The following is a 115,343-nucleotide window of genomic DNA, read 5'->3' on the forward strand; positions in this document are numbered from 1 at the left end:
ATCAACTCGCTCCCGCAGAGTTTGAACGGCGGTATTTCGAGAGGCTCGAAAATATCTAGGCTAGCCGGGTCGATTCAACCCTTTAAAAATCCTTTAACAACTTTCCCAGCTAGGATTGCTTTTTTTGACGATAATTTGGGATGTAGGAGTCTAAAAAACTCATCCTCTATATCCTTAAAGGAAGACATTCCATATGTACTCACCAAAAGACTTTTCAGTGATTGACTGTTTCTTTTCTCAATAAATTGATTAATAAATTGAGTTTTTCCACTACCCCAAGCGCCTTTAATGAGAACAGCATACTCAGGTGAGTCAGATAGCTGACAATAGTATTCGAGAAATTCAAAGATTTTTTGGTTGTGAGAAAGCATAGATGTGTAGGGCAGATGAACTTACAGTCAGCCGTAAATTATTCTTTGTAATTAAAGACATCTTGTTGCAAGTTATCAGTCTTATTTTTTTTAGTAACTACATAAGGTGTACCATGCTGCTCAGCCAGTTTTTTTGCAGTTTGGGCTGCCCGACGTAGTGCTTCATCAATATCTTTAAACTCTTTTTCTATCAACTTTTCTTTTTCAGTCATAGATTCACGCCTCGTGATATTAATTTAGGTTCGTCGCTAGAATTGTCATACAAAGACCATGAATTTGCTAGGGGACTGTAAAGCTGATGAAAGTTATTTAAGCCAGCTTTGAATCTACGCTTGATGGTAGCTTCTGGGATATTGTGTCCGCCAGCCGCAACTCTTGATGCAACTCTGGCAATCGCAATTTCTGGATCAGGCAGGCTTAAAAAAGCAAGTGTGATGTGATAGCCAAGTTTTTTCCACTCGAGAATATCTTTTGCATAAGTTTTGCCTGACAGCGTAGTTTCAATGGCAAAGCTGTTCCCTGCTTTTACATTAAACTCAATTTCTTTCAGCATGAGTCTTGCTGCTTTTATGGCCGCCGATTCAGGAGAAAAGGGCGCTAACCCGGCAGCAATCAGGTCGGCATTGATAAAGATTGGACAACCCGCTTCATTAGGCAAGTATTCACGGGCAAAGGTGGTTTTTCCTGCGCCGTTTGGACCTGCAATAATGATGACTTTTTTCATTGGTCTAGAAGTTGGTCAATTCTTTCAAAAACGACTTCGGCCGGGATGGTTTTAACTTTATTGCAAAGGATGTCGTCCAGACGCTCCTGAGCAACATTTAGCCACGCTTTCTCAATCAAACTCCACTCCCGATTATGAGGGAAAGATGAATGATTGGCATGGCTCTTATCCATTACTTCTGCCAATTATCTTTTAACGTCACCGTTCTGTTAAATACAGGTTTGCCAGCGACGCTGTCTTTGCGGTCTGCCACAAAGTAGCCGTGACGTTCAAACTGGTAGATATCACCTGCTTGTGCCTCTTGTGCACTTTGCTCAAGTTGGGCGGTGATGGTGGTGACTGAATTCGGGTTAATGTCCTCTAAAAAGTCTTTATCGCCACTACCCGGGTGCGCGTCTTTAAACAGGCGGTCATACAGGCGGATTTCTGCGGTGTAGGCATGGGCAGCGCTGACCCAGTGGATGTTGCCTTTGACTTTGACGCTATCTGAGCCCGGCGTGCCGGATTTGGTGTCTGGCAGGTATTCGCAATGCACGGTGGTGACATTGCCCGCAGCGTCTTTTTCGCAGCTGATGCATTTGACCACGTAGCCGTAGCGCAGGCGTACCATATTGCCAGGGAACAGGCGGAAGTAGCCTTTGCTTGGTTCTTCCATAAAGTCTTCGCGCTCTATCCACAGCTCTTTGGAAAGTTTAACTACGCGTTTGCCCAGCTCCGGTTTTTGCGGATGGTTAGGTGCAAAACAATCTTCGTCTTGATTTTCTGGATAGTTATCAATGACCAGTTTAATTGGGTCAAGCACGCCAATTTTGCGTGGCGCGGATTCGTTGAGTACTTCGCGCATGCAGTCTTCGAGGATGCTATAGTCGATCCAGGAGTCCGCCTTGGATACACCGATACGATCCGTAAACAGCTTGAAGCCTTCTGGCGTATAGCCGCGACGACGCGCACCTGCCAGGGTCGGCAAGCGTGGGTCATCCCAGCCACTGACGTGTTTTTCTTCGACCAGTTGGATCAGTTTGCGCTTGGAGAGCACCACATAGGTTAGGTTTAACCGTGCAAACTCGTATTGGTAAGGCACTGGGTTGGCCAGCAAACCAGCTTCTACCAGGCGTGCCATCAGCCAGTCATAGAATGGGCGCTGATCTTCAAATTCCAGCGTACAGATGGAGTGGGTGATTTGCTCCAGCGCATCTTCAATTGGGTGCGCAAAGGTGTACATGGGGTAAATACACCATTGGTCGCCGGTATTGTGGTGATGCGCACGGCGGATGCGGTAGATGGCTGGGTCACGCAGATTGATATTAGGCGAGGCCATATCAATTTTGGCGCGTAGCAACATGCTGCCATCCGGGTGCTTACCATCCCGCATTTCTCTGAAGATGCGCAAGTTGTCTTCAACGCTGCGGTTGCGGAAAGGCGAGTCTTTGCCTGGCTCAGTGAGGGTGCCACGGTTGATACGCACTTCTTCGGCGGTTTGCTCATCAACATAGGCATGACCATTAGTAATCAGTGCTTCTGCCGCTTGGTACATCACATCAAAATAATCTGAGGCAAAGTACAAATTCGTTTCTTTGTTGCCGCTAGGCGTGGCATTGTCCCAGCCAAAACCCAGCCATTGCACCATGTCTGAGATGCTGTCTACGTATTCCTGGCTTTCTTTCTCAGGATTGGTATCGTCAAAGCGCAAGTGGCAAACGCCGTTGTAATCACGCGCCAGACCAAAGTTTAAAAAGATCGATTTGGCATGGCCAATGTGTAAATAACCATTAGGCTCTGGCGGAAAGCGTGTGCGGATTTTGGCAAAATCTACCTGGCCACCGGCTTGATGCTTGGCATCGCCGGGCGAGCCTGCCCATTTTTTGCTCGCGTATTTGTTTTCTGCGAGGTCTTTATCAATCACGGCACGGATAAAGTTGGAGGCGGCTGGAATCGGTTCTTTTTCTGTCGACATGGCGGTTCTTGGAGGTTGCTAAAGTAGGTGTATTTTACACGCTTCACGACCTGACCCAAAACGCTTAATGCAAGGTGTTTCAAGCGCTGATCGACCGGCTGCGCAGGCTTGGTATGCTACACTGCGGGCTATGATTCACCTCTGCGACACGTTTAAAAAATAATTCGATGAACAAACTGGCATTTCCGATATTGGCGGTATTGGCCGATGGCAAGTTTCACTCTGGTGAAGCGCTTGCGCAGCGCTTTGGCGTGACGCGGGCGACTGTCTACAACGCAATTCAGTCGGTAGAAACATTGGGGATTACGGTCTTCTCGGTGCGCGGGCGCGGCTATCGCCTGCCCAAGGCGGTGACTTTGCTGGATGTGGATGCCATTGTGCAGGCCTGTAGCGAATATGCACCGTGGTTTCATGTGCAAGTGCTGGCGCAAGTGGATTCGACCAACCGTTACCTCATGCAGGAAAGTGCGCGCGGGATGGCGCATGGCACTTGTGTCGCTGCGCATATCCAGACCGCCGGGCGCGGGCGCCGTGGCCGAATCTGGTTATCACAGTTGGGTGGCAGCCTGACTTTTTCCTTGTTGTGGCGCTTTCAGTGTGGTGCTGCTGGGTTGTCCGGCCTCAGCCTGGTGGTTGGGCTGGCGCTGGTGCGAGCCTTGCATTCCCTGGGGTTGACGGAGGTGCAGTTAAAGTGGCCGAATGACTTGCTGGTGCAGCAGCGAGGGCAGTGGCACAAGTTGGGCGGGATTTTGATTGAGCTGCAAGGTGATATGGAAGGGCCAAGTGCGGCAGTGATTGGCATCGGCCTCAACCTCGAGATTGCGACTGAGATGCGGCAGAGTATTGATCAGCCAGTATTAGGCTTGAATGACTTGGCTGCGCAGGCCTTGGATCCGAATCTATTACTTGGGCGCTGCCTCAGCCAGCTAGCCATTCACTTAAACCAGTTTGCCGAACAAGGGTTTGCCTATTTTCAAGATGAATGGACTGCTGTGCATGCGTTTCATCAGCAGCCCGTCAATTTGTTGCTGGCCAATGGTCAGACGATTCCTGGCCTAGTGCTGGGCGTGGCCGAAGAGGGGAGTTTGCTGGTGAAAACCGCGACGGGCCAACAGCGGTTTAATGCTGGTGAAATCAGTGTGCGGAGTGCCGCATGAAGCTATTGATTGACGCAGGTAATACACGCACCAAATGGGCCTGGTGCCCAGACCAGCCGCATCAGGATGCTGCATGGCAAGTACATGCTTTAGCGCATCAGCAATGGTTGCAAGGCGATGCCGAAGCGCAACGCCTGTTGCAAGCCGTAGCGCAGGCAGAGCAAATTATGTTGAGTAATGTGGCCGGTGCGCATTGGTTGCAGCCATTGCCTGCGTTGGAACAGCGCCTGCATTTGATTCAGTCCAGCGCCTCTGCACTGGGCGTACAAAATAGCTATCAGCAGCCAGCGCAATTGGGCAGTGATCGCTGGTGCAGTGTACTCGCCGTGTGGCAGCAGTTTGGCCAGTCGGCGCTGGTAGTCACTGCTGGCACGGCGCTGACGATAGATGCGCTTGTGGTGAACCAGGCTGGGGCTAGTTTTGCTGGCGGCAGCATACAGCCTGGATTACGCTTGATGTGGCAAAGCTTGCAGCAAGGCGCTGCGCAACTGGATTATGCTTATCCACCTGATCAGGCTGTGCCGTCAGGGTTTGCGCAAAACAGCCAGCAGGCGATGTGGCTGGGCTGTGTGCAGGCACTTGCGGCATCCGTCAGCGCACAGTTTGAACGCATGACATCTTTGGTTGAAGTTCAGCCTTTATTGGTGCTGACTGGCGGGGATGCAGCGTTATTGCATAGATATTTGCCTGACAGATTGTCAGCGCAGGCGATTATTGTGGATAATCTGGTTTTAAAGGGGTTGGCCTGCTTGGCTGAACATACAGACAAATGAAAAGCACACAATAATGAAAAGACTATTCTGGATATTGCTGTTAGCCAACATGGCCGTGTTTGCTTATTTTAAGCATGATGCATCGTTGTCGGCCGTCAGCAGCCTCAAGCCTGAAATACACCCTGAACAAATCAAATTGCTGAGTGCGCAAGCGTTGACGGCTTACCCTAAGCGCACGGTGGCTGTAGCGCCTGCGCCCGAGCCAGTTTCAGCGCCAGAGGTGGCCGTAAGTAGCTCACCTGTCATCACCCCTAATTTGTCTAAAGCAGACATTAAAGTGCCAGAAGTCAAAGCGGGGGACGCAAAACCGCTTGAAAGCAAGCCTGCTGAGAAAACTGCTGGGGATAAAACGCCAGCCGCCAAGCCAGCGGAAACGCATGCAGCCGTCCAGACCGCATGTTACGAGTGGAGCGGCTTTAATATGGCGCGCGTGACAGAAGCTGCCAACCTCGCCCAGCAAATGAATATCAAAACGCAAACCAATATGACCAGCACTGGCCAGGACAATGTGCGTTATTGGATTTACAAGCCGCCATTAGCCACCGCAGAAGCCGCGCAAACCAAAGCGGATGAGTTGCGCAAACTGGGCGTTGAAGATTTCTTCATTGTGCAAGATGACCCTAAATGGCGTAACGCGATCTCGTTTGGCGTATTCCGTGATGAAAAACTCGCCGATAAACTGATGGCAGACCTAAAAAACAAAGGCGTGAAATTGCTGATTAAGGCCACGCGCAACGGCGGCCAGGCAGTGATTAAATTACAGCAGGTGACCCCACAGCAGTTTGCCAGTTTGCAAAAATCACGTTCACATTTTCCTGACTCAGTATTAAAAGAAATTCCCTGCCAGTGATGTATTTATCATTTGGTAGAGAGCATTGCCTAAGGGGCTATTGACCTTTATATTTTCCCCTGCTAAATTTCCGATACATAATTTATTTTATGTTAATTTTATATCAATATAATTTAAGGAGGGCGGGTATGTTTAGGAAATTGCTGGTAGCGATGGCAATGCTGGTTTCAACTCAGGCATTTGCTGTGACTTATACGTATGTGGGTTCGTTTGATACAAATGGTGGTGGTGCAGCACCGCATTGGACAACAAACCCTGAGGTTTACTCAGGGTTGGATGCGGCAGCCTTATTGTTTGGCGGGGTGGCTTCAGACTATGTGATTTCCACAAACGCTTCTTTGGATGCCAGTACCATTACGTTTACAGCGTGGTATGACGGTTGGGGGGATCATGCAGGTAAAGAGTTTGCACAGAGTTACAAATTAGACTCAACAGGTTTGGGTTATAACGGTTGTGAAACTGCAGGGACTGATTGCTTTTTCTCAGCCTACTCTGCTTATGTGACTGATGGTTTTAGCGCAACCAACTATGTGTGGCGAGTTGGCGCTGTACCTGAGCCAGAAAGCATTGCGTTAATGACTATGGGCTTGGCAACGTTAGTTGTAGCACGCGGCCGTCGTCGTCAAAAGTAATTCGAGTAAAATCACTAACCTCGGTTGTGACAAGACTTAAACAAAAAAGCCCGCATTTAGCGGGCTTTTTGCTGTGCAAAGATATGAGTTTTAGCGCTTTTTAGGCGGCAACATATCGGTAATCGTGCCTTCCTTCAGCTCAGCCGCAAAACACACCGTTTCAGATAGCGTCGGGTGGGCGTGAATCGTCAAGCCCAAGTCATGCGCATCTGCACCCATTTCAATCGCCAGTACGGCTTCGGCCAGCAACTCACCGGCGTTGATGCCGACAATACCTGCACCAATCACGCGATGCGTGTCTTTATCAAAAATCAGTTTGGTGGCACCTTCAGTACGCGCAATTGATAAGGCGCGACCACTGGCTGCCCATGGGAAGCTGGCTTTCTCTATCTCGATGCCTTTGGCTTTGGCCTCGGTTTCGGTCAGGCCTACCCAGGCAATTTCAGGGTCGGTGTAGGCAACCGAAGGAATCACGTTGGCGACAAATTCAACTTTATGGCCAGCAATCACTTCCGCCGCCACTTTGGCTTCATGCGTGGCTTTGTGCGCTAACATGGGTTGGCCAACAATGTCGCCAATGGCAAAAATATTAGGCACATTGGTACGCATTTGTTTGTCGACAGCGATAAAGCCACGGTCATCCACAATCACGCCCGCGTTTTCTGCGCCTATGTTTTTACCATTTGGGCGGCGGCCAATCGAGACCAGCACGCGGTCGTATTTCTGTGTTTCCTTGGGTGCATTTGCGCCTTCAAAGTCCACATAAATGCCGTCAGCCTTGGCTTCGAGTTTGGAGACCTTGGTCGACACCATAATGCTTTCAAAACGTTTTTCCATGCGCTTTTGCAAGGGGCGGATCAAGTCGCGGTCTGCGCCTGGGATCAGGCCATCCATAAATTCAACGACGCTGACTTTGGTGCCTAGCGCGTCATATACCGTGCCCATTTCCAGGCCGATAATGCCGCCACCAATGACTAGCATGCGGCCAGGAATATCTGCCAATGCCAATGCACCGGTAGAGTCCATAATGCGCTCGTCCTCTGGCGCACCTGGGAATTTCGTGGCTTGTGAACCGGCTGCAATAATCGCGTTTTCAAAACCGACCAGGGTCACTTTACCGTCAGCCGCCGTCACGGCGATCTGGGTAGGGCTGGTGAATTTGCCGACACCGCTGACGACAGTCACGCCACGCGCTTTGGCCATTTGTGCCAGGCCGCCTGTCAATTTGCCGACCACATCGTTGGCTTTCCAGTTGCGCAGTTTGTCGAGGTCAATGTTTGGTTTGCCAAAGCTCAGGCCGTGATGTTCGGTTTCTTCGGCTTCGGTAATCACTTTTGCCGTATGTAACAGGGCCTTGGACGGGATGCAACCGACGTTCAGGCAAACACCACCCAATGTTGGATAGCGCTCAACCAGCACCACCTTCAGGCCAAGGTCGGCAGCACGGAAGGCGGCAGTGTAACCACCAGGGCCTGAGCCGAGCACCATGACCTGGCAAGTCACGTCATGATTGCCCGTCGCAGCTGCTGGTGTGGGAGCTGTAGGTGCGCTTGTTTGGGCTGCAGGAGCAGCTTCAACAGCAGCCGCAGGTTTAGCTTCAGCAGTTGCGCCCTGTGCGCTTTCTATGACTAAAATCAGGCTGCCTTTGGCGACTTTGTCACCGACGGCGACTTTGAGTTCTTTCACCACACCAGCGTGTGAAGAAGGGATGTCCATCGAGGCTTTATCAGATTCTACCGTGATCAGGGAATCCTCTTTGGCAATGGAATCACCCACGGCCACCAATACTTCGATGACATCGACGCTGTCAAAATTGCCGATATCCGGCACCACTATTTCAACCATTTGACTCATGAAAACCTTATATTCCGATTAGTTTTGCTATTTTATCACCAAAAGAACAAGATCACTTTTGGGCTGTCTACCATCCTAATGTCTGGCCGCCGGGCTGCTCGCAGGATGGGTCGCTGATACGGGCTTCATGGTGCAGGTTTCATGGCCGTAGTTACCGCCGGTATCATCTGGTTCATAGTAGTCGTTTTTGAAGGCCCAGCCGTTTTTGCCGACTTTGGTGAATTGGCCCATGCCCGTGGAGAACTCGGCATATTTGGCGTCAGAAAGTTTAAACGTCATGGCCAGTTGCTTGCCACGCGTAATGGCTTGACCGGTGTAGCTTTGCTTGTTTTCTGTGTGTGTCGCCAGGTCGTATACCGACACTTGAGACGTGCTGTTGCGTCGATTTTTTTTCAAATAAATGGTCACTTCATAATCACCAACGGTGATGTTGTTGCCTTTGCACAGATATTCGCCGCTGTAGTCCAGACTGGCAACAGGCGCAGCCAATGCTGGCACAGAAAAAGAGGAAAGCAACACGAGTGTGGTCAAGCAGGATTTAACGTTCATATGACTTCTGAGATGGTTATTTTGGCGTGAAATTGTTTAAAAATCAGGGTTTTTACCCCGACTTTAGAATACGTTTAATCATAAGTCCAATTGCCTAATTTACCAAGTCTCTTTTGGATTATTTCTGAGGTTTTATCAGGCTTTGTAGGACGCATCTCAGTGCTATTTGTGAGAGAATGCAAGCTATTTTTTAAGGAATTCCGTTCCAGGGGATCATGTTGCAGCGTTTGTTATCTCGAATTTCACCAGTGGTCTGGCTGACCCTGTTCCTGGTTGGGTCGATTTTTTACCTCTGGCGTTTGCAACAGCCGCAAGTGTTAGTGGAAGTGGCTGCAGAGGCGCTGCCCTTGCAATGCGTTTCTTATGCGCCGTATTACAAGCCCGGCATGAACCCTACCATTAAAGACAGTTTTGTCGATCCGCTGCAGATTGAGCAGGACTTGCAGGCGCTGTCTAAAGTGACTCGTTGTTTACGCACTTATTCTGTAGGCCAAGGCCTGGATTATGTGCCAAAAGCAGCGCAAAAATTGGGCATGAAGGTCATTCTTGGCGTCTGGATAGGTTGGGTGGATGCGCTCAATCAATCTGAATTGCAATTGGCTGTGCAGCAGGCGAACCAATATCCTGACACTGTGCGTGGCCTGGTGGTAGGTAATGAAGTCTTGCTACGTGGTGAACAGACCGAAGCCAAAATGCATGAATACCTGCAATGGGCCAAAGCCAATACCAAAGCGCCAGTGACCTATGCCGATGTGTGGGAGTTCTGGCTCAAGCACCCAACCCTGGAGCAGGATGTCGACTTTGTGACCGTACATATTCTGCCTTATTGGGAAGACAAGCCTGTCGCCATTGAGCAGGCGGTTGCGCACACCGCATCTGTCATGGGGCATTTAGGCACCGTGTTTAAAAAGCCGATTCTGATTGGTGAAACCGGCTGGCCGTCACAAGGGCGCCAGCGTTTCTGGTCTAAGCCAAGTGCCATCAACCAGGCCCGTTACATGCGCGAGTTTTTACAGGCCGCCCAGGTGAACCACTGGCAATATAACGTGATTGAAGCGGTAGACCAGCCGTGGAAGCGTGAGCTTGAGGGCACGGTCGGCGGCTACTGGGGCGTGTTAGATACCGATTTGCAGCCGAAATTTAACTTGCAAGGCCCGGTAGCGGAGCGTCAGGATGGCGTTAAACCGTATCTGGTGGCGCTGGTACTTGCCGTGGTGGCCTTAGGCTGGGGAAAATACAAACGTGCGCCTGTAAACCAAATGCTGTTGCTGGCGTTAACTGGCGCAGTGCTTGGTTTGCATGCGTATTTGCAGGTCAATTATGTGCAGCTGGCAGCCCGTAATACTGGCGAAGTCGCCATGCTAGGTGGCTTGGTGGTCTTGGGCTGGGCATTACTATTGTTGCAGTTGCGTCAATGGTTAGGTTTGGGCGCCAAACTTTGCCTGGAGCAATCATTGTTGCGCTTGCTGGGACTGGCGTTTTTGCTCACCAGCGCGGGCCTGGCCATCAATGGGCGTTACCTGGATTTTCCGCTGATATTAGTCTGTTTGCCATTGGTGGGTATCAGCATTTCCTTAATCACCCCTGCGGTGCGTGAAGCGTCAGCTGTGATCAATCAAACCGGTGTTTGGCTGACGGCGGTGATGGTATTGATGGCAGCCAATATGGCAGTGGCGGTGGCCATGATGGAGCCGGGGAATGTGATTGCCTGGTGGTGGTGTGGTGCGTGTGGACTGGCATTGTTTGTGTTGCCGGCCAGAAGCCTGCAGCTGAGTGGTCAATAAGTGACTAATAAAAATTTGAAATTGACATCATTGTATTGATGGAAAGAGTGAGAAGTGATCGTTTCTTGGTTTAAAAAACTGGTACCTGGGTTGGTGTTTGCCATCCTGTTTTCGGCACTGCATTTTGGGTTGTGGGCCCTGGCTAACCGTGCGTTGCCGCTGATTAGCGTCAAGCCAACCGTGAATGGGTTTGCCTATTCTGGCTACCGTGCCAATCAAAGTCCGCTGGATGGGCAACACCCAAACACGGCAGAGCTGGCGCAAGACCTGGACTTGATGCACAAGCATACGCGCCATATCCGTATGTACTCGTCATTGGATTTGAATGAAGTGGTGCCTCTGGCCGCCAGACGTAATATGAATGTGATTGCCGGTGCCTGGATTGATACCGACAACCAGAAAAATACACGTGAAGTCTCAGCCTTGCTGGAAAAACTGGAAAACTACAGCAATATTGACCGTGTGATTGTGGGTAACGAGGCATTGCTGCGTAATGATTTGCCGGTTCAGGCCTTGATCGGTTACCTGGATTTTGTGCGTGAGCACAGCAATGTGCCGGTATCGACCGCTGAGCCTTGGCATGTGTGGCTCAAGCATCCTGAGTTGGTGAAACATGTGGATTATATTGCCGTGCACCTGCTGCCATACCATGAAGGCGTGCCAGTGGAAAAAGCCGTGCAATACACCATCGAGCGCTATAACCAGCTGATGGAAGCCTATCCGCGCAAAAAAATTGTGATTACCGAGGTGGGTTGGCCTAGCCGTGGCCCGGCGATTGGCGCTTCTGTTGCTAGCGAAGTGAATCAGGCGCGCTTTATCCGTGAGTTTTTAGCGCGTAATGCGATTGAAGATCTCGATTTTTACCTGATGGAAGCCTTTGACCAGCCATGGAAAGTGGCGCTGGAAGGCTGGGCGGGGGCTTATTGGGGCATGTACAACGCCGACCGTCACCAGAAATATTCATTACAAGATGCCGTGCCACCGAGTACACGCTGGATCGCCAAAGCGACCTGGTCTAGCTTGCTGGCCTTTATTCCGCTGATGCTGATTGCCTGGCGTTTCAAGCACTGGGGCATAGGCGGTGTGTTGTCGATGGCGGTGTTGTTCCAGGCTTGTATCACCACGCTTACCATTGCCTGGAATTTGCCGGGAGATTATTACTACACCCTGCGTGACTTTGTGGTGCTGATTGGCCTGATTTTAGGCATTGCGCTGACCTCTATGGTGTTGATGATTTACGCCGCCGAGTTTAGTGAGGTGATGTTTAAACCTGCCTGGCGACGCCTGTTCAAACGCGCGCAGCCATTGCCTGCCGACCAGGAGCTGTTCGTGTCTATTCACCTGGCATGTTATAACGAGCCGCCGGAAATGGTGATTGCGACCATTGATAGCCTGCGTAAGCTCAACTACACGCACTATGAAGTGATTGTGGTGGATAACAATACCAAGGATGAAGCCAAGTGGAAACCGCTGGAAACCTATATGGCAACCATGCCGGATAACTTCCATTTCTACCATTTGCCTTCCTGGCCAGGCTTTAAAGCCGGTGCATTGAATTTTGCGCTGGATAAAACGCATCCGGATGCGCAAGTGGTAGGTGTGGTGGATGCCGATTACGTGGTGACCCCGGACTGGCTGTCTGATTTGGTACCGCACTTTCAGGAGTCACAAGTGGCGGTGGTGCAGGCGCCGCAAGCCCACCGCGAATGGGAAAATCATTTCTTCCACCGCATGTGTAACTGGGAGTTTGAAGGCTTTTTCCGTATTGGCATGCACCATCGCCATGAACGTAATGCCTTGATTCAGCATGGCACCATGACCTTGATTCGTCGTGTGTCATTGCAAACACTGGGGGGCTGGTCAGAGTGGTGTATTTGTGAGGATACTGAACTTGGCTTGCGTTTGCTCGAGAACAATATGGAGCTACGCTACATAGATGAAACCTTCGGTCGTGGCCTGACACCCGCCAACTTCAAGGCGCTTAAGTCGCAACGTAACCGCTGGGCATTTGGCGCCATGCAGATTCTCAAGCACCATATGCCAAAACTGTTGGGCAAGTCTTCGCTCAACTTCAGTCAGCGCTATCACTTCTTGACCGGCTGGTTCGGCTGGTTTGGGGAAGCTTTGCAACTGGTATTCACTATTGGTTCTATTGGCTGGACCATTGCCATGCTGGCGTTCCCTAAATACTTCAGTTTGCCCGTCGTGGTCATGATTGTGCCTATCTTGTGCTTCCTGGCCATCAAAGCAATTTTGGGGCCGGTGTTATACCGCAAAACCATGCATTGCAGCTGGACGGATATTTTTGGTGCCTCGCTCGCCAGCCTGGGTTTATCGCATGCGATTGCCAGGGGCATTATCAATGGCTTGACGCACAAGGCGGGCGTGTTTGTGGTGACCAACAAAACCAAAGCCAAACTCAGCAACTGGCAATTGATAGACCCGATTAAAGAAGAGTTGCTGATTCTGGTCTCGCTGATCCTGTCCGCCGCCGCCATGCTGTATGCACGTGGCTTCAGCAATCTGGATGCGCAATTATGGGTGTCCATGCTGGCCCTGCAATCGCTGCCGTACTGGAGTGCGCTGGCATGTCAATGGATCTCAGAACGGAAGTAGATGCAGAAGGGGAGTTATCCCCTTCTATCATAGAAAAGCCCCTGCTTTACAAGGGGCGGGCGGCGCACAGCAACCAGGTCAGCCGCTTTGACCCACACACGCGGCAAGCCATAGACGATGGCTGGGGCAGCTTGGATGAGGATGCCCCAGCACTACGCACCGAAGTCATGCTGGATGCAGCCAAAACCATCATCAATTATATCCAGTCTCCCGACCTGCCTTTTGATCGCACCCTTAACCATTACCGCGGCTGTGAGCACGGCTGTATCTATTGCTACGCACGTCCTACGCATGCCTATTTAGGCCTGTCGCCCGGACTGGATTTCGAGTCACGCTTGTTAATGAAGCCGGATGCGGCCGAATTGCTCAAAAAGGAGCTGGCGCATGCCAAGTATCAATGTGCGCCAATCGCGCTGGGCATGAATACGGATAGCTACCAGCCCATAGAGCGTGAATATCAACTGACGCGGCAAATTATTCAAGTATTGGCCGAAGCGAATCATCCTTTTAGCCTGGTCACCAAGTCCTCTCTGGTAGAGCGCGATATAGACCTGATTGCGCCGATGGCCGCTAAAGGCCTGGCGAGTATCTACCTGAGTATTGCCACACTGGATAGGCAGATTGCACGTAGACTTGAGCCCCGTGCCGCGGCCCCTGAACGCCGCTTTGAAACCCTGCGCCGTTTAAGTGAGGCGGGTATTCCGACCGGTGTGATGGTCGCCCCGGTGATTCCAGCGTTGACCGATGGCGATATGGAGCAGATTCTGACGCGGGCGCATCAAGCGGGAGCCAGAAAAGCTGGCTATGTGTTCTTACGCTTGCCACATGAGTTGAGCGATTTGTTTGAGCAATGGTTGCAGCAATATTTTCCGCTCAAAGCAAGTCATGTCATGAGTATCGTCAAACAGAGCCGTGGTGGTAAAGCCTACCAAAGCGGCTTTGGCCAGCGTATGCGTGGCGAAGGCGTGTTTGCAGACTTGTTGGCCCACCGTTTCAAACTCAGTTGCCAAAAGTTGGGTATGTCAGGCGAGCGTCTTGGCTTCCGCACTGATTTATTTAAGGTGCCGGACGCCTGGCGACAGTCGTCGAATAGCCCGCAACTCACATTGTTCTGATGGCCATGCCTGATTTGTTATTCGTTTATGGCACCCTCCGTCAGGGTAATACGAATGCGATGGCTGCTTATCTTGCTGCGCATGCCGAATTTGTCACTGGCGGCTGGTTCCAAGGGCAGATGTATCAGATCAGTTATTATCCTGGTGTGATTGCCTCTGAGCAGCCTGATGACCGTGTTTTTGGTGAAGTCTATCGTCTCAATCATGCGCAAGCCGTACTGGCCGTGCTGGATGATTACGAGGAGTGCGGTATTCAGCATACGCAACCTGCCGAATATCAACGCGTTAAAACACACATTCTTGCTAGTGATGGGCGTGTATTAGAACCGGTTTGGATTTATCTGTATCAATGGCCGTTGGTGGGTAAGGCAAGAATCGCTTCGGGAGATTTTATGCAGCAGGTCCAGATGATCTGAAAACACTCTGATGACCTAAAACACCCAGGTGACCTAAAAACAAAGGGCGCTTCAAGCGCCCTTTGTGTTGTATCGCTCTGATTAGAGCAACAACCTTCTGACATCACTCAGCATCACACGCAGGTGGCTAGTGAAGCGTGCGCCATCTGCACCATCGATCACACGGTGATCGTATGACAGTGACAATGGCATGATCAGGCGTGGGTCAAAACCGCCGGTGTCTTTGTTATACACCGGTTGCATGGCCGCGCGCGAAACACCTAAGATCGCCACTTCAGGGCAGTTGATGATAGGTGTGAACATGGTGCCGCCGATACCGCCCAGGCTGGAAATGGTAAAGCAGCCGCCTTGCATTTCCTCTACCTTCAGTTTGCGCTCACGCGCCTTGGCTGACAGGTCAGCCAGGTCGCGGGCAATGTCCATCACGTCTTTCTGGTTCACATCACGCACCACAGGCACGACCAGGCCGTCTGGCGTATCGCAGGCGAAGCCGATGTTGTAATACTGCTTGAGAATCAGGCTATCACCTTCTGGTGACAGCGACGCGTTAAAGTTAGGGTAAGTACGCAATGCGTTGACCACCGCTTTCATCAGGAAAGCCAGCAAGGTCAATTTTACGCCACGTTTTTCCGCCTCGGCCAACATGGACTTACGGAAGTCTTCCAGGTCAGTAATATCGGCTTCATCAAACTGTGTCACATGAGGAGCACTGACCCAGTTGCGGTGCAAGTTGGCACCAGACAGTTTTTTGATGCGTGACAGCGGTTTGTTTTCGATGCTGCCAAACTGGCTGAAGTCGATCACCGGCATCGGCAAGGTGCTCAAGCCACCGCCCATGTTTTCAGAGCGTGGTTTGGACAACTCACCTTTGACGTAAGCTTGTACATCGCTTTGCACAATACGGTTTTTCGGGCCTGTTGGTTTCACCAGTGACAGGTTCACGCCCAGCTCACGTGCAAACTTGCGTACAGACGGGCTGGCGTGCGCCAGTTTGCCGCTGCTACCTACGCTGCTGGCGGCCACCGGGTTAGGGGTGGCTTGTGGCTGAATCACTTGCGGGACTTCAGCCACAGGGCGGGTAGGCTCAGGAATCGCTACTTTGGCTTCGTCGACAGTGACGGTCGCGACCACCGGGGTGGCGGTTGGTTGTGCGGCTACTTTTTCTGCTGGCGCGGCTTCACCAGCGGTATCCAGTGTCAGGATCAGTGCGCCTTGCTTGGTTTTATCACCCACTTTAATGTGGATTTCCTTGACCACGCCCGCCAGTGAGGAGGGGATGTCCATGGAGGCTTTGTCAGACTCCACGGTAATCAGTGAGTCTTCCTTGGCGACGGTGTCGCCGACGCTGACCAACACTTCAATGACGTCGACGCTGTCAAAGTTGCCGATATCCGGCACCAGTACTTCTTTGATAGACATATTTTGTATGTTCCTTATGTCGCGACGTTAGATCGTGGCCGGGTTGGCACGAGTAATGTCGATATTATATTTTTTAATCGCTTCAGTCGCTTTGGCCGCTGGCAGTTTGCCGTCGTCAGCCAGTGCTTTCAAGGCAGCCAGCACCACGTAGTAGCGGTCGACTTCAAAGAAGCTACGCAAGGCTTCACGTGAGTCTGAGCGGCCATAACCATCGGTACCCAGGGCGACAAAGCGGTTAGGCACATAGTTGTGAATCTGGTCAGCAAACGAGCGCATGTAGTCAGTGGAGGCAATGACCGGACCTTCGGCTTTGGCCAGGGCTTGAGCGACATAGCTCAGTTTCGGTTTGGCTTCAGGGTTCAGCAGGTTGTGACGCTCGGCATCAATGCCGTCGCGGCGCAACTCGGTAAAGCTGGTCACACTCCATACGTCGGCAGAGACGCCCCAATCTTTTTCCAGCAACTCGGCGGCGGCAATCACTTCACGCAGAATCACGCCGGAACCCATCAACTGCACTTTAGGACCTTTGGCTTTGGACTTGCTGAAGCTGTACATGCCTTTGAGGATGCCTTCGGCACTGCCTTCCGGCATCGCAGGGTGCGTGTAGTTTTCGTTCATCAGGGTGATGTAGTAATACACATCCTCCTGGTTTTGCACCATGCGGCGCATGCCTTCCTGAATGATCACGGCCAGCTCGTAAGCAAACGTTGGATCGTAAGACACGCAGTTTGGAATCGTGGCTGACATCAGGTGGCTATGGCCATCTTCGTGCTGTAAACCTTCACCGTTCAAGGTGGTACGACCGGCGGTGGCACCCAACAGGAAGCCACGCGCACGGCTATCGCCAGCGGCCCAGGCAAAGTCGCCAATGCGCTGGAAGCCGAACATGGAGTAGTAGATGTAGAACGGAATCATCTGCGTGCCGGTGACGCTGTAAGACGTCGCGGCTGCTAGCCAGCTGGCAAATGAACCAGCTTCGTTAATGCCTTCTTCCAGAATCTGGCCGCTTTGTGATTCTTTATAGAACATCACCTGGTCTGAATCTTGTGGCTCATACAGTTGGCCAACAGAAGAGTAAATACCCAATTGACGGAACATACCTTCCATACCGAAGGTACGCGCTTCGTCAGGCACGATAGGTACCACGTATTTACCGACTTGTTTGTCACGCACCAGGGTAGACAGGATACGCACGAATGCCATAGTGGTCGAGATTTCACGCTCACCCGTTGCCCCCAGCATATTTTCAAATGCAGAGAGTTCAGGCACGGTCAGTTCGTTGCCTTTGCGGCGGCGGCTAGGCACAAAACCACCCAACGCAGAACGGCGTTCCATCATGTACTTGATTTCCGGGCTGTCTTCAGCCGGACGGTAGTAAGACAGGTTTTCTACCTGTTCATCCGTCAATGGCAGGTCAAAGCGGTCACGGAAAGCCTTGAGTGACGCGATATCCATGCTCTTTTGCTGGTGGGTGGTGTTCTGGCCTTCACCCGCTTCGCCCATGCCGTAGCCTTTGACGGTTTTGGCCAAAATGACGGTCGGCTGACCTTTGTGGTTCACCGCAGATTGGTAAGCCGCAAACACTTTGTGCGGATCGTGACCACCACGGTTCAGGCGCCAGATATCAGCGTCGGACATCGCGGCCACCATTTCACGCAGCTCAGGATATTTGCCAAAGAAGTGCTCGCGTGTGTACGCGCCACCTTTTTGCTTGAAGTTCTGGTATTCGCCATCCACACATTCTTCCATGCGCTTGCGCAGGATGCCGTCTTTGTCCATGGCCAGCAGTGGATCCCAGTAAGAACCCCAGATCACCTTGATCGCGTTCCAGCCTGCACCGCGGAAGTTGGATTCGAGTTCCTGGATAATCTTGCCGTTGCCGCGCACCGGGCCATCCAGACGCTGCAAGTTACAGTTGATGACGAAAATCAGGTTGTCCAGGCCTTCACGTGCCGCCAGTGAGATTGCGCCTTGTGATTCTGGCTCGTCCATCTCGCCATCGCCGCAGAATACCCAGACCTTGCGGTCAGCCGTATCGGCAATGCCACGGTTGTGCAGGTATTTGAGGAAACGTGCCTGGTAGATACCAGCCAATGGGCCCAGGCCCATGGACACGGTTGGGAACTGCCAGAAATCTGGCATCAACCAAGGGTGTGGGTAGCTGGATAAGCCATTGCCGCCGGTTTCCTGGCGGAAGTTGTCCATTTGCTCTTCAGAGATACGGCCTTCGAGGAAAGCACGTGCGTACACGCCTGGGGAGGAGTGACCCTGGAAGTAAATACAGTCGCCGCCAAAGCTTTCATTGGCTGCGCGGAAAAAGTGGTTAAAGCCAACGTCATACAATGTTGCTGCTGACTGGAAGCTGGCAATATGGCCGCCAATGCCTGGTGATTTTTCGTTGGCGCGCAAGACGGTCATGATCGCGTTCCAGCGGATCAGGGCGCGTACACGGCGTTCCATCTCCGGGTCACCTTGCAGTTTGCCCTGCAAGTGAGTAGGGATGGTGTTAACGTAAGCGGTCGTTGCTTTATAAGGCAAATGGCCGCCGGAACGGCGGGCCTGATCAATCATTGCTTCCAGCAGGAAGTGGGCACGTTCTGGCCCTTCATTCTCAATGACGGCACTGAGGGCTTCTAGCCATTCTTGCGTTTCTTGTGCGTCTGTTTCATTGAGGTGTGCTTGCGAATGCGTTGCCATGCGTGAGGATTCTCCGAGTTTTAAGTCGCTATGCGTATAATCTAGCACTTTAGTATCTAGCACTTAGCCATGCCCAGCGCTGAGAGAGTGTTGATTACCAAGAAGGGATTCCGAAATTGGATACTGCTTTTATGGTATCACGTTGCTGAATGTTATTGATGAATCTCAGCAACCTAGCTATTAGCTGTAAGTGTCTCTTTTTTGGCGCTTTTGGTCAAGTTTTGCATGTGTTGGACTTGCTTGATTACAGGCGTGTCCATAGACATTTGCTACGTTTATTTAATGTTTTATATAAGAGTGTTTTATAACAATATGCGCATAGAGTGGTCCCAAACTTCCGAAGTGAATTCAAGCTTATTGTCAGGGTACGCCAGGCATATTCTGGTCGTGTTTGAAGAAAAATTACTGTCCTCAGTGCCGTTTACTGATGGCTTGGCAAGCCGGTTGCAACGCGCTGGCATGACTGTGGCAGATTTAAAAGACAAGCCACTGACACTAGAATTGGCAGACGGTGCATTGGTTAGCCTGTGCCAGTTAGACGCAACGGCACCTACATTTACCTTGGCCACGGCACTGCGTGCGGCAGTCAAACCACTCTTGGCCGAGCATCCGGAACGGATTGCACTGGCAGTGATTGCCAAGAAACAGGCATCCCTGTTTGCCAGCCTGGCTGCCTATGTCACGCTGGTGAATGCGCAGGCACTGCCAGTGTTAAAGCAGAAAACATCCAGTCCAAAATTGCGTGACATCGGTGTGTTTGGCGTTGCGCATATTGACTGGAAAGAAGAAGTGACTGCGCTGGTTGCGGGCAACACGGTATGTCGCGCATTGACCATGACGCCGCCCAATATGTTGACGCCCGCGCTTTACCGGCAATGTTTGCAAACCATGGCCAGTGAAAAAGGCTGGCAATATGCTGAATGGGACACCGATGCGCTCAGGCAATTGGGTGCGGGTGCCTTTGTGGCTGTCGCGCAAGGCTCTGAGCCGCAAGACGCCGCCATCGTTCAATTGTCTTACCGTCATCCGCAAGCCGAAAAAACACTGGCATTGGTGGGCAAAGGTATTTGTTTTGATACCGGTGGCCATAATTTAAAGTCAGCCAAATATATGCAGGGCATGCACCAGGATATGAACGGCAGCGCGGTGGCGGTCGGGGTGTTACAGGCTATCAGTGCGCAGCAGTTGCCAATCAATGTCGATTGCTGGCTGGCCCTGGCGCAAAACCATATTGGCCCCAATGCTTATAAACAAAATGATGTGATTACTGCGCTCAATGGCATGACGATTGAAATCGTGCACACCGACGCCGAAGGTCGTATGGTGCTGGCGGATACCTTAACGCTGGCCAGCCGCGGCAAACCCGATGTGATGATTGATTATGCAACGCTGACAGGTAGCATGCAAACCGCGTTGGGCTCACGCATGAGCGGCATTGTGGCTAATCAGGCTGCCTTGGCACAGCAAATGGTAGAGGCGGGCGCAGCCAGTGGTGAGCGCGTGGTGGCTTTCCCGTATGCTGCGGATTACGACAGCGCACTGGATAGTGAGATTGCTGATATTAAGCAGTGCACCATGGATAGCGATGCCGACCATATGCTGGCGGCGCGATTTTTAGGCAAGTTTATTGAGGGCGATGTGGATTGGTGCCATATTGATCTGTCTTCTTACAGCCATAAAGATGGCCTGGGCGCCGTGGCCAGCGAGGTGAACGGCTTTGGTGTCGCGCTCACCTTGCAATGGTTACAGGCTTTTATGGCAAGCAAAGGGCGTTAACCGCAGGCGCCGCAGCGTGCCAGCCATTCACGGCCCTTGAGCATCAGGTGCCAGTAAAGCGGTGGTAACACATATTTTTTGAGCAGCCATGCAGTGCGGCGCGGCTTGGTCGAGTCCCACGGGAAGGTCGGCACGATTTTTCCGCCATAGCCAAATTCGGCCAGGATGATTTTGCCTTTTTCTACCGTCAGTGGGCAGGAGCCGTAGCCGTCATAACGCGAAGGCAGGGCTTGCCCGGCACGGGCTGCCAGCAGGTTTTCGGCAGCGATCACTACTTGCTTGCGTGCGGCGGCGGCTGTTTTAGCATTCGGCGTGTTGGTGCAATCGCCAACACCAAAAATCTCCGGATAGCGCATATGTTGCAGGCTGTGCTGGTCAACCTCTACCCAGCCATCGGCATTGGCTAGTGGGCTTTGTTTGATGAAGTCTGGCGCAATTTGTGGTGGCACGACATGCAGTAAATCAAAGGTTTCGCTAACCCGACTCACATTGCCTTCGGCATCCTTGATATTAAACCAGGCGGTTTTGCCCGGGCCATCGACCTCGACCAGCGTGCTGTTCAAATGCAAGTCCACCTGGTAGCGACGGATATACTGCATTAAAGGCTCTATATATTCTTTGACGCCAAACAGCGTCGGCGTCGCGCTGTAGAACGAGGCTTTAATATTGCCCAAGCGACCTTTACCCAGCCATTCGGCACAGGATAAATACAGGGCTTTTTGTGGCGCGCCTGCACATTTAATTGGCATTGGTGGTTGGGTAAACAAGGCTTTGCCTGATTGCAATTGTTGCACCAGTTGCCAGGTGTAAGGCGCCAGGTCAAAGCGATAATTAGAGGTCACACCATGTTTGCCCAGTGTCTCTGGCAAGCCTTTAATGCCTGCCCAGTTGAGCGTCAAGCCAGCCGCAACCACTAATTGCGCATATTGAATCGTGCCTAGTTTATCGGTAATGACCTGTTTTTGTTCTGGTTCGAACTTGGTTGCTGAGGCTTGCAACCAGGTGATGCCTGCGGGAATGCAGTCAGCCATGGCGCGCACTGTTTTTTGAGCCTCAAACTCACCGGCACCGACTAGTGTCCAGGCAGGCTGGTAAAAGTGCTGGTCAGACGGTTCTATGATGGCAATGTTGAGTGCTGGGGCGCGTTTTTTCAGGCTAGCAGCGATGGCGCAGCCAGCGGCACCGCCGCCTACAATGACAATGTCAAATTTGGATGTACTCATGGGATTGATTGATCTTGCTTTCTGCGTTGTTGTTATTTAATCGTTAAACCAGTTTTTGACTTTATTAATCAAGCCATCTTGTGCCGCGGGCTGGCTGCAACAGGCGGGTTTGCTTGCTGCTGGCGCCTGTGAGGCCAGTTGATACACTTGATTGGCGCGGTTGCCTGTGCGGCAAAACCCGAGTACCGGGCCTGGATGTGCGCTTAATAAGGCCTGTAATTGTTGCGCGTGAGCGGGTTGGATCTGGTTAGGCAGCACCGGGATATGTGCGTAAGCCATGCCCAGCGCCGCTGCTTTTGCAGCGAGGGTGGCGTTAGTGGGTTGCGACTCGCCGCCTTCGCCATCGGGCCTGAAATTCACCACCAGCGTGATGCCTTGTGCGGCCAGTGTGTCCAAATCAGATGCAGTTAACTGGTCGCTGATACTGTAGCGTTGATCTATTGTTTTAATATCCATATATTTTAATGTCCATGCGTTTTCAAATCTTAGGTTTAAAGTGCCTATGCGCTTTTGAGTTGTGCGGTCTCTGTCTTTTGGGAAAACGCCTGCTTTTGGCAAAATTCGCGATGTAGCACCTGAATCACCGCCAGGGCTGCTGGGCTGCCTATGCTGTAAAACACATTTTTGCCTTCACGCCGCGTGCTGACCAGTTGCGCCTCGCGTAATACGGTTAATTGTTGCGACAGGCTGGGTTGCCTCAAATTCAGCCTGGTTTCCAGCTCGCTGACCGACTTCTCGCCCTGTGATAATTGACATAGCAGCATCAACCGATCAGTGTTCGCCATTGCTTTCATCAACTGGCTGGCCTGATCGGCTGAGGCTCTTAACTGGTCAAAAAGATCCACCGCAATATCCGACGTTTGCATAATACCCCTTGAATTATCATTTATTTTTTATACTATTTATACGTTGAAATTCAATCATAAACCTGTTGTCACAGATTGTGTACGCTTTAACACAGTTGTGGTTGCTAGTGAACATGATTTGAAATCAATCTATGGTAAAGTTTGTCGCACAAATTAAAAGTGAGAGGCCATTGTGGTGGCCCTCACCGTTACAAAAAACACTGGCACAATAAAAACACTGGGGATTATCGGGATGATGCAATCACTTTCATGGATCAGCTTGTTTCCGGAACTGGAAGCACTGGACGACACGGCTAAAAAACTGCTCACGCAATATGCACGCATTGTGGAGGCGCCGATTGGCACTATCGGTTATCGCGAAGGCGATCACTGTGGTGGCTATGTGCTGCGACTCAAAGGCCGTTCGCGCGTGTATAAAATGTCTGCCAGCGGTCGCGAAATCGTGTTGTACCGCGTGGGCGCCGGTGAAACCTGTGTGATTACCACCACGTGCTTGCTAGGCAATAGCCAATATCCGGCCTCGACCATTGTCGAAGAGGAAATCCAGGATGTGATTGTGCCTGACACCACCTTTCACAAGCTGATGATTGATTCGCCGGTGTTCCGGCAATATGTGATGCAAAACTATGGTGCCCTGATCAGTGATTTGATCGTGTTGCTGGATGAAGTGGCTTTTCAAACGCTGGATGCGCGCTTAGCCAAGTGGTTGCTCGATATGGGTAACAACACCATTCAACGCACGCACCAGCAAATTGCCGATGAGTTGGGTACCGCGCGTGAGGTGATCAGCCGCCAGTTGAAACGCCTGGAGCAAAAAGGCTGGTTGACCATGGGGCGCGGCGTCATCGAAATCCAGCAGCGCGGTGAATTACTCAAACTGGCTAACAGCGGCCAGTAAGCTTCGTATCTGGCCGGATACAAAATTCTCCCGGCTTCGATACATCCTCGCGTCATCTCTCATGATTGAATGCACGTTAACAAGATAACTGCAGTGAGCAGTGTGCTTCAAGAGAGGAAAACGAGCATGCGTAAATTAATCTTATCCAGTATGGTGATGATGGCGGCGAGCCAGGCAGCGTTTGCCGATGCAGAATATATTGACCGGGCCAGAGTGCTGACGGTCGCACCGCAAGTGCAGCAAATCAACCAGCCACGCCAGGAATGCCATACCGAATATGTGCGTGAAAGTGTGTATGAGTCTAATCGCTCTAATACGGGGGCAATTGTCGGTGGGGTGGCCGGTGGATTATTGGGCAGCACCATCGGTCGCGGTAACGGCCGTATCGCCGCCGCCGCGGTCGGTGCCGGTGTCGGCGCGATTGTGGGTGACCGTGTCGGCAACCAGAATAGCTATGGTAACGAACGCATTGTCACGCGCCCGGTTGAGCAATGTGTGATGGTAGACCAATGGCAAACCGTGACTACCGGCTATGTAGTGAATTACGAATATCAGGGCCGTCAATATTCGACCATGATGGACCGGGACCCGGGCCCGGTGCTGGATGTGGCCGTGTCAGTCAGACCGAATGTGGTGCAGATTCAACCGATGCCAGTGCCAGGATACCGTCCGGCGGCGATGCGAGGCCGTGGGCCGCATCAGCATCGTCAATATTGGTAATGAGGTGTGATGAATAAGCGCGATGCCAGTGAATGGCATCGCGTTTTTTATGCTTTAAGCAGCACGATCACTGCGCCGCTGCCGCCATCCGTGGCGCGTGCCTGCGCATAGGCAATCACTTCGTCTTTTTGCATCAGCCAGTTACGTAATTTGTGTTTGAGTACCGGCTCTTTATTGCGTGAGCCCAGGCCTTTACCATGCACAATCCGCACACAACGCAAGCCGCGCTTTTTGCAATCAGCAATAAATTCTGAGACATATAACCTGGCTTCGTCACTAATCAGGCCATGCAGGTCTATATGCGCTTGTACCACCCAATGGCCACGGCGCAGCTTGCTCAACACCATGGGCGATTGGCCTTCACGCAAATAAAGTAATTCTTCGCCGCTTTCGAGCTCGTGGGCTGGAATGTAATGATCGCTGAGTGAGTCGACCAGCGCCTGCTGTTCGTCCCTGATCAATTGCCGTGGGATAGGCTTGGGTTTTTTAGGGGCGTGAGAAATACGGTTGGTTTTCACCGGGCGCGCGCCTTTCACTGCTTCGTGAAACAGTGAAACATCATCTTCCTCTTTGTCCGGTAACTCGTTTGACATGCTGTAATTTTAAAATAAAAAAGCGCACCGGGGTGCGCTTCTTCATGTCTTACCTCGGATTTACTCCAGGCTGGTCAAATAACGCTCGGCATCTAATGCCGCCATACAACCCGTGCCAGCGCTGGTCACGGCCTGGCGGTAGATATGGTCTTGCACGTCCCCGGCGGCAAATACACCTGGGATATTAGTCGCAGTAAAGTTACCCTGACGGCCGGTGTGCGTCACAATATAGCCGCCTTCCATTTCCAGTTGGCCTTCAAAAATCTGCGTATTCGGCTGGTGGCCAATGGCAATAAACACACCTTTAAGCGCAATATCTTTAGTGGTACCAGCGTTGACATCTTTGAGACGCATGCCGGTCACACCGGTATTGTCACCCAAGACTTCATCCAGCGTTTGGAACGTTTCCAGAACGATTTTGCCTTCTTTGACGCGGTCCATCAGTTTGTCGACCAGGATGGCTTCGGCCTTGAATTTGTCGCGGCGGTGTACCAAAGTGACCTTGCTGGCAATATTGGCCAGGTACAGCGCTTCTTCCACAGCCGTATTACCGCCGCCAATCACGGCAACTTCCTGGTTGCGATAGAAGAAGCCATCGCACGTGGCACAGGCAGACACACCTTTACCAGCAAAGGCTTCTTCACTTGGTAGGCCTAAATATTTAGCAGAAGCACCGGTAGCGATAATGAGCGCGTCACAGGTATATTCACCGTTATCCCCCACTAAACGAATTGGTTTTTCTTTGAGATGCGTGGTGTGGATATGATCAAAAATCATCTCGGTATTAAAACGCTCGGCATGCTGTTGAAAGCGCGCCATCAGTTCTGGACCCATCACGCCATTGGCATCGGCTGGCCAGTTATCCACCTCGGTGGTAGTCATCAGCTGGCCACCTTGGGCCAGGCCGGTAATGAGCACCGGGTTGAGGTTAGCACGGGCAGCATAAACCGCTGCGGTATAACCAGCAGGGCCTGAGCCAAGAATCATTAAACGGGCATGTTTTGTTGCCATGATGAGATTTCCAGTATTTGGTGAGTTATTTTTATATAGATGGGGATGGGCACGCTGTTTTAAATGCCCATCCGGTAGAAAAATGCTGCAGGAATTACTCTAACAAGCTGCGCAGCATCCAGGCTGTTTTCTCGTGCAGTTGCAAACGTTGGGTCAGCAAGTCTGAAGTGGCTTCGTCAGAGGCTTTTTCCGCCGCGGGGAACACGCTGCGTGCCGTACGGCAGACCGCTTCATGGCCAGCCACCAGTTCACGGATCATGTCATTTGCCTTGGGCACATCCACAGTTTCATCAATCGAGGTCAATTTGGAGAACTGGGCGTAAGTGCCTGGGGCATACACACCCAGTGAGCGGATACGCTCGGCCACCAAGTCTACGGCTAGTGCCAGCTCGGTATACTGGGTTTCAAACATCAGATGCAAGGTGTTGAACATGGGCCCGGTCACGTTCCAGTGAAAGTAGTGCGTTTTCAGATACAGGGTATAAGTATCTGCCAGCAATTTTGATAAGCCGTCTGCAATCTGCTGACGGTCTTCGTTATTGATACCAATGTCCATACAGGGCTCCTTATTGTCGTTGAATGTATTTTAAAAGCTAGAGTGGCTGTGTGCAATTTGATTTTGTTATAATCATTTAAGTTCACTCTTGCAGAGAAAGAGACAACATATTGTTTTTTAATAAGAAAAAAGTTGCTAACGTCCGTCTGGAAAAAGTTTCGACGGAGAAACAGCTACGTGATGCCAAGTTGCTGCGTGAGGTGTCGTGGATTGCGCTGGCAGCACTCGGCGTGTTTCTGGCTGTGATTTTAGCGACTTATTCGCATGAAGATCCAGGCTGGACGCATGCGATCGGCGAAAATGACACCATCCATAATGCCGGTGGTTCAGTCGGTGCCTGGGTGTCGGATATTTTCCTCTCCTTGTTTGGTTTTTCATCCTGGTGGTTTGTGGTGCTGGCTTTTTATATGGTCTGGCTCATGTACCAGCGTTTGCACCTGGACCCGGTTGAGAAGCATGACTGGTGGCTGAATGGCGTCGGCTTTGCCCTGATGCTGCTGGCATCAGCGGCGCTTGAGTCTGGGCACCTGGTCAGTTTTCCGGCCGATTTTCCACTCAAACAAGGCGGTGTGATCGGCAGTGGCATTGATCATTTATTGCGCAATATGTTTGGCTTTGCTGGCTCCACCATGCTACTGCTGGTGTTATTTGCGACGGCATTTAGCTTGTTTACCGGCTGGTCACTCATCACCATGAGCGAGCAGTTAGGGGAGTGGGTGATCCAGTTTTATCAATGGAGCCAGCTCAAGTACCAGGATTGGCAAGACCGTAAAGTGGGCCGCCAGGTACTGCAGGCACGTGAAGAGTTTGTCGAGGCCGAGCGCAAGCGCATTGAAGACCGCAAGCCAGTCGAAATTACCGTGCCGGAAGTGGTCATTGAGCCTAGTGAGCGTGTTGTCAAAGAGAAGCAGGCGGTGTTATTTGCCGCCATTGAGCAAGAAGGCCTGCCGCCTTTGCATTTACTGGATGTGCCTAACCAGTCGGTTGAGTTGCAATCAGCCGAAACCCTGGATTTCACCTCACGCCTGATCGAGCGCAAGCTGATGGACTTTGGCATTGAAGTCAAAGTTGTCACCGCGCAGCCCGGGCCGGTGATTACACGTTATGAGCTGGACCCTGCACCGGGTGTCAAAGGTAGCCAGATCACCAACCTGGCCAAAGATCTGGCGCGTGCCTTGTCTGTGATCAGTGTGCGTGTGGTGGAAACCATTCCAGGCAAGAGTTTTATGGGCCTGGAAATCCCCAACCCCAAGCGCCAGATTGTCTCCCTGTCTGAAATCATGGGTAGCCAGGCCTATGCCGATTTGAATTCCCCGTTGGCCATTGCCATGGGTAAAGATATTGCCGGTAAGCCCATTGTGGCGGACCTGGCGAAAATGCCACACGTGCTGGTTGCCGGTACCACCGGTTCTGGTAAATCTGTGGCCATTAACGCGCTGATTTTGAGTTTGTTGTATAAGTCCGAAGCCAGCCGCGTGCGCATGATCCTGATTGACCCGAAAATGCTGGAACTGTCTGTGTACGAAGGCATCCCGCATTTGCTGGCGCCTGTGGTCACCGATATGCGCCAGGCGGCTAACGCCTTGAACTGGTGTGTGGCCGAGATGGAACGTCGCTACAAATTGATGTCTACGCTCGGCGTGCGTAACCTGGCAGGCTATAACCAGAAAATCCAGGAAGCGAAGAAGCAGGGCGTGTCGATTCCACATCCGTTTAGCTTAACGCCGGATGAGCCAGAGCCATTGGAAGAAATGCCATTGATCGTGGTGATGATTGACGAATTGGCTGACTTGATGATGGTGGTGGGCAAAAAGGTCGAAGAGCTCATTGCACGCCTGGCGCAAAAAGCGCGTGCGTCCGGTATCCATCTTGTGCTTGCCACGCAACGCCCTTCGGTGGATGTGATTACCGGCCTGATTAAAGCTAACGTGCCAACGCGTGTCGCGTTCCAGGTATCAAGCAAAATTGACTCACGCACGATTCTGGACCAGATGGGCGCAGAAACCTTGCTCGGGCAGGGTGATATGTTGTATCTGCCGCCAGGTAGCGGTTACCCGCAGCGTATCCACGGTGCGTTTGTCAGCGATGGCGAAGTGCATAATGTGGTTAACTTCCTCAAGGCGCAGGGCGAACCAAACTACATCGAAGGCATTCTCACCAATGAGACCGAGGGCGGCGATCTGGATGCCTTGCCTGGTGGCAGTGATGCTGGTGGTGAGAAAGACCCGCTGTATGATGAGGCCGTGGCGATTGTGTTAAAAACACGTCGCGCGTCGATTTCATCGGTGCAACGCCAACTGCGCATCGGTTATAACCGCGCAGCCAGGTTAATTGAGGATATGGAACGTGCCGGACTGGTCTCTGCCATGCAAAGCAATGGCAACCGCGAGGTATTAGTGAAGGCCGGAGGAGACCATGAATAAAGGATTCACCAGAACATTGTTGGCATTGTGCAGTTGGAGTGTGATGACCGCTGCCCTGGCCGATGGTGTGGACGATTTGAAGCAGTTTTATCAAAGCACACAGGCCATGCGTGCCAATTTCAAGCAAACCGTGTTTGACCAGAAAGGGCGCAAGCTGCAAGAGGTCAACGGCACCATGTTGTTACAGCGGCCTAATAAATTCCGCTGGGATTACCAGAAACCGTATGAGCAGCAGATCATCAGTGATGGCCGCCAGGTATTTCTGTTTGATATCGACTTGCAACAAGTGACCGTACGAACGGTAGATAAAGTGTTGGGCACCAGCCCTGCCGCATTGCTGGCGGGTGGGCCCAATGTCGAAGAAAGTTTTCGCCTGACCCGGTTGCTGGATTTTGAAGGCATGCAGCGCGTACAAGCCAAGCCCAAGCAAAAAGACAGCGGCTTCCAGGTGGTGATTATTTCGTTTGACCACAGCAAACTGGCCGAAATGCGCCTGGTAGATGCGTTTGGTCAAAGCACGCATATTGTGTTTTCCAATGTTGAGGTGAATCCCAGCCTCAACACCAATCAGTTCTTGTTCTCGATTCCTAAAGGGGTGGATGTCGTTGGCGAATAATCGCTTGCGCATCAACAGCAACCATGTCCTCCCTGTTTGAACCACAAACCCCTTCTTCCGTGCCACTGGCTGAGCAATTACGGCCTAAAACGTTGGATGAAGTGGTTGGCCAAACCCATTTGCTGGGCGAAAGCAAACCACTGCGCCGCGCCTTCGAGTCCGGCAAACTGCCCTCCATGATTCTGTGGGGGCCGCCGGGCGTGGGTAAAACCACCTTGGCTCGCCTGATTGCACAAACCGCCGATGCCGAGTTTGTGCCCTTATCCGCCGTGCTGTCTGGCATTAAAGATATCCGTGAAGCGGTTGAGCGCGCGGAAATGACCTTGCAGCAAACTGGCCGCAATACCATTTTGTTTGTCGATGAAGTGCACCGCTTTAACAAAGGCCAGCAGGATGCTTTTCTGCCGTTTGTGGAAAGCGGGCTGATTACCTTTATTGGCGCCACGACTGAAAACCCTTCTTTTGAAGTGAATAGCGCCTTGCTGAGTCGCGCCCAGGTATTTGTGCTCAATGCCCTGACGGAAGCAGAATTGGCTGAGCTGCTAGCGCGCGCGCGGCTTAAAGTGGCGCCTGAGGTGCAATTGACCGAATCTGTCACCGAACAGGTGCTGGCCTACGCTGATGGCGATGCCAGACGCTTGCTCAACTTTGCCGAAGGCTTATTTAACGGAGCAGTGGCTGCCAAGGTCAGTGAGATTGACGAATCCTTTTTGCAGTCGACCATGGCCAGCAAAATGCGCCGTTTCGACAAAGGTGGCGAAGCTTTTTACGACCAGATTTCTGCTTTGCATAAATCTGTGCGTGGCTCTAACCCTGATGCAGCGTTATATTGGCTCATGCGCATGCTGGATGGCGGCGCAGACCCGCTATATCTTGCGCGCAGAATTATCCGCATGGCCTGGGAAGATATTGGTTTAGCTGATCCGCGAGCGATGCAGATTGCCAACGATGCCGCACTCACGTTTGAGCGTCTGGGCAGCCCGGAGGGCGAATTGGCGCTGGCGCAAGCGGTGATTTACTTGGCCGTGGCCGCAAAAAGTAATGCTGGCTATATGGCCTACAATCAAGCCAAAGCCTTTGTCGCACAAGACAAATCACGCGCCGTGCCGCTACATCTCAGAAACGCGCCAACCAAACTGATGAAAGCGCTCGATTACGGTAAAGAGTACCGCTATGCGCATAATGAGCCTGGCGCTTACGCGGCGGGCGAACAGTATTTTCCAGATGATTTAGAACCACAACCGTTTTACCAACCCACGCCACGCGGATTGGAAGGTAAAATAGGCGAAAAACTAAAACATCTGAAAGAACTGGATAAACAGGCAAAAAAATAGTTTAGCCACAGAGGGCACAGAGCTCACAGAGAAAACCAATATGGATGATTTGACAGGTCAGATTATCGGAGCGGCGATTGAGGTGCATCGTGAGCTTGGCCTAGGTTTGCTGGAGTGTGTTTATGAGGCTGCCCTTTGTCATGAACTTGGTTTGCGTGGCATTGCTTATCAGCGTCAGGTTGCAGTAGATATATCGTATAAAGGTGTCGTCATACAAGGGCAGCGCCTTGATTTACTGGTGCATGGCGAAGTGATTGTAGAGTTAAAAGCGCAATTGAAACTGCCAGAGTTTGCACAGGCACAATTGATTTCATATTTAAAATCAACAGGTTTGAAGCGTGGCCTGTTGATTAATTTTGCAGAGCCTAAATTGGTCAATGGAGTAAAACGGTTTTCTCTGTGAACTCCGTGGCCTCTGTGGCTAAAATAAAGAAAGAACCCATGTTAGATATACAACAACTGAGAAATGATTTGGACAATGTTGTCGCTCGTCTGGCAGCACGTAAGTTCGTGTTCCCTGCCGAAGAGTTCAAGGCGCTGGAAGCGCAGCGTAAAACCATCCAGACCAATACCGAAAACCTGCAAGCCAAACGTAATGCAGCGTCCAAACAAATTGGCATTGCTAAGTCTAAAGGCGAAGATGCCAGCGCGATTTTGGCTGAAGTTGCTGGCTTGGGAGATGAGCTAAAAGCAGCAGAGTCGCAGTTGGCTGAGATTCAGGCCAACATGCAAGCGTTGATGCTGAATGTCCCTAACTTGCCGCACGAGAGCGTGCCCGTTGGTCAGGATGAAAGCCAAAACGTGGAAGCACGCCGTTGGGGCACGCCACGCAGCTTTGATTTTGAGGTCAAAGATCATGCCGATGTGGGTGCGCCATTGGGCCTGGATTTTGACACCGGCGCCAAACTCTCAGGCGCCCGTTTTACCCTGATGAAAGGGCAAATTGCCAAACTGCACCGCGCGATTGCGCAGTTTATGCTCGATACGCAAACTGACAAGCATGGCTATACCGAGTGCTACACGCCGTATATGGTTAACCGCGAAACCCTGGTGGGTACCGGTCAATTACCCAAGTTTGAAGAAGACTTGTTCGTCACCGCGCACAACGACAGCAAGCTCTACCTGATTCCAACTTCTGAGGTGACACTGACCAACACCGTGCGTGACGAAATTGTGGCTGCGGACAGCTTGCCGATTAAATTGACTGCCCATACGCCGTGCTTCCGTTCAGAGGCAGGTTCTTATGGCCGTGATACCAAAGGCATGATCCGCCAGCACCAGTTTGATAAAGTCGAAATGGTGCAGATTGTGCACCCTGAGACCAGCTATCAAGCGCTGGAAGAAATGGTTAGCCATGCCGAAGCGATTCTGCAAGCACTGGAACTGCCGTATCGCGTGGTGTCATTGTGTACCGGCGACATGGGCTTTGGCGCAGCGAAAACCTACGACCTCGAAGTCTGGTTGCCCGCGCAAAATACCTACCGTGAAATTTCTTCGGTGTCTAACTGCGAAGCCTTTCAGGCGCGTCGTTTGCAAGCGCGTTTCCGCAACGCCAACGGCAAACCTGAGTTATTGCATACCTTAAATGGTTCTGGCCTGGCGGTAGGCCGTACGCTGGTGGCGGTGTTGGAGAACAACCAGAATGCCGATGGCAGCGTGACGATTCCTAAGGTGTTACAGTCTTATATGGGCGGCAAAACGGCACTGACTGTGTAATCGATTCGTCACAGTGGTCATTAAGATGCCTTGGCTAACAACCAAGGCATTTTTGTTTCTGCTGTACATGTTTGCTCAATCAATGTCAGATATGAAATTCTAAGAAAAAACTTATCTAATCCTCTGATTCTTAATGACTAAATCTAATTTACAACCTTGTGTATTTTCAGTAAGTAGCGAAACGGTATAACACCCAAGCAATCAGATTGGTGACAATCGCCTTGATAGATTTTCACGATAGTGAGTTAATTAAAGCTTATGGCGTGACGCCCAAAGGAGAAAAAATTGCTAAATGACACAAGAAGAATGGGTGCCACTGCGAGACGAGAGCTTAGATTATTTTTATTTATGCTCATCTCGCTATTAATTGTGAGGGAGAACGTTGCGCTTTCTGAACCGGTTTCACAAGGGATTGAGGAAAAATCATGGAACGAACGTAGCTGGGAGGAAAGGGTTTATAAGTCTAAATATGAAGATCGCTATACCTTTAAGCATGGTAAACCTTATACCCTTGACCCTTGGACTTGGGGCTACACTAAAGAGTTTGCAGATCGTTTCCGTATGCCTGAGAAATGGATCGAACCCGAGCTTAAGGGCGCTCTTGCCGTTGCTTGGAGAATGACAACTCTGGGCAATACCCTATGTGGTCTAGGAGGAAAAGAAGATAGCTGTAAGAAGCCTCTCAATTGTCAGTTAGATGTTTATTACGATAACAAGATAAATATTCCTTGGATTCGTCCTGAGGTAGTTAGAGATAATAGGGTCCCCGATTTAAGTTCCAATATGTATTTAGAAATCCCTCCTGCCAAATGGCCTCCTGAAGTCCAAGCTAGTCCAACTGGAGGGGGATTCCAATTCGGCAAGTTTAACCAGGGAGTGTCGTTGGTTGTAAATTTTGATCGAGAGTTTCAACCTGGAATAGGCTTTATTAGTTGGATGTTTAATGGGGTTTGTCCACCTGAAAATTTAGGGGCAGAGAGAGTCATCACAATATTTACGGATCCAGAAGATGCGCAAAAATATAGCCGCGGAGAAATCGCAAAGAAGGACGTGCGGATATTGCATACAATTGAATTTCCTGAGGGATTTATAAAGCGTGCGAGAGACGTGTATGAGATTCAAAACCAACTAAACAATGAGTTCTTAGACAAACTTATTCAGGAATCTCTAAAAAGCCGTAAGTGACTACTAAGTTCAAGAAAGCTCGCGTAGGGCGTACCCGTTTACGGTACGCCGAATGACAACAATCTCACACTAATCGACAAGTCTATGGATTACCGACGACGCGCATGGCATATCCCCCAAGTTAGGGTGGTGAAATGGAACGAGGCAGAATGATGAAGATTGATGCTATGTTTGAGTCAAACATACGGCGTACCACAAGCGGGTACGCCCAACGCGGGATGCGGCCTAAATAGGGCCAGTGATGTCTGATGTAGTGAAGGTGTGGACTGTTTACGACATTTGTATTCATCGAGCCATTTATAGATATTTTTCTATTGAGATAAGTAACACCTTAATTTAAAGGAGCCTAAAAATGTTAAGTAGAAACCAAGGGCAATGGTTTGCGGATAATTATCAGAAAGTACGTGTTTTCTGCTTTATTGCTCTCGCCATAGTGTTCGCTATTTACGTGATGTTAGTTATTCAAACAGGAATTGAAAAAGGAAAGGCATGGATTCCATATGCCCCTAAAGTATCAGTTCGTGAAAAGTTTAACTGTGATGCAAGAATAACCGATTACAGAGTTAATCATCCCGTCGAATCTATGCCTAAAGTTAATCAGGCAAACGGTTGGCTGTTGGAACGTTACTACACGCTTGCGTTTGATGCGGATTGGTCACTTAGAGTTTTTCCTGAGTGTTTGGGTGCCACGCTAGCAGATCTTAAAGACAATCCAAACCCTGTTGTCATCTATATATATGACACTCAAACTCGACAGTCTATCTACAAAATTACAAGATGATAATTAATTAGGTAAGATTAAATTTGGTTTTAAGATGCCTTGGCTAACAACCAAGGCATTTTTATGTCTGCAATCTTGTATGGGTCTACACCAGGGTCGTAGGTCGGGAAGTATTTTTGCATGATCTGGTAGTAGCTGCGCACCAGTTCGGTATAAATCACCGGCGCGCCACAGCTACAGTAGCCGTGCTTGGCATTCACATAATAAGCAGGGTCATTGAGGAGTTGATAGCCGCGTTTGACGTCTGCCCAGCTATCGGGGTTCAAGCCCAGTTTTTGCGCGATGATGCGCGCATCTTCGAGGTGGCCGACGCCATTGTTGTAGGCGGCCAGGGTCATAAAGGTGCGGTCTGGTTCTGGGATGCGCGAAGGGATGCGGTCTTTCATCCAGAGCAAAAATTTGGCGCCCGCCATCACGCTTTGTTTGGGGTCTAGCCGGTCGGTGACGTTCATCATGTTGGAGGTTTGTTCTGTGAGCATCATCAGGCCGCGCACATTGGTGGGTGAGGTGCTGTAGTTGTCCCAGTGGGATTCCTGGTAGCTCAGTGCCGCCAGCAGGCGCCAGTCGATGTCGGTGATTTCCTGAGCGCCTTTAAATAGACGCACATATTTGGGCAGTAGCGTCTGTGACTTGCTTAAAAAGGTGGTGACATCGACGGGTTTCAGGCGTTTGGTGTGGCCATGATAACGGTCTAATAAATTACGTAAAGTACCGTCTTTTTCGATTTTTCTAAAAAAGGCCTGCACTTGCTTAAGCCGTTCTTCGCCATGCAGTTTGTTGAGCGCCCAGCCAATTTTATCGGCCTGGCCCAGCATCATGCCTGCATCCAGTTGTGGGTAGTTGTATTGCATGATGGCGACCAGGTGATTGTCTGCCACGGTAAAGTCGATTTCGTTGCGTGCGACGGCTTCAATCAGTTGTTCTGAGCTGAGTTTGTCAGTTTCTTTCCAGGTCAGCGTGGGGGATTTTGATTGTAATTCGCGCATGCGATCGACAAAGCTGGTGCTTTTGGGCAGCACAATGCGTTTTTGGAACATGGCTTCTGCATTGTTGGGCTCGCTGTTTTTATCGCGGTTATACACCACCATGGCTTGCACCTGGTTAAATGCCGGGCCAAATAGCACCTGGCGTTTGCGCGCGGGGGTGATGCTGATGTCTGCCGCGGCAATGTCGGCGTCGCCTCTGAGCAGGGTGGGGAACACTTTGTCAAAACTATCGACGACGATGAATTCCAGCCGGTATGGCGCCCCCAGGAATTCGACAAAACGTTTGGCCAGGTCGTACTCCAGTCCGGCATAGTTGTTCTGGCTGTCGATAAAATACGTGCTGGGGCTGTTGATGGTAACGAAGCGGATGGTGTAGGGGTCTGGTTTGGGTTTGCTACGCGCCAGGTGTTTCTGGTTGCTGTTGTCGCTACATGCCAGCAGCGCAGCACACAAGGCGACCAGCATGATCTTTAGCCATGTCGTCTGCCTCGCCTTGCCTGAAAAAAACCGCATAAAACTTGGGACTGCCGCTTAAGCGCGTGTCTCAACCTTACCTTGGTCTGCAATGAGGATGGTGGTGGCCAGTTTGGCAAAAATGCCGTGTTCCACGACACCAGGGATGTTGTTAATCAAGGCATTCAGGGCATCGGCATCCAGGCTGGCATCAAAGCGCATATCCAGCACCAAACTGCCGTGGCTAGTGATGGACAAGCCATCTTTGGCGACATTTTGGCGCAATTCACCTACGCCACCAATCGCTTCCAGACTACGCTTGGCGGCTTGCCAGGCAAATGGCATCACTTCAATCGGGATGGCGAAATTTTCACCAATACGGCTGACCAGTTTGCTTTTATCGGCAACCACGATGAATTGTTTGGCGGCTTTGGCCAGCAGTTTTTCCATTACCAAGTCGTAGCCACGGCCTTTGAGCAAAGCATTGTCTGGCGTGATTTCGTCTGCACCATCCACATACAGGTCAATCTGGCTCAGTTGGGATAAACTCAACACGGTGAGTCCGGCAGACTGTGCCTTGATCATGCTGATATTTGAACTGGCAACGGTGGTGATGCGTAGGTTTTCAGTGCGCTGCTGTTCGGCCAGTGCGTCAATAAAGTAATTGGCTGTGGACCCGGTGCCCAACCCTACGATCATGTCGTTTTTAACGTAGCTGGCGGCTTCCAGCGCGACGGCTTGTTTATCGTTCATATATTTCTTCTCCGTGCTGGTGTGTTTTGTTCGCTCGGGCGTCTTGCGTGTCATTCAGTCACTGTCTGTGGACGCTTGCAGTTATAATAGCAAACTCGGCAGATTCGCCAAGAAATACTCGTCTAACCTGAGCAATAAGATTCTAATTTTTTATGGCAGTTTCACTCCCCGTTATCGGGCATCCGCAGCGTTTTTCTTTTCAAAGTCAGGGCCTGGATAGCCGGGCATTGGCCGAGCTGGCCTGTGGTTTAAAAGCAACAAATACACCGCTGGTGGTACTCACTGCGAGTGCGTTTGAAGCACAGCGCCTAATGGATGAAATCCCGTTTTTTGGCCGAGAGAGTAAGGGCGAGGCCATTCAGGTGCATTTACTGCCAGACTGGGAAACACTGCCTTACGATGTGTTTTCGCCGCATCCTGATTTAACCTCCGAGCGTCTGGCCACGCTGTATCAGCTCAGCCAGAACCAGAGCAATGTAGTGATTGTGCCGATGGCGACGGCCTTGCTCCGGCTGCCACCGGTCGCCTATTTGGCGGCACATACTTTTATGCTCAAAAAAGGGCAAAAGCTGGACGTCGACGCCTTACGCAATCAGTGTGCGCAAGCGGGGTATCACCATGTGAGTCAGGTCATGGGGCCGGGCGAATTCAGTGTACGTGGTGGCCTGGTTGATTTGTATCCCATGGGCAGCGCATTCCCATATCGCATAGACTTGTTTGATGACGAAATCGAGACCATACGCACCTTTGATATCGACACTCAGCGCAGCGTCTATCCCGTGCCAGAAATCCGTATGTTGCCTGCGCGCGAGTTCCCCATGGATGAGGCGGCGATTACACGCTTCCGTAGCCAGTTCAGGGAATACTTTGAAGGCGATCCGCAGCGCGCCAAAATTTATAAAGATGTGAGCAAAGGCACGCCCAGTGGCGGTGTAGAATGGTATTTGCCTTTGTTTTTTGAACAAACGGCCACCTTGTTTGATTACCTGCCTGCGCAAACAATGTTGTGCCTGCATGGTGACCTCGATAAAGCCGCCCAAACTTTTTGGGCCGATGCCAATAGCCGCTACAAGCTCATGGCATACGACCCCGAAAAGCCTATCATGCGGCCAGAAAGCCTGCTGCAGAAGGCCGATGATTTTTTCAGGCAAACCCATGCGTTTGCCATGGTGAGCCAGCAACTGGATATTAAAAAATTATTGCCAGCGGTTGATGTAGACCGACGTGCCGAGCAACCGCTACATAAATTGCAGGACTTTATCGGCCAGTTTGCTGGCCGAGTATTGATTGCGGCAGAAAGCTTGGGCCGGCGCGAAACCATTGCCCAGTTATTTGCCGAGCACGGCTTAACGTTCTCGCTCACCGAAGATTGGGCTGGCTTTGCGCAGTCCACCTTCCAGGTCATGCTGGGCGTTGCACCACTGCATCAAGGCATGGTCGATGACAACCTGGCGGTGATTACTGAAGCTGAGCTTTATGCCAGCACCGTGCGCCAGCAACGGCGCCGTAACCAGGAAAAAGCGCGCAATGCCGAAGGCATGCTTAAGGACTTGTCCGAGCTGCGCCTGGATGATCCGGTGGTTCACGAGCAGCATGGGGTAGGGCGCTACAAAGGTCTGGTCAATATTGACTTTGGTGAGGGTGAAACTGAGTTATTGCTAATTGAGTATTTTGGCGATGACAAACTGTATGTGCCCGTGTCGCAACTGTTCCTGATTTCACGTTATTCTGGCGGCCCGCCAGAGAGCGCACCGTTGCATCGCTTGGGTAGCGGCCAATGGGACAAAGCCAAGAAAAAAGCCCTTAAGCAAATCCGTGATACGGCGGCAGAGTTACTGAACTTGTACGCGCAGCGCGCCTCGCGTCGTGGGCATGCATTTACGCTCAGTTTGCATGATTACGAAGCGTTCTGTGAAGGCTTCCCGTTTGAGGAGACACCAGACCAGCTGGAGGCGATTGAAAACGTCATTAAAGACATGCAATCCGGTCGACCCATGGATCGATTGGTCTGTGGCGATGTTGGCTTTGGTAAAACTGAGGTCGCTTTGCGTGCTGCTTTTGTGGCCGTGATGGGCGGCCGTCAGGTAGCCGTGTTGGTGCCAACCACCTTGCTGGCTGAGCAGCATTACCAGAACTTCTGTGACCGCTTTGCCGAATGGCCGATCAAAATTGCCGAAATTTCCCGTTTTAGAACTGCCAAAGAACAGGCAGAGGCGCTTAAAGGTCTGGCCGATGGCAGCATTGATATCATCATCGGCACGCACAGACTGATCCAGAAAGATGTGCAGTTTAAAAACCTGGGCCTGGCGATTCTGGACGAAGAGCATCGCTTTGGCGTGCGCCAGAAAGAGCAAATGAAAGCGTTACGCGCAGAAGTCGACGTGTTAACGCTGACGGCGACGCCGATTCCACGCACCTTGAGCATGGCGATGGAAGGCTTGCGAGAGTTCTCGGTGATTTCGACGCCGCCACAAAAACGGCTGGCGATTAAAACTTTCCACACGCCATATTCTGACGGCATCATCCGCGAAGCGGTCATGCGTGAGTTCAAGCGCGGCGGCCAGGTGTATTTCCTGCATAACGAGGTGGATACCATTTATGTGATGAAGGAAAAACTGGAGAAGATCGTGCCAGAAGCCCGCATTGCGATTGGCCATGGCCAGTTACGCGAACGCGAGCTGGAGCACGTCATGCGCGACTTTTACCAGCAACGCGCCAATTTGTTGCTGTGTACCACCATTGTTGAAACCGGCATTGACGTGCCCACCGCCAACACCATGATTATCAACAAAGCCGATATGTTTGGCCTGGCGCAATTGCATCAATTGCGTGGCCGCGTCGGCCGCAGCCATCATCAGGCGTATACCTATTTGCTCACGGACCCGGACCGTAACATCACGCCACAGGCGCAAAAGCGCCTTGATGCGATTCAGTTGCTCGAAGACCTGGGCGCAGGCTTTCACCTGGCCATGCATGACCTCGAAATCCGCGGGGCAGGTGAGCTGCTAGGTGACAGCCAAAGTGGTGAAATGCAGGAAATCGGCTTTAACCTGTATTCCGATATGCTCAATCACGCCGTGAAACAGCTCAAGGCTGGTAAAGAACCAGACCTGGACGCACCATTAGGCGTGACGACAGAAATCAACCTGCATACGCCAGCCTTGCTGCCAAATAACTACTGCCCGGATGTACACGAGCGCCTGGTGATTTACAAACGGCTGGCCAACTGCGAGGACGACGACGCACTCGACGCCATGCAGGAAGAACTGATAGACCGCTTTGGCTTATTGCCAGAGCCGGGCGAAGCCCTAATCGCATGCCACCGCCTGCGCATTGCGGCCAAACCGCTAGGCATTATTAAAATCGACGCCTCAGATGCCGCCATTCAGTTGCAGTTTAATGTGAAGGCCGACCTTGACCCGATGAAACTGATCAGCCTGTTGCAACGCGACAAACGCTGCCGCATGAATGGGCCGGATAAATTACGGGTAAGCGTGCAGTTGGGTAATCTCAATCACCGTGTAGAGTTGGTGAAATCATTGTTGAAAGAGTTTTCTTAATCAGAATTAAAAAGGCCAATGCTTTTTGTATTGGCCTTTTGGTCAAGCTTAGCGTAAGTTGTTAAGCATTGATGATTAGTTTGTTTTGACTAATTAAGCTAGCAATTAAATCAGCCTCATTTGTACCGGCAAGCAAGTTTAGGCCAATTAAGGTAATGTGCTGATTTTCTGTGGCTGAAGAGTAGTTGCCGCCAATAAACCCGCCAGTATTGCTAATTCTAAGCTCGGTATTGGTTACACCCGCGGTGACGCTAGTCGTGATGTCCAGATAGTTCAGAATATTTCCGCTGGATTCACCAATCAATAAATCTCTTAAATCTAGCTTATCTTCAGTTGAACTAAAGTCTGCGATTTTATCTATCGCGGGCTTTCCATTACTGCCTTTGTCCGCAAGCGCCCATACAAAGGTATCGGCACCTGTTCCGCCAATGAGGATGTCATTACCTATGCCACCTATCAGCGTATCATTATCTGCGCCACCATTTAAGCTATCATTGCCTGTCCCGCCTGCAAGCAAGTCATTCCCAGCGCCGCCATAAAGTGTGTCATTGCCTGCACCGCCGGACAGTGTGTTGTTGCTACTGTTTCCGGTAATCACATTATTAAGGTTGTTGCCTGTTCCATTGATAGCTGTACCAGTCAGCGTGAGATTCTCAAGATTAGCGCCAAGTGTATAACTTATACTAGCTTTCACTTCGTCGATACCTCCACCATAATTGGTTTGTGGAGTTGAGATTCTCTGAATCTCGCCAGTCAGCGTATCTTTTATAAATACATCATCGCTAAAGTTTGTGTCATTAGGTACTAGATTTGTTGAGGAACTGCTAAAAATAACATAGCGTCCATCTGCAGAAAAACTTGGGTTGCGGCTATTATTGTTAACTAGATAATCTCCTGCGTTACCTTCGGCATCGGATGTGATTCGCTGTATTTCACCCGTTACGATATTCTTAAGAAAAATATCGTTTGAATATAAATTGGCTGAATCTGGAATTAAATTATTTGCATAACTGCTGATTAAAACATGAGCTCCATCTGGTGAAAAACCGTATGAGATACTTGCATCATCCCCTTGTATGCCGTTTGCATTTGTAGATACTAGCTGAACCTCGCCTGTTAACAAGTTTTTTACAAAAACTTGACTAACTGAATATCCAAATCGACCATTACTCACTGGAACGATATTAGTTGCTGCGCTTGAAAAAATAATAGAATTTCCATCGGGTGAGAAAAAGGCTCTACCACTGCCGGCATTATAAAATTCGCCATTGTTATCTTTTGTCACTACTTCTACCGTGCCTGTTTGAAGATTTTTGATCAGTATTTGATTGCGCGACCCAGCATAGTCCCCTGTAAGACTTGCTTCACTGCTCTCAAATATCACGTAGTCTCCGTTTGGTGAGAATGCAGCTGTTCCGATCGCATGGTTTCCAGTGACGAGTTTTTCAACAACTCCTGTTTGCGTGTCCTTAATATAAACTCCTGAATGAGACCATCCATTAGAGACTAAGTTACTTGCAAAGCTTTTTAATAATACATATCGTCCGTCAGCAGATATATCCATCCCAGAAGATGCTTTATTTGCTTGATCGCCTGAGGCGTTCGTTGAAATAAGTTTAGTTTCACCTGTAATTAAATTTTTGAGAAATACATCTTGTAAGTTATTGCGGTCATTTGCTACTAAATTACTTGCACTACTTGTGATAAGGGAAAATTCACCATTACTCGATAAAATAGCATCAGCATTGCCATTTGCTTGCTTACCCTGCGCATTATTTGTTATTGATTGTATTTCACCTGTTTGGAGGTTTTTTAGAAAAACTTCACGTATTTGTAAAAGATCTGTGTTGTCTGGTAACAGGTTCGTTGCGGTGCTCGAGAAAATCACGAACTTACCATCGGATGAAAAGCGTGCATTGTCGCTATCACCATTTTCTGCTTGCGTCGTGTTGCTATACTTATTCGTTAACTCAATGACGACATCCAATGGATTATCGACAATATAAGTATCATCACCATTGCCACCGATGAGTTTGTCTACGCCAGCACCACCGTCAAGGATATTGTTGCCTGCATTGCCTGTGATGGTATTTGCGAGAGCGTTACCGGTGCCATTCAGGGCGGCGGTGCCACCGTTTGCTGAGCCATCAGTCAGGGTCAGGTTATCAACGTTATCTGAGAGGGTATAACTGACACTTGCTTTAACGAGGTCAGTGCCTTCGTTGAGATCTTCAACCGCGAAATCATTCTCATCATCGACGATGTAGGTATCGTTGCCTTTACCGCCGATGAGGGTGTCTGCACCAGCCCCACCATCGAGTATATTGTTGCTTGTATTACCTTTGATGAAGTTGGTTAGATCGTTACCTGTACCATTAATGGCAGACGTTCCAGTCAGCTCAAGGAACTCGACATAATTGCTCAGTGTATAGCTGACACTTGTCTTGACCCAGTCTACACCTTCGCCATCGTTCTCAATGACTTGGTCGGCAATGTTATCGACGACATAAGTATCATCGCCATCGCCACCAATCATGGTATCAGCACCTGTGCCGCCATTTAGTGTATCGTCACCAAGGCCGCCAGTTAAGGTGTTTGCTGCAGCATTTCCGGTCAGGACATTATTTGCATCGTTGCCAGTGAGGTTGAGTTTGCTAGAAGAAGTCAGGCTTGCATCCAGGTTTTCTACGTTGGCTAGGCCACCGTTAAGAGTAAGCGTCGTAGCCGTTGTGAGCTTAACGTTGCCTCTTAGTTGAATCGTGTCACTGCCATCACCTGAGGCATCCTCAATAATAATATCCTGCAAGCTAGCTGCAGTGGCTCCCGCATTGATATTAGTAATAAGGTCTACAATATATGTGTCACTGCTATTTCCGCCTACCAAGGTGTCTACGCCTGCACCACCGTCAAATGTATGCGAGTAGTCATTGCCAATAATGTAATTGGCTAAGCTATTACCGATAAAGTGGGAGAATGCGCCATAGGTATTATTGGCATCTAAGTTCTCTACGTTGAGCGGCATTAAGTATTTGTTCATGAGACCATTATTGCCTGCGGCAGAGAGAATAATGCTATCTATGCCAGCATTCAGGCTCTCTATCACGGTATCTTGTGTCACAGGTTTGGCTGCACTCGCAAATAAGTAAGTCACCTCATAGATGTCATTACCAGCACCGCCTATGAGTGTGTCTGAGCCATCCCAGCCACCACTTAGCCGGTTATTGCCTGCATTGCCTCTGATAATGTTATTTAACTCGTTACCATAGCCATCAATATTTTCAGTACCTGTTAATGTGAGGTTCTCGACATTGTAATTCAGCGCAAAACTTACTGATGATAAGACGATATCAATACCGCCGGCTGCTCCAGCAATGGTTTCAATCGCTTGGTCGTTAATATCATCAACAATGTAAGTATCATTGCCCGCACCACCTTGCATATCGTCCCGATTGCCGCCGCCATCTAAAATATTGTTGCCTGAGTTTCCTATCAACAAGTTACTGCCTGCATTGCCGGTTGCATTTAAATGTGCGGTACCCAGCAGCGTGAGATATTCAACATTGGCATAATTAGCGAGAGAGAGGCTAATAGAGGATAGGATAGTATCGACGCCTTCGTCTGCTAAAAAGGTATCGCTATTCACCTGCTCGATAATGACATCACCAATGTTATCTACATAATAAGTATCCCAACCCTTGCCGCCTATCATTCTGTCTGCACCAGCACCGCCATTCAGGGTGTCGTTCCCCAATCCGCCCTCCAGAATATTGGCTGCGTTATTGCCAATGAGGGTGTTGTCCTCATCGTTACCCTTGAGAGTGAGTTTGGTAGTACCCGTAGCTGAAGCATCAATGTTTTCAATATTAGTCCAACGGTTAAGAGAAACATCAATCGTTGATGATAGGGTTGCGCTACCGCGCAGTTTGATCGTGTCGATCCCTTGCGATGTACCGCTATATTCAGTCACGGTGTCGTCAAAGTTGATGCTGCCCGCTGAAATCTTAAGGTCAAGGATGTAAGTGTCGTTACCAAGCCCACCGACGAGTGTGTCTGTACCAGCACCACCATCAACAATGTTATCTGAATCATTGCCAATGATAGTGTTGGCGAGTCCGTTACCTGTTAGGTTGAGATTAGTGTCAGCAGTCAATGAGGCGTCGAGGTTCTCAAGGTTAGCGCCTAATGTGATTGTGGATGCATTGAGCATGCCTGTATAAATGGTACGTAGTTGCACAGTATCAATGCCTGAGTATGCAACAGCGGTTTCAGTGATAGTGTCTTGCAGAGCTACTTTGTAGTTGGCAGCGGTAGTGCCTGTACGGACGAGGTCAACGATGTAAGTATCGTTGCCGTTGCCACCGATGAGCTTGTCTACACCAGCACCACCGTCAAGGATGTTATTGCCTGCATTACCTGTGATGGTGTTTGCGAGTGCGTTGCCAGTGCCATTGATAGCATTCGTTCCGGTAAGTGTCAGGTTTTCTACATGGGCAACATTAGTCGCATCAAGTGTGTAAGTGATACTTGCTCTAACGAGGTCAATGCCTTCATTCGCTCGTTCAATAACAGTCACATCTTCATCGTCGACAATATACGTGTCGTTACCTTTATCACCACTCAGGGTATCAATGCCGCCTTTACCGTCCAGAGTATTGTTACCAGCATTACCTGTGATGATGTTATCTAAAGTATTACCGGTACCATTGATGGTAGCAGTGCCAGTGAGCGTCAGGTTCTCTACATTGTCTGCCAGCTTAAAGCTGATACTGGCTTTGATGAGGTCTGTGCCTTCGTTTAGCGCTTCAATGACGGAATCTGCAACGTTGTCGACGATGTAAGTATCATTACCGTCACCCCCCGCCATGGTGTCAGCACCTGCACCCCCGTCTAATATGTTATTCCCACTGTTGCCGGTAATTCTGTCGTTACCACTACCACCCGTAGCATTCTCAATCACGACATTAAACGCAATTGCAATATTGTCTTGTTGCACTGCGGCATTATTAAAGCCTACTTTAAAAGTTTTGCCCAATTGGCTGAAGGAGCCTGCCTCAAGGTTAATGACTCCTCCCGTAGATGAAACATACTTAATAGTGTCATTACCGCCAGCATCCCAAATTGTTTGGTAATAACGTTGCGAAGATGAGAATACATACACATTGTCATTCACGTTATAGTCGTTGTTAGCACCGTATAAGTGTTGAATGGCTAAAATGTCATACAGCATGGGCGTCGTCGGATAATATTCGTTCAATCCATCGAAGTTGAGCCCTGGGCGGTCTGAGTAGCTCATGACGGTATATTGAATATAGTCAAGATCAATCGGTAACCCGATATCGCCTTCTTCCTCTGCAAATGAGTGATCAAGACCTAGTGCATGGCCAATCTCATGCAAGCCCGCAAAATACCCCATAGCCCCTGTTGCAAAATTATTACCGGGTTGATCAGGCTGGTTTTTGTTAAACCAGATATCACCACTTCTCGTGTAAGGGATAATGTCAGAATAGTCATACCAGTATGGGTCAACAGTGTAGGTGTAAGCATAAAGCTCAGGCGACATGGAGCCACCACTGGTAAAGCCAACGCGGATGTCGCCCACTGCCGTAGGCGTTTCATTAACCTTAATAAAGTCCAGGTTGGCGACATTGGCCCAAGCGTTTAATGCCAGCGTAATGCCGTTTTGTTGACTACTGGTGAGTGGGGTGAGTGATACATAGTCGGGTGTGCCGTCGGATGTCTCATCAAAGTCATAGCCGTTGATCGGGTCTTGCGACCAATACGCATCATTTCTCGAAGTCGGGAAACTATAGTAAACCGTTGCAGCACTGCCAATCGGACCACCCCATTTGTTACCCAGCAACAATACGTTGATGTAAGGGTTGCTTGAGCTTGAGCTAGCATCAAAGATGGAGATTTCACTGGTGGTGTAAGGGGTGGGGGCGGTCATTTCAGCTCAACAGTCGGTTTATCACTAAAATACGAGAGAGTGCCTGTTTTTTAGGCATCCCTCGTATTACACAGGCTCAGTCAGGTCGATTAGGCGCTAGTCGGTCAGCAAGTAATTGTTGTGCGTCAGATAACCAATCAATTGCGCGTCATTGTTTGCTGCCGTTTTTGTCGCAGTAAACAAGTTAAGGTTAGATAGAACAATATGAGCATCTTCTTTAGCGTCGTCATAAGTGCCGTTGGCAAATTCTCCTGTTGAGCTAATACGAATATGCGTTGAACCGCTTTCAAAGACAATGTCGATATAGTTTTCGATTTGTGTGTTGTCTATCAGCAGATCTCTCAAGTCCAACTGATCTTTCTGCGCAATAGAAAAGTCAGTAATGGTATCCGTGTTGCCTGAGACATCACCAGGCGCCACCAGGTCGCTTGCAGTCCACTTGAATATATCTGCACCCAGGCCGCCTTTTAAGGTGTCATTACCCAACCCACCAATCAGCGTATCGTTACCCGCGCCGCCATCCAGCGTGTCGTCGCCCATACCACCATCAATAATGTTAGCGGCAGCATTGCCAATCAGGGTGTTATTAAATTCACTGCCTGTCAGGTTGAGCTTGGTTGCCCCAGTAGCAGATGCATCTATGTTCTCAACATGCACCCATGAAATATCACCAGAGCTATCAAGCGACAGCGTTTTAGCCTCGGTGAGTGTGACAGCACCACGCAGCTTGATGGTATCAATGCCATCGGTTGTGCCATTAAATTCTACTACTGTATCGTCAATCGAAAGCACTCCGGCAGTGGCTTTGAGGTCTAGGATATAAGTATCATCCCCTTCGCCGCCACGTAGAGTGTCTACGCCAGCGCCACCATCGAGGATGTTGTTAGCATCATTGCCAGTGAGGGTGTTAGCGAGCGCATTGCCTGTGAGGTTGAGTTTGGTTAACCCTGTGTCTGAAGCATCCAGGTTCTCAAGGTTAGCGCCCAAAGTAAGGGTGGTGAAAGTGGTTGGTTCAGTAAAGGTGCCACGCAATATGACCGTGTCAGTACCAGAACCTGCGACAGCAGTTTCAGTGATGGTATCTTGCAGTGCGACTTTGTAGTTAGCAGGAGCAGTACCAGTACGTACGAGGTCAACGATGTAAGTGTCGTCGCCATTGCCGCCGATAAGCTTGTCTACGCCAGCGCCACCGTCAAGGATGTTATCGCCTGCATTGCCAGTAATTGTGTTTGCCAGAGCATTGCCGATGCCATTGATATGATCATTGCCAGTAAGCGTGAGGTTCTCAACATTGGCAGCATTAGCGTAATCCAGTGTGTACGAGACACTTGCTTTAACGAGGTCAGTACCCCCATTTGCAGCTTCAATCACTTCGTCATCTTCGTCATCGACGATATAGGTATCGTTGCCTTTGCCACCTTCCATGCTGTCAATACCGGCACCACCATCGAGTATGTTGTTACCAGCGTTGCCTGTGATGACATTATCTAAGTCATTACCGGTGCCGTTAATCGCAGCAGTACCAGTCAGTGTCAGATTCTCCAGGTTTGCACCTAGGGTATAACTGACACTTGCTTTGACGAGGTCAGTGCCTTCGTCTTCTAGTTCAGTGATGGCGTCAGCGATGTTATCGACGATATAAGTATCATCACCATCGCCGCCAGTCATAGAGTCAGCACCTGTACCGCCGTTTAAGGTGTCACTGCCCAACCCACCAATCAGCGTATCGTTACCCGCGCCGCCATCCAGCGTGTCGTCGCCCATACCACCATCAATAATGTTAGCGGCAGCATTGCCAATCAGGGTGTTATTAAATTCACTGCCTGTCAGGTTGAGCTTGGTTGCCCCAGTAGCAGATGCATCTATGTTCTCAACATGCACCCATGAAATATCACCAGAGCTATCAAGCGACAGCGTTTTAGCCTCGGTGAGTGTGACAGCACCACGCAGCTTGATGGTATCAATGCCATCGGTTGTGCCATTAAATTCTACTACTGTATCGTCAATCGAAAGCACTCCGGCAGTGGCTTTGAGGTCTAGGATATAAGTATCATCCCCTTCGCCGCCACGTAGAGTGTCTACGCCAGCGCCACCATCGAGGATGTTGTTAGCATCATTGCCAGTGAGGGTGTTAGCGAGCGCATTGCCTGTGAGGTTGAGTTTGGTTAACCCTGTGTCTGAAGCATCCAGGTTCTCAAGGTTAGCGCCCAAAGTAAGGGTGGTGAAAGTGGTTGGTTCAGTAAAGGTGCCACGCAATATGACCGTGTCAGTACCAGAACCTGCGACAGCAGTTTCAGTGATGGTATCTTGCAGTGCGACTTTGTAGTTAGCAGGAGCAGTACCAGTACGTACGAGGTCAACGATGTAAGTGTCGTCGCCATTGCCGCCGATAAGCTTGTCTACGCCAGCGCCACCGTCGAGAGAATCATTTCCAGCACCACCTATGAGTGTATCTAAACCATCTCCACCATTAAGAGTGTCGTTACCAATGCCGCCATCAAGTGTATTGTTACCTTCATTGCCAACGAGTGTTTGATCACCACTACCAGCTTGAATTGAGAAATTTCCAGAAAGATTGTTGCTAATGTAATTGAATAAGTTTGTGAGATCTGAATTGGCTTGGAAATCAGAAAGTTGCTCAAATGTTAACGCACTTAAAGACATGCCGCTAAACGATAACGAGTTTCCATTTGCATCAGATAGAGAGAAGTCTGAGACTGTACCACCAATAATATCTACGTCAGCATTAACTGAAATATTGCCTTTTAGACTGTAGGAGAAATCGTTATTGACGACAGACATCTGCGTTAATGTGCCGCCGGTTATATCTGCTGAATAACTACTAACATTTAATCTTCCAACATATTGAATTGACTCATTATTTGTTTTTGATTGATATGTAAAAGATGAGTAGTATCCAGTGTAGTATCCAGTGTAATAATTTAACGATACATTCCCGGCAACTTTGAAAGATCCCGTACTTGAATTGCTAAAATCAACAGAAGTCACTGTGATTATCGGGGAATCATCTACAAAGTGATTGCCTCTAATGACAATTTGGTTGCCATTATTATCGTAACCGGTTACTCGGGTGTTGTTGCCACTGGTCGCAGTGATTGAGTCGAGGTCAAAATTATTTAAAAAGGTGGTTGGTGTGTTAAAGGCACTAGATATCGCGGTATCCAAAGCTCCCAAATCAAACTCTTCTAAGCTGTTGTATTGTAATTTCATAATTATGGTTGTTAGTATTGTTATTTAAAGTAAAGAAACACTACATTGAAAGCAATCAAAGTTCAAGTGTGTAATTTGATAATTTTATGAAATTGGGATGATTTCATATATAGCTCTTTAGGGCGTGAACAAGTTGTATTAAAGTGGTTGTTTAAAATAAAGAAAGTCGTATTTAAATGCTCGAAAAATTATTAGCCGCGGTGGCCACCTGGATCATTACTGTCATCTCCACCATGGGCTACGGCGGCATTGTGTTGCTGATGGCGATTGAGTCGGCCTGTATTCCTTTACCTTCGGAAATCATCATGCCATTTGCCGGGTTTTTGGTGACTAAAGGCGAAATGACTTTGTGGGGCATTGCGCTGGCGGGGGCGATTGGTTGCGTGGTGGGGTCGATTCCAGCGTATTACCTGGGCATGTACGGTGGTCGCCCATTGGTTGAGAAATTTGGCAAATATGTGCTGATCAGCAAAAAAGACCTCGATATGGCTGATCGCTGGTTTGCGCAGCATGGCGAGATTATTATTTTTATTGCCCGCTTATTGCCTGCGGTTCGTACCTTTATTGCATTCCCGGCGGGTGTGGCGCGCATGAATATGACGCGCTTTGTGGCATATACTTTTGTCGGTTCGTTGATTTGGTGCTTTGTACTTGGCTATGTGGGCATGAAGGCAGGCGAGCATTGGGAGGATTTGAAAGTCTACTTCCATGAGTCGCATTATGTGATTGCAGCCTTGGGTGTGGTGTTTTTGGCCTGGTATGTGCGCAGGCATTTTAAGAACGAGGCGGAGTAATCGGTCCGTTTCAAACAATCACAAAGGTTCTAAGGTGTGAAACATAAAAAGGCCGGTTAACCGGCCTTTTTATTTTGGTAGCGTATCAAAATCATTTTTAGGCGAGCATGGTTTCTGCCTCTGAGCTGTCAGCCTGATCATCATCGGCTACAAGCTCTAACATGCTGTAATGCCCAATCACATGCATTGGGGGCGAAGGGACTACAGCGGCGTTGGCGGCCACACTTGTCAACACCATACCTGCCAACATAAGTGCACTGCAAGCGAATACCTTTGATAACACAGATTTCATCGATTACCCCATTGAGTTTAGTTTGTAACCAGACTGTATCAAAGCTAGGCAAGTGATTTAAATAGCTCTTTAAGGCCAATGCTTGAAGCGTTTAAACGTGGTGTTTTGCCTTAAGCATTTAAACGCGCTTGGCGTGGGCTCACTTCCAGGTGACTATTTGCGACAAGGCTCTGCGTGTTTTCGCTTTGGGTTCAACTTTACGGTAACCAAACGCCACCATGTAGGCGAGGCCATAGTCTTGCAGATTCACGCCAAACTGCTCGGCCAATAAGGCATCGGTCTCTTTTTGCTTAAAGCCTTCAATCGGGCAGCTATCGATGCCGCGCATGGCGGCGACGGTCATCATGTTCGCCAGTGGCAGGTAGCATTGTTTGGCTGCCCAGTCGAACAGTTTGCGTTCGTCACTGAGGTCAAAGTCAGATTGCTGGAACTGCGTATAAAAGCCCAGGCGCATATCGGCCACTTCTTGCGGGTGATGTTGTACCTCACGCATAAACTGGGGCAAATATGGGCCTTGGGGGTCTAAAAACGGTGATTTCATGGCCAGGCAAAGTACAAAATGGCTGGCGGTATCCAGCTTGAGTGGCGCCCCCCAGGCATGTTGCTTGAGGCTTTCGCGTAGCGCCTTGTCTTGCACGACAATAAAGTGCCAGGGTTCAAAGCCGAATGAGCTGGGCGAGAGGCGGGCGGCTTCCAGAATAAATTCAAATTCCTCGGCAGGAATCTGCTTGCTGGCATCAAACTCTTTGCAGGCATGGCGGAAGTTGAATGCGTCTAAAATGGCTTGTTTTTCTATCATCATGTTTCCTTTAATAGGTCGACAGGCGTTAACTTGCCTGCACTCAAAAACAGAATCGCAGTTTTCACTGGCAAATCCTCAGTCTGAAACAATTGCGCATACGCCGCTAATTGCGGCTTGAAGGTGGCGGCCAAGATTGACAGGTTTTCATTGGGGCTGACCGGTATTGATTTATAGTCAACAATCCAGCGTACGCCCTCTGCAACAAAGGTACGGTCTATGACTTTTTTACCTTCGCTGAGTTGCTCAATCGCCAGTTCCGAGGCTGCCTGTGCATGTGGCTGTAACACCCAACGGCCGTCCTCGGATTGCAAGGTGGTGGTTAATAATAGAGCGACTTGGCTGGCGCCCTGGCTGGCTTCGCTATCACTGTAGCCTTGCTGTTTAAACCAGCGTTGCATGGGGTGTTGCAGCGATAAAAATGCGTTTTTTTCATGCGTCTGCCAGGCAGCCAAGCCTTGCTCGGCGATGAGTTGCAAATACAAATGGGCGAGGGTGCCAATATCGGCTTCCAACCGGTGGGCGCTATCGTTTTCGGTTGTGGCCTGATAACCCGTGTGCGTTTCGTGTGGTGTCGCTTGCAAGATGGCGGGCGTGCTGGCTTCGCGTAAACGAATCAGCTTGGGCACAAACTGGCGGATATCAGCCTCTTGTTGCGCACTGGGGTAGCGGCTGACAATATCGTGTTCGTTGCTAAACCACTGCTGCACTGCGGGCCATAACAAATGCAGAAAACTGTTTTTACGCGCTTGTGGCTCGCCACTTTTGTCGGGCTTGGCGGCGCCCAGTAAATGCAGTTGCCGTTCAGCACGCGTGGCGGCGACATACAGCACGCGGGCGTCTTCGTAGGCGGCGCGGGTTTTGTCGAGGTCGTTGAGGTAGTCATACGTGGTGATCGTCGCTTGCTGGCGTTTGAGTGCGGTGGGCACAAACGGGGCGGCAACCAGTTCGGTGTGGCCGTCTTCCATCGGCACTTCTTCCCAGATCACCAGCTTGGCGTCATCGGGTGGATTGCTGCCATCCAGACCGGGCAAAATAACCGTGTCAAACTCCAAGCCTTTGGATTTATGGATGGTCATAAACTGCAAACTGGCGTCCGCTTTAGCGTCGGGCGCGGCGTAAAGCTTTTGTACATCGTCGGCCAGCGCTTGCGGGTTAAACTGGCCGTGTTGCTCCAGTGCGGCGATACGGGCAAAAAAAGCCTGCACGTCCTGTACGTCGCTTTCATTCCACAGGCAATTGGCGCCGCCCAGCCGCAGCCAGGTGTTGTGCACCCAGCGGCTGACCGTGGTGCGGCCACGCCACTGCAATGCACTTTGCATCACCTCGCGCACATGGCGCGCGCGGGTTTGTCCGTCTGCACTTAAGCGGGCGAGAATGTGGTCGTCGCTTAATAGGCTAAGCACGCTGCGCTGGCCATCCTGGCCGATGAGTGCATGCATGTCGGCCAGTGTCAGGCCGCACCAGGGCGCACGCAGCAGTGCCAGCCAGTGCACGCGGTCGGCACGTTGATGCAGCGCATGCGTCAGTGTGAGCAAGTCTTGCACAATCTGCCGATTCGCCAACTCTTCAATCTCCACTGCCTGAAAACTGAGCTCGGCATGATTGCGGCGCATTTCTGTCACCAGTGCATGCAAGTGTTTGCGGGCGCGCACCAGCACGGCGATGGTCGCGTCTGGTTTGTCAGCACGCGTTTGCTGGATGATACGGATAATCTGCTCGGCTTCGAGGTGACGGATATCGGCCGGTTCTTCGTCTTCACTATTCACAGGCGTGATGAGTGGATGCACAAACACGCCTGCGCCCGAGGCCTCGGCGCGTGTGGCGACAAATGGCCGGTAAGCAATCGCGCCTTGCTGTGGCGCGTCGTGCGCAGGCAGCATGCCTTGAAAGGTCTGATTGATCCAGTCCACTACCGGCGGGCGGGAGCGGTTGTTACGCCACAGCTTGAGAGGTGTCAGCGCAATATCGCCTATACCGTGCAGGGCGGCATTGAGAAACAGGCCGACATTGGCTTTGCGGAAGCGGTAAATCGACTGCATGGGGTCGCCGACGGCAAACAGTGTGCGGCCATCGTCTGGCTGCCAGCCGCGTGTCAGCGCCTTAAGCAGGTCAATCTGCATTGGGCTGGTATCCTGAAACTCATCGACCAGCAAATGCTGGATACGGTAATCGAGCCGCATGGCCAACTCAGTAGCTTCATCGCCTTCTTGCAGCGCCTGAAACGCACGTTGGGAGATTTCAACAAAATCCACCTCGTTTTGCGCTTGAAAGCATAACCATAGTTGTGCTGCGGCAATATTGAGTAACTGGCTCAGCGCCTGGATCATGGTATCGTCTTCGCCGTTTGCGTCCGGCAACAGGCGGATGCGCGCCAGGCTACGCTCGCTGTCACTGTGTTGGGCGAGACCAGCCAGTATCTCGGTCAGTGCTTCTTTATAGGGCTTAGCCTCGTCGGTGGCGGCTAAGCCAATGTTTTTATCCAGCCGCTTGCGCAAACCGCCGCTACTGGTGAGTAGCAGCTCGGTCAGTGCACGCCAACTGTGTAACTCTTCTACGCTTGCAGTGAACGGTGTTTGCCAGTCCAGCAAAGCCGATAGAGGATGCTCGGGTGGCAACTGGCTGGCGGCGTAGCGCGCAATTGGCATCAGTGATTGTTGCAGGCGGGCAGGGAGTGCTGTCAGTGCCGCTTGCAATTCAGTTTCTATCAGGTAAACCAATGCGTCTTGCGCCTGATCATGGTCTTTTCCCTGGCTTAAATGCAGCCATTGCTCGCGCTTGGCCAGCATAGACATCAGCAGGCTTTCCAGCTTGGCCTGGTCATTATCCATATAGCGCAGCACGCGGCGCACCGGTTCGCCCAGACGCTCGTCATCCATGGTTTGCAATGCCAGGCCAGCCGCTTCACGGTAATAGGCCCAGGCATCTTCTGTCACGGCGGGTTGTGTGCCAAATCGGCTGAGTAAAGGCATTTGCCGCGCCAAGTTGGCGCATAACGAATCAATGGTGTAAATGCGCAGCCGCGCCGGGCTGGCGAGCAGGTGCCATTGCAGCTCCGCCGAGCGTCGCAAGGCTTGCTGGCCTAAGGCATAAGTGATTTGTTTGTGCGGCGCTGCTGGCGGCACTCCCGCGTCTGCCAATAATAAGCTATCGAGAATCCGCGCCCGCATTTCCGAGGCGGCCTTATTGGTAAAGGTGATGGCGATAATCTCTTCGGGCGCCTGCACGGTCTGCAGCAGCTTGAGAAAACGCTGTGTCAGCAACTCGGTTTTACCGGCGCCCGCCGGGGCTTCAACAATAAACGATTCGACCGCCAGCGCACGCTCGCGGTTGGCGGCATCCAGCGCCAAGGCTTGCTGGAAGTCAGATTCGGTCATTTTCATACGGCACCTCCGGTCTGAAGGTGCTCAAATTGCAATTGCCGTTCGGGCAGGCGCAACAAGGGCAGTACATCGCAATAACCCAGGTCTTGTTCAGACTCAAATACCACTGCAGCTTCACCGGCTTTGAGTGCAAGGGCGGTGCGTGTGATTTGCGTGTGCCAATGCGTGAGTACCGATGGCCAGTCGGGGAACTGCTCAGGGTCAAACAATTTGTTTTTCTCGTGGTTAAAGGCCTTGATGCCGGGCACGATGTCGTCTTCAGCGGCGACACCAGCAAAGCCGCCATCGGTCAGCCGCAACTTGCCAAAACACACAGCGGCAATGTCGGCATCTTGTAGCAGAAAGGCGGCGTAAATCGGTAATTGTGGCTCGCTGATTTTATCTGACGCCCAGTTTTTAAAGTCAGGCATGCTGCCGGTTTTGTAATCCACCACCACCAGTCGGCCATCAGCCAACGTGTCGACACGGTCTATCACCAGTTTGACCTGTATGCCCTCAATGAGTGGTTTAAACACTTGTTCGACCGAGGTGACGGCAAATGCTTGCGGGCGCTCGCGCTCCACCTGCCATAACCAGGTGAGCGCCAGTTTACTCAGGCGCTCGGCCTCCAGTTGGCAAAACACGGCAGAGAAGGGTTGGGCAAACTCGGTATTAAAGGTAGCAATCACCTCTGCGGCAATCTGGTCGAGCTGGTTTTTCAAGCCGTTGGCGGTCACACTTTGCCAATCCAGCGTTGCTTGCTGTGACCAAAAGGCCGCCAGCACGCGGTGGATGAGGTCGCCGCGCTGCATGGCGTCCAAGCCATTGTGTGGCGTGTCCAGTTTGCGGGCCTTAAGGCGGTATTGATAAAAGGCCCAGGCAGGGCACAGCGCTTGCGCACGTAGCAAACCCGTGCCGCCACTGATATGCTCACCGTCTTGTATCGGCGGTGCCTGGTGGTCATCCAGCCATTGCCAGTCTTGTGTGCTATTGTGCGCCAGGGTTTCGGCCAGCGTGGCGGTGCCTGCTGTCGCACTCGCTTCGGGGATCGCCTGAATCAACGGGCTGGTGCGCAGCAAACGGTCGCCCTCTTGGCGGGCAGAAGAAAAAATCACTTGTTTGGCCGAACGCAGCAGGCGCTGGTGAATCTGGCGCGCAAACGCCATCTGCACCTCGCTACTGGCATTGGGGGTGCCTGCCTGCCGCTGCAACTCGGCCGGAATCAGCGCATTGGTGCGCGACAAGGGCGGCCACACATGGTCGTTCATGCCCATCACCCATACGCCATCGAGTGGCTGCGCACTGGCTTCCAGCATGCCCATGACGGTGATGTTGGGCTGCCGCACCGTTTGCGGCTGAAAAATCTGCGCCTGGCATAACTGCGAGAGTCTGTGCAGCGCACTCATGGCATCTACCGGCCCCAGCCAGGCATCCAGTGCGGCCAGTTGTGTCAGCACACTTTTAAACTTGGTCTGGCACTGATGTTCGTGGCTGGACAAGCTGCGTTCGCCTGGCCAGTGTGTGGCTGCCAGTAATGCCGTAAAACTGACCACCCAGGCGGAAGGGACTTGTTTGCGCGGGGTTTGTTTGGCTTGTGTCAGCAAAGCCGTTAAATCGGCATACAGGGCCGGGCAGATAATCGGGTAGTCATCTTGCTGCTTGCGGGCGACAAAGCGGGCAAAGTTATGGGCACTGACTTGCAACGGTAACTGGCGGCGCATCTCGGCATCAAGTGCGGCGCGGGCGTCGGCTTCATACAGTGCTTGCGACCAGTAGATATCCGCCAATAGCGTCGATAGCTCTGATTGCGGCAACGGCGTCGCCTGGAATGCCAGGCGTAGCAGGTTGAGCGCACACTGCACCAGTGGCCAGCGATGCAACGGCAAGCCTAGTGAAAACTCATAGCAGCGCGGCGTGTCTGCCTGCGCCGGATGCAGCGCTTCCGGGTGAAAAGTGTCATCCAGCAGGTTGGCCAGGGTGTCACGCAGGCTATCCAGCTCGGGCACGACAATCGCCAGCCTTGCTTGCGGATTAGCGCTTAACTGCTGTTGCGCCCAGTGCACGGCCGCACGCATTTCGTCCATGGCTTCAGTGCATTCCATGCGCTGAGTCGTCTGTGCTGCCACACCATGATCAAAAGCCGTGACTTGTACGTCAGACGCTTGCAGTATTTCTATCAGCGTTTGTACATGCGGGTTGATACGGTCAAAACCAGCCAGTTGTATGCTGGCAGGCAAGGTCAAAGTGTGCTGTTGAAGTTGCTCTAATTGCCAGGTCTGGTAACGTACGCCTTCCAGGTAGCCGCTTTGTTTGCATAAGGTTTGAAACTGCTGGCGCCACTGCAAAAACTGGCGGGTTTCTTCGCTCGCATTGTCCATGTCCAGGCTGATATTCCACTCAATCAGGTAGCGGTTGGCCTCCATGGCGGCGCTGGCTAGGCCGTTGGTGTTAAATAAATCAATCGCGCTATGCTGGCGTAAACAATGCTGAATCGCTTGCTCCCACAGCAGGGCTTCTTGCGTGGCGGAAAGCATGCCGAGCGGTGCCTGGGCAATGTCAATCTGCCCACACAACATAGCGTATTCGATGCGCTGGTTAAGCCAGTCTTGCAAGGGGAGTACTTGCGGGGCTTGCCATTGCAACAGACCTTGTTGCTGATAAGCCAGTTGCAACCACTGGCGGATGCCTTGTGCCAGGCGTGCGGATGCACACAAGATTACGGTGCCTGAGTCGGGTAGCGCTTGGGTGGCGGTCATGGGGGTAATCAGCAGGATTTATTATCTTTAACGCTGTATTTTATAAGATAATGCGATGAACAAATGTTAAAAACTTGCGGAGTTGTGTGATGTCGGCCTTTGCCAAATTTTTAAAATGGGTGTTCTGGATTATTTTGCTGCCCTTGCTGTTGCTCAGCCTCTATACCTGGGCTAGCCTGACCTGGGTCTATTCCAGTGGCGAGCGTATCGGCTATGTGCAAAAACTGTCTCACAAAGGCTGGGTGTGCAAAACCTGGGAGGGCGAGCTGGTGCTGGTCACCGTGCCGGGCACGCAGGCCGAGAAGTTCTATTTTACCGTGCGTGATCCGGCGGTGATTACCAAGGTCAACCAACTGGCTGGCGAACGTGTGCGCTTGCTCTACAAAGAGCATAAAGGCGTGCCTTCGAGTTGCTTTGGTGAGACCAGCCACTATGTCTATGATATTGATGAAGTGAAAGAAGACTAAGCGCAGGCGTTTTTTAGATTGCATTAAACGTGACTTTATTTGTTGTTGCCAGTTTTATCCAAGCCTGCTGCTGGTCAGTCACGCGTCTGCCGCAGGCGGGGGAATCAGTGGCGGCTTCTGCGGTGTCTAGCGAGCCAGGTGGCAAAGGCTTTAATGTCGCGATCGCTGCCAGTCGCTTGGGCGTAGAGGTCTCGGCGCTGTTAGGGCTGGGCGAAGATGCCGCCGCAGATGCCGCATTGCAACTGCTACAACAACACGCCATCACGCCAGTGTATGCTTATCGGCTGGCATCACAGTCCGGGCACGGCGCTGGTTTAATCGCCGCTGATGGTGCCAATATGGTCAGCGTCTATCTGGGGCCGAACCAATTGCTCACGGCGACGCATGTCGATCACGCCCAGGCATCAATCCAGTCTGCCAGCCTGGTCTATGCCCAGTTTGAAACCTCGTTGGCTGCAATTGAACAGTGCTTTGCGCTCGCCAGACAAGCCGGGCGCCAAACCGTGCTGAATCCTTCTCCATGGCAGCCGATTCCGCAAGCCTTGCTGTCGCAAACGGCTATATTAATTGTCAATCAACACGAAGCTGCGCAGTTGTTAGCATGGTCTGCCGAGCTGTTGACAGCGTCACCAGAGACCGCGCTGATTGCCTTGCGGCAAGCCATGCATGCGTTTTATCAGCAGTGGCCGGGCGACTTGTTGGTGGTGACGCTAGGCGCATTGGGCAGTGTGGCGATGACACAAGCAGGGGAGTGGGTGGTGGCGCCAGCGTGGCCCGTGACGGCTGTTGATACACTGGGGGCGGGCGATGCGTTTTCTGCTGGTTTGTGCGTGGCCTTGATGCGCGGTGAGCCGCTGGCGCAAGCCCTGGCTCATGCCAATGCCTGTGGTGCTTGCGTAGTGCAAACGCCCGGTGTGCTGGCAGCGTTACCCGATACGCTGGCCGTCGCCGCAATGCAACGGCAATGCGGCACTAGACCTCTAGCTTGATGCGATAGGTATAGGCGTCACCGCGAAAAGTGCCTTCCACGTATTCCACCAGTTGCTGCTGTTGCGAATAAGATTTGCGTTTGAGTAGCAGGCAAGGGCTGCTTTGCTCAAAATCAAATACGCGTGACTCTTCTTCATTACACATCACCGCTTCAATCGACTGCTCTGCCCAGCTTAATTGAATACCACACTGCTGCTCAAGGTATTGATAAGCCGAGCCGGACTGGTCCCAGTTGGCCAGTGCCGGTGCCAGCGTCAAGTCATACCAAGCCACTTCACGCGTCATCGGCACCTCATCGCCCAGGCGAATTCTCACCAGCCGTAAAAAGCTTGAGGTCGAAGGGCGTTGAAAAATAGAAGCAATGGTGCGATCGCACATGACCTGATGAGACACAATCTTGGCCGAGGCAGTGATGCCAACCTCGCGCATCTCTTCTGTAAAGCCTTTTAATTTGCCCAGCGATGGGCAAATTTTAGGTGCGGCTTTCACCAGCGTGCCTGCGCGGCCATCGCTATCAATTTGCCCGCTGGCACGTAAATCTTCATAGCAGCGGCGCACGGTGGTCCGGCTCAGGTTCAGCGCCTCCGCTAACATGCGCTCAGAAGGCAAGCCATGGCCGTGTGCAATCTCACCACTTTCTATCAGCGTCAGGATGTTGCGTTTGAGCTGCTGATAATAAGGCTCAGAGGTTTTTTGACTGACTTTAAGCCGCGCAATCAATTCATCGTAATCGTGCATCATGGCTGCATTATAAAACGACTTGCAGATTGACGCTGTTCTGGATTTTCCCACTTTTTTGTTAATTTTATTTATCTTTGATTAATTATTTTATTGCATTTGAATGGCCTTTATGAAACCATGTAGATACCAAAAAAATACCATAAAGGGAGAAGTGCCATGACTGAGATTCAACAAAAGTATCAAGCGCTAGGCGGTGAACAAGGGGCCTTAGGCAAGCCGGTGAGTGAGGAGCAAGCCACGCCCAGTGGGCAGGGCCGTTTTCAGGATTTTGAGCATGGCATGATTTTTTATCATGCCGATTATGGTGCCCATGTATTGTCTGAAGCCGTCGAGCGCAAATGGAAGTCGCAAGCGCTGGGCAACGACAAAGTGATCGGCACCGATAGTGCGATTCGTGATTACATGGGCTTTCCACTCACTGATACTCTGCCCACCGGCGAAGGCGGTGAGGTCTGCTATTTTGAGCGCGGCATGATTGTGGTGCGTGCCAATGGCAATGCGGTGGTCATGTACGGTTACTGTTACCAGACCTATCGTAGCCATGCAGATGTTAAAGGCGCGCTGGGCTTGCCCGCCAGCGATCAGCGTGCCGCAGCCAACGGTGGCTATGCCGTGGCTTGTGACCAGGCAGATATTTACTGGCATCCGGCCAGCGGTGCGTTTGAAGTGCATGGTGATATTTTGCAAAAATACCGCAGCATGGGTGCAGAGAGTAGTTTTTTAGGCTATCCCACCAGTGATGAGTTGCCTGTTTTTAAAGGCAGCCAGGCCATTGGTGCGGTGAGCCACTTTAAACAAGGCTCTATTTACTGGAGTGGGGCTAGCGGGGCGCATGAAATGCATGGTGATTTACTCACTGCATATCAAACGCATCACCGTGGTCCGGCCGGGGAGTTGGGCTTTCCAACTTCTGATGAAACCAACTCGCCAAATGACGTTTGCCGCTTTAATAATTTTGAGCATGGCATTCTGGTATGGCAGGCCGCCACCAGGCAGGTCAGTCTGGTCAACCGCTTAAAACTGGTGGTGACCCGGCTTGAAACTGACGAAGACAATGACGATTTACTGGTCCGCACGCAAGTAGTGGTTGAGCCTGTGCAAGGTCAGCCATTACGCTTTGAAAAACAGTTTGGTGAGTATTCTAATCAAGGCACAAAAACCTTTAATAACCCGGATGAAGGCTTGATTTGCGACTTTCCGCTGAATGACGGCAATGCCATCCTTACCGTCAATATGCAGGCTTATGATGTTGATGCTGGTTTAAATTTTGACGATGACCTGATCGCAAAATTTAGCAAATCATTTGGCGTAGAGACCTTGTGGGATACCTCGCTGCCTGATTTGCAAGGCAATGATCTAGGCACTTTTGCCAGGGGTCCCGATGGCAAATTCAGGGCGAGTTTTACTGTGTTTATTGATCACAATGTGATTGATCCGGCCGACAGTGCCCATTTCAGGGAGAACCTGTTCTGGCGTTTTCAAAACCCTAAAATTAAAGAGTTAAGCTTTGACACGTGTGCTGCGACCTTTAGCGACTTAGAGGCTGACGATACCTGGTTTTTTCATCCGTTTAACCGCGCTTTTTATGAGACTGTTTATAAGGGCGCCGCCAAACCTGGGACTTGTTTTGGCATGTGCCTGGAGGCGATTTATGCACTCAAAGGCGTCTCTAGCTCGCGGCCATTGATTTCACAATATGATTTTGATGCCCAGCGGACGCGCGATATTTCAATCAAGTTTGGCTATCAGTTAGGCGGTAGCCAGGTGAGCTATATGATTGATGCCATTAAAGGCGGGCGCATGTGGGACCCGGTGCAAAACTTTGAGTTTTCACAAACGACTTTTGAGCAAAAAAACTACAGCTTGATTTGCTTATCCGAGGGCATCTCGCCGGTCGGTGGGCATGTGGTGTTGCCTTACCGCTGGGAAAAACGCAGTGAAGAAGAGTGGGTCATCTATGTGGCTAACCCTAATTCGCCTTTTCCAAAAGTCAAAAGCAATGAAGGCGGGGACCGCGTGATTACCATCAACCCTAAAAACAATACCTTTGTCTATCAGCATGGTAAAAATCAGAAATGGACTGGTGGTGACGGACTGTTTAATGGCGGGCGGATGTTTGCCATGCCGTTTAGCGAATTGTCTAGTCAACCGAGAACGCCTTTTTGGGAAGCTTTTTTAACCTTTTTCACTGGTGGCATGTATCTGATTTTTGCCGGGGAATCGTCTGAGCTGGAGCAAGTGAGCAACGAGCAGGGCGACACGCTAATGAAAAGCGATGGTAGCTTGAATACTGATCAGAGGACGCGGATTAAAAATCTGTTGCCGGTGGAGCATCATGCGCAAAGAACATTCAGTGATGTGGCCAAGCAGGTGGGTAAAGTGAAAACGGGCAAGAGTCTGGGCCAATTATTTAAGCGTAAACAATTTAATTTCTACTATCTCAGTCAGACGCCTGCCAGCAACAAAATGTATCCAGACTTTATCTTGCATTTGCGTCCCGATCTTGCCAAGCAGTTACAGTCAGAGCAGAGCCCGGTCGCGTTGCCCGCAGGCAGACTATCGACCAAGTTTAAAACCGGCCTCAGCACGCAACCGCTCAAAGGCGGGGCCAGCAAAGCATCACAGACGGTCGGGCGTGAGGTGACCGAGATTTCGCAAGCCGCGCCGGTACTCAATGAGGTGTTGCGCCAACAGCGCGCGTTGACCTTGAAGGTGCGTAATCAAGGCCAGGGCGATTATCAGCTGGGTCTTGCCTCAGGCGGTGCAAAACTGATGCTCACCGCCAGCGTGATCCCGAATACCAGTGATGTGGTGAATGTATCGTTGGCTGGGCAGCGTTTGCATTCGGTGGTGTTTGAAGCCGCCGAGCAAGCCCTAAACAAGCAACTGAGTATTTCGCTCACCAGCTTTGACAACCAGCGCCGCTACGAGCTGAGCAATCTGCAGTTGCAAGGCAAACAACGCCTGCAACTGCAGCATGACAATGCCTGCCGCAGTGTGCGACTGCAAAGTGCTGGTCAGCCGGTGACGTTTGACCTCAAGCTGTTTGTGAAAGGCAAGCCCGCTGCGGTGATGAGCAAGCAGGTTTCGTTTCCGGCTGACATCGCTTTGAACTTGAGCCCGGTGGACTGGGTGGCCTTAGAACAAGGTGCTGGCGAGCCAGCATTAGAGATACAGATCATGAATCCACTAGATGGCAAGGTGATGGAAACCAGACGCATATAGCGAGAACAATAGCGTGTAGCCTTTGCAGGGGCACTCACCATCCTGTGACGTAGGATGGTGAGTGCATGTTGGCACGCATTTGACCGTAGCAACTTGGATGGCTGTGGCGGCAATCCGTTGTATGATGATGTGATTGATGACCGCCTACACAAAAGAGTTGGGTTTAGATGGCTGAACAGAAAAATTACATTACGCCGGAAGGCTATGCCGCGCTGGAAAAAGAGTTTCAATACCTGATTAAGGTTGACCGGCCCGAAGTGGTGCGTGTGGTGAGCTGGGCCGCAGGTAATGGTGACCGCAGCGAAAACGGCGATTATATTTATGGTAAAAAGCGCTTGCGCCAGATTGATGGGCGTATTCGCTTTTTGACCAAGCGCATGGATGCCGCAGAAATCGTCTACAGCAATACGCAGACTAATACGGAAAAAGTGTATTTTGGCGCCTGGGTGACGCTGTTTAACCTGGGGGATGATAGCGAAATCACTGTCCGTATTGTTGGTCAGGACGAGCTGGATCCGGCGCAGGGCTATATTTCATGGGTGTCGCCCATGGCCAAGGCGCTATTGGCAAAAAACTTGGGCGATACCGTGCGCGTGGTCACGCCTGGGGCAGATATTGAATATGAAATTATCGATATCCGTTATGCATAAAAACCAAAAATAAGCGGCGACTTGAACTAATCACCATTTGGCCTTATCTTAGCCGTATATGCGAAAACGCCTTTGCCTGTTCCTGATTTGCTGGTTGCCATGCTTTGTTATGGCCGCCAACGTCATGTCCTTGCAAATGGCCCTGGCAGAGCAGGCATTCAACAGCACTGCCAGGGCGCAGCATGATGAGATGCCGTGCCATCATATGGCAGATGAGCATCAAGACATGCATCATTCAGCTGATCATCAAGCAGCGACCTCCAAGCATCACTGCACAGTGTGTGGCTTTTGCATGGTCACCACTGGCGTCGCCCATTTAGACGCGTTTCCAACCGCTTTCCTCATTGCACAGTCTAGCGCTGCGCCGTTATTTGCGGCTGACCCTGTGCACTCTCAAACTTATCCCCCAGCGATCAAACCACCCATATTCAGCTAACACTCAGGACAAGTCCGTCCACCCGTTTTGTTAGATTGAATATGGAGGCTATATGTTTAAGCAACAGTATGTTGCGCTTGGTGCCTTACTTCTCTCCCAGTTAATGATGCCTGCCCACGCGGCGGCACTCATGGGCTTTGAAGATAGCGCCATGCTCATGACCGAAATCGGTCGCTACAACCAGGAATGGATGTTGAACTACTCGCCCGCGCTTGGGCATGCCATTGGCGTTGAGCAGATGCGCATGTCGGGCAAAGGCGAGCAGGCAACCACCATTTCCGGCATCAATTACACTGGCCTAATCAAGCGCTGGAACCTGCCATTGGCGCAAGCCAATGTCTGGTTTAACGGCAGCGTGGGCGAAGCCCGAGGTCAATACGACGGCTTTGCCTACACGCCCAGCTTGCAGTTCGATATGGAATCCACGCGGCTATATTTTCTGGCCAAAGCCCGCATGATCCGTGCGCCCAATATGAACTACGACACTGCCGCAGTGCAGGCCGGATTTTCGTTTTATGAAACCGGCTTTAACCAGACGCAGCCGTGGTTTGTGATTGAGGCCAAAACCATGCGTCACAACGACCCCGGCCTGCAAATCACGCCAGCGTTGCGCTTGATCAACAAACATTACTTTCTTGAATTTGGTGTCACCAACCCGTGGCAGGGCGAGGGCTTTGCGCCGCGCCTGAATGCCATGTTTGTGTTTTAACCAATGAACTTTTAAAGGATATTGAAATGAAAAAATTATTAGTGACTTTGATGTTGTCTGCCATGACTCCTGCGGCCTTTGCTGTGACCACGATTAAGGCCGAAGTGAACGGTATGGTGTGTGCATTTTGTGCTAAAGGTATAGAGAAAAAACTCAATGCCTTGCCACAAAAACAGACGGTCTTTGTTGACCTCAAGAGCCGCGTAGTGGCCTTGCAGTTGAAAGACGGTCAGGAGGTGTCGAATGAGGCATTTAGCAAAGTGATTCAGGATGCCGGTTACTCGGTGGGCAAGCTGGAGCGTGTGAACCAGACCGTAGAGGCGATCCAGGCAGAGGTGGCCAAGGCCGAGAAGGCAGGCAGCAAGTGATGGCGGCGGAAATCAACCATCTGCAAGCCAACCGAAGGCTTAACTTGCTATCGCTATTCACCAGTGGTTCGACACTGATTTGTTGTGCGCTACCAGCGACGCTGGTGGCCATCGGTTCAGTGGCGACCTTGACCAGCCTGATCAGTCATTTTCCGCAATTGATCTGGATCAGCGAGCATAAGCCACTGGTATTTGGCGTAGCCGGGCTTATGCTGTTGCTGGCAGGCATCATGCAATGGCGGGCAAGGTTGCTGCCATGCCCAACCGACCCGCAGTTAGCGGCGTTATGCACTAAAACGCGCCGCCAAAGTGTGTGGATTTACTGGTTTTCGGTGCTTATTTTTCTGGTAGGTGCTTTTTTTGCCTTTGTGGCACCGTTGTTTATTTAGCATTGCGTTATGAAAAAAGCCGACTGATTAGTCGGCTTTTTCTATGATTGCTTAACGCTTATTTAGGTGCTGCCTGCGGTTCAGGCTCAGCAACAAAAATCTCCACGCGGCGGTTTTTGGCACGGTTAGCCTCAGTGTCATTGGCTGCTAACGGTTCATGTGAGCCGCGGCCATCAATGGTGATACGGTTAAATGCAATGCCGCGCTCGGTCAGGTAATTACGCGCGCTGGCAGCACGATTCACTGACAATGGGTCATTGACGGCGTCCGAGCCGCTACTGTCCGTGTGGCCGACGATATTAACGCGTGCCGCTGGGTTGTTTTGTAAGCCAGTGGCAAATTTATCCAGGATAGGGCGCAGGTTAGGTTTGATATTGGCTTTGCCTTTATCAAACGAAATATCACTCGGGATTTCTAGCTTGAGCTGGTTGTTTTCTGTTTTGGTCACCGCCACGCCCGTGCCTGCTGTTGCCTGCTCCATTTCCTGTTTTTGGGCTTCCATCTTTTTGGACCAGATATTGCCCGCAATTGCACCGGCACCAGCACCCACGGCCGCACCAATCACTGCACCTTTACCGCCACCAGCCACTGCGCCAATGACGCCGCCCGCCGCTGCACCAATGCCTGCGCCTTTCGCGGTGCCTTTTTGGGTTTCGCTCATATTTGCGCAGCCGGACAAGCCAATCGCTGCCGTTAACACTGAGACTGTGATGATTTTATGCATTTCTTCTCCCTAATTTAAGTAAATATGTGTTGTTTTTGTTTGTCCACCAGCGGCGAGGGAAGTTCAGTCCTCAACATGCTCTAATTGCGTATAATCTCGAAAGTTAATTAAAGCAAATTGTATTGATGCCGTTAAATAGACAAGTAGGCATTCGTCAGATTTAGCCACACATCAAGTAAATGATAGAGAGTCCGCAGGTCAGTGTTCATGGTGCCGCCAGTCATAGTAGATATTGAAGCATCCGGTTTCGGCGCAGGCAGTTACCCGGTCGAGATTGGTTACGTCGATAGCAAGGGGGAAGTGTGGAGTGCGCAGGTGCAGCCGCATAGTGACTGGCTGCATTGGGATAACGAAGCCGAAAAGCTGCATCAGCAGTCGCGACAGTCGCTTGAGGCGCATGGGCAAACGGCGCAAGAAATTGCCGCGCATCTTAATCGTGTGTTTGCTGGCCAGACGGTCTATACCGATGGCTGGTACCAGGACTTTGTCTGGTTGCATAGTTTGTATGAAGCGGCTAGTTTGACTCCACGTTTCAAGCTGGAAGATTTAAGTGTGACGTTAACGCCTGAGCAGCAGGCGCTTTGGCACGAGACCAAGCAAGCAGTACGAGATCGTTTTGCCTTGCAGCAGCATAGAGCCTCTACCGATGCAAAAGTATTGCAGCTCACCTGGTTAACAACTGCTGAAATGGCAGCTGCGTTGACTGAGTAATGCTGGCTGTTGGCATAAAAAAGCCCCACTAAGGGGCTTTGTTGTTTTCAGCGCTTATTTACAGCTCTTTTTGGCATCGACTTCAAACTCAATATCCACATCGGTCCATGTTTTGCCCTGATGGAATGCCTGGGTACAAATGCGGCCGAACTTCTCAAACGCGCTGCCGCCATTAAAGTCTTTGATAATGTCCAGCGTGCCTTTGGCTTGTAAGTGACCATTCTTCTCAGTGACTTTCATCGGGATGACTTTGGTCACGTCGTTCATGGTCACGGCCAACTGTAAGTCATTGCCCTGAATTTTTTCAATTTTGGCGGTGATCTTGCCTGGATTGGCAAAGTTTTTAAACAGGCCAGTCACGACATTCATATTACGGATATTGGCCAGGGCAGGGTCCCAGGTGCCGCCTTTACCATTGTTCAAGTCATTTGAGGTGTCCAGCGAGGTGCTGTCAATATGAATGGTTGCGCCTTCGAGCTTGCCGGTAGCAGAGGCCAGTTGATATTTTTTAAAGGTATTCTTTGTGACGATATAAGATTTGTCTGGCGCACCAAACGCGGTGAATGAGAACTTAAAGGATTTTTCATCTGGAGTATATGTGCAGCTGCTTGCCCATACTGCGGTACTTAACAAACTACCAATGATGGCGACCAATGATCGCGCGTGCCACTTATTCATATCAATTTCCTGTCTTGTTTTTAGTTTGGTTGAAAGAATCATTTAATCATTGCGATAATTCGCCATTTAATAGTAATGAGAAGTATTATCAATTGCAACAGGCGTATGACAATTAACGAAGGTATTTGTTTGAGAGCGCTTGTCATCATTGATGATGCTTCGGCAATTGTCACCCGTGCTACATGGTTATCCACGGCATGAATTAAGATACAATCAATGACTTTTTATCCCGTATCCATGCTTTTGCCAGATGACTGATCCAGCACCTCATAAACCTACCTGGGATATTTTCTGCAAGGTCGTTGATAACTTTGGCGATATAGGCGTGTGCTGGCGGCTGGCGCGGCAACTGGCTGATGAATACGAGCTCAGTATTCGATTGTGGGTCGACGATATCGCTCTGGCGCAGCAGTTTGCCAGGGAAAGGCATGCGCGTATCGGTTTGCAGCATTGGATTGAGACGGCTGATTTTTCGCAAGCCGCCGATGTGGTGATAGAAACCTTTGGTTGCGGCTTGCCAGAGGTTTACCAGCAACACATGATCAGCCAGCGTTCCATGTGGGTCAACGTTGATTATTTATCCGCAGAAAGCTGGGTAGACAGTTTTCACGCGCAACCTTCGCCGCAGACGAATGGACTGGTACGCCATTTCTTTTATCCCGGCTTTACAGCCGCAACAGGCGGGCTTTTACGCGAAGCCAGTTTGCCTGCTTGGCAAGCCAGTGCGTCTTGGCATGCATTAGGCATTGCACCCGCGCCCAATCAACTGACATTATCGTTGTTTTGTTATGCGCATGCGCCGTTGGCTGCACTGGTAGAGAGCCTGCAGGCTTCCACTATGCCTGTACGTGTCTTGGTGCCGCAGACGGTGGCGCCCATGCTGGCCGCGGTGCTTGGCCTAGGCCATTTGCAGGTGGGCGAGTGTATTCAAAGCCAGCAAAGTGAGTTTTTGGTCATTCCGTTTTTATCGCAAGCCGATTACGACCGTTTGCTGTATTTGTGTGACTTTAATTTTGTGCGCGGTGAAGATAGCTGGATTCGCGCCTTGTGGGCAGGCAAGCCCATGATCTGGCAACCTTACCAGCAAAGCGAAGACACGCACCTGTTAAAGCTCAATGCATTTATGGCACACTATCTGGCGCAGGCCGATGCATCGCTGGCGAGTGTCATTCGGAATGCCATGCTGGCGTGGGCACAAGACGATTGGCAGCCTGCCCATTGGCAGTCTTTGCTAACCGTGTTGCCGCAGTTTGCACAGCACGCCAGTGCCTTTAAAGTCGCCCAATCTCAAGCAGTTGACCTGGCGACTAACTTGGTGATTTTTATTGAGAAATGTCGTACACATCGGGTATAATTCCGCGCTTTCAAATCCCGCATACAAATTAAGGCTTAATTTATGAAAATCGCTCAAGACCTCCGCGTTGGCAACGTAGTGATGATTGGCAACGACCCGATGGTAGTTGTAAAAACCGAATACAACAAATCCGGCCGTAATGCGGCTGTGGTGAAAATGAAAATGAAAAACTTGTTGACTGAAGCGCCAAGCGAAAACGTTTACAGCGCACAAGACAAGTTTGATGTGATCGTATTGGAAAAGAAAGAAGTGACTTACTCCTACTTTGCTGATCCTACCTACGTATTTATGGACGCTGAGTACAACCAGTACGACGTAGATGCCGAGTTTATGGAAGATGCGCTGCCATACCTGGAAGATGGTATGCCATGTGAAGTGCGTTTCTACGACGGCAAAGCCATTTCTATCGAATTGCCAACCACTGTTGTACGTGAAATCACTTACACTGAGCCAGCCGTGAAAGGTGATACTTCCGGTAAAGTGATGAAGCCAGCCAAGATTGCCACCGGTTTTGAGATTCCAGTGCCACTGTTTGTGAGCCAGGGCGACAAGATCGAGATCGATACACGTACTGGTGAATACCGTAACCGTGTGATGAAATAATTCATCTTATCCGTTTGTGAAAAACCCCGGACAAGTCCGGGGTTTTTTTATTGCCTGTTGATTGCATCCAAGCGGTTGGCGTTTGGAATATCTGGGAAATAATGATCGCATTGTCAGGAATTATTCACTATTTGCCGTGAATTTTTTTCCATGACAATCGTTGCAGCTTTACATCATTTCAATATTGGGGGATGCAATGCGTTGCCTGCAAGTGAATACCAAACATGTCTTATCGTCATTATTGTTGGCTGGAGGAGTACTTTTCACCAGTCTGCCAGCCAGTACCGCGGAAGATCCAAGATCACTCAAGCATCCGCTGATAGGCTACTGGGAGTCGCGTGTGCCTGAGAATGGCTGCCTGGAAAGCTATTGGTTCAAAGAGGACGGGAGCGCTGTATTTACCAGTGGCGATGAGCAGTTGGAAGCGCGCTATGAGGTGTCGCCGCAGCCTGATGCGCATGGTTTTTTTAAATTGAATCACCGTGTGACGCTCAGCAACAAGGCGCTGGACTGTACTAAACAAAGTTCTGAAATCAATAGTGAGCAAACCAGCTTTCTGTTGTTTAAGCCTGACGGCAGCAGCTTTATCTCCTGTGACAACGATGATCCTTCTCTTGAAAACTGCTTTGGCCCCATCGAGTTAAAAAATAACGCGAGCAGAAGTTTGCGCTAAGCCTGATAGGCAAGGTCTATGTGGCTGGAAAAGATGCGCTTATTCAGGCGGCTTGCCCCTGCGCTGGTGGTTTGCCTGGGATTAACGGTCGGGCATTCTACCCAGGCGATTATTCATGGCCTGACATTCCCAGGGATGGCCATTTCCACCGTCAAACTAAGCATTCAGCATGCACACTTCTTGCAATCAGTCGAAAAGTGGGAGTATTACGATTCGATTTGCAGCGCTGCAATTGTGGGCCTTAAGCCGCTGACACTGATCACTGCCGCGCATTGCCTGAAGGAGGTACGTGTCAGTGGTCCACAATCATTACCGGTGTTGTCCATTGCGCAGCCTGAGTTGTTAGGGATAGAGCAAATTACTCTCAAACAGGCTTTTTACCGGCCTTTCGAAGCGGTGTCCGAGGATTTGACGCAAGACATTGCCGTGCTGGTGTTCGACGCAAAAGTGACCAGCCTGATACAACCTTTGCGCATCCGGCTAGGCGATGACCTGCCTGAGTCCATCATGATTTGCGGCTATGGCAGAGGCTATGGCGAGGCTGACACCCGGCATCCTCGTTGCGGCGAACGCAAGCCTTTGCGAGATTTATCGGACTTTTATCAGGTATTGCCCAAGATCTACCGTGAGATGGATGAAATGCTGCATTTGCAGGCACAAACCCAGTTTGCTTATACGCAAGAGCTGGTGCATGCCGAAAAGGCACTGCTGGCAGTCAACCGGCTGAACGAGTTGGATCAATATGACCACACCATGCCGATGCCAACCGTCGGGGATTCAGGCGGCCCCTGGCTGGTGCTTAATAGCACAGGTCAATATGAGTTACTGGCGATCACCAGCCTGGTCGAGCGTTTTTATAACCCAAGCGCCAATTGGCCGTTTTTTCAGAAACAGGTGCCGCTGTCGGAGTACCCCTATGTTGCTTATGGTTTACGTTTAAGCCACGCTGAGGTGCTGGGATTTTTACAATACGCGCAACATAGCGGTGCCGATATTCATTTCACGTCGGCACCGCGCATTCCACGACTGAGTCAGCCGAAATAGTCTTCAGGCATTCAATTTGGCATTAATCTCTTGTTCAGCCTCTAGCCAGTAGTCTAAATGGTTGTGACCAAAGCCTTTTTTCTCCGCAATGTAATAGGCTGCAACTTCAATCATTTTGTAACGCTCTTCGCTGGTCACAATGGCCGGTTTGGCTGTTTTTTTACGCGAAGTAGCTGGCTTGGCAGCTTTTTCTGACGCAGTTTTTTTAGGGGCTGTTTTGGGTGCGGCGGCTTTCTTTGCCGTAGTCACTTTTTTAGTGGATGCGTCGGTGGTTTTACTAGATGCCATACTATGTCTCCTTGGTGTAGAGGTGAGTGAAAGCGTCGACTTGTGGTCGCTGTAAAGCTATATTAAGAGTGCGCCGGGCTCAGCGTCAAGCCTCAACCGGCAATTCATTTGATCTGCGTTAAATCTTAAGCCGCCATTTTTGTGTTTGGGATTGAATTACAGCTTGTATTCATCGCCAAACCGCCTGCTTGCGATAAAAGCAGCTTCCAAAGCCTGCCTATTTATGGTGTAGTTACTCGCTCATTGAATTGGAACAACCGTATGTATAAAAAAGCGCTTACCTCACTGACCGTATTGTTTTTTATGATGGGGTTTATCACCTGCTTGAATGACATTCTGGTGCCTTATTTAAAAGCCATTTTTGCCCTGAGTTATAGCCAGGCAGCGTTAATCCAGTTCTGTTTTTTTGCGGCCTACGGCCTGACTTCCATTCCATTCAGCAAGCTGATTGAAAACATCGGTTATCAAAAAGGCATGGTGGTTGGGTTTGCGCTGGCGGCACTGGGTTGCCTGTTGTTTTATCCGGCGGTGCTGTTGCATACCTATGCACTCTTTTTAGGCGCATTGTTCGTGCTCGCTGCAGGCATTGTGTTGCTGCAAGTGGCGGCTAACCCTTGTGTTTCCATCATTGGCCCTCAGGAAACAGCCTCTTCCCGTCTCACCATGGCGCAGGCCTTTAATTCATTAGGGACTTTTATTGCGCCTTTTTTTGGCGCTTACTTCATTCTTTCCGGATTAACCAACTCTGTCTACGCCGAGGGCGTGGTGTATCCGTATTTCCTGATCGCTGGCGTGTTAATCGTTATTGCGCTGGTGCTCTCCAGGATTAATTTGTCTGGCATGGAAACGGCAGAAGCAGATCAAAGTAGCTGGCTGGAAGTATTAAAGGAAAAAGGCCTGCTGCTCGGTGTGATTGGCATCTTTGCCTATGTCGGTGCAGAAGTGTCTATCGGCAGTTTTCTGGTGAATTATGTGATGGAAATCAGCCATGTGCCAGAAACACAAGCCGCGCCGCTGGTAGCGCTGTATTGGGGTGGCGCCATGATAGGCCGCTTTATCGGTATTTTTACCCTGAAGATGTTTGCGCCTGCCAAAGTGCTCATGACACATGCCGTGCTCGCCGTGGTGCTCATCCTGGTTTCCATGCAAACCACAGGCAATCTGGCGATTGCGAGCATGGCCTTGGTCGGCCTGTGTAACTCCATCATGTTCCCCACCATTTTCACGCTAGGCATTAAAGGCCTTAAAGCAGGGCAAGAGAAAAGAGGGTCAGGCTTGTTGGCCACGGCGATTCTGGGTGGAGCGATTGTGCCTTTGTTAACCGGCTTGCTGGCAGATCGCTTGGGATTGCACCACGCGTTTATATTGCCAGTGATTTGTTATGCGTATATTACGTGGCTGGGCTGGCGGAATTGCAGGTCTTAGCCTTCAAATGATTCAGGGCTAAGCCTTAATTCTCAATGGATCAATGTGGTTAAACTAGGGAGGCGATATGGCTGAATTGTCTTTTTATGTTTCTGATGAAGTTGAAGCTGTGATCAGGCGAAAGGCCGAACTAGCGAATATGTCACTTCCGGAATATCTGGCCGAGCTGCTAAAAAGAACATCTGAAGTGCAGGCAGAATGGCCTGAAGGCTATATTCAGCTATTTGATGACTGGCAAGGAGAGCCGTTGGAACGGCCATCACCCTTGCGATAATGTATGCGTCACTCTCTCGAGGTGTTTCGTCAGCTAAACCATCATCGACTGTTTTTTTAATCAAACATTAAATAATTTCTCATACGAAATGCTTACCTACGGTGTGAGGATTATTTAGCTTGCCATCATGTAATCGTTCGATTACATATTCTGCTATGTATATAGTCAAACGCACTGCAGAATTTGATGCATGGCTACATGGCATCAAATCTAGTCAATCTTCCGATATCACCAAAGCAATCCAGTTAATGCACCAGTTAGAGGATTAAGCTATGAGCGAAAAAATCAAAGTTTCAGAACTCCCAGAGTTTGATATGGCGGAGCATATTAAAACAGAGGAAGACATCGCAGCCTATTTGAATATCGTACTCGAAGAGGGCGATGGTGCCGAGTTGGCGCATGCCTTGGGTGTGATTGCCCGCGCCAAAGGCATGGCAGACATTGCTGAAAAAAGTGGCATCACTCGTGAAGCTCTTTACAAAGCCTTAAGGCCCAATGCGCAGCCGCGGTTTGATACTGTGCATAAGGTGATGCAGGCGATGGGGGTTAAATTGCAGGCGCGTGTTTGATTGTGGAGATTAATACGGCGGACTGAGCGAGTCCGCCCTACGGGCTGTAGCGAGATAAAGCCAAAACTGATTGAGTACCGACTGTATTCGGTATCATTGCTGCTAGGCAACACATTACTTCACCTGCATTGTTTGCATACACAAAGTTGAGTCATTCATTTAAAAAACCAGCACGCTGTGCAGTTGGTCTCTTGTTAAATAGATTTAATAATTAACGCGGAAATGATTAGTCTTATTGGGCTATTGTTGCTTGCGATTGTCGTGCAGTAATCTGTCACTCATGTTGCAAAGTTTGCAATATGGTTCAAAAATGAGAACACATGCGATGCCTTACGGGGATTGCATTCTTCATGCATAAACAATAAACAATAAACAATAAACAAGAGGGGGAACCACATGCGTTATGGTTTAAATTTATTGGGCATATCCATGCTGGCCGCAGTTTCTGCCAATGCTCAGGCTGCAATGACTGTGCTGGCAACAGATACTTATAACGGTAGCACTTATCAGTTGCTTTCTGCCGACACTTGGACAAATAGTGAGGCTTTTGCACAATCATTGGGCGGTCATTTGGTGACTATTAATGATCTGGCTGAAAATGATTGGTTGACCACAGAAGCGTTCAATGGCTGGGGTTTGAATAACGCCTACTGGATTGGATATTCACGTAACCCGAACAATCCTAGCCAGTTTTTATGGGCTGATGGATCTACCTCAACCTACACAAACTGGTCACCTGGTGAACCGAATAACTCAAACAGCTACAATGCCGATGCCGAAAACTATGTACACACCTATTTGTATTTTGGTGGTGGTGTTCGTTTCGGTAAATGGAACGATTTAGCGAATGTCGATCCCTTTGAAGGACCAAAATTCGGTGTGATGCAGTTGGTGTCAACGCCAACTACTGTACCTGAGCCATCCTCTGCTGGTTTACTTGGTCTGGGTGTTTTGTTGATGAGCCTGATTGGATTTCGTCGTCAGAAATAAAAGATAACACTAAAAAGGCTGCGATATTGCAGCCTTTTTTTTGTACCTTTAACAGGGTTCAACAGTCAGGCTGAGGTACCACCAACGGTTAACCCATCAATCTTCAACGTAGGTTGCCCAACACCAACAGGCACACTCTGACCTTCTTTACCGCAAGTGCCCACGCCGCTATCCAGCGCCATGTCATTGCCTACCATGCTGACTTTGGTTAACACGTCCGGGCCGTTGCCAATCAGGGTGGCACCTTTGACCGGGTAGGTAATTTTGCCGTCTTCAATCATATAGGCTTCAGCGGCGCTAAAGACGAATTTACCGCTGGTAATATCGACCTGGCCGCCGCCAAAGTTGGCGGCGTATAGCCCTTTTTTCACCGACTTGATAATCTCTTGCGGGTCTTTGTCGCCGTTGAGCATATAGGTGTTGGTCATGCGCGGCATCGGGATGTGCGCGTAGCTTTCGCGGCGCGCGTTGCCGGTCAGGCCCATGCCCATGAGACGTGCATTCAATGTGTCTTGTATATAGCCACGCAGGATGCCATCTTCAATGAGTACAGTGTTTTGCGGCGCGTTGCCTTCATCGTCCATGGTCAGCGAGCCACGGCGGTCCTGTATCGTGCCATCATCGACGATGGTGATGCCTTTGGCGGCAACCTGCTGGCCAATCATGTTGCTGAAGGCGCTGCTGCCTTTGCGGTTGAAGTCACCTTCGAGGCCGTGGCCGATGGCTTCGTGCAGCAAAATGCCTGGCCAGCCATTACCCAGCACAACGGTCATGCTGCCAGCCGGGGCAGGGCGCGCCTCTAGGTTAACCAGTGCCTGATGCGCGGCTTTGCGGGCGTAGTCTTGCAGGACATCATCAGTAAAGTAGCTGTAATCAAAACGGCCACCGCCGCCGCTGGAACCTTGTTCACGACGGCCATTGTGTTCGGCAATCACTTGCAGCGACAAGCGCACCAGTGGGCGTACATCGCCTGCCATGACGCCGTCACTGCGTGCCACTAAGACAACTTCATATTCTGCGGCAATCGAGGCCATGACTTGTGTGATACGCGGATCTTGCGCTTTGGCATAACGCTCGAGTTTTTCCAGCAGTTTAACCTTGGCATCTGCACTCAGGCTGGCAATCGGGTCTTGCGGTAAATACAGCGGCGTATGGCTGCGCGTAATAATACTGTGGCCGGTTTTTTCCTGGCCGAGGTTGGCAATGGCGCGGGTGGCACTTGCCGCCTGTTGCAGGGCATCAAGATGAATGTCGTCGGAATAGGCAAAGGCGGTTTTTTCGCCACTGACAGCACGCACACCTACGCCCTGGTCGATATTAAAACTGCCGGATTTGACCTGGCCTTCTTCCAGCCCCCAAGATTCGCTGCGGCTGTATTGAAAGTAGAGGTCCGCATAGTCAATGTTGTGCGTCATCATGCCGGACAATACATTGGTTAAAGCGCTTTGATCCAGTCCGGCAGGGCGGAGTAGCAAGTCGTTGGCAGTGGTGAGTAGCGTTTGCATAATGGGCTAAATAGTGGGTTAACTTGTTAAATCGTAATGGTTGGAGTCTAGGACTGGCCAAAGAGTGCCATACCGGCACTCAGCGTTTTCATTAAATTGCCTTAATGGTTTTGTGTTTAAGCGCTGGCAGGCTTTGACGCAGGTTTTTAATATAGTTGCGGTTAACGTTAGCCACCACAATGCCCGAGCCACGCGGCAGGCGATCCAGCACCACACCCCAAGGGTCCACAATCATGCTGTTACCATGTGTTTCGCGGCCAGAGAGGTGGTAGCCCCCTTGCGCTGAGGCGATCACATAACTCAGGTTTTCTACGGCACGCGCACGCACCAGGGTTTCCCAGTGGGCTTTGCCGGTGGTTTCGGTAAACGCTGAGGGCACGACGATCATGTCGACTTCACCCATGGCGCGGAACAGCTCTGGGAAGCGTAAATCGTAGCAAATCGAGAGGCCAATACGGCCAAATGGCGTATCCACGGTCACCACGGTGTCACCAGGTTCTATGGTGTTTTCTTCATGGTAATGTTCGGTGCCCATATCGAGGCCGAACAAGTGGATTTTATCGTAGCGCGCTACTTGCTCGCCTTTGTCGTTATACACCAGGCAACTATTGCGCACTTTGTTGGCATAGTGACTTTCCAGCGGCACCGTCCCGGCGACGATCCAGATTTTGTAAGCCTTGGCGGTTTTGCTTAAAAACTGTTGAATCGGGCCATCATCTGGTTTTTCGCGAATGGTCACCTTGTCGAAATCTTTCAGGCCCATGATGCAAAAGTATTCCGGCAGCACCACCAGCTTGGCCCCGGCCTTGGCCGCCGACTCGATCAGCCGTTTGGCTTCGACCAGGTTGGCTGCTACGTTAGGGCTGGACGCCATTTGGATTGCCGCAACTTTAACGATGTCATCGTTAGCGGCGGATTTGAGTTTTTTAGTTTTTTTCTCAGCCATGGCAAAGGTTCCATTGAAATAATAGTGATAGTGGCATTAATGCAGACTTTTCAAAGGTTGAGCAGAGGGCGTACTGGGTGCCTTTTTATCGACTTCTGCTTCCTGTGGATTATCCCACGTGCCTGTAATCATATACTCACTGGCGCTGATTTTGTTAAGCGGATCTTTGAGTAATTTTTGTGCCACAAACGCAGCCACGCCAACAATCGGGCCGCCTGCCAAGGCTGCCAGGGAAACGGAGTCGCTAATATGGGGCACGACTTTGACCTTTAAGCGTTGCGTTTCGGTTTTTAAATTGGTTTCACCCTTGATGCTGGCTTCGGCCGCTGGACCCGTCATAAATAGGTCGTTGCTACGCAAAATGCCATCTTTGATATTGGCGGTAGAGTTGATTTTATCGAAAGCAAAGCCTTCACTAAATAAATCACGGAAATCCAGGGTTAAGCGGCGCGGCAGGCTTTGCAAGCTCAGCAAGCCGAGCAGGCGGCCCACGCCTGGTTGCACTTTTAAAATCTGGCCTTTTTCCAGTTGCATGGTGAAGTTGCCATCCAGCCGCTCCACTGCAAACTCATGCGGGCTGCCCGGCCAGCCCAGTTGGCCATTCATGCTGCCGGTGCCGCCTTTGACCATCTCGCCGCCAGGCTGAAAACGCTGCAGGGTTTTACCCAGGTTGCTGGAACTGAGGTTGAACTTGAGCATGGTTTGCGGGCTGCGTACCGAGTTGCGCCAGGTGCCGTCGGCGGTGAGCTGGCTATCACTGTTGTTGATATTCATGCGCTGTATTACCCAGCTCTCGCCACTGTTGTAGGCTTTTAAATCCAGGCTGCCCAGTTGTTTGTCACCAAACTGGAAGTCCTGCGCTGTAATATCCAGCTCGGGGTAGGTCATATCCAGGCGGCGTACTTCGGCCGGATTGGCATTGTTATCGGTATCCATGCTGCGCGGAATGCGCAGGTAATTCAGTTTGGCTACCAGTTTGCTGGGTTTACCTGATAACCAGTCAGCGTCACCCGCCAGTTCCTGGCTTTGAATCGACAGTTTCAGGCGTTCTTTTTCCGGTGCAATATTCAGTTTGATCTGGTGCAGGTTGCGGTCAAACACATGCAGGGTGCCTGCGGTCAACTCAATCTGATTCAGGGCCAGTGATGAGGCATCGGACGCCTGGCTGCCACTTTCCTGGTTCAGGTAGGTTAACCATTCATCGACATTAAGCTTTTGAAAGTCGGCGCGTAAATTGATGCCATCGCCAGCAGGCAGGCGTGGTGGTGTGTTAATGGCAATTTCACCAGCACTGACGGTGGCCGGGTTATTCGCATTGCGCAAAAAGTTGGCATGTATCCAGTCGTTATAGTGAATGGCAATTTTGTCTGGCTGGTTGCTCTCCTGGCGGAAGCGGATGCTCAGGCTGGCGGGTGTTTCAACACTCTTTTTGGCCGGTTCTGGCAGGTCAATGGCCATGCCGATTAATTGCGAGCGGATGTCGAGCCGGATATTCGGTGCCTGGATCAGTAAATTGCTTTTCCAGTCAGTCGTGCCATGCAAGGCGCGGGTAATCGGGTTGTTATCCAGTTTTTTAAGGGCGGCATCGGTGATGCGGCCACTGCCCTGGATAATCACCGACTTGTCTGGCCTTGTGCTCAGGCTGACGCTGGCAGGATTATCAAACATCGACAACTGCATGCCTTGCGCTTGCAAGCCTTTTTCGTTGAATTTTAAATGGCCATTGATATTGCTCATTTCCGGCATGGCGATTTGCGGGTTAGCGGCAATATGGCCGTTCTTGATGTTGTAATCACCCTGAAACTGGCTGGCGTCTACATCATTGAGCGGCACTTGCAGGCCCAGTTTGAGTTCAGCATTGCCTGAGGTTTTTAAAAAATCAGTAAAGCCCATGGTGACTTGCCGCACTGGGCTGGTATTGACGAATTTCACCCCTTGTTCGACGGTGCCGGTGGCCGCTGCTTTGATATTGAGCATCGGCCAGTCGGCATCCAGTTGCGGAATTTCGACCTGTGCTTGTGTAATGTGCTGGCCAACAGTCGTGCCGTTTTTCACCGCGATATCCATGCGTTTGCCTTCAAATTTGAGGAAGGCATCGATATTTTGAATCACCGGCCAGTCAGTACCATACTCCAGGCTGGCGCGATCCACTTGTGCGGTGACGCGGAACAGCCCCAGTGATGGATCAGACTGATGCGCTGCATTCACATAGGGGAAGTCCTGCACCCGACCTTTGACAATCACTTCGCCGTGCCTGATCTGACCACTCAGGATAGAGGTGTCCAGCCAGTGCAAGGTGCTTTCACCCAGGATCAGCGGGTAATAAAAAGGGGCAAATTTGGCATCGCCGCGCTCAATCTGGCTTTGCAGTTGTATGGTGTCGCCGCCTGTGGCGCCCAGTTGATATTCCAGATTGGTGCGCAAGGCCAGGTGGGGATTGCTGAAGTGCAGGTTGCGCGTGCTGATCAAGGTTTTCTGGCCGTTATGACTCCACGCCACTTCGCCTTGCAGCTGGTCTATGGGTAATGGCCAGCGTAGCAGGCCGGCCAGTTCAATGGTCGCCTTGCTGGTATCCAGTTCCACGCTACCTGCATTCGGGCGTACTGACAATTGCCCTGACCAGTTATCCAGACCGGGAATGCTGGCGTAGGCTTGGCTATGCAGCGCATTGAAGTTGGCGTCGACTGCGTAATCACGCCATTGATCCTGCTGGTAAAGCCAGCGCGCCTTGATTTGAGAGGCATTGCCTGCGGGGGCCATGTTTTCAAGATAGGTGGCTATTTTTGAATCAGGCGGTAACCATTGTGCAAATAAATGGCCTTGGGTCAGGCCGAATTTTTTAACCGTGAGCGTGCCTTCGTGGCCTTGGCTATCCCATTGCAATTCACCATTGGTATCTTCGAGCACTAAACCTGGCTGTACGTTGGCAGAAAAGTGCTTGAGGGTGAGCATGAAACGTTGCTCAACACGCTGCCAGCGTAGTTCGCCAGTGACGGTTTTGGCGATAAATGTTTGCGTCTCGTGGGCAGGTTTGACGGCCACATCGTTCAACTGTACTTGCGCGGCCAGCCGTTGCAATTGCAAGGCATCAAATGCCAGCGTGGTGGTCAGGTTGCCTTTACCGGCATTTATTTTTAGTGGCAAGTCCAACCACGGGCTCCAGGCGGCGAGGTCGGTTTCTGGCAGGCGTAGCGAAATTTCGCCATGCCATGCTTCAGGTTTGGCCACATCATCACCAACCACGACTGACTCCAGGGTCATACGCTGCTTGGTGCCGGTGGAAACCAGACTGTCTATATGGATGCTATGGCGATGCAACAGGCGTTGCCAGACCGGGGTCAGTATTTCAATATTCAAATCTTCAAGCAGGAGTGGCGGCGCCTGGCGTTGTTCATCCAGCCAGGTGATGGTGGCGTGAGAAATCTGGATACGACGTTGCGATAGCAGCCAGTTGGCAAAAGCGGGATTGCCTTGGCCAGACATGGAAATACCCGCTAAAAACAGCTCGCCATTGGCGGTACGCCTGATCACCAAGTTGGGCGCATCTATACTGAGGCTGACCAGCGAAGGTGAGAGTAATGCCAGGCTACTCCAGGACAAGCGGGTGGTGATCTTGGGTAACTCAAGCGCCGGGCGTTGCTCGGTATCAAACACCGTGACTTTGCCCAGGGTGACTTGTGGTGCCAGGCCGCGCCAGCGAATGGCAATATGGGCAATGGTGACCTGTTGCTTGAGTGACTGGCTGAGTGCTTGTTCAATCTTGCCGCGGTAGTCGTCAATGTGGGGAAACACATAAAACTGAATAACACCAACAATGCCTGCCAGCAAGACAAACAAGACAATCAGTAATGAAGCTAGCCAGCGTTTGATTTTTTGCAGAGGCATATGGGTGTGGAACAGCAGTGGCAGAAGTAATTGTTTAACTGACCATTTTACTCGAAAACAGTTGCGCAGCCGCAGTAGAAGAGGGGGGAAGTCGCGGAATTATTCAGCCAGAGCCTGAATGATTCGTTTAAAATGCCACTCTTTTGCAATATCGTTTTTAAATGAAAGTGATTGTCAGTGATTCAGTTTAAACAACTGACTTTTTCCAGAGCAGGTAAAACGCTGGTCGAAGCAGCCAGTTTCCAGTTGCATCCGGGGCATCGCGTCGGCCTGACCGGGGCCAATGGCGCGGGTAAATCGACCCTGTTTGCCTTGCTGCGCGGTGAGCTCACGGCGGATGTCGGCGAGTTGCTGATGCCGCCACAGTGGGTGATTGCGCATGTGGCGCAGGAAACCCCGGCGCTGGCGCAATCTGCACTCGACTATACCCTGGATGGTGATGAAGAGTTGCGCACCTTGCAAGCCAACCTTGCGCAAGCAGAGGCTGGCGAAAGTCATGACCCGTTGCATGTGGCCGAGTGGCATCAGCGCCTAGCGGATATTGATGGCTATAGCGCAGAAGCCAGGGCCAGTGCTTTATTGGCCGGTCTGGGGTTTTCTCAGTCGCAGTTGAGCCGCCCGGTCAGTGATTTTTCCGGTGGCTGGCGTATGCGCCTCAACCTGGCGCGTGCTTTAATGTGCCGCTCAGATTTGCTATTGCTGGATGAGCCGACCAATCACCTGGATATTGAAGCCGTTATTTGGCTTGAAGGCTGGCTGAGTGCCTATCGCGGCACCTTGTTGCTGATTTCGCATGACCGCGAGTTTCTTGATAACACGGTTAACCATATTCTACATATAGAGCATCAGCAACTGACTTTGTATCGCGGTGGCTATAGTGATTTTGAGCGCCAGCGTGCCGAGAAGCTGACATTGCAGCAAGCCAGTTATCAAAAGCAACAGCAGCAAATGGCGCATTTGCAGAAATATATTGATCGCTTTCGCGCCCAGGCGACCAAAGCACGCCAGGCGCAAAGCCGTATCAAGGCACTTGAGCGCATGGAACGTATCAGTGCTGCGCATGTAGATTCTCCTTTTAGTTTCAGCTTTCGTGACCTAGGTTCTGCACCGGATCCTTTACTGGTGATGAATCAGGCGGGGTTGGGCTATGCAGGTCAAACCCTGGTCAAACTGGGGCATCTGGCGATACGCCCGGGTGAGCGCATCGGTTTGCTGGGTAAGAATGGCGCGGGTAAGTCCACCTTGATTAAAGCGCTGGCGCAGTCAGAAACCTTATTGTCGGGCGAGCGCGTAGAAGGTAAGGATTTACGTATCGGTTATTTTGCCCAGCATCAGCTAGAGCAGTTGGTTGCTAGCGACTCGCCCTTGCAGCATTTGCAGCGGCTGGACGCAAATGCCAGAGAGCAGGAACTGCTGGACTTTTTGGGGGGATTTGATTTCCGCGGCGAGATGGCTAAAGCGCCTTGCGGACCGTTCTCAGGTGGTGAAAAATCTCGTCTGGCATTGGCGATGCTGATTTGGCAACGGCCTAACCTGATTTTGCTGGATGAGCCGACCAACCATCTGGATATTGAAATGCGGCATGCATTGTCTATGGCATTGCAGGCCTATGAAGGCGGCATGGTGATGGTGTCGCATGACCGCACGTTGCTTGCCACTTGTTGCGAAAAATTTGTACTGGTGGCTGATGGGCAAGCCAGTGTGTTTGATGGCGACCTGGAAGATTACAAAGGATCTTTACTCAAGGTGGCGCAAACGGAAGTCACTACGAGCCGACCTGTGGCCGCCAAACAGAATAGCTATCATCAGCAAAAAGCGGACCGCCAGGCACGCCTGGTGGAGCGCAGGCCTTTGCTCAAAACGCTGGCGACACTGGAAACACAGTTGACCAAGCTCACGCAGGAAAAGCAAGACGTAGAAAACCGCCTGGCGGATAGTGCGATTTACGAGGTAGAGCAGCGTGAAGTATTGCAGGCGCTGCTGATTTCGCAAGGTGAAAATCAAAAACAACTCGATGCCATCGAAGAGCAGTGGCTGGATGTGCAGGAAAAACTGGAAGCCCTGCCTGAGATTGAATAACACGGATAATATTAATTAAAAGGATCATCATGGAAATGACTTATGAAGAGCGTTTGAGGTTTATGTATCAGCTGTGCCAGGCACAGACTGGGGCGATGGGTATTCAATCTGAAGCACAAGCCGTAGAAGCCTTTGCCAATGTTGAAATTGAAGACGCTATACATTATCTGGCGAGCTTTTTAACGTTTAAAGCGATTCAGTCCGCTGACCGTCATCCGGCAGAAGAGCTGGAAAATGATTTTGATATGCTGGGGGTCTACCAGTGTTTCGGTTTGATGGTGTATGCCTTCCTGTTCATGCCGCTGACCCAGGAAGGGCTTCATCCTGACTACGATAGGGCGCAAATTACCATCGGTAAAACCCTGTTTGATGGGCTATCTCCGGAAATGCTGGCGGAGATTATTGAATCTGGTTTTCATAAGTTTAAACTGATTGCAGAAGCGGAGTCTGAGCATTGGCAGGAATACCGTGAAAACCTAGATAAAGTCACCATTAGCTATATGATTGCAACGACAGATGATGATAGCCCGCATAGTGCAGAAGAAGTGTTGCCGTTGTTCGGTCAATTGCTAAGTCAATTGTGTGAGGCATTTACTGCGGACTAGCTTTTGAGTACACTTTGTATTGCATGCAATTAAATTATATTTACAATGTTGATACAGTTTGAAAACTTGGGTAAAATTGTACGATTTACGCTTGTTAATCAATTTGATTGTTCGATAAGATTCGAAGGCTAAACCCTGCGAAAGCCTTCAGCTAATCTGTAAAAGGACATAAATGAGTAAGCTGCTGTTGATTGATGATGATGTTGAGTTGGCCAATATGCTGAAGGAATTCCTGACGCAAGAAGGCTTTACTGTAACGACTGCGCACGATGGTCTGACCGGCGAGCAATATGTGCTGGCAGGCAAATTTGATTTGGTGATCCTTGATGTGATGATGCCAGGTCAGGATGGTTTGCAGACGTTACGCAATGTCAGACAACATTCCGATATCCCTGTGCTGATGTTAACGGCCAAGGATGATAATGAAGGCCGTATAGAAGGGCTGGAGGGCGGTGCGGACGATTATGTCCAAAAGCCATGCCTGCCGCGTGAGCTGGTTGCCCGGATTCGTGCCATTTTGCGCCGTCATACCAGTGACACGCCTAAAGGCAACGATATTGTGGTTGGCCAGTTGGTGGTTTCCAGCGAGCGTAGAAAAGTATTCTGGGCTGACAAGCCGATTGTGTTTACCAGTACGGAATTCAGCCTGATTGAAATTCTGGCCAAGCACGCCGGTACGATTGTGAGCAAAGAAGATTTGTCCATCAAGGCGCTGGGTCGTCCGTTGGTCAAATATGATCGTAGTATTGACGTGCATTTAAGTAGTATCCGTCAAAAAATATCAGAAGTTTCTGGCGGTGTGAATGTGATACAAACCATTTACCGTGTCGGATACCAACTTGTTAGAGAGTAAGTGAATTAAACGCGAGGGTTATGGGGCGCCTGTTCTGGAAGTTATTTTTAGCATTCTTTTTGGCGCTCATCTCCACCGATCTTATCGTTGGCAATATTGTTGAGTGGCAGACCCATCAACAATCCGCCATACATCATACAGTCCCGCAGGCTTGCACCTCAGCAAGCGACTGTGAGACCAAGCCAAATGCCTTAAAGCCTGAGTCTCAGTCAGTGAAGGCCGATCAACCGTCGGCTGAGAGACAATACTTTAGCCTACCTTTATATGTGCTGATTTACAGCCTCGTCTCCAGCAGCATTTTTGCCGGAGTCCTGGCCTGGTCAATTTCGCATCCCATCAAGTTATTGCTTGATCATCTGAAGAGTGCCGCAGAAGGGGATTTGCTGGTCAGGGTGAGCCCTAAAATTACCGCCAGTCACGATGAATTTTCTGAGTTGGGTGAAGCGTTTGACTTGATGGCATTGCGCCTCAACAACATGATCAAAAGCCAATCCAAAATGTTGCACCATGTGTCTCATGAGTTGCGTTCGCCATTGGCCAGGATACAGATGTCGGTGGGCCTGGTGATGCAGAATCCGAAGAAAATGCAAAGCTCCTTACAGCGTGTTGAGCTCGAAGCGGTACGCATGGAAAGAATGATTTCAGAGTTGCTGGAAATCTTTCGATTTGAATCGGGCATGCAAAAGCTGCAAAAGACCGAGGTCGATTTAAAAGAACTGTTGACCGGGATTGTGGGTGATGTGCTATTCGAGAAGCATGAGGCCAAGTTGCATCTGGATATGCCGGAGGATGCTGTGGTAGTGGACGGCCAGTTGGAATTGTTGCAACGGGCAATCGACAATGTGATCCGCAATGCCGTGAAATATGGCCCAGAGAGTGGCGTGGTAACCATTGAGTTGCAACATAGCGCACGTACCAGCGAAGTGATCCTGGAAGTGGAGGATCAAGGCCAGGGCGTTGAGCCGCAGGAGCTTGAGCAAATCTTCAGGCCGTTTGTACGCGGCCGTCGCGCATCACAGGTGGACGGCCATGGCATCGGTTTGGCCATGACCAAGCATATCGTTGAGGCGCATGGTGGTTTCGTCAAAGCGACCAATCTCAGTCCGCATGGTTTTATGATCCGTATCCATTTGCCTGAAAAGCATGAGGCTCCCACCGATCAAGAGTCCAAAAATTGGATGTAACAATGCTAAAATAGCGGGTTTACGAATAACGCAGACGATAGCCGGATACTTTATGACAGCACAACACTCCAACCCAGACAACGCGACAGAGTCAGTCGTTGATGAGAATCACGTGATTGCAGAGCGTCGCGAAAAGTTGCGCCTGCTGCGCGAACAAGCGCAATCTGCACAAGTAGCGACTTTTCCTAACGACTTCAAGCCTGAGCATAAAGCCGCTGTTTTACAAGAGACTTATGCTGGCACAGAGAAAGAAGTGCTGGATCCGCAAGAGATTGTGGTTGTGGTGGCTGGTCGCATGATGTTGAAACGCGTGATGGGCAAAGCCAGTTTTGCGACCATCCAGGACAGCACTGCGCGTATTCAACTGTATGTTGCACGTGATGAAATAGGCGAAGAACTCTACGAGCGCTTTAAACATTGGGACATGGGTGACATTCTGGGCGCACGCGGACGCTTGTTTAAAACCCGTACTGGTGAGCTGTCGGTGCATGTGACCGAGCTGCGTTTGCTGACCAAGTCGCTGCGCCCATTGCCGGAAAAATTCCATGGCCTGCAAGACCAGGAAATCAAATACCGCCAGCGTTATGTTGACCTGATCACCTCTGAAGAAACCCGCGCCACGTTTAAAGCGCGCTCAAAAGTTGTGGCGGCGATTCGCCAGTTTATGAATGACAACGAGTTTCTTGAAGTGGAAACGCCCATGCTGCACCCGATTCCTGGTGGTGCATCAGCCAAGCCATTTGTCACGCATCATAACGCGCTTGATATGCAGATGTTTATGCGTATTGCGCCAGAGCTCTACCTGAAGCGCCTGATTGTGGGCGGTTTTGAGCGCGTGTTTGAAATCAATCGTAACTTCCGTAATGAAGGCCTCAGCGTGCGTCATAACCCTGAGTTCACCATGATGGAGTTCTATGCAGCTTATACTGACTACCAATGGTTGATGGATTTTACCGAGCAATGTATCCGTGCGGCAGCGATTGCAGCCAACGGTACAGCGGTATTGAGCTATGCTGGCAAAGAAGTCGATTTAAGCAAGCCGTTCGAACGTTTGACCATTGTCGGTGCCATTCAAAAGTATGCGCCGCAATACACACTGGCGCAGCTCAATGACGCTGATTTCATCCGCCAGGAGTTATTGAAGTTTGGTGTGAAGCCGTTTGACCATGCTGGTTTGGGTTCACTACAGTTATCCCTGTTTGAAGAAACTGCGGAAAGCCAGCTGTGGCAGCCAACCTATATTATTGATTACCCGGTGGAAGTGTCGCCTTTGGCGCGTGCTTCAGACAAGCACCCTGAAATCACTGAACGTTTTGAGCTGTTTATTACCGGCCGCGAAATGGCCAATGGCTTTAGCGAGTTGAACGATGCAGAAGACCAAGCCGCGCGCTTCCATGCCCAAATGAAAGCCAAAGAAGCAGGCGACCAGGAAGCCATGTACTACGATGCTGACTTTATCCGTGCGCTGGAATATGGCATGCCGCCGACCGGTGGTTGCGGCATTGGCATCGACCGCCTGGTGATGCTGATTACGGATAGCCCCAGCATTCGTGATGTGATTCTGTTCCCGCATATGCGCGCGGAAAGCTAAACCAATCAAAATAACATAGAGCCACCCGACGAGGGTGGCTTTTTTGTTACTAATAGTCTGCCTGTAAGAAATATGTAAGGTTTGTCATCAAACTGTCATATTGAAAATTCAAAATACGCCCCGGATACACACTTGTAATCTTATAACAGGGGATAAAAATGAATTTGAAGTTTCGTCGTTTGTTGATGGCAACCTTGGCTGGTGGCTTGTTAACAGGTTTGACGTCTGCGGCCTATGCTGATTCAACCACTGACCTCGTTCAGGCGTTGATTAGCAAAGGTGTTTTGACTGAAGAAGAAGGCGCTTTGTTGATGAAGGGCCGTACTAATGAAGTTGAAGTGCAGAAAAAGAAGGAAAGCAAAAGCTGGACTAGCCGTGTGAATATGCGTGGTTATGTGCAGAACCGCGTCACAGCAATGATTGGTAATGATGGTGACAATAGAGCGAACCCGGTTGATTTATGGTCTGACCGTTCAGTGGGTACTGATGACTCTATCAACCCAGACAAAAACTTTTTGATTCGTCGTGCACGTATCATTATTTTTGGTGATTTTGGTGACCACCTGAGCTACTACATCCAGCCTGACTTTGCATCATCTGCTAGTGGTACCAACAACATTGCACAGCTTCGTGACGCTTACGGTGATATCAACATTGATAAGGCTAAAGTACACCGTGTGCGTGTGGGTCAATCTAAAGTGCCTTATGGTTTCGAAAACCTGCAATCGTCCTCTAACCGTTTGGCGATGGATCGTGTAGATGCGATGAACAGTGCTGTGCGTGATGAGCGTGATACAGGTGCGTTCTACTACTACACACCAGAAAATGTTCAAGCATTATTTAAAGAAATCAACGATAAAGGCCTGAAACACTCTGGCAACTACGGTATGGTTGGTGTGGGTATGTATAACGGCCAAGGCGCGAACCGCAGTGATGTGAACGACAACTACCATGTGGTAGCGCGTGCTACTTACCCTTGGAAAACGCAATCCGGTCAAATCTACGAAGCCAGTATTCAAGGCTATCATGGTGAATATGCACCAACAACGGGTCGTTATAATTTCAACGGTAATACTAACGTGAGTTCATCTGCCAATACTGGTGCAACACGTACGCCTACCATTGCAACTGAAGATGCTAAAGGCTTTAAAGACCAGCGCGTTGGTGTGAGCTTTGTGATGTATCCACAACCATTCGGTCTGCAAGCTGAATGGAACTGGGGTACTACACCAGGTATGGATGCTGCTCAAAACAGAATTGAAGAGAAAAGTCTGCAGGGTGGTTATGTACAGGCAATGTATAAAATCGACAATTTCCAATTCCTAGAGACTAATGGTACTTTGATTCCATTTGTCAAATGGCAGTACTTCGATGGTTATAACAAAGCAGAAACCAACGCGCCTGAGAACCATGTGAATGATTGGGAGTTGGGTGTGGAGTGGCAACTTGCACCAGAGGTTGAAATTATGGCTGAATACCACCGTATGAAGCGTAATAACCTGGTGACTGGTAACCGTGCTGGTACGCTGGATTATCAAAGTTTCACAGCGGATGCATTGCGCGTACAAGTGCAGTACAACTTCTAACAACAAACGTATCAAAACTTAAATTGAAATCCCGCAGTCTTGCGGGATTTTTTTTATTTTTTATATATCTAAAAGTAATATAAAAATAACGAATAATTATTTTTTAAAATATAAATAGTCTGAAATAATGCCGTTTATTCAATGCAGTGAGGGGCGTCATGTCTACAGTATTAAACAAACCGGAAACAAAAACGGACGAGGCTGTACTGGCTATCGTGGCGGCCGCTATTACGGCAGTGCAGCAGGATACCGGTTATGGTTCGATTGAAATTACGGTACATGATGGGCGGGTGACACAAATTGAGCGGCGCGAGAAAGTCCGCTTTGATCACCAGGTAAAACCCAAAAAGTAGTTGATATGATTTTACTGAGCACTGACCAGGCTGCTGGAAGTCATTAATTTACGGGAGATAATACATGCAGTTAAAGAAAATAAGTCTTGCACTGGCAACCGCAGGTGTGTGGTGGCTGGGTAATGGCGTGGCCTCGGCAGCAGAAGAGGGGCAGCTGGCAGAGACACAAGTAGAGGATGCTGAGCAACAAAAGAAGGTAAAGGCACGCTTAGAAGAAATTAAAGCAGAAGAAAAAGCGGCTGCCAAAGCGGCCAATGGCTATTACGTTGAGCGTCGCAGCTATGGTACGCAAAAAGAAACCGAGCCACCGCGCTATGTGAAGCAGTTAAACAAGACATGGTTGAAAGACTACGACAGTTTTGCGGATATTGACTGGCTGGATATTGGTTTCGAATATCGTGCCCGTTACGAGCATCGTGATAACGATTTCAGACGTGCGCAAGAAAATATTGATGATCCACTCTTGTTGCGTTCACGTGCTTACCTGGGGTTGAAGAATATTCTGGATCCATTCCGTTTCGCGGTTGAAGTGCAAGACTCCCGTCGTAACCATAGTGATTACACACGTAGCAACGATACGCGCGATGTGGACAAGGCGGATGTGTTACAAGCGTATCTGGAGCTGTATTACAAAGACAGTATCTTTGGTAAGGACGACCTGGGTAACAGCCGCCCATTTTGGGTGCGAGGTGGTCGGTTGGCCTGGGAAAGTCTGGATCGCCGCCTGATTGCGCGTAACGAATGGCGCAACACGACCAATACTTTCCAGGGCGTGCGTGCCAACATTGGTGAGAAAAAGAATGACTGGCAGTTGGAGGCGTTTGCCGTACAACCGGTTCAACGTTTTACTGATAAGTTGGATGAGGTTGATCACTCGCAGAACTTCTATGGCGTGATTGGTGACTGGCGTCGTTGGTCTGAATACGTGACTATCCAACCTTATTATTTCCTCTTGAAGCAGAATGGCGACAAGGTTGAATACGATACCAACGGTAACTTGTATTCTGATCGTAGTGTTTATACGGCCGCACAGCAAAACCAGGCAACCATTGATCGCGAAATTCACACCGGTGGTGTGCGTGTGTTTGGTGTAGTGCCTGGCACGCAATGGGACTACGACGCGAACTATGCAAAGCAATGGGGCCATCAGCAGCGCTTTATCAGCAATGCGATTGGTTACAGAAATGTAGATCATGATGCCTTTGCCTACAATGCTGAAGTTGGTTATAGCTTCAAGCATCCATGGAAACCGCGTGTCAGTGCTTCTTATGGCGTAGCCTCTGGCGATAAAACGACTGCTTCAGGCAATGACTTCAGCGACAACGGACGTTTTGACCGCTTGTTCGGTTTTGCCCGTCCATGGTCAAACAACGATTACATCCAGATGGAGAACATTCGTGCGTCAAAAGTACGCCTGGAATTTGATCCACAAGTACCTTACTTAAACAACGTTAAAGTCGATACAGGTTTCAGCTGGTACCGTTTGGATGATCCAACCGATCGCTGGAATGCGGGTGCGAACCTGCGTGACAGAACGGGCAAATCTGGCAGTGACCTGGGTAAAGAGTTTGACCTGCGCGTGCGTTTCCCACTGAATCAGTATGCCTCACTCAATTTGGGCTATGCGCACTTCTGGGCCGGTGATTTTGTGAAAAATGCGGTCAGTGCCAATGCGACAAACATTGCAACGTTTGACCAGAATCGTTCAAACAGCTCAGACTTTTTCTACACAGAATTAACCCTGCTCGGTTTCTAATAGAGGACTTATATGTCATTTAATCCAACTTTTAAGAAGGCATTGCTGATCGCAGCACTGATCACGCCATTAGCTGCCTGGGCTGCCGACGTCAACCTGCTCAACGTGTCTTACGACCCGACGCGTGAGTTGTATCAAGACTACAACGATGCATTTGCCAAATACTGGAAAGCCAAAACCGGCGATAACGTCGTGATCAAGCAGTCACACGGCGGCTCCGGCAAACAGGCGCGTTCTGTTATTGATGGTTTGCAGGCAGATGTGGTGACACTCGCTTTGTCTTACGATATTGACGAAGTGGGCAGCAAAGGCCGCTTGTTCGGGCCAGACTGGCAAAAGCGTCTGCCGCATAACAGCTCACCTTATACGTCTACCATTGTGTTTCTGGTGCGTAAAGGCAACCCGAAAAACATCAAGGACTGGAATGATCTGGTGAAACCAGGCACTTCCGTGATCACACCTAACCCGAAAACCTCGGGTGGTGCACGCTGGAACTACCTGGCTGCTTATGCTTATGCGCTCAAGCAGAACAATAACGACGATGCCAAAGCTAAAGACTTTTTGAAAAAGCTGTTTAAAAACGTGCCGGTGCTGGATAGCGGTGCGCGTGGCTCAACCACCACATTTGTCGAACGCGGCATTGGTGATGTGTTGCTGGCATGGGAAAACGAGGCTTTCCTGGCGCAGAAAGAGTTGGGCCCGGACAAGTTTGATATCGTGGTGCCATCCTTGTCGATTTTGGCTGAGCCGCCAGTGACGGTGGTTGATAAAAATGCCAAGCGACATGGGACTGAAGCGGTTGCAAAAGCTTACCTGGAGTATTTGTATAGCGAAGAAGGCCAGGAAATCGCGGCGAAAAATTACTACCGCCCAACCTTGGAATCTGTGGCTAAGCAATACGAAAAACAGTTTCCAAAGGTCAATTTGATCAAGATTGATGAAACATTTGGCGGCTGGCAAAAAGCACAGAAAACACACTTTGCCGATGGTGGTGTGTTTGACGAGATTTACCAGAAATAAGATTTGAAATTGAGTTGTTCATTTGAGAAAAAGGCATTTACCCAATGCCTTTTTCTTTCTCTACAAAAGGAGAGTGTTTCATGTCAAAAGCATTAGTGATTGGTGGTGACCGTATTGAAGGCATCAAGCAGGTACTGCATGCGCAGGGGATAGCCAAAATCGACCACTGGACAGGCAGAAAGCCCGGTGATGTCAAACGCGAGCTACCGGCAAACGTCAATGTGATTGTGTTGGTCACCGGCTGGCTCAATCATTCCATGATGTACCGTATCAAGCATGTGGCACACAAACGCGGCCTCAAGGTGGTGTATACACGGAATAGTGCCGATGGTATGCAGCGCGTACTCGAAGCTGCCTAACTTACGGTAGACCAACTATTAAATTATTTTAAAATAGGTCTAAATTTATCCATTTATTTAACCGATAACACTCTTGATAGTTAAGGTTTAATGACCTGACTCAAGAATTTTTCTGTGTCGACGACTCAGAATAATGTGGTGATAGCGGTTAAAAGGTAAATAATGAGTCAAACCGGGATTGGCGAACTGGCAGCGCCACTCAGTGAAAATATAACGCAGCGGCAGTTTATGCGTCATCGTCTTGTACGTAAAGTACAGGACCATACTCATTTTTTGGCCATGGCAAGCATGGTCTGCGGTTTACTGGGCTTTCCACATTACCTGTTAGATGTAGATAACAATGTCTGGCTGGCACAATTACTCACTTATCTGACGTTTATTTTGGTGAGCTACAATTTGCTGCTGGAAAACGGCCGCACCAATCTGGCGATGCTCACTATGTCACTGGTCACCATCAGTTTGTTTATGGTGCAGCTTTCCCCTTATGCTGCCGATTTTAACGATACCGCGCATCTGCTGCGCATTGCGAATGACTTACAGGTGCAACAAGACTCCAGGCTGGTGGAATATGCCTCAGGCGCTTTGCTGGCTTGCCTGATTGCCATTTCCTATCTATTCCAGCGTTCTGGTTGGCTAGCCACCAGTCAGGCAATTTTGTGTGTCGCGGTGATGATTCCATTGATCCCGCTACTGGGTTTTTTGTGCGGCATTGCCCACCCTTACGGCCTGATGCCACCATTGGCGACCCTGAGTGGTTTGTTATGTGCCTTTGGTTTATTGGCCAGGCACGCGTCGCATCCGCCCATGAGTTATTTATTGTTGATGGACGATAACGGCAAGCAGATACGCTTCAGCATTGTGTTCTTAAGCTTTTTTGCCATCATGCTGGCCAGGGCTGGCGTCGAGTTTGAAGACAATATGCGTGCATTGCCAGCGTTGGTGGTGGTGGCGATTCTGGCGATTGTCTATACGATGACGGTGACTTATTACCGCAAAGGGCAAAGCACCGACCTAGTGCTGCCAGCCACGGATATGGACTTTGCTAGCCAATTGGAAGCAGCGTTGGATAGTCAGCAGTTTTTCATGGTGTATCAACCACAAGTCGATTTCAATACGGGTAAGTTAAAAGGCGTTGAGGCGCTGGTGCGCTGGCGGCATCCCGAAAAAGGTGTGATCTCACCTGAAAAATTTATTCGCGTGGCCGAACTCACCGGCTTGATTGTGCCTTTGGGCAAATGGGTGATGCGAACTGCTTGCACGCAGGCAGCGCAGTGGAAACATCACCCGGTATTGGGACAGATGGAAGTGGCTGTGAATGTGTCTGCTTTGCAGCTCAAGTCCGGCACGCTGGTAGAGGATATTTTACGCATTCTGGCTGAAACCGGTTTACCGCCACAGCGCCTGGTGGTTGAGCTGACTGAAAGCTCTTTTGTACAGGATGATGGCGAAAATGCCCGCATCATGCATCGCTTGAAACAGGCGGGCATCAAACTGGCTATTGATGATTTTGGCACCGGGTATTCGTGCTTGTCTTATCTCCGTGATATTCCTGGAGACTACTTAAAAGTTGACCGTTCATTTGTGATGGAGTTGCCAGGCCATAACAAGGCCGAGGCAGTGATTCAGGCTATTGTTAGTCTGGGTAAGAGCCTGGATTACCGCATTATTGCCGAAGGCATCGAAACCGACGCCCAGGCCAGTTTTCTCAAAGGCATAGGTTGCGATATCGCACAAGGTTTCCTGTTTTCGCGGCCGCTGGAAGCACCAGCTTTAGAGCATTGGGTGGCTAACGACCTTGCTGTCAGTACAGAATCTGAAAATCCATCATCATGGGTGGCGAACACCAGTCGCTGAAGCGCGATCTCTTTGCTTGCTTATCTATAATTTCATGCCATTTCATAGCAAATCATCCATGAGTATCAATTTAATTTGATTTAAAGGATGATAAAACCCTGTTTTATTTTATGTTGATCTCAATCTAATTGCGCCTATAGTAAAACAAAACTGCCTGCCAGCGCGGGCAATAATAATAGATCGAGACAGGGGGCAACATGTCAGTATCCAGCATTGACTGGTCAGCTGTAACTGTTCAGGAATGTACAACGCAACGCCAGTACATGCGGCATCGATTTCTTAGAACGGTACAGAAGTATTCTCCTTGGCTGGCGCTCGCCAGCATTGTGAGCGTGCTGCTAGGGTTCCCATTGAGTGACCTGCACCACACGTTTGAATTAAGTGTGCTGCAGAGTGTGAGCTATCTCATTTTTGTGATGGTGAGTTTGCGCGTTATCTATGACACCAGGCGTGAACATGCCATGATCGGATGGCTCATCGGTAGCGTGTTGCTCGGCTATGGGCTGCAAGCCTATTGGTTGTTAAGCAGCCACGCCTCTTTTAGCCATATCGCCTCCATCAACAGTCTTTCACAAGTGGTCAGTCATGGTCAGATTGCCACTGATTTTGGTATGTCTTTGCTGGTGATCGTCGGCTTTTTGCTGTGCCACTATCAATGTAACCGTGCCAGCCAGGCCGTGCTCAGTGTTGCATTGCTGCTGCCGGTGACAGGCTTGCTGGCGCGTGCTTATGGTATTCCGGATGCCTATGGACAGCTTTCCATGTTGTCTTGCCTGGGCGGTTTGCTGTGTGCCTCGGCCTTGCTGGCCAAGCAGGTCTCTCAAACCTCAATGAGTTATCTGCTATTGATGGACGATACTGGCAAGCACCTGCGCTGGATTGTCAGCTTGCTGTTTTTGTGTGCCATCGTGTTGGGTGGCGTGGGCGTGTATTTTAAACACGACTACCGTTTGACACCTTTGATTATCACGCTGGCGTTGATCTCAGTCGTCTGCATCATGACGTTTACTTATTATCGTAAAGGCGTGATGCATGAGCAGGTATTGCCGCCGGAGGACCTGGCCTTTGCCAGCGAGTTGGAAGCGGCGATTGCGCATCAGGAATTTTACCTGGTCTACCAGCCGCAACTGGACTTTATAACGGGTGAGCTCGTTGGTGTAGAGGCATTAATCCGCTGGCGACATCCACAACAAGGCGTGGTGCCGCCTGCCAAGTTTATTGGCGTGGCCGAGTTGACCGGCCTGATTGTACCTATGGGCGCCTGGGTGTTAAAAGCGGCCTGCCAGCAGGTGGCTGCCTGGCAAGAAGGGGCATTGAGCAAGGCCAAAGTGTCGGTGAACGTCTCGCCCATGCAGTTACGCTCACCAGGTTTTACCGATTATGTGCTGCAAGTATTACGTGAAACCGGCTTGTCCGCTGATCGCCTGGTGATCGAGCTGACCGAGAGCGCGTTGATACACTCTGATTGTAAAGGCACTGATAGCTTGCAGGCGCTCAAACAATTGGGTGTCAAGCTCGCCATCGATGATTTTGGCACTGGTTATTCATGCCTGGCCTATTTGCGCGACATTCCCGGTGATTATTTAAAAGTAGACCGTTCTTTTGTCAATGATGTGCCTGGCAAAGAGCGCTCTGAGGCGGTGACCAGTGCCATTGTAGTGCTCGGCAAAAACCTGCATTACCAGATTGTGGCAGAAGGCGTTGAAACACAAGCGCAGGCCGACTACCTGAAGAGTTTAGGGTGCGATCTGGTGCAAGGCTATTTATACGCCAAGCCCATGGAAGAGCAAGCCTTGCAACAGTGGGTGAATGCAAGGCCTGCCTGAGCGCTGCAATCAGCTGTCTGCTGTGGCTTGAAACTTGTGATGGTTGAGTTTAGACCTGACCAGCTCAATATGCGCGCGCAGCTCGTAGGCATATTGTGAAAACGGCACTGGTAACTTCACATTAACCACTTTGGCTTCAATATCATTGAGCTTATCCAGGCATTCCTGCACGTCTTCCGCGTTTTTGATCTCCTGTAACTGCGTGTCCAGAAAGCGCAACTCACCGTAATAACGGAACAGTTTTCGTTTCACCAGCCACACATACACCATCGGGATAATCTTGGTCAGCGGAATCAGCAAGGCCAGTAATGGCAAAATCACGATCAAGGTCCGGTTCACAAACGTTGCTGCCCAAAACGGCAGGTATTTATCAATAATCGGCAAGCCAGACTTGTAAAAGTTAAGCGCCTGCGTACTCAGTGGAAAATCGGTATCCTTGGCCGATGGAAACTCGCCTTTGCTATTAAACATGCTGGGGCCACCGTGTACTTCAGCAATCACTTTCATCATCAGGTAAACCAGGGCCGGATGCATGCTTTCTTTCACCACCAGCGTGGCGGTCGGGGCGACCAGATGCACATCGTGGCTGGGGGTATTACGTGCCAGGTCCATGGCACCTTCGGGTAATACCAGGTGGTGCATAAACGCGAATTTGCGTGAAAAGGCTTCTGCGGTGTCCAGGCTGAGTAAGCGCAGGCGTTTGTCCGTCACCATTTCATGAATCATGCCCGAATTGGCCACATCGACAAACAGGGCAGCATCCAGCTTACCTTGGCGCAAGGCCGTGGCTGCCTCTTCACCGCCTATCTCGACAAGCCTGGTATTGCTGGCGTTAATTCCGCTTTCATTAAGCAGGGTGCTGACCAAGGTGTGTGTGCCATTGCCCGCATAGCCGATGGCAATACGCTTGCCTTTGAGCGCAGATAAATGCGTAGTGCTGGCTTTGCAACGGCAAAAAATCCACACTGGCTGATAATATAAACTGCCCAAAGAGAGTAGTGATCCAGCGCCTTCGCTGTGGGCCACGCCATCCTGGATAAAGGCAATATCAACGTCCGACTCCGAGTCTTTTAACAAGCGCAGGTTTTCGGTGTCACCAGAGGTCTTGCGCAATGTGAGCGTAATGCCTTCTTTTTGCAAATAAACACCGTAAATAGCGGCAAAGGCGTTGTAGTTTAGATCCGACTCACCGGTGGCGATCACAATCTTGCGGGGTGGCGCCGGGTCTATAAATTTATAGGCAAAAAAAAGCGCCAGGCAGATCAGCAGCACGGACGGCAGCGTTGCTTCCAGCATCTCTCTGGTAAAAATTGAGGTGAATTTGTTATTGCGTGGATCAAATTTCATCGGTCAATATTCTGTATATAGAGGGCAGCAACCGATCGGTTGATAGGGGGATTTTACAGAGGGTTGGGCAGAATGTCACAACTGACGATGATTGGCGGACACAGGAAAAAAAACAGCCATTCACCGGCCGGTGAATGGCTGCCAGGATAAACCGCGTTAGGCGTGATAAGACGCCAGTCGCTGTAGCACTGCAATCATGCGGTCAATTTCTTCATAGGTGTTATAAAACGCCAATGAAGGACGTACGGTGGTTTCTACCCCAAAGCGGCGCAAAATCGGTTGCGCACAATGATGGCCAGAGCGCACGGCAATGCCTTCTTCATTGAGCGCTGCACCGACTTCTTCACTCTGATAGCCTTTGAGTGCAAATGACAGCACGCTGGCCTTGTGCTTGGCCGTGCCTATCAGACGCAATTTCGGGATCTGGCGCATGGCGGCGGTGGCATATTCAAGCAAAGCATGCTCGTAGGCGGCGATGTTCTCAATGCCTAAGCGTTCCACATATTTCAGCGCTGCGCCCAAACCAACGGCATCGGCAATATTGCCAGTGCCTGCTTCAAACTTGGCAGGCGCCGCGTGATAGACCGTTTTTTCAAACGTCACGTCCTGGATCATATTGCCGCCGCCTTGCCAGGCAGGCATGTCTTGCAACACGTCCGCTTTGCCATACAGCGCGCCTATGCCAGTCGGGCCGAAGATTTTATGGCCTGAGAACACAAAAAAGTCTGCATCCAGCGTTTGTACATCGGTACGCAGGTGCGAGACTGATTGCGCGCCGTCCAGCAATACCTTGGCGCCAGCACGATGTGCCATGGCAATCATTTCCTGCGCCGGGGTGACGGTGCCCAAGGCGTTGGAGACTTGCGTGAAAGACACCAGCTTGGTTTTTGCTGTGAGCAGTTTTTGATATTCCTCGAGCAAAATCTGCCCGCTGTCGTCGACTGGAATCACCTTGATCACCGCGCCTGTTTCCTGGCAAAGTTGCTGCCAGGGTACGATGTTAGCGTGATGCTCAAGGTTAGAAACCACAATCTCGTCACCAGCGCCCAAATGTTTTTTGCCCCAGGTTTTGGCCACCAGGTTAATCGCTTCTGTGGTACCACGCACAAAAATCACGTTATTCACCGACGGCGCATTGATAAAGCGGCGCACGGTTTCACGCGCATCTTCATAAGCATCCGTCGCCCTTGCCGCCAGCGCATGCGCGGCGCGGTGAATATTGGAGTTTTCGTGCTGGTAGAAATAGCTGATACGATCAATCACCACCTGCGGTTTGTGCGTGGTCGCGGCGTTATCAAACCAGACCAGCTGACGCCCGTTCACACGTTCGTTGAGAATCGGAAAGTCACGACGCACGGCATGCACATCAAACGCCGGGTGCGCAGAGGCGAGCAGGCTGCCGATGACGGCTGGCTCCGCTTGCAAAAAATAAAACGATTGCGCGCTGCCAGCAGACGATTTGTTGGACGGTTGCGTTGAGGCGGCCGATAATGGTGTCTGACTCGTGCCCAAACCCAACCAGCGATCCAGCTCCTGTTGGTAAGGAATCTCTATGCCCAGGCCAGCAAAGGCCGCAGGCGCCAGGTATGCGGCGTCTAGCTGCAATACGTTCAGGTGTGCCGGATGGTTATGCAGCGGATCGCTGCCCAGTGCTTCGACGCCTGGCGCATAGGTGAGCTGCTGCGCCTGTGCTTCTTGCGTGACAGGTTGACCTTGCGATTGCACATAGCTCGGCGAAGCTGCGCCGACAGAGTTGCCGCCCACATTGCCCAGTTTGGTGGTCAATGAGTCTGTGGCGGGCACCGATGGTTGTGGCGTGTGTGAACTTGCCAGTGATTGCGCAAAGTCTGCTGCCGCAAATGGCGCTGTGGCTGGAAAGCCCTCGGCATAAAGGTCATTCACCAGTTGGGTCAGGGTGGCCGTATCCAGCACGCCTGTGTTTTCCAACTCGCGACCAACCCCAAGCGCAGCCGTCATCTTTGGATGCTCGCCCGGCAACGAGGCCAAAATGGCCTCAGGCTCAAAGCTCGCTAAATCGAGTGAATTACTTGTAGTCATAGTAATGGTCAACTCCGACATCTTCCAGTACGGCAATCGCATCTTCGGTCAGTACTGCCAGTGAGCAATACAGTGAGACCAGGTAAGACGCAATCGCTTTATGGTTAATACCCATAAAACGTACGGATAAGCCCATGGTTTGTTGGCCAGGCAAGTTTGGTTGATATAGGCCAATCACGCCTTGTTTGCTTTCGCCCACGCGCAGCAACAGGATTTTGGATTTGCCATTGACGATAGGCAATTTGTCGCTAGGGATCAGTGGAATGCCGCGCCAGGTCAGGAACTGTGAACCAAACAACGACACGGTTGGTGGCGGCACGCCACGGCGGGTGCACTCACGGCCAAAGGCGGCAATCGCTTTCGGGTGTGCCAGGAAAAACGCAGGCTCTTTCCACACTTTGGTCAGCAATTCATCCAGATCATCCGGAGTAGGGAAGCCGTTACGGGTTTTCACCGTTTGTGACTTGGCCACGTTGTTGAGCAAACCGTATTCTTTGTTATTGATCAGTTCGCTTTCCTGGCGCTCTTTGACCACTTCAATGGTTAAGCGCAGTTGCTCTTTAATCTGGTTGTGCGGGCTGCTATACAGGTCAGACACACGCGTGTGTACATCGACCACGGTATTGACGGCGTTCAACACATATTCACGGCCCCATTCTTCGTAATCGACAAAAGTGGCTGGCAGTTCTTTTTCGTCCTTGTTTGAGCAATCGACCGTAATCGCATTTGGGTCTTTAGCCTTGTTGACGCGGTAAATACCGGCTTCGACTGGCACCCAATTGAGCAAATGCACCAGCCAGCGCGGGCTGATGGTGCTGAGCATGGGCACCGATTTGGTCGCATTGGCAAGCGTTCGTGCGGCGACGTCGCCTAAAGCGCTCTGGGTTGGTTGTTCTGACATGTATTTCTCCTTGTAATGGGCTCAGGGTGATGTATAAAAATCAAGCAGCAGCCGGAATCGGTTTCGCGTCCGAATGTGCTTGTGTGACGTGACTATTGGCGGGCACGCTGCGGGTGACCCATACATTGCCGCCAATAATGGAATGCTTGCCGATGGTGATGCGGCCCAGAATCGTGGCCCCGGCATACACCACCACGTAGTCTTCCAGAATCGGGTGGCGTTCAAATTTCTTCACCAGATGGCCATTGGCATCTTTAGGAAAGTTTTTGGCCCCTAAAGTTACTGCCTGGTAGAGGCGCACGTGGTTACCGATGATGGCCGTTTCACCAATGACGACGCCGGTGCCATGGTCAATAAAAAAGTAATCGCCAATATTGGCCCCAGGGTGGATGTCGATACCCGTTTGTGAGTGGGCAATCTCGGTGATTAGGCGCGCAATAATGGTCAGGCCCAGGCCATGCAAGACATGCGCGATGCGGTAATGAATCAGAGCCAGTATGCCGGGGTAGCTAACCAGAATTTCGTCGACGCTATCTGCGGCTGGGTCGCCCTGGTAGGCGGCTTCAAGGTCAGTATCCAGTTGCAGGCGGATATGCGGTAACTGCTCCGCAAACGTATGCGTCAAAATATGGGCCTGGCTATTGAACTGGCTGGCAGGGGTGCCGGGCGATTTAAAGGCCAATTCCAGGCGAATTTGCTGCTGCAATTCACGCAAAGCTTTGTCCAGCGTGGTGCCGACATAAAAGTTGATGGCATGTGCCTGAATATCCGGGTCGCCCAAACGGTTGGGAAACAGCGAGGCCGCCAGCCAATCTAGCAGCTTGCCCAAGGCCTTGCGGGCAGGCAACTTGGGCGGCTGCGCCAGGCGTTGCCGTTGTTGTAAGGCGCTTTCACGTATGCTCGCCAGTTGCTGCACGATGTGTTCAATCGCGATCTCTTCCATCGGCTATCCAATCCTGTATTTAAAGCAGTGATGCTGAGTACAGACGAAAAAAAAGCCAGTCGCCCGGTGAAGGGTGACTGGCTTCCAGGTGTCTGGTCAGCGTTAATCTTTTTAAACTATAAAAGAATCCGCCAGCCTTGAACAGGCCTAGCACTAGAATCGTTAATTATTTATTTATATGTTTTTATTCTTAACATGGTTTTTTAGGCCTGCTTTTATGCCTGATGCGGAGAGCTGACAAGCGTTATACTTATATATTTTTATATTATAAATATATTATTTTTTATTCTTTTTAAAAATATAAGTTTATCGCTATAGTGCTCATCAGTTTGATAATAATAAAAGGAATTGAGTATGCCCTTAGTTTACCGCAGTGCCTTGGTGGCCATGTTGTTGAGCAGTGTCTCGTTGCAAGCCGCCGAGCTGTTGAATGCTTCTTATGATGTCACACGTGAGTTTTATAAGGACTTTAACCCGGCATTTGTGCAGTACTGGAAAGACAAGACCGGCGAAACGGTGACGATCAATCAGTCACACGGCGGCTCGACCAAACAGGCGCGCTCAGTGGTGGATGGCTTGCCAGCAGACGTGATTACCATGAACCGCAGTGCGGACATTGATATCCTGGCACAAAAAGGCAAATTGATTCCAGCCAACTGGCAAACACGTTTACTCAATAACAGTGTGCCCAGCGCGTCGCCAACCGTCTTCCTGGTGCGTAAAGGCAATCCCAAACAAGTCAAAGACTGGGATGACCTGGTTCGCCCAGGCGTGACGTCTGTGATTCCTAATCCCAAGACCTCAGGTAATGGTAAATATAGCTACCTGGCAGCCTGGGGCTATGTAACGCAAAAGGGTGGCGATGCCGCTAAAGCACGCCAGTTTGTGACGGAGTTATTCAAGCATGTGCCGGTGCTGGATACCGGCGGCCGCGGTGCTACCACCACCTTTGCCCAGCGTGAGATTGGCGATGTGCTGGTGACCTTTGAAAATGAAGTTTATCTGCTGCAAAAAGAGCTGGGTGAGGACAAATATGAGGTGGTGTATCCCTCGGTAACTGTATTGGCCGAAAACCCGGTTTCTCTGGTCGATAAAGTGGTGGATAAAAAAGGCACGCGCAAAGTGGCGCAGGCTTATCTCGAGTTTCATTTTTCACCACAAGGGCAAGCCTTAGCGGCCAAGCATTATTTGCGTCCACAAGTGAGTGAGGTGGCGCAACCGAGCTTTAAAAAGTTACATACGTTTACTGTCAAACAGGCGTTTGGCAGTTGGACCGAGGCCGAAAATACGCACTTTAGTGATGGCGGCATTTTTGACCAGATTTACCAGAAGTAAGCAGATTTCGTCGCATTAAAAAGCAGTTTTGCAGGAGAGTCACCATGACGCAACGTCAATCAAATCAAGAGCCAGAACACGTCATACAGCTGCGCGCAGAGTTAAAGCATGCACTGTCGCTGGATCTGGAAGAGCTGGGGCTACTGGAAGCCAGTTCGGGCGAATATGAGAGCACCTTTATCGGCGTGCATCTCAAAACCGCTTTTCAGCCCATTTATGATGCCAAACAAGGCGATATCTACGGCTACGAAGCCCTGATCCGTCCGTCTTTGTTTGGCACGCTGGGCAGCACACCAGAGTTTGCGTTCACCTATGCCGAGCAATCCGGCAAGCTGGTGCAGTTTGACCGCGTATGCCGCTCGCAGCACGTGTTGAATTACCGTGCGATTCATCAGGAAAACGGCTTGCTGTTTTTAAATGTGCATCCCAAATTGTTACTCGAAGTTAGCGCACACGGCAAGGTGTTTGAGCAGATTTTGCATAAATACTCCGTGCCTACGCATCGCGTGGTGCTGGAAATCAATGAGTCTCTGATTGAGCAGGACAAGCACCTGATTGCGGCGATTGAGAATTACCGTGCGCTGGGCTACCAGATTGCGTTTGACCATGTCGGTGGCCATCAGAGCAAGTTGTACCGCTTATGGAGTGCGCACCATGATTACATCAAGTTTGATGTGTCGGTGATTCACCAGGCCGCGCAACAACCCGCGCAACAACCCGCGCTGGCCAAGGCCTTGAAGGGGCTGGTAGCCACGGTGCAAGACTTAGGCAGCACGCCGGTGATTTTGGGCATAGAAACGCAGCAGCAGCTGGATATTGCGATTGCCTCGGGTGCGACTATTTTACAGGGTAACTTGCTGGCCGCGCCGGTGGTGGCCAAGGTGATTAATGCCCAATATCAGCACCGCTCGCCCAAAGTAGCCTAATCATTTTTTCAATATAACAGGCGCTTATAAATTAATGATTATTTATTCTTTTAAAGTTTAAAAGAATCCAGCTACATTAGCGCCTGTTTACACTGGTTACCACACAATATGGCATCACAAAAAAAGAAACATTTACTTCCCGGCTTCGGGCTGTCATTGGGGGTCACGCTGGTTTATTTAAGCCTGATTGTCCTTATCCCACTCGCCGCTGTCTTTTTACGTACGACTGAACTCAGTTGGCATGAATTTTGGGCCGTGGTGACGACGCCACGCGTGGTGGCGACTTATAAACTCACCTTTGGTGCTTCACTGCTGGCCGCAGTGATTAACCTGGTCTTTGGCTTGCTGACCGCCTGGGTGCTGGTGCGCTACCAGTTTGTTGGTAAAAAAATTCTCGATGCCTTGGTCGATTTACCCTTTGCATTGCCAACCGCCGTAGCGGGTATTGCGCTGACCGCAATTTATGCACCGAATGGCTGGTTAGGACAATGGTTGGAACCCCACGGCATTAAAGTCGCCTTTACGCCGCTGGGCGTGGTAGTCGCGCTGACGTTTATCGGCTTGCCATTTGTGGTACGCACAGTGCAGCCGGTGCTGGAAGACTTTAGTGCAGAAGCCGAGGAAGCCGCTGCCAGCCTGGGTGCCAACCGTTGGCAAACATTTTACAAGATTATTTTGCCAGCCATTTGGCCTGCCTTGCTCACTGGTTTTTCGCTGGCCTTTGCCCGCGCCGTGGGTGAGTATGGCTCGGTGATTTTTATTGCGGGCAATATGCCGATGATTTCCGAGATCACACCGCTGATGATTATTACCAAGCTTGAACAATACGACTATGCCGGGGCAACCGCGATTGCCGTGGTGATGCTGGTGATTTCGTTTGTCTTGTTGTTGCTGATTAACTTATTGCAGTGGTGGAGCAATCACCGCCATGGCAATAAATAAATTGGCTGCGCGGGCAAATCACGGCGTTGGTGCTTTATTCCCGCTGGTTTAATCTTTATTAAATAATAGAAACTATGCATACCACACAATTTCAACAATATCAGGGCAAGGTCGCTTACAAGCGCGCGACCTCTGAACCGACCTGGGTGCGCTGGGGGCTGATTGGCCTGGCACTGGCTTTTTTGGGGTTGTTTTTATTAATCCCGTTGGCGGCGGTGTTTGCTGAGGCTTTGCGCAAAGGCTGGGGCGTTTACCTGGCGGCGATTACCGAAGCAGATGCACTGTCAGCGATGAAGCTGACACTGATTGCTTCTTTGATTTCGGTGCCACTAAACCTGGTGTTTGGCGTGGTAGCGGCCTGGGCCATTACCAAATTCGACTTTAAAGGCAAAAGCTTTCTGATCACCTTGATTGATTTGCCGTTTGCTGTGTCACCGGTGATTGCAGGTTTAATTTTTGTGCTGATTTTTGGCCTGCAAGGCTGGTTTGGCGAGTGGTTGATTGATCATGATCTCAAAGTCGTATTCGCAGTGCCTGGTATTGTGCTGGCGACCATTTTTGTGACCTTTCCGTTTGTGGCCCGCGAGTTGATTCCGCTCATGCAGGCACAGGGCAAAGAAGAGGAGGAGGCGGCATTGGTATTAGGCGCTTCTGGCTGGAAAATGCTCTGGCACGTGACCTTGCCTAATGTGAAGTGGGGCCTGATTTATGGTGTGATTTTGACCAATGCGCGTGCCATGGGCGAGTTTGGTGCGGTGTCTGTGGTGTCCGGCCATATCCGCGGGCTGACCAATACCATGCCGCTGCACGTCGAAATTTTGTATAACGAATATAACTATGCTGCCGCGTTTGCTGTTGCTTCATTGCTGACGCTGCTGGCACTGGTAACCCTGGTCTTAAAAACATATGTCGAATGGCAGGCTTCGCGTGATGCCGCCAATATTGAAAAGGAAGTGACGGCTTAACATGAGTATTACCATTCAACAGATTAACAAAGGCTTTGGCCAATTTAGCGCGTTGCGTGATATCAACCTGCAAGTGCCGTCTGGCGAGTTGGTGGCCTTGCTGGGGCCGTCAGGTTGCGGAAAAACCACCTTGTTGCGCATCATCGCCGGGCTAGAATCACCGGATAGCGGCCAAGTGTTGTTTGATGGCGTAGACACCACGCACCGCGATGTGCGTGAGCGCCAGGTGGGTTTTGTGTTTCAGCACTATGCGCTGTTCCGCCATATGACCGTGTTTGAAAACGTGGCGTTTGGCCTGCGCGTGCGTCCAAAAGAAACCCGTCCGTCAGATGCTGAGATTAAAAAACGCGTGCATGATTTGCTCAAACTGGTGCAGTTAGACTGGCTGGCAGACCGTTATCCACCGCAATTGTCTGGTGGCCAGCGTCAGCGTATCGCCCTGGCGCGTGCCTTGGCGGTAGAGCCTAAAGTGTTGTTGCTAGATGAGCCATTTGGCGCGCTGGATGCCAAAGTGCGTAAAGACCTGCGCCGCTGGCTGCGTCGCTTGCATGACGAGTTACATGTGACCAGCGTGTTTGTCACGCATGACCAGGAAGAAGCGTTAGAAGTGGCTGACACTATTGTGGTGATGAATCATGGCCAGGTAGAGCAGGTGGGTTCACCACAGGCGGTGTACGATCAGCCCGCCACACCGTTTGTGTATGAGTTTTTGGGCAATGTGAATGCGTTTGAAACGCCGCAGGGTAAAGGTTTTGTGCGCCCCTATGAAATCGCCGTGAGCCGTGAGGCTGAAGCCAATAGCATCGCGGGTGCGCTAACCTATGTGCATTCTGTCGGCTCGCTGGTGCGTCTGGAAATCAAGCGTACAGACAATGCGCAATATGTGGACGTGGAACTTGGGCGTGACCAGTTTAACCAGTTGAATTTTCAGCAAGGTGAAACCGTCTATTTGAAGCCAACGCAGTTACGCGTGTTTTAAACAAGCGCTACGTTTAGTCATCTTAGCCAGGCGAGCAATCATGCTCGCCTGTTTTTTTTGCCCGCTTGGCGTGAGATGCGCTCAACATTTCAATGACGGCTAATCGCTATCTTTTTGTTATCAACTATTAAATTAAATCAATGTTTAATGACGTAAACAGAATAACGTTATCATGTCTTGTCACTCCCTGATAGTTGATAATATTGTGTCGGCTATAGAGTGCACATGATTAAACAATGGCATAAGTGATGACGTACGACGACCCCACCCCTGATTCTGGCAATGATCCAGAGTATTCTGCAATGCTTGTTGCCGCTGAGTGGAAAGCCATCATGGCAGATACTCCACCTGTGCTGATTGAGCAAGTCTATGGCTTGATCAGTGACAATATGCAGGAGTTGCTCACCGCGTATCAGCATTACCTGGGCACAGACCCGGTATTAAGCAAGCTGCTTCATACTGATGAGATGCGTACGAAATGGACAGCGGTATTTGCAGAATGGGTCTATCAGCTGTTTAGCATGCAGTTTGCCGATGTAAACCACTTTGTGCATGAGCAGCATGCGCTAGGCATGAAACTGTCCCGGGTAGGCTACCCGGCACATTCTGTGTCAAAAAGCCTGCGTATGATTAATGCCTATATTTTGCGGCATATTCTCATGCAAGCGTGGACAGACCAGGAAAAAATGCAGTCAGTCATGTATGTTAACCAACTGATTGGTCTTTCGTATGAAATTCGTAATCATGGTTATATGCAGTCTATTTCTGACCAAACCCGATTGGATGAGTCGTATCGGCTGGCTGTCATCGGCAGTAATATCGCCATGGAAAGGGAGCGGCAACGCGCGTTTCTCACCGAGTGGGAACGCAATATCCTGGCCTGGTTTTATAGCCCGTCTGATATCGGCCTGCCAAGGTTGGCTAAGTCTGAGTTTGGTATGTGGTTTTTACATAAAGCCAGCCTGATGTTCGAGCGCACGCCAAAATTGCAGAATATTGCCGAATGCATTGCCAAAATTGACCAACAGATATTGCCCAAGCTGGAAACCACGCAATATGACGACCGCGCAGCGATAGGCAGCCAGTTCCAGTTGATTCAGCAAGACCTGGTCAAAATCAAGTTTGTGATTAATGAGATTTTTGACTCACACATTGAGCTGGATAACGCACGCGACAGCCTGACCCGTTTATTAAACCGCCGCTTTATTCATACCGTGCTCTCACGTGAAATTGCCTTGCAAAAACGCGAGGGCGCGGTAGGCTTTGCTATCCTGATTCTCGACCTGGACCATTTCAAAACCGTCAACGACACTCATGGTCATGCTGCTGGCGATATAGCCTTGCAGAAAGTGGCGGCTTTAATGACTGAGTCAGTGCGCCCGTCAGACTTTGTGTTCAGGTATGGCGGTGAAGAAATGCTGCTCATTCTGGTTGAAGCGGATGCGAGCATAGCCATGCATGTGGCAGAAAATATCCGCAACAAGGTCGCACAAGCGCGTATACAGGCGCCGAGTGGTGAACATATTGCACTCACCGTGAGTATTGGCGGCGCGCTGGCAAAGGGCAAAATTGATTATGAGTCTGTGATCGCAGAAGCCGATAAAGCGCTCTACCAGGCTAAACATGCAGGCCGTAACCGCGTGGTGATGAGCGCGTAATTATTTTTCGCGCACAATATTGCCCGAAATTACATAGCGTTCTTTGCCATCAATAATGGTGGAATAAACCTTCATGGTGTTCAGGTTGATGACCTGGGTGACATTGATGCCGGTTTTCTCTACCCAGCTTGCAAAATATACCTTGTCAGCGACCGTGAAACGTTCTGGAGTTTCGATGCCATGTGCGCCTTTTTCATCGCCTTGAATACACTGCCAAGCCATAGACTTGGCGTCTTTAACGGTGACCCGGTACACACTGCCACCGTCATATTGAAACAGAAACTGGCCCAGGTAAGCTTCGCCTGCCTGGGCGGCACAGACTAGGCCTGAGAACAGCAGGGCGGTGATGCGTAAGGGCAAGGATTTCATCTGTATGTTCCTATCAAGGCTAAACGTGATGGCTTTAGACGCGGCAGTTGCGGCCATTTAGCGCTGATAGCGAAGTCGCTGCTGCGGCGTCATTGGCTTAAATGACTCGCTACTTTAGCGATGAATGCAGGCCAGCACAAGCGGCCTGCATTCCAACACACATGCCAGCGATGAGTTAGACCTTGGCCAGCGCCTGTTCCAGATCCGCAATCAGGTCATCAATGTGCTCTATGCCGACAGACAGCCGCACCATGTCCTCGCTCACCCCCGCACGCGCTAGTTCTTCGGCGTTGAGTTGCCTATGCGTGGTGGTGGCAGGGTGGCAGGCCAGGCTTTTGGCATCCCCAATATTCACCAGCCGCGTGAATAGCTGCAATGCATCAATAAAGCGTGTGCCGCCTTGCAGACCATCCTGCACGCCAAAAGACAAGATGCCTGAGGCTTGGCCTTTAAGGTATTTTTTCACCAGGGCATGATCAGGGTGATCTGATAGCCCGGCATATTTCACCCATTTGACTTTGGGGTGTTGTGCCAGGTAATTGGCCACCGCCAGCGCATTGGCACTATGCCGTTCGATACGCAACGCCAGTGTTTCCAGCCCTTGCAGTATCAAAAAGCTGTTAAACGGACTGAGAGCGGCGCCCGTGTTACGCAACGGCACCACACGGGCACGTGCAATATAAGCTGCAGCGCCCAGCGCTTCTACATAATTCACGCCGTGATAACTGGGGTCTGGGGTATTGAGGCTAGGGAACCTGGTCGCATGTTCGCCCCATGGGAATTTTCCGCTATCGACGATGATGCCGCCAATGGAGTTGCCATGGCCACCGATGTATTTGGTGAGCGAGTGCACCACAATATCCACACCATGCTCAAATGGCTTGGCCAGAATGGGCGTGGCGACCGTGTTGTCTACAATCACCGGCACGCCATGTTTGTGCGCAGCGGCGCTGATGGCGGCCAGGTCCACCACATTGCCCAGCGGGTTGCCTATGGTTTCAGCAAATACTAGTTTGGTGCGGCTATCGATAAGCTTTTCCAGCGAGGCCGGGTCGCGATAATCAAAAAACCTGACTTCTATGCCTTGCTTGGGCAAGGTGTGGGCAAATAAATTATAGGTACCGCCATATAGCGTCGAAACCGACACAATATTGTCGCCTGCTTCGGCAATGGTTTGAATGGCATAGGTAATCGCCGCCATGCCAGAGGCGAGTGCCAGTGCGCCAATACCTCCCTCGAGCTGTGCCAGTCGCTCCTCCAGCACAGCGGTGGTCGGGTTCATGATGCGGGTATAAATGTTGCCCTGTACCTTGAGGTCAAACAGGTCCGCGCCATGCTGGGTGTTATCAAAAGCGTAGGAGGTGGTCTGATACACTGGTACCGCGACCGCTTTGGTGGTTGGGTCTGGACTATAACCGCCGTGTATGGATATCGTTTCTTGCTTCATCGCGTCTCTCCTTGTGATTTTATTATGACGAACAAGAAGTATAGCCCTGCCATGGTGGCCGGGTTATAACATTTACATGGTAGCTTATAACCAGTATTTATGAGGCTGGCAGCGTGTTATCCCAGGTCGGGGATTACGTGTCCCAGTTTACTGGACTTGGTTTGCAGATATTTCAGGTTGTCTGCAGTGGGTGTGGTGAGCAGTGGCACTTGCTGGTGAATACTGATGCCCAAAGATTGCAGGGCAGTACGTTTTTCCTGGTTGTTGGATAACAAACGGATACGGTTGATTTCAAAATAAGCCAGCATGTCTGCCGCGGCTTCATACGTGCGTGCGTCTATCGGCAAGCCAAGCGCTACGTTGGCCTCGACGGTATCCATGCCTTGGTCTTGCAAGGCATAAGCACGCATTTTGTTGGTGAGGCCGATGCCGCGGCCTTCATGGTTTTTTAAATACAGGATCAAGCCCTGGCCGCTTTGCTGAATCAGGCGTTGCGCGTGATGTAGTTGTTCGCCGCAATCGCAGCGCGTAGAGCCAAATACATCCCCCGTTAAACATTCAGAATGCACCCGCACCAGTGGCTCGTTAGCGCGCTGTAGTTCGCCGCAGGCCAGGGCAATATGCTCCACGCCGTTACGGCTATCCGTAAATACATGGATATCAAACGCACCAAACTGGGTAGGTAATCTGGCTGTGGAGGTATGGGATAAAAAAAGCATGTCTGGCGTTCGGTGTTAAAGGCTCAATCTCATATTGTAGCGGTTGAGCGTTTTTTAAAGTATCCCTGCACAATTAATCTTGACCGCTGGCTGCCTGGAATTCAGCTTGGTTTAAGATGAATACTGTTAAACTTTGGTCGATTTCAGTGGTTTTCAGGAGATGTGACGCTATGTTTTGGACGCAACGCCGCACATGGATAGCGCTTTTTACGCTGCTTGCTGTATTGCTTGCGCTGGTTTACCTGCCACGTGCAGACTCAGGTGAGAGCGCCACCAGCGCTGGGCGCTTATCGGCGAAAGGCGACATTTTGAGTCTGGAAAAAATCTCACAAAAAGCCAGAAGCTATAAACCTGGCGAGATTCTGGAGGTCGAACTTGAGAAAAAGCACGGCCGCTATATTTATGAGGTTGAGATACTGGATGCCGCCAGCCAGGTATGGGAGCTTAAACTGGACGCCAAGAGCGGGCAGTTACTGAAAATGGAGCAAGACGACTAATATGCGGTTGCTGCTGGTAGAAGATGACGTGGTGCTCGGCGCGCAGACGCAGCAGGCACTCAAGGCGGCAGGCTATGCCTGCGACTGGCTGCAAGAGGGCAGTGAGGCCAGCATACAAGGCACGCTTGAGCCCTATGACCTGGCGATTCTGGATTTGGGCTTGCCAGGCAAGCCTGGTTTGGATGTACTGGCCGACTGGCGTGCACAGTCTGGCAGTATGCCGGTGATCGTCTTAACCGCGCGCAGCAGCTGGCAAGAGAAGGTGGAGGCGTTTAATTTGGGCGCGGATGATTATGTGACCAAGCCTTTTCATCTGCCGGAGTTGCTGGCACGCATCAGTGCCGTGCACAAACGCAGCGTGGCGGTGGTGAATCACGCGCTGGTGCTGGCAGATTTACGCCTGGACGAGCAAACGCAAACCGTCTGGCAAGGCGACACTGCCCATGTGTTGACCGGCACCGAGTTCAGGTTGTTGCGCTACCTGATGTTACACCCGGGACGAATTTTTTCTAAAACCGAGCTCACAGAGCATGTCTACGCCTACGATGCAGACAAAGACAGCAATGTGATTGAAGTGTATATCAATCGCCTGCGGCAAAAAGTGGGTGCCAACCGCATCCATACCAAGCGTGGCCAGGGCTATGTGTTTACAGGTGGCCAGGTGTCAGGTGTGGGCGCATGAGGTCGCTGCGCAGGCAGCTATCGCTGGGCTTAACCCTCAGCCTGGTGGGTTTGCTGACGCTGCAATGGGCGGTGGTGACCTTTACCATAGATCATTTAATCCAGTCGCAAATGACGGCACGCATGCAACAAGAAGCTGAAGGCTTGCTGGCCGGTGTGTCAGTGAACGCGCGTGGTGAATTGGCGCTGGAGCCGCGACTGATTACAAGCAGTTATCAGCGGCCATTTTCAGGCAGCTATTTTATTGTGCTGCTGGACAATGCTGGCAAAGACGGGGCGCAAAAAATACAGTCGCGCTCATGGTGGGATGTCGACATCCCAGTCAGTGCGCTCAAGGTCGGTGAGGAGCGGGTCAGCCATATCACCGGCCCCGAATCGCAACCTTTGCTGCAATTGGGACATGCTTACCGTAAACAGCAGAGCACCATTACCATTTACATTGCAGAAAGCCTGGTTGAATTACAGCAAAGCCTGCGCCTGTTTCACTGGTTGTATGGTGTGTTTTCCTTGCTGGGTCTGCTGGCGTTGCTGGCGTTACAGCGCTGGATTGTGGTGAATACGCTGTTGCCTTTGCAGCAAATCAAGGAAAACCTGGCAAAAGTCGCTAATGGTGAGGTACAGCAGATTAATGCCAGTGGCCCGGCTGAAGTGATGCCGCTGGTCAACGAGTTTAACCGCATCCTCAAAAGTGCCAGCCAGAAAACCCGGCGTTCGCGCCTGGCCATTGGCAATCTGGCACATGGCCTCAAAACACGCCTGGCGCAATTGCAATTGCTGGCGGGTAATGGATCCGTGGATGGAGATACGCAGTTACGGCAGATGATACAAAATTGTAGCGAAGACATACACCATGATGTCGAACGTGAATTAAAGCGCGCACGACTCATGGGCGATGTTTACACCAGCCAGCAGACTGATTTAGACGTAGAGTTACCTAAGCTGGTGACCACTTTGCAGAAGATTTATAGCAATAAAACCGTGGCATTTGCCTGGCAGCACGATGGGCAGGCCCGCGTGATGGTTGACCGTGAAGACATGCTGGAGTTGCTGGGTAATGTGCTGGATAACGCCTTTAAATGGTGTCACGGTCAGGTGCAGTTACATGTGTCTGTGCAAGACGTGATCCAGATTGTGGTTGAAGATGATGGCCCCGGCAGTAGTGCGCCGACATTGGAGACGTTGTTACAACGCGGCATGCGTATGGATGAATCCAAACCCGGCAGTGGTTTGGGGCTGGCGATTGTGCAGGATATTGTGCAGCACTACCACGGCCAGGTGACGCTCACGCATTCTGAGCGGCTGGGTGGTTTGCGCATCCAGATGACGCTGGCACCCACCTCGGCAGGCACCAGCGTTTAAGCCTTAAAACCAGTCGCGGTTGATGCTGTTGACCTTGCCGGTTTTGGCATCGATAGTGACTTCCCATTCGGCACCATTGCTATCGACAATTTCAACTTCGTAATCCCAGCCAGCACGAAACTTTCTGCGCTCCAGTTCGACCTCTTTCACCACACCGGGCTTGGCTGCCAGCGCTTTGCTTTGTGCGTCTTCATGTGAAATCAGGCCAAACGCTTTGGCCTTTTCAGTCATTTTTTGCACGTCATCATCATCGTCTGCCAGTGCTGGGTGGCTGGCCATCGTACCCAAAAACAGGGCCATGATGAGTAGGCTTGCAGATTTGTTTGAGGTTTGACGCATCGTGATCTCCTTTTGTGTTGAGTATTCACGATACCTGGCGTGGCTTAATTCACGCTTAATTCTGGTGCATGGCCTTAACTTTCATGCATGCTGGGCAAGTGCAGGTTGGGCTGGTGCGTTTTGAGCTGATTAAATAACCAGCGCGTTTCTAGCAGGTTCCATACCCTGAGCATGGCTTCCATATGGTCAAACGGTTTGGTTAAAAAGTCTTTGGCCCCCAAGGCCAGCGCTTTGCGCCGCGTGGCAATCGTGGCATCCGCCGTGAGTACCAGCACAGGTAAAAAATCATGCGGCCCGACATGGTGCGACAACTGATCAAGCACGGCAAAACCATCCAGCACTGGCATCATTAAGTCGAGCAAAATCAGGTCGGGCTGAAAAGCATTCACCAGGTCCATGGTTTTAGTGGAGTCCGTCGTGCTAATCACTTGCTCAAAGCCCTCTTTGGTCAATAATTCTTCAAGCAGTCGTAAATTGGCCTCGGCATCGTCAATGATGAGGATTTTAGAGGCACGTAATTGTTCAATATTCATGGCGTCTCGGGCAGGAGTTTTAATAATAACTGGTTAAAAGCCGCCACATTGAGCGGCTTGGTAAAGTAGTGCGTGATGCCAAGCGCATTGAGGCGCTGCATGGTGTCCGGCAGGGCGTCTGCACTTAAAATCACAATAGGAATCGCCTGTAAGTCCTGGCGACTGGATTGGATATGCTGAATCAGTGACTCCCCGGAGCCATCTGGTAGGTTCAAGTCCAGTAACAGCAAGTCTGGCTGCATGTCACGTAGCCAGACCATGCTTTCTTGCAAGCTGGCTGCCAGATGTAGCTTGAGGTGGCGATGCTTGCTCATAATGGCTTCAATCAGTGCCTGATTGCTGTGGTTATCCTCCACATACAAAATATGGCGTTTGACCGAACGGCGGGTAGTCGTGGTACTTGGTACCTTTATTTCTGCGCCTGTATTGGCGTGTTGGGCTGGATACTCCGCAACCTGCTCCGTCTCTGGCAGACTGATCCAGAACAGGCTTTGATCTTCGGCAACACCAATCTGGCCGCCCATGGCATCCATCAGTTGTTTGCTGAGCACCAGGCCCAAGCCGGTGCCTTCGGTGACGGTGCGCTCAGCGCCCAGCCGGTCAAAAGGGGTGAATAATCGCGAACGTAATTCTGCAGGAATCCCTTGGCCCTGGTCGCGTACATCGACCCGGATTTGGCCATGGTGACGGTAAGCACTAAAGGTGACGCTGGTGTTTTCCGGGCCGTATTTCAAGGCGTTGGCCAGCAGGTTTAAAATCACTTGCAGCAGGCGCTGGCGGTCTGCGCGCACCTTCAGATCGGGCTCAAAATGCGTTTCTATGCTGATGTCGCGCACTTTTTCCAACGGTTTTAAGTAGTGGTAAGCCTCTTCGAGCAAGTGGTTCAGTGCAATGACTTCCATAGACATGCTGATGTCACCACTTTCAATGCGTGAAATGTCCAACACCTCATTAATCAGCTTGAGCAAGTGTTGGCCTGCATTATGAATCAGCGTGGCACTGTCTTTTTGCCGTCCTTCAGGCAAGTCGTTTTCGAGAATCTGCGCAAAACCTAAAATCGCATTGAGCGGGGTACGCAGCTCATGGCTGGTGC

The 115,343-nt window shown here is 50.6% G+C and carries 97 protein-coding genes (1 of these 97 running past the window's edge); 58 read left to right on the forward strand and 39 right to left on the reverse strand.

The window, feature by feature from the left end; all coding sequences use genetic code 11:
* Nucleotides 1-74 precede the first annotated feature (74 nt).
* The 4 genes from INP78_RS14735 to INP78_RS12440 form a co-directional block, all read right to left on the reverse strand.
* The gene (locus INP78_RS14735) at nucleotides 75-371 is read right to left on the reverse strand and encodes a P-loop NTPase fold protein (protein WP_194742524.1); all 297 of its coding nucleotides are present in this window, start codon (nucleotides 369-371) and stop codon (nucleotides 75-77) included.
* A 38-nt stretch (nucleotides 372-409) separates the two neighbouring features.
* A complete protein-coding gene (locus tag INP78_RS12430) occupies nucleotides 410-583 on the reverse strand; it encodes a hypothetical protein (protein ID WP_194742525.1) in 174 nt (57 codons plus the stop codon).
* Nucleotides 580-1,095, reverse strand: coding sequence for an AAA family ATPase (locus INP78_RS12435; RefSeq protein ID WP_194742526.1), 516 nt, complete (start codon nucleotides 1,093-1,095; stop codon nucleotides 580-582). Before INP78_RS12435 ends, INP78_RS12430 begins: the two co-directional genes overlap by 4 nt.
* A 172-nt stretch (nucleotides 1,096-1,267) precedes the next feature.
* Entirely contained in the window at nucleotides 1,268-3,049 is a 1,782-nt protein-coding gene (locus INP78_RS12440) for a glutamine--tRNA ligase/YqeY domain fusion protein (RefSeq protein WP_194742527.1), read from the reverse strand.
* A gap of 167 nt (nucleotides 3,050-3,216) precedes the next feature.
* On the opposite strand from INP78_RS12440, the gene INP78_RS12445 reads away from it, so the two are divergent.
* The 4 genes from INP78_RS12445 (at nucleotide 3,217) to INP78_RS12460 (ending at nucleotide 6,461) form a co-directional block, all read left to right on the forward strand.
* Nucleotides 3,217-4,206, forward strand: a complete 990-nt coding sequence (locus tag INP78_RS12445; protein ID WP_194742528.1) for a biotin--[acetyl-CoA-carboxylase] ligase — start codon at nucleotides 3,217-3,219, stop codon at nucleotides 4,204-4,206.
* Nucleotides 4,203-4,979 carry a type III pantothenate kinase gene (locus INP78_RS12450; RefSeq protein WP_194742529.1) on the forward strand — a complete coding sequence of 259 codons (777 nt, stop codon included), beginning with the start codon at nucleotides 4,203-4,205 and terminating at the stop codon, nucleotides 4,977-4,979. The genes INP78_RS12445 and INP78_RS12450 overlap by 4 nt, the downstream gene beginning before the upstream one ends.
* Before the next feature lie 13 nt (nucleotides 4,980-4,992).
* Nucleotides 4,993-5,829 carry an SPOR domain-containing protein gene (locus INP78_RS12455; RefSeq protein WP_194742530.1) on the forward strand — a complete coding sequence of 279 codons (837 nt, stop codon included), beginning with the start codon at nucleotides 4,993-4,995 and terminating at the stop codon, nucleotides 5,827-5,829.
* Nucleotides 5,830-5,957: 128 nt separating this feature from the next.
* Nucleotides 5,958-6,461: a PEP-CTERM sorting domain-containing protein gene (locus tag INP78_RS12460; protein ID WP_194742531.1), complete on the forward strand. Its 504-nt coding sequence runs from the start codon at nucleotides 5,958-5,960 to the stop codon at nucleotides 6,459-6,461.
* 90 nt (nucleotides 6,462-6,551) lie between these two features.
* On the opposite strand, the gene lpdA is transcribed toward INP78_RS12460, so the two are convergent.
* Nucleotides 6,552-8,315, reverse strand: a complete 1,764-nt coding sequence (gene lpdA / locus INP78_RS12465; protein ID WP_194742532.1) for a dihydrolipoyl dehydrogenase — start codon at nucleotides 8,313-8,315, stop codon at nucleotides 6,552-6,554.
* Between the two features lie 75 nt (nucleotides 8,316-8,390).
* Nucleotides 8,391-8,864, reverse strand: coding sequence for a hypothetical protein (locus tag INP78_RS12470; RefSeq protein ID WP_194742533.1), 474 nt, complete (start codon nucleotides 8,862-8,864; stop codon nucleotides 8,391-8,393).
* Between the two features lie 215 nt (nucleotides 8,865-9,079).
* Here INP78_RS12470 and INP78_RS12475 point away from each other — a divergent pair, with 215 nt between their 5' ends.
* The 4 genes from INP78_RS12475 to INP78_RS12490 are packed head-to-tail and all read left to right on the forward strand — an operon-like array spanning nucleotide 9,080 to nucleotide 14,795.
* Nucleotides 9,080-10,648, forward strand: coding sequence for a hypothetical protein (locus tag INP78_RS12475; RefSeq protein WP_194742534.1), 1,569 nt, complete (start codon nucleotides 9,080-9,082; stop codon nucleotides 10,646-10,648).
* Nucleotides 10,649-10,702: 54 nt separating this feature from the next.
* A complete protein-coding gene (locus INP78_RS12480) occupies nucleotides 10,703-13,264 on the forward strand; it encodes a glycosyltransferase (protein WP_194742535.1) in 2,562 nt (853 codons plus the stop codon).
* A complete protein-coding gene (locus INP78_RS12485) occupies nucleotides 13,243-14,379 on the forward strand; it encodes a PA0069 family radical SAM protein (protein ID WP_194742536.1) in 1,137 nt (378 codons plus the stop codon). The genes INP78_RS12480 and INP78_RS12485 overlap by 22 nt, the downstream gene beginning before the upstream one ends.
* A 5-nt stretch (nucleotides 14,380-14,384) precedes the next feature.
* Nucleotides 14,385-14,795 carry a gamma-glutamylcyclotransferase gene (locus INP78_RS12490; RefSeq protein WP_194742537.1) on the forward strand — a complete coding sequence of 137 codons (411 nt, stop codon included), beginning with the start codon at nucleotides 14,385-14,387 and terminating at the stop codon, nucleotides 14,793-14,795.
* Nucleotides 14,796-14,876: 81 nt separating this feature from the next.
* Here INP78_RS12490 and aceF read toward each other — a convergent pair whose 3' ends face one another.
* Nucleotides 14,877-16,214 carry a dihydrolipoyllysine-residue acetyltransferase gene (gene aceF, locus INP78_RS12495; protein ID WP_194742538.1) on the reverse strand — a complete coding sequence of 446 codons (1,338 nt, stop codon included), beginning with the start codon at nucleotides 16,212-16,214 and terminating at the stop codon, nucleotides 14,877-14,879.
* A gap of 27 nt (nucleotides 16,215-16,241) precedes the next feature.
* A complete protein-coding gene (gene aceE / locus INP78_RS12500; RefSeq protein ID WP_194742539.1) occupies nucleotides 16,242-18,911 on the reverse strand; it encodes a pyruvate dehydrogenase (acetyl-transferring), homodimeric type in 2,670 nt (889 codons plus the stop codon).
* A gap of 312 nt (nucleotides 18,912-19,223) precedes the next feature.
* Here aceE and INP78_RS12505 point away from each other — a divergent pair, with 312 nt between their 5' ends.
* A complete protein-coding gene (locus INP78_RS12505) occupies nucleotides 19,224-20,687 on the forward strand; it encodes a leucyl aminopeptidase family protein (RefSeq protein ID WP_194742624.1) in 1,464 nt (487 codons plus the stop codon).
* On the opposite strand, the gene INP78_RS12510 is transcribed toward INP78_RS12505, so the two are convergent.
* The 3 genes from INP78_RS12510 to INP78_RS12520 are packed head-to-tail and all read right to left on the reverse strand — an operon-like array spanning nucleotide 20,684 to nucleotide 22,776.
* Nucleotides 20,684-21,910, reverse strand: a complete 1,227-nt coding sequence (locus tag INP78_RS12510; protein WP_194742540.1) for an FAD/NAD(P)-binding oxidoreductase — start codon at nucleotides 21,908-21,910, stop codon at nucleotides 20,684-20,686. The two genes, INP78_RS12505 and INP78_RS12510, sit on opposite strands and share 4 nt — an antisense overlap.
* A gap of 36 nt (nucleotides 21,911-21,946) precedes the next feature.
* Nucleotides 21,947-22,366, reverse strand: a complete 420-nt coding sequence (locus INP78_RS12515; protein WP_194742541.1) for a TIGR01244 family sulfur transferase — start codon at nucleotides 22,364-22,366, stop codon at nucleotides 21,947-21,949.
* Nucleotides 22,367-22,410: 44 nt separating this feature from the next.
* Nucleotides 22,411-22,776: a helix-turn-helix transcriptional regulator gene (locus INP78_RS12520; RefSeq protein ID WP_194742542.1), complete on the reverse strand. Its 366-nt coding sequence runs from the start codon at nucleotides 22,774-22,776 to the stop codon at nucleotides 22,411-22,413.
* Between the two features lie 232 nt (nucleotides 22,777-23,008).
* On the opposite strand from INP78_RS12520, the gene INP78_RS12525 reads away from it, so the two are divergent.
* Both INP78_RS12525 and INP78_RS12530 read left to right on the forward strand, forming a co-directional pair.
* Nucleotides 23,009-23,674 (forward strand): Crp/Fnr family transcriptional regulator, encoded by a 666-nt coding sequence (locus INP78_RS12525; RefSeq protein ID WP_194742543.1) that lies wholly within the window; start codon nucleotides 23,009-23,011, stop codon nucleotides 23,672-23,674.
* 126 nt (nucleotides 23,675-23,800) lie between these two features.
* Nucleotides 23,801-24,394, forward strand: a complete 594-nt coding sequence (locus INP78_RS12530) for a glycine zipper 2TM domain-containing protein (protein WP_194742544.1) — start codon at nucleotides 23,801-23,803, stop codon at nucleotides 24,392-24,394.
* A 47-nt stretch (nucleotides 24,395-24,441) separates the two neighbouring features.
* Here INP78_RS12530 and INP78_RS12535 read toward each other — a convergent pair whose 3' ends face one another.
* The 3 genes from INP78_RS12535 to INP78_RS12545 all read right to left on the reverse strand — a co-directional run bounded on the left by INP78_RS12535 (nucleotide 24,442) and on the right by INP78_RS12545 (nucleotide 26,554).
* Nucleotides 24,442-24,987 (reverse strand): Smr/MutS family protein, encoded by a 546-nt coding sequence (locus tag INP78_RS12535; RefSeq protein ID WP_194742545.1) that lies wholly within the window; start codon nucleotides 24,985-24,987, stop codon nucleotides 24,442-24,444.
* A gap of 60 nt (nucleotides 24,988-25,047) precedes the next feature.
* Nucleotides 25,048-25,998, reverse strand: coding sequence for a thioredoxin-disulfide reductase (gene trxB / locus INP78_RS12540; protein WP_194742546.1), 951 nt, complete (start codon nucleotides 25,996-25,998; stop codon nucleotides 25,048-25,050).
* Nucleotides 25,999-26,092: 94 nt separating this feature from the next.
* Complete coding sequence (locus tag INP78_RS12545; RefSeq protein WP_194742547.1) at nucleotides 26,093-26,554, reverse strand: Dps family protein; 462 nt, start codon at nucleotides 26,552-26,554, stop codon at nucleotides 26,093-26,095.
* A gap of 110 nt (nucleotides 26,555-26,664) precedes the next feature.
* Here INP78_RS12545 and INP78_RS12550 point away from each other — a divergent pair, with 110 nt between their 5' ends.
* The 7 genes from INP78_RS12550 to INP78_RS12580 all read left to right on the forward strand — a co-directional run bounded on the left by INP78_RS12550 (nucleotide 26,665) and on the right by INP78_RS12580 (nucleotide 34,609).
* Nucleotides 26,665-28,977 carry a DNA translocase FtsK gene (locus tag INP78_RS12550; RefSeq protein ID WP_194742548.1) on the forward strand — a complete coding sequence of 771 codons (2,313 nt, stop codon included), beginning with the start codon at nucleotides 26,665-26,667 and terminating at the stop codon, nucleotides 28,975-28,977.
* Complete coding sequence (gene lolA / locus INP78_RS12555; protein WP_194742549.1) at nucleotides 28,970-29,593, forward strand: outer membrane lipoprotein chaperone LolA; 624 nt, start codon at nucleotides 28,970-28,972, stop codon at nucleotides 29,591-29,593. Before INP78_RS12550 ends, lolA begins: the two co-directional genes overlap by 8 nt.
* Before the next feature lie 23 nt (nucleotides 29,594-29,616).
* Nucleotides 29,617-30,927, forward strand: a complete 1,311-nt coding sequence (locus tag INP78_RS12560; RefSeq protein ID WP_194742550.1) for a replication-associated recombination protein A — start codon at nucleotides 29,617-29,619, stop codon at nucleotides 30,925-30,927.
* A gap of 40 nt (nucleotides 30,928-30,967) precedes the next feature.
* Nucleotides 30,968-31,330, forward strand: a complete 363-nt coding sequence (locus INP78_RS12565) for a GxxExxY protein (RefSeq protein WP_194742551.1) — start codon at nucleotides 30,968-30,970, stop codon at nucleotides 31,328-31,330.
* Between the two features lie 38 nt (nucleotides 31,331-31,368).
* Complete coding sequence (gene serS, locus INP78_RS12570) at nucleotides 31,369-32,643, forward strand: serine--tRNA ligase (RefSeq protein WP_194742552.1); 1,275 nt, start codon at nucleotides 31,369-31,371, stop codon at nucleotides 32,641-32,643.
* A gap of 285 nt (nucleotides 32,644-32,928) precedes the next feature.
* The gene (locus INP78_RS12575) at nucleotides 32,929-33,828 is read left to right on the forward strand and encodes a hypothetical protein (RefSeq protein ID WP_194742553.1); all 900 of its coding nucleotides are present in this window, start codon (nucleotides 32,929-32,931) and stop codon (nucleotides 33,826-33,828) included.
* A 352-nt stretch (nucleotides 33,829-34,180) separates the two neighbouring features.
* Nucleotides 34,181-34,609 (forward strand): hypothetical protein, encoded by a 429-nt coding sequence (locus tag INP78_RS12580; RefSeq protein WP_194742554.1) that lies wholly within the window; start codon nucleotides 34,181-34,183, stop codon nucleotides 34,607-34,609.
* A 29-nt stretch (nucleotides 34,610-34,638) separates the two neighbouring features.
* Here INP78_RS12580 and mltF read toward each other — a convergent pair whose 3' ends face one another.
* Both mltF and rpiA read right to left on the reverse strand, forming a co-directional pair.
* Complete coding sequence (mltF, locus tag INP78_RS12585) at nucleotides 34,639-36,108, reverse strand: membrane-bound lytic murein transglycosylase MltF (RefSeq protein ID WP_194742555.1); 1,470 nt, start codon at nucleotides 36,106-36,108, stop codon at nucleotides 34,639-34,641.
* Between the two features lie 18 nt (nucleotides 36,109-36,126).
* Nucleotides 36,127-36,801, reverse strand: a complete 675-nt coding sequence (gene rpiA, locus INP78_RS12590; RefSeq protein WP_194742556.1) for a ribose-5-phosphate isomerase RpiA — start codon at nucleotides 36,799-36,801, stop codon at nucleotides 36,127-36,129.
* Between the two features lie 152 nt (nucleotides 36,802-36,953).
* Here rpiA and mfd point away from each other — a divergent pair, with 152 nt between their 5' ends.
* Entirely contained in the window at nucleotides 36,954-40,361 is a 3,408-nt protein-coding gene (gene mfd / locus INP78_RS12595; RefSeq protein ID WP_194742557.1) for a transcription-repair coupling factor, read from the forward strand.
* Nucleotides 40,362-40,422: 61 nt separating this feature from the next.
* Here mfd and INP78_RS12600 read toward each other — a convergent pair whose 3' ends face one another.
* Both INP78_RS12600 and INP78_RS14665 read right to left on the reverse strand, forming a co-directional pair.
* A complete protein-coding gene (locus INP78_RS12600) occupies nucleotides 40,423-46,308 on the reverse strand; it encodes a matrixin family metalloprotease (protein ID WP_194742558.1) in 5,886 nt (1,961 codons plus the stop codon).
* A gap of 96 nt (nucleotides 46,309-46,404) precedes the next feature.
* Nucleotides 46,405-49,110, reverse strand: coding sequence for a calcium-binding protein (locus INP78_RS14665; RefSeq protein WP_305076182.1), 2,706 nt, complete (start codon nucleotides 49,108-49,110; stop codon nucleotides 46,405-46,407).
* A gap of 605 nt (nucleotides 49,111-49,715) precedes the next feature.
* Between INP78_RS14665 and INP78_RS12630 the strand changes: the two genes are divergently transcribed.
* Complete coding sequence (locus INP78_RS12630; RefSeq protein WP_194742559.1) at nucleotides 49,716-50,333, forward strand: DedA family protein; 618 nt, start codon at nucleotides 49,716-49,718, stop codon at nucleotides 50,331-50,333.
* A 97-nt stretch (nucleotides 50,334-50,430) separates the two neighbouring features.
* Here the strand turns inward: INP78_RS12630 and INP78_RS12635 are convergent, their stop codons facing one another.
* From INP78_RS12635 to INP78_RS12650, 4 genes are all read right to left on the reverse strand, one after another.
* On the reverse strand, nucleotides 50,431-50,583 hold the full coding sequence (locus tag INP78_RS12635; RefSeq protein ID WP_194742633.1) for a hypothetical protein: 153 nt from the start codon (nucleotides 50,581-50,583) through the stop codon (nucleotides 50,431-50,433).
* Nucleotides 50,584-50,764: 181 nt separating this feature from the next.
* Nucleotides 50,765-51,427: an NAD(P)H-dependent oxidoreductase gene (locus INP78_RS12640; protein WP_228522879.1), complete on the reverse strand. Its 663-nt coding sequence runs from the start codon at nucleotides 51,425-51,427 to the stop codon at nucleotides 50,765-50,767.
* Entirely contained in the window at nucleotides 51,424-54,807 is a 3,384-nt protein-coding gene (locus INP78_RS12645) for an exodeoxyribonuclease V subunit beta (protein ID WP_194742560.1), read from the reverse strand. Before INP78_RS12645 ends, INP78_RS12640 begins: the two co-directional genes overlap by 4 nt.
* The gene (locus tag INP78_RS12650) at nucleotides 54,804-57,542 is read right to left on the reverse strand and encodes a PD-(D/E)XK nuclease family protein (protein ID WP_194742561.1); all 2,739 of its coding nucleotides are present in this window, start codon (nucleotides 57,540-57,542) and stop codon (nucleotides 54,804-54,806) included. Before INP78_RS12650 ends, INP78_RS12645 begins: the two co-directional genes overlap by 4 nt.
* 89 nt (nucleotides 57,543-57,631) lie before the next feature.
* Here INP78_RS12650 and INP78_RS12655 point away from each other — a divergent pair, with 89 nt between their 5' ends.
* Nucleotides 57,632-58,009: a hypothetical protein gene (locus tag INP78_RS12655; protein ID WP_194742562.1), complete on the forward strand. Its 378-nt coding sequence runs from the start codon at nucleotides 57,632-57,634 to the stop codon at nucleotides 58,007-58,009.
* A 29-nt stretch (nucleotides 58,010-58,038) separates the two neighbouring features.
* Nucleotides 58,039-58,998 carry a PfkB family carbohydrate kinase gene (locus INP78_RS12660; protein WP_368667994.1) on the forward strand — a complete coding sequence of 320 codons (960 nt, stop codon included), beginning with the start codon at nucleotides 58,039-58,041 and terminating at the stop codon, nucleotides 58,996-58,998.
* Here INP78_RS12660 and INP78_RS12665 read toward each other — a convergent pair.
* Nucleotides 58,982-59,740 carry a GntR family transcriptional regulator gene (locus INP78_RS12665; protein ID WP_228522880.1) on the reverse strand — a complete coding sequence of 253 codons (759 nt, stop codon included), beginning with the start codon at nucleotides 59,738-59,740 and terminating at the stop codon, nucleotides 58,982-58,984. The two genes, INP78_RS12660 and INP78_RS12665, sit on opposite strands and share 17 nt — an antisense overlap.
* 156 nt (nucleotides 59,741-59,896) lie before the next feature.
* Between INP78_RS12665 and INP78_RS12670 the strand changes: the two genes are divergently transcribed.
* The 6 genes from INP78_RS12670 (at nucleotide 59,897) to INP78_RS12695 (ending at nucleotide 65,517) form a co-directional block, all read left to right on the forward strand.
* Nucleotides 59,897-62,965 (forward strand): LGFP repeat-containing protein, encoded by a 3,069-nt coding sequence (locus INP78_RS12670; RefSeq protein ID WP_194742563.1) that lies wholly within the window; start codon nucleotides 59,897-59,899, stop codon nucleotides 62,963-62,965.
* 167 nt (nucleotides 62,966-63,132) lie between these two features.
* On the forward strand, nucleotides 63,133-63,615 hold the full coding sequence (gene greB / locus INP78_RS12675) for a transcription elongation factor GreB (protein WP_194742564.1): 483 nt from the start codon (nucleotides 63,133-63,135) through the stop codon (nucleotides 63,613-63,615).
* Between the two features lie 58 nt (nucleotides 63,616-63,673).
* Nucleotides 63,674-64,051, forward strand: coding sequence for a DUF2946 family protein (locus INP78_RS12680; RefSeq protein ID WP_194742565.1), 378 nt, complete (start codon nucleotides 63,674-63,676; stop codon nucleotides 64,049-64,051).
* 52 nt (nucleotides 64,052-64,103) lie between these two features.
* Nucleotides 64,104-64,760: a hypothetical protein gene (locus INP78_RS12685; protein WP_194742566.1), complete on the forward strand. Its 657-nt coding sequence runs from the start codon at nucleotides 64,104-64,106 to the stop codon at nucleotides 64,758-64,760.
* A 26-nt stretch (nucleotides 64,761-64,786) separates the two neighbouring features.
* Nucleotides 64,787-65,128 (forward strand): heavy-metal-associated domain-containing protein, encoded by a 342-nt coding sequence (locus INP78_RS12690; protein ID WP_194742567.1) that lies wholly within the window; start codon nucleotides 64,787-64,789, stop codon nucleotides 65,126-65,128.
* Nucleotides 65,128-65,517 carry a hypothetical protein gene (locus INP78_RS12695; protein WP_194742568.1) on the forward strand — a complete coding sequence of 130 codons (390 nt, stop codon included), beginning with the start codon at nucleotides 65,128-65,130 and terminating at the stop codon, nucleotides 65,515-65,517. The genes INP78_RS12690 and INP78_RS12695 overlap by 1 nt, the downstream gene beginning before the upstream one ends.
* 58 nt (nucleotides 65,518-65,575) lie before the next feature.
* Here INP78_RS12695 and INP78_RS12700 read toward each other — a convergent pair whose 3' ends face one another.
* The gene (locus INP78_RS12700) at nucleotides 65,576-66,241 is read right to left on the reverse strand and encodes an OmpA family protein (protein ID WP_194742569.1); all 666 of its coding nucleotides are present in this window, start codon (nucleotides 66,239-66,241) and stop codon (nucleotides 65,576-65,578) included.
* A gap of 207 nt (nucleotides 66,242-66,448) precedes the next feature.
* On the opposite strand from INP78_RS12700, the gene INP78_RS12705 reads away from it, so the two are divergent.
* Nucleotides 66,449-66,952, forward strand: coding sequence for a 3'-5' exoribonuclease (locus INP78_RS12705; protein WP_194742570.1), 504 nt, complete (start codon nucleotides 66,449-66,451; stop codon nucleotides 66,950-66,952).
* A 54-nt stretch (nucleotides 66,953-67,006) separates the two neighbouring features.
* Here INP78_RS12705 and INP78_RS12710 read toward each other — a convergent pair whose 3' ends face one another.
* Nucleotides 67,007-67,630 (reverse strand): YceI family protein, encoded by a 624-nt coding sequence (locus tag INP78_RS12710; RefSeq protein WP_194742571.1) that lies wholly within the window; start codon nucleotides 67,628-67,630, stop codon nucleotides 67,007-67,009.
* A 250-nt stretch (nucleotides 67,631-67,880) separates the two neighbouring features.
* On the opposite strand from INP78_RS12710, the gene earP reads away from it, so the two are divergent.
* The 4 genes from earP (at nucleotide 67,881) to INP78_RS12730 (ending at nucleotide 71,304) form a co-directional block, all read left to right on the forward strand.
* Nucleotides 67,881-68,984, forward strand: coding sequence for an elongation factor P maturation arginine rhamnosyltransferase EarP (earP, locus tag INP78_RS12715; protein ID WP_194742572.1), 1,104 nt, complete (start codon nucleotides 67,881-67,883; stop codon nucleotides 68,982-68,984).
* Nucleotides 68,985-69,026: 42 nt separating this feature from the next.
* Entirely contained in the window at nucleotides 69,027-69,587 is a 561-nt protein-coding gene (gene efp, locus INP78_RS12720) for an elongation factor P (protein WP_194742573.1), read from the forward strand.
* 196 nt (nucleotides 69,588-69,783) lie between these two features.
* Nucleotides 69,784-70,260 (forward strand): hypothetical protein, encoded by a 477-nt coding sequence (locus tag INP78_RS12725; protein ID WP_194742574.1) that lies wholly within the window; start codon nucleotides 69,784-69,786, stop codon nucleotides 70,258-70,260.
* An 18-nt stretch (nucleotides 70,261-70,278) separates the two neighbouring features.
* Nucleotides 70,279-71,304: a serine protease gene (locus INP78_RS12730; protein WP_228522881.1), complete on the forward strand. Its 1,026-nt coding sequence runs from the start codon at nucleotides 70,279-70,281 to the stop codon at nucleotides 71,302-71,304.
* Nucleotides 71,305-71,307: 3 nt separating this feature from the next.
* Here INP78_RS12730 and INP78_RS12735 read toward each other — a convergent pair whose 3' ends face one another.
* Nucleotides 71,308-71,592 (reverse strand): DUF2934 domain-containing protein, encoded by a 285-nt coding sequence (locus tag INP78_RS12735; protein WP_194742575.1) that lies wholly within the window; start codon nucleotides 71,590-71,592, stop codon nucleotides 71,308-71,310.
* Nucleotides 71,593-71,853: 261 nt separating this feature from the next.
* Between INP78_RS12735 and INP78_RS12740 the strand changes: the two genes are divergently transcribed.
* From INP78_RS12740 to INP78_RS12755, 4 genes are all read left to right on the forward strand, one after another.
* Nucleotides 71,854-73,017, forward strand: a complete 1,164-nt coding sequence (locus INP78_RS12740; RefSeq protein WP_194742576.1) for a sugar MFS transporter — start codon at nucleotides 71,854-71,856, stop codon at nucleotides 73,015-73,017.
* Between the two features lie 67 nt (nucleotides 73,018-73,084).
* A complete protein-coding gene (locus tag INP78_RS12745; protein ID WP_194742577.1) occupies nucleotides 73,085-73,291 on the forward strand; it encodes a hypothetical protein in 207 nt (68 codons plus the stop codon).
* A 272-nt stretch (nucleotides 73,292-73,563) separates the two neighbouring features.
* The gene (locus INP78_RS12750; RefSeq protein WP_194742578.1) at nucleotides 73,564-73,860 is read left to right on the forward strand and encodes an addiction module antidote protein; all 297 of its coding nucleotides are present in this window, start codon (nucleotides 73,564-73,566) and stop codon (nucleotides 73,858-73,860) included.
* Nucleotides 73,861-74,256: 396 nt separating this feature from the next.
* Nucleotides 74,257-74,850: a C-type lectin domain-containing protein gene (locus tag INP78_RS12755; protein WP_194742629.1), complete on the forward strand. Its 594-nt coding sequence runs from the start codon at nucleotides 74,257-74,259 to the stop codon at nucleotides 74,848-74,850.
* Nucleotides 74,851-74,915: 65 nt separating this feature from the next.
* Here INP78_RS12755 and tldD read toward each other — a convergent pair whose 3' ends face one another.
* The 3 genes from tldD to INP78_RS12770 form a co-directional block, all read right to left on the reverse strand.
* Nucleotides 74,916-76,355, reverse strand: a complete 1,440-nt coding sequence (tldD, locus tag INP78_RS12760; RefSeq protein WP_194742579.1) for a metalloprotease TldD — start codon at nucleotides 76,353-76,355, stop codon at nucleotides 74,916-74,918.
* A 91-nt stretch (nucleotides 76,356-76,446) separates the two neighbouring features.
* Nucleotides 76,447-77,301 (reverse strand): carbon-nitrogen hydrolase family protein, encoded by an 855-nt coding sequence (locus tag INP78_RS12765; protein WP_194742580.1) that lies wholly within the window; start codon nucleotides 77,299-77,301, stop codon nucleotides 76,447-76,449.
* A 36-nt stretch (nucleotides 77,302-77,337) separates the two neighbouring features.
* A complete protein-coding gene (locus INP78_RS12770; RefSeq protein WP_194742581.1) occupies nucleotides 77,338-81,186 on the reverse strand; it encodes a YhdP family protein in 3,849 nt (1,282 codons plus the stop codon).
* Between the two features lie 177 nt (nucleotides 81,187-81,363).
* Between INP78_RS12770 and INP78_RS12775 the strand changes: the two genes are divergently transcribed.
* The 12 genes from INP78_RS12775 (at nucleotide 81,364) to INP78_RS12830 (ending at nucleotide 96,252) form a co-directional block, all read left to right on the forward strand.
* Nucleotides 81,364-83,265, forward strand: coding sequence for an ATP-binding cassette domain-containing protein (locus INP78_RS12775; protein ID WP_194742582.1), 1,902 nt, complete (start codon nucleotides 81,364-81,366; stop codon nucleotides 83,263-83,265).
* A 29-nt stretch (nucleotides 83,266-83,294) separates the two neighbouring features.
* Nucleotides 83,295-83,870 carry a hypothetical protein gene (locus tag INP78_RS12780; RefSeq protein ID WP_194742583.1) on the forward strand — a complete coding sequence of 192 codons (576 nt, stop codon included), beginning with the start codon at nucleotides 83,295-83,297 and terminating at the stop codon, nucleotides 83,868-83,870.
* A gap of 172 nt (nucleotides 83,871-84,042) precedes the next feature.
* A complete protein-coding gene (locus tag INP78_RS12785) occupies nucleotides 84,043-84,723 on the forward strand; it encodes a response regulator transcription factor (protein ID WP_194742584.1) in 681 nt (226 codons plus the stop codon).
* A gap of 59 nt (nucleotides 84,724-84,782) precedes the next feature.
* Nucleotides 84,783-85,907: a sensor histidine kinase KdpD gene (locus INP78_RS12790; RefSeq protein ID WP_228522883.1), complete on the forward strand. Its 1,125-nt coding sequence runs from the start codon at nucleotides 84,783-84,785 to the stop codon at nucleotides 85,905-85,907.
* Nucleotides 85,908-85,959: 52 nt separating this feature from the next.
* A complete protein-coding gene (gene lysS / locus INP78_RS12795; RefSeq protein ID WP_194742586.1) occupies nucleotides 85,960-87,498 on the forward strand; it encodes a lysine--tRNA ligase in 1,539 nt (512 codons plus the stop codon).
* Between the two features lie 158 nt (nucleotides 87,499-87,656).
* Nucleotides 87,657-89,084 carry a porin gene (locus INP78_RS12800; protein WP_194742587.1) on the forward strand — a complete coding sequence of 476 codons (1,428 nt, stop codon included), beginning with the start codon at nucleotides 87,657-87,659 and terminating at the stop codon, nucleotides 89,082-89,084.
* Nucleotides 89,085-89,242: 158 nt separating this feature from the next.
* Entirely contained in the window at nucleotides 89,243-89,437 is a 195-nt protein-coding gene (locus INP78_RS12805; RefSeq protein WP_194742588.1) for a YezD family protein, read from the forward strand.
* 64 nt (nucleotides 89,438-89,501) lie between these two features.
* Nucleotides 89,502-91,193 (forward strand): alginate export family protein, encoded by a 1,692-nt coding sequence (locus INP78_RS12810; protein WP_194742589.1) that lies wholly within the window; start codon nucleotides 89,502-89,504, stop codon nucleotides 91,191-91,193.
* Nucleotides 91,194-91,205: 12 nt separating this feature from the next.
* The gene (locus INP78_RS12815) at nucleotides 91,206-92,213 is read left to right on the forward strand and encodes a sulfate ABC transporter substrate-binding protein (RefSeq protein WP_228522884.1); all 1,008 of its coding nucleotides are present in this window, start codon (nucleotides 91,206-91,208) and stop codon (nucleotides 92,211-92,213) included.
* 80 nt (nucleotides 92,214-92,293) lie between these two features.
* The gene (locus tag INP78_RS12820; RefSeq protein ID WP_194742590.1) at nucleotides 92,294-92,572 is read left to right on the forward strand and encodes a DUF2325 domain-containing protein; all 279 of its coding nucleotides are present in this window, start codon (nucleotides 92,294-92,296) and stop codon (nucleotides 92,570-92,572) included.
* A gap of 162 nt (nucleotides 92,573-92,734) precedes the next feature.
* Nucleotides 92,735-94,426, forward strand: a complete 1,692-nt coding sequence (locus INP78_RS12825) for an EAL domain-containing protein (protein ID WP_194742591.1) — start codon at nucleotides 92,735-92,737, stop codon at nucleotides 94,424-94,426.
* A gap of 197 nt (nucleotides 94,427-94,623) precedes the next feature.
* Nucleotides 94,624-96,252 (forward strand): bifunctional diguanylate cyclase/phosphodiesterase, encoded by a 1,629-nt coding sequence (locus tag INP78_RS12830; RefSeq protein WP_228522885.1) that lies wholly within the window; start codon nucleotides 94,624-94,626, stop codon nucleotides 96,250-96,252.
* A gap of 9 nt (nucleotides 96,253-96,261) precedes the next feature.
* Here INP78_RS12830 and INP78_RS12835 read toward each other — a convergent pair whose 3' ends face one another.
* The 4 genes from INP78_RS12835 to epsC form a co-directional block, all read right to left on the reverse strand.
* The gene (locus INP78_RS12835) at nucleotides 96,262-97,599 is read right to left on the reverse strand and encodes a TAXI family TRAP transporter solute-binding subunit (protein WP_194742592.1); all 1,338 of its coding nucleotides are present in this window, start codon (nucleotides 97,597-97,599) and stop codon (nucleotides 96,262-96,264) included.
* A gap of 156 nt (nucleotides 97,600-97,755) precedes the next feature.
* A complete protein-coding gene (locus INP78_RS12840; protein ID WP_194742593.1) occupies nucleotides 97,756-99,657 on the reverse strand; it encodes a family 2A encapsulin nanocompartment cargo protein cysteine desulfurase in 1,902 nt (633 codons plus the stop codon).
* Nucleotides 99,644-100,558 (reverse strand): family 2A encapsulin nanocompartment shell protein, encoded by a 915-nt coding sequence (locus INP78_RS12845; protein WP_194742594.1) that lies wholly within the window; start codon nucleotides 100,556-100,558, stop codon nucleotides 99,644-99,646. The genes INP78_RS12840 and INP78_RS12845 overlap by 14 nt, the downstream gene beginning before the upstream one ends.
* A gap of 40 nt (nucleotides 100,559-100,598) precedes the next feature.
* The gene (gene epsC, locus INP78_RS12850) at nucleotides 100,599-101,501 is read right to left on the reverse strand and encodes a serine O-acetyltransferase EpsC (RefSeq protein ID WP_194742595.1); all 903 of its coding nucleotides are present in this window, start codon (nucleotides 101,499-101,501) and stop codon (nucleotides 100,599-100,601) included.
* A gap of 354 nt (nucleotides 101,502-101,855) precedes the next feature.
* Between epsC and INP78_RS12855 the strand changes: the two genes are divergently transcribed.
* The 6 genes from INP78_RS12855 (at nucleotide 101,856) to INP78_RS12880 (ending at nucleotide 108,306) form a co-directional block, all read left to right on the forward strand.
* Complete coding sequence (locus INP78_RS12855; protein WP_194742596.1) at nucleotides 101,856-102,836, forward strand: sulfate ABC transporter substrate-binding protein; 981 nt, start codon at nucleotides 101,856-101,858, stop codon at nucleotides 102,834-102,836.
* Between the two features lie 44 nt (nucleotides 102,837-102,880).
* Nucleotides 102,881-103,762 carry an EAL domain-containing protein gene (locus INP78_RS12860; RefSeq protein WP_194742597.1) on the forward strand — a complete coding sequence of 294 codons (882 nt, stop codon included), beginning with the start codon at nucleotides 102,881-102,883 and terminating at the stop codon, nucleotides 103,760-103,762.
* A 108-nt stretch (nucleotides 103,763-103,870) separates the two neighbouring features.
* The gene (gene cysT / locus INP78_RS12865; protein WP_194742598.1) at nucleotides 103,871-104,704 is read left to right on the forward strand and encodes a sulfate ABC transporter permease subunit CysT; all 834 of its coding nucleotides are present in this window, start codon (nucleotides 103,871-103,873) and stop codon (nucleotides 104,702-104,704) included.
* 74 nt (nucleotides 104,705-104,778) lie between these two features.
* Nucleotides 104,779-105,669 (forward strand): sulfate ABC transporter permease subunit CysW, encoded by an 891-nt coding sequence (cysW, locus tag INP78_RS12870; RefSeq protein WP_194742599.1) that lies wholly within the window; start codon nucleotides 104,779-104,781, stop codon nucleotides 105,667-105,669.
* A 1-nt stretch (nucleotide 105,670) separates the two neighbouring features.
* On the forward strand, nucleotides 105,671-106,648 hold the full coding sequence (locus INP78_RS12875; protein WP_194742600.1) for a sulfate/molybdate ABC transporter ATP-binding protein: 978 nt from the start codon (nucleotides 105,671-105,673) through the stop codon (nucleotides 106,646-106,648).
* Between the two features lie 248 nt (nucleotides 106,649-106,896).
* Nucleotides 106,897-108,306, forward strand: a complete 1,410-nt coding sequence (locus INP78_RS12880) for a GGDEF domain-containing protein (protein WP_228522886.1) — start codon at nucleotides 106,897-106,899, stop codon at nucleotides 108,304-108,306.
* Here INP78_RS12880 and INP78_RS12885 read toward each other — a convergent pair whose 3' ends face one another.
* The 3 genes from INP78_RS12885 to ribA form a co-directional block, all read right to left on the reverse strand.
* Nucleotides 108,307-108,675: a MoaF C-terminal domain-containing protein gene (locus INP78_RS12885; protein WP_194742601.1), complete on the reverse strand. Its 369-nt coding sequence runs from the start codon at nucleotides 108,673-108,675 to the stop codon at nucleotides 108,307-108,309. It lies immediately after the preceding gene.
* A gap of 175 nt (nucleotides 108,676-108,850) precedes the next feature.
* The gene (locus INP78_RS12890) at nucleotides 108,851-110,122 is read right to left on the reverse strand and encodes an O-acetylhomoserine aminocarboxypropyltransferase/cysteine synthase family protein (RefSeq protein ID WP_194742602.1); all 1,272 of its coding nucleotides are present in this window, start codon (nucleotides 110,120-110,122) and stop codon (nucleotides 108,851-108,853) included.
* Between the two features lie 116 nt (nucleotides 110,123-110,238).
* On the reverse strand, nucleotides 110,239-110,841 hold the full coding sequence (gene ribA, locus INP78_RS12895) for a GTP cyclohydrolase II (RefSeq protein WP_194742603.1): 603 nt from the start codon (nucleotides 110,839-110,841) through the stop codon (nucleotides 110,239-110,241).
* A 170-nt stretch (nucleotides 110,842-111,011) separates the two neighbouring features.
* Between ribA and INP78_RS12900 the strand changes: the two genes are divergently transcribed.
* Genes INP78_RS12900 through INP78_RS12910 form a run of 3 tightly spaced genes read left to right on the forward strand, consistent with a single transcriptional unit; the run spans nucleotide 111,012 to nucleotide 113,378 of the window.
* On the forward strand, nucleotides 111,012-111,338 hold the full coding sequence (locus INP78_RS12900) for a PepSY domain-containing protein (RefSeq protein ID WP_194742604.1): 327 nt from the start codon (nucleotides 111,012-111,014) through the stop codon (nucleotides 111,336-111,338).
* Nucleotide 111,339: 1 nt separating this feature from the next.
* Complete coding sequence (locus tag INP78_RS12905; RefSeq protein WP_194742605.1) at nucleotides 111,340-112,020, forward strand: response regulator transcription factor; 681 nt, start codon at nucleotides 111,340-111,342, stop codon at nucleotides 112,018-112,020.
* On the forward strand, nucleotides 112,017-113,378 hold the full coding sequence (locus INP78_RS12910; protein WP_194742606.1) for an ATP-binding protein: 1,362 nt from the start codon (nucleotides 112,017-112,019) through the stop codon (nucleotides 113,376-113,378). The genes INP78_RS12905 and INP78_RS12910 overlap by 4 nt, the downstream gene beginning before the upstream one ends.
* A gap of 3 nt (nucleotides 113,379-113,381) precedes the next feature.
* On the opposite strand, the gene INP78_RS12915 is transcribed toward INP78_RS12910, so the two are convergent.
* The 3 genes from INP78_RS12915 to INP78_RS12925 form a co-directional block, all read right to left on the reverse strand.
* Nucleotides 113,382-113,717 (reverse strand): PepSY domain-containing protein, encoded by a 336-nt coding sequence (locus INP78_RS12915; protein WP_194742607.1) that lies wholly within the window; start codon nucleotides 113,715-113,717, stop codon nucleotides 113,382-113,384.
* A gap of 74 nt (nucleotides 113,718-113,791) precedes the next feature.
* Nucleotides 113,792-114,250, reverse strand: coding sequence for a response regulator (locus INP78_RS12920; protein ID WP_024931017.1), 459 nt, complete (start codon nucleotides 114,248-114,250; stop codon nucleotides 113,792-113,794).
* A protein-coding gene (locus tag INP78_RS12925) for an ATP-binding protein (RefSeq protein WP_194742608.1) crosses the window boundary here: on the reverse strand, nucleotides 114,247-115,343 show its 3' portion. 886 nt of this gene lie beyond the right edge of the window; only the last 1,097 of its 1,983 coding nucleotides appear in the window; the start codon falls outside the window, past its right edge — the gene reads right to left on this strand; the stop codon is at nucleotides 114,247-114,249. Before INP78_RS12925 ends, INP78_RS12920 begins: the two co-directional genes overlap by 4 nt.

This window comes from Methylophilus sp. 14 (genome assembly GCF_015354345.1).
Taxonomy (GTDB): domain Bacteria; phylum Pseudomonadota; class Gammaproteobacteria; order Burkholderiales; family Methylophilaceae; genus Methylophilus.

Excerpts from the sequence above, each read along its gene's own strand:
- INP78_RS12565 (WP_194742551.1), top strand. The coding sequence starts at position 30,968 with ATGGATGATTTGACAGGTCAGATTATCGGAGCGGCGATTGAGGTGCAT.
- INP78_RS12455 (WP_194742530.1), top strand. The coding sequence starts at position 4,993 with ATGAAAAGACTATTCTGGATATTGCTGTTAGCCAACATGGCCGTGTTT.
- INP78_RS12710 (WP_194742571.1), bottom strand. The coding sequence starts at position 67,630 with ATGAATAAGTGGCACGCGCGATCATTGGTCGCCATCATTGGTAGTTTG.
- INP78_RS12905 (WP_194742605.1), top strand. The coding sequence starts at position 111,340 with ATGCGGTTGCTGCTGGTAGAAGATGACGTGGTGCTCGGCGCGCAGACG.
- INP78_RS12835 (WP_194742592.1), bottom strand. The coding sequence starts at position 97,599 with ATGAAATTTGATCCACGCAATAACAAATTCACCTCAATTTTTACCAGA.
- INP78_RS12740 (WP_194742576.1), top strand. The coding sequence starts at position 71,854 with ATGTATAAAAAAGCGCTTACCTCACTGACCGTATTGTTTTTTATGATG.
- INP78_RS12685 (WP_194742566.1), top strand. The coding sequence starts at position 64,104 with ATGTTTAAGCAACAGTATGTTGCGCTTGGTGCCTTACTTCTCTCCCAG.
- INP78_RS12600 (WP_194742558.1), bottom strand. The coding sequence starts at position 46,308 with ATGACCGCCCCCACCCCTTACACCACCAGTGAAATCTCCATCTTTGAT.
- INP78_RS12520 (WP_194742542.1), bottom strand. The coding sequence starts at position 22,776 with ATGCAAACGTCGGATATTGCGGTGGATCTTTTTGACCAGTTAAGAGCC.
- lysS (WP_194742586.1), top strand. The coding sequence starts at position 85,960 with ATGACAGCACAACACTCCAACCCAGACAACGCGACAGAGTCAGTCGTT.
- INP78_RS12445 (WP_194742528.1), top strand. The coding sequence starts at position 3,217 with ATGAACAAACTGGCATTTCCGATATTGGCGGTATTGGCCGATGGCAAG.
- INP78_RS12630 (WP_194742559.1), top strand. The coding sequence starts at position 49,716 with ATGCTCGAAAAATTATTAGCCGCGGTGGCCACCTGGATCATTACTGTC.
- INP78_RS12755 (WP_194742629.1), top strand. The coding sequence starts at position 74,257 with ATGCGTTATGGTTTAAATTTATTGGGCATATCCATGCTGGCCGCAGTT.
- aceE (WP_194742539.1), bottom strand. The coding sequence starts at position 18,911 with ATGGCAACGCATTCGCAAGCACACCTCAATGAAACAGACGCACAAGAA.
- INP78_RS12650 (WP_194742561.1), bottom strand. The coding sequence starts at position 57,542 with ATGACCGCCACCCAAGCGCTACCCGACTCAGGCACCGTAATCTTGTGT.
- INP78_RS12530 (WP_194742544.1), top strand. The coding sequence starts at position 23,801 with ATGCGTAAATTAATCTTATCCAGTATGGTGATGATGGCGGCGAGCCAG.
- INP78_RS12690 (WP_194742567.1), top strand. The coding sequence starts at position 64,787 with ATGAAAAAATTATTAGTGACTTTGATGTTGTCTGCCATGACTCCTGCG.
- INP78_RS12545 (WP_194742547.1), bottom strand. The coding sequence starts at position 26,554 with ATGGACATTGGTATCAATAACGAAGACCGTCAGCAGATTGCAGACGGC.
- INP78_RS12825 (WP_194742591.1), top strand. The coding sequence starts at position 92,735 with ATGAGTCAAACCGGGATTGGCGAACTGGCAGCGCCACTCAGTGAAAAT.
- INP78_RS12705 (WP_194742570.1), top strand. The coding sequence starts at position 66,449 with ATGGTGCCGCCAGTCATAGTAGATATTGAAGCATCCGGTTTCGGCGCA.
- ribA (WP_194742603.1), bottom strand. The coding sequence starts at position 110,841 with ATGCTTTTTTTATCCCATACCTCCACAGCCAGATTACCTACCCAGTTT.
- INP78_RS12805 (WP_194742588.1), top strand. The coding sequence starts at position 89,243 with ATGTCTACAGTATTAAACAAACCGGAAACAAAAACGGACGAGGCTGTA.
- INP78_RS12490 (WP_194742537.1), top strand. The coding sequence starts at position 14,385 with ATGCCTGATTTGTTATTCGTTTATGGCACCCTCCGTCAGGGTAATACG.
- tldD (WP_194742579.1), bottom strand. The coding sequence starts at position 76,355 with ATGCAAACGCTACTCACCACTGCCAACGACTTGCTACTCCGCCCTGCC.
- INP78_RS12900 (WP_194742604.1), top strand. The coding sequence starts at position 111,012 with ATGTTTTGGACGCAACGCCGCACATGGATAGCGCTTTTTACGCTGCTT.
- INP78_RS12670 (WP_194742563.1), top strand. The coding sequence starts at position 59,897 with ATGACTGAGATTCAACAAAAGTATCAAGCGCTAGGCGGTGAACAAGGG.
- INP78_RS12780 (WP_194742583.1), top strand. The coding sequence starts at position 83,295 with ATGGAAATGACTTATGAAGAGCGTTTGAGGTTTATGTATCAGCTGTGC.
- INP78_RS12890 (WP_194742602.1), bottom strand. The coding sequence starts at position 110,122 with ATGAAGCAAGAAACGATATCCATACACGGCGGTTATAGTCCAGACCCA.
- INP78_RS12460 (WP_194742531.1), top strand. The coding sequence starts at position 5,958 with ATGTTTAGGAAATTGCTGGTAGCGATGGCAATGCTGGTTTCAACTCAG.
- INP78_RS12735 (WP_194742575.1), bottom strand. The coding sequence starts at position 71,592 with ATGGCATCTAGTAAAACCACCGACGCATCCACTAAAAAAGTGACTACG.
- INP78_RS12655 (WP_194742562.1), top strand. The coding sequence starts at position 57,632 with ATGTCGGCCTTTGCCAAATTTTTAAAATGGGTGTTCTGGATTATTTTG.
- trxB (WP_194742546.1), bottom strand. The coding sequence starts at position 25,998 with ATGGCAACAAAACATGCCCGTTTAATGATTCTTGGCTCAGGCCCTGCT.
- INP78_RS12450 (WP_194742529.1), top strand. The coding sequence starts at position 4,203 with ATGAAGCTATTGATTGACGCAGGTAATACACGCACCAAATGGGCCTGG.
- INP78_RS12440 (WP_194742527.1), bottom strand. The coding sequence starts at position 3,049 with ATGTCGACAGAAAAAGAACCGATTCCAGCCGCCTCCAACTTTATCCGT.
- serS (WP_194742552.1), top strand. The coding sequence starts at position 31,369 with ATGTTAGATATACAACAACTGAGAAATGATTTGGACAATGTTGTCGCT.
- INP78_RS12815 (WP_228522884.1), top strand. The coding sequence starts at position 91,206 with ATGTCATTTAATCCAACTTTTAAGAAGGCATTGCTGATCGCAGCACTG.
- INP78_RS12855 (WP_194742596.1), top strand. The coding sequence starts at position 101,856 with ATGCCCTTAGTTTACCGCAGTGCCTTGGTGGCCATGTTGTTGAGCAGT.
- greB (WP_194742564.1), top strand. The coding sequence starts at position 63,133 with ATGGCTGAACAGAAAAATTACATTACGCCGGAAGGCTATGCCGCGCTG.
- INP78_RS12475 (WP_194742534.1), top strand. The coding sequence starts at position 9,080 with ATGTTGCAGCGTTTGTTATCTCGAATTTCACCAGTGGTCTGGCTGACC.
- INP78_RS12840 (WP_194742593.1), bottom strand. The coding sequence starts at position 99,657 with ATGACTACAAGTAATTCACTCGATTTAGCGAGCTTTGAGCCTGAGGCC.
- INP78_RS14665 (WP_305076182.1), bottom strand. The coding sequence starts at position 49,110 with ATGTCTGTCGTCAATAACGATTTCTCCTACAGTCTAAAAGGCAATATT.
- INP78_RS12785 (WP_194742584.1), top strand. The coding sequence starts at position 84,043 with ATGAGTAAGCTGCTGTTGATTGATGATGATGTTGAGTTGGCCAATATG.
- mltF (WP_194742555.1), bottom strand. The coding sequence starts at position 36,108 with ATGCGGTTTTTTTCAGGCAAGGCGAGGCAGACGACATGGCTAAAGATC.
- INP78_RS12510 (WP_194742540.1), bottom strand. The coding sequence starts at position 21,910 with ATGAGTACATCCAAATTTGACATTGTCATTGTAGGCGGCGGTGCCGCT.
- INP78_RS14735 (WP_194742524.1), bottom strand. The coding sequence starts at position 371 with ATGCTTTCTCACAACCAAAAAATCTTTGAATTTCTCGAATACTATTGT.
- INP78_RS12915 (WP_194742607.1), bottom strand. The coding sequence starts at position 113,717 with ATGCGTCAAACCTCAAACAAATCTGCAAGCCTACTCATCATGGCCCTG.
- INP78_RS12665 (WP_228522880.1), bottom strand. The coding sequence starts at position 59,740 with ATGATGCACGATTACGATGAATTGATTGCGCGGCTTAAAGTCAGTCAA.
- INP78_RS12505 (WP_194742624.1), top strand. The coding sequence starts at position 19,224 with ATGCGCATAGAGTGGTCCCAAACTTCCGAAGTGAATTCAAGCTTATTG.
- INP78_RS12640 (WP_228522879.1), bottom strand. The coding sequence starts at position 51,427 with ATGATGATAGAAAAACAAGCCATTTTAGACGCATTCAACTTCCGCCAT.
- INP78_RS12920 (WP_024931017.1), bottom strand. The coding sequence starts at position 114,250 with ATGAATATTGAACAATTACGTGCCTCTAAAATCCTCATCATTGACGAT.
- INP78_RS12695 (WP_194742568.1), top strand. The coding sequence starts at position 65,128 with ATGGCGGCGGAAATCAACCATCTGCAAGCCAACCGAAGGCTTAACTTG.
- INP78_RS12800 (WP_194742587.1), top strand. The coding sequence starts at position 87,657 with ATGAATTTGAAGTTTCGTCGTTTGTTGATGGCAACCTTGGCTGGTGGC.
- INP78_RS12875 (WP_194742600.1), top strand. The coding sequence starts at position 105,671 with ATGAGTATTACCATTCAACAGATTAACAAAGGCTTTGGCCAATTTAGC.
- INP78_RS12525 (WP_194742543.1), top strand. The coding sequence starts at position 23,009 with ATGATGCAATCACTTTCATGGATCAGCTTGTTTCCGGAACTGGAAGCA.
- INP78_RS12700 (WP_194742569.1), bottom strand. The coding sequence starts at position 66,241 with ATGCATAAAATCATCACAGTCTCAGTGTTAACGGCAGCGATTGGCTTG.
- lolA (WP_194742549.1), top strand. The coding sequence starts at position 28,970 with ATGAATAAAGGATTCACCAGAACATTGTTGGCATTGTGCAGTTGGAGT.
- INP78_RS12645 (WP_194742560.1), bottom strand. The coding sequence starts at position 54,807 with ATGAAAATGACCGAATCTGACTTCCAGCAAGCCTTGGCGCTGGATGCC.
- INP78_RS12725 (WP_194742574.1), top strand. The coding sequence starts at position 69,784 with ATGCGTTGCCTGCAAGTGAATACCAAACATGTCTTATCGTCATTATTG.
- INP78_RS12745 (WP_194742577.1), top strand. The coding sequence starts at position 73,085 with ATGGCTGAATTGTCTTTTTATGTTTCTGATGAAGTTGAAGCTGTGATC.
- INP78_RS12845 (WP_194742594.1), bottom strand. The coding sequence starts at position 100,558 with ATGTCAGAACAACCAACCCAGAGCGCTTTAGGCGACGTCGCCGCACGA.
- earP (WP_194742572.1), top strand. The coding sequence starts at position 67,881 with ATGACTGATCCAGCACCTCATAAACCTACCTGGGATATTTTCTGCAAG.
- INP78_RS12750 (WP_194742578.1), top strand. The coding sequence starts at position 73,564 with ATGAGCGAAAAAATCAAAGTTTCAGAACTCCCAGAGTTTGATATGGCG.
- cysT (WP_194742598.1), top strand. The coding sequence starts at position 103,871 with ATGGCATCACAAAAAAAGAAACATTTACTTCCCGGCTTCGGGCTGTCA.
- efp (WP_194742573.1), top strand. The coding sequence starts at position 69,027 with ATGAAAATCGCTCAAGACCTCCGCGTTGGCAACGTAGTGATGATTGGC.
- INP78_RS12515 (WP_194742541.1), bottom strand. The coding sequence starts at position 22,366 with ATGGATATTAAAACAATAGATCAACGCTACAGTATCAGCGACCAGTTA.
- INP78_RS12470 (WP_194742533.1), bottom strand. The coding sequence starts at position 8,864 with ATGAACGTTAAATCCTGCTTGACCACACTCGTGTTGCTTTCCTCTTTT.
- INP78_RS12430 (WP_194742525.1), bottom strand. The coding sequence starts at position 583 with ATGACTGAAAAAGAAAAGTTGATAGAAAAAGAGTTTAAAGATATTGAT.
- INP78_RS12560 (WP_194742550.1), top strand. The coding sequence starts at position 29,617 with ATGTCCTCCCTGTTTGAACCACAAACCCCTTCTTCCGTGCCACTGGCT.
- mfd (WP_194742557.1), top strand. The coding sequence starts at position 36,954 with ATGGCAGTTTCACTCCCCGTTATCGGGCATCCGCAGCGTTTTTCTTTT.
- INP78_RS12680 (WP_194742565.1), top strand. The coding sequence starts at position 63,674 with ATGCGAAAACGCCTTTGCCTGTTCCTGATTTGCTGGTTGCCATGCTTT.
- INP78_RS12770 (WP_194742581.1), bottom strand. The coding sequence starts at position 81,186 with ATGCCTCTGCAAAAAATCAAACGCTGGCTAGCTTCATTACTGATTGTC.
- INP78_RS12435 (WP_194742526.1), bottom strand. The coding sequence starts at position 1,095 with ATGAAAAAAGTCATCATTATTGCAGGTCCAAACGGCGCAGGAAAAACC.
- INP78_RS12860 (WP_194742597.1), top strand. The coding sequence starts at position 102,881 with ATGACGCAACGTCAATCAAATCAAGAGCCAGAACACGTCATACAGCTG.
- rpiA (WP_194742556.1), bottom strand. The coding sequence starts at position 36,801 with ATGAACGATAAACAAGCCGTCGCGCTGGAAGCCGCCAGCTACGTTAAA.
- INP78_RS12880 (WP_228522886.1), top strand. The coding sequence starts at position 106,897 with ATGACGTACGACGACCCCACCCCTGATTCTGGCAATGATCCAGAGTAT.
- aceF (WP_194742538.1), bottom strand. The coding sequence starts at position 16,214 with ATGTCTATCAAAGAAGTACTGGTGCCGGATATCGGCAACTTTGACAGC.
- INP78_RS12885 (WP_194742601.1), bottom strand. The coding sequence starts at position 108,675 with ATGAAATCCTTGCCCTTACGCATCACCGCCCTGCTGTTCTCAGGCCTA.
- INP78_RS12810 (WP_194742589.1), top strand. The coding sequence starts at position 89,502 with ATGCAGTTAAAGAAAATAAGTCTTGCACTGGCAACCGCAGGTGTGTGG.
- epsC (WP_194742595.1), bottom strand. The coding sequence starts at position 101,501 with ATGGAAGAGATCGCGATTGAACACATCGTGCAGCAACTGGCGAGCATA.
- INP78_RS12820 (WP_194742590.1), top strand. The coding sequence starts at position 92,294 with ATGTCAAAAGCATTAGTGATTGGTGGTGACCGTATTGAAGGCATCAAG.
- INP78_RS12535 (WP_194742545.1), bottom strand. The coding sequence starts at position 24,987 with ATGTCAAACGAGTTACCGGACAAAGAGGAAGATGATGTTTCACTGTTT.
- INP78_RS12830 (WP_228522885.1), top strand. The coding sequence starts at position 94,624 with ATGTCAGTATCCAGCATTGACTGGTCAGCTGTAACTGTTCAGGAATGT.
- INP78_RS12580 (WP_194742554.1), top strand. The coding sequence starts at position 34,181 with ATGTTAAGTAGAAACCAAGGGCAATGGTTTGCGGATAATTATCAGAAA.
- INP78_RS12635 (WP_194742633.1), bottom strand. The coding sequence starts at position 50,583 with ATGTTGGCAGGTATGGTGTTGACAAGTGTGGCCGCCAACGCCGCTGTA.
- cysW (WP_194742599.1), top strand. The coding sequence starts at position 104,779 with ATGCATACCACACAATTTCAACAATATCAGGGCAAGGTCGCTTACAAG.
- INP78_RS12910 (WP_194742606.1), top strand. The coding sequence starts at position 112,017 with ATGAGGTCGCTGCGCAGGCAGCTATCGCTGGGCTTAACCCTCAGCCTG.
- INP78_RS12730 (WP_228522881.1), top strand. The coding sequence starts at position 70,279 with ATGTGGCTGGAAAAGATGCGCTTATTCAGGCGGCTTGCCCCTGCGCTG.
- INP78_RS12765 (WP_194742580.1), bottom strand. The coding sequence starts at position 77,301 with ATGGCTGAGAAAAAAACTAAAAAACTCAAATCCGCCGCTAACGATGAC.
- INP78_RS12485 (WP_194742536.1), top strand. The coding sequence starts at position 13,243 with ATGGATCTCAGAACGGAAGTAGATGCAGAAGGGGAGTTATCCCCTTCT.
- lpdA (WP_194742532.1), bottom strand. The coding sequence starts at position 8,315 with ATGAGTCAAATGGTTGAAATAGTGGTGCCGGATATCGGCAATTTTGAC.